Here is a 113,400-nt window from a genome sequence, read left to right on the forward strand (position 1 = left end):
CCGGGCAAGGTGCCGTTCGGTTCCGAGATCAGCCTGCTGCAGAAGGAGATTCTCACTCTCCTCTACGGCTTCCTGATCCTGGTCGTCGCTGCCCGGGACCTGCGCGGGGGCCGGTCCCTTCTGCGGAGCAAGCCGCTGGTCGCACTTGGCCAGTGGTCGTACTCCTTCTATCTGGTGCACGCCACCGTGCTGTACGGGATCAGAGAACTCCATGGAAGCAGCGAGCCTGTTTCGTGGTTGAACCTGACCTGGTACGCCGGCGTCGGCGCCGTATCGATCCTTGCCTCGTGGCTGCTCTACAAGTTCGTCGAGCACCCGCTGGAACTCAAGCTACGAGGCTCCCGTTGAAGAATCACTATCTAGTGGAGTCAGTGTGCGCGTCAGTGTAATTGCCTTGGGCAAGATCGGTCTGCCGTTGGCGGTCCAGTTCGCTTCGAAGGGGCACCAGGTCGTTGGTGTCGACATCAACCAGCAGTTCGTCGACCTGGTGAACGCCGGCCAGGAGCCGTTCCCGGGCGAGGCGCACCTGCAGGAGCTGCTCGCCGAGACCGTGGCCGACGGCCGCCTGCGGGCGACCACCGACTACGCCGACGCCATCCCGAACAGCGACGCCGTCGTGATCGTGGTGCCGCTGTTCGTGGACGAGAAGACCGGTGAGCCGGAGTTCGGCTGGATGGAGAACGCGACCCGTTCGCTGGCCGAGCACCTGACCCCGGGCACGCTGGTCTCCTACGAGACCACGCTGCCGGTCGGCACCACCCGGAACCGGTGGAAGCCGATGCTGGAGGAGATCTCCGGCCTGACCGAGGGCACCGACTTCCACCTGGTGTTCTCCCCGGAGCGCGTCCTGACCGGTCGCGTCTTCGCGGACCTGCGCAAGTACCCGAAGCTGGTCGGCGGTCTGTCCGACGAGGGCGCCAAGCGCGCCACCGCGTTCTACGAGGCCGTGCTGGACTTCGACGAGCGTCCGGATCTCGAGCGTGGCAACGGCGTCTGGGACCTGGGTTCCGCCGAGGCCGCCGAGCTGGCGAAGCTGGCCGAGACCACCTACCGCGACGTCAACATCGGCCTGGCGAACCAGTTCGCCCGGTTCGCCGGCCAGAACGGCATCGACGTCACCCAGGTGATCGACGCGTCGAACTCGCAGCCCTACAGCCACATCCACCGGCCCGGCATCGCCGTCGGCGGCCACTGCATCCCGGTCTACCCGCGGCTCTACCTGTGGACCGACCCGGAGGCGACCGTCGTCCGCGCCGCCCGCGAGGCGAACGCCGGCATGCCGGACTACACCATCGGCCTGCTCGAGGGCGCGTACGGCGAGCTCAAGGGCGCCAAGGTGGTCGTCCTCGGTGCGTCGTACCGCGGTGGCGTCAAGGAGACCGCGTTCTCCGGCGTCTTCCCGGCCGTCGACGCGCTCAAGGGCCGCGGCGCCGAGGTCTTCGTGCACGACCCGATGTACACCGACGAGGAGCTCACCGGGCTCGGCTTCACGCCGTACGCGCTGGGCACGCCGGTGGACGCGGCCGTGCTGCAGGCCGACCACGCCGAGTACGCCGACCTGTCGCCGGCCGACCTGCCCGGGATCACCGTGCTCGTGGACGGCCGCGACAAGACCGACGCCGCCAAGTGGGCCGGCGTCCGGCGGATCGTGATCGGAAGGTCCGTCCGGCAGTGACCCAGCCCGACCTGCGGGTGGTGGCCGGTGCACAGACGATTGTGCTCCGGCCTTCGGCCACCCGGGAGTCGTCGAAGGAACTGGTCGACGGCGCCCTGGTAGTGCATGTTCCGATGCGACACCCGCAGGTCGGTGACCGACACAAGGTCGCGCTGCTCGAGCTCAAGGCCGACCTGGCCCACGGGCGCGTCGGTCGCGCGGGGCAGTTGCTCCGACGCGCCTGGTTGAAAGTGCTGAAGCTGGACCCACGGCCGAGTGGTTCCAAGGCACAGCAGCTGGAGCTCACCTTCGGTGGGCTGATCGACCGTCTGCAGCCGGATGTCGTGTACGCACAGGACCCGGCGATGCTGGCCGTCGCCAGCCGTGCCGCCGACCGCGCGAAGCTGCAGAAGCGCACGCTGAAGGTCGTCGCCGAGGAAGCCAGTGCATCTCAGGCGAAAGCCACCCCGCCGCGCGAGCGGCGCTTGCTGATCGGGCCGGTGAACAGTGCCGGTCAGGCCTGGCTGTGGGCGAACGCACTGGAGCAGGTGGTGCCGACGGAGACGCTGAGCACCACCGCTGCGAAGTACGAGTTTCCGGCGCACCGCATTGCCACGGCTGAGCAGTACAAGTCGGATCTGCGCTGGCAGTACGACCTGGCGGCGTACGTGCTCGCAGAGGTCAGTCACGTGCTGTTCGAGGCTGGGCGGCCGCTGTTCGGTCAGCTCCCCGGACAGCTGTGGACTTCTGAGGTGCCGTCGCTGGACAAGGCCGGCATCAAGCACGGTGTGATTTTCCATGGATCGGAGATTCGCGATCCGGCACGGCACCGCGAGCTGTTCGCGTACTCGCCGTTCCAGGATCCGCAGGACGACTTCACCCAGCGGTTGCAGGCCGCCCACGACGCGCTGCGGCGGCACCTGGCGACGTACGAGGGTCCTGTGTTCGTCACGACGCCTGACCTGCTGGAGTTCGTCGACAACGGCACCTGGCTGCCCCTGACGGTTGATGTGGACGCACTAGCGTCGGACCGACCTGTGCTGGAGCGTGAGGTGCCAGTAGTGCTGCACGCGCCGTCGAGCAGCGCACTGAAGGGTTCCGCGTACGTCGACCCGGTACTGGCCGAGCTGGATGCCCGCGGGCTGATCAAGTACCAGCGCGTCGAGGGTGTGCGGCACACGGAGCTGGCTGCGCTCGTCAAGGACGCGGACATCGTGGTCGACCAGCTCACGCTCGGCTCGTACGGCGTACTCGCGTGTGAGGCGATGGCCGCCGGCCGGGTCACCGTGGGGCATGTCGCGGACCGGGTGCGGGCGAAGTTGCCGACCGAACTGCCGATCGCCGAGGCCACTCCGAGCGACCTGGGCACGGTGATCGAGCGCCTGATCAGCGAGCGCGAGACCGCGCGGAAGCTGGCCGACAGTGGCGCTGCTTACGTTCGGGAGTTGCACGATGGACGCAGAGCAGTCGCAGCGCTGCTACCTTTCCTCGGTGGCAAGTGACATGCGGGTATTGATGATTGCGCAGTCCCCGATCGCGGGGGACTCGCGAATCCTGCGCGAGGCAACCGCCTTGGCGGATGCCGGGCACACGATTCACATCATCGGGCGGGACGTTCCCGAGGGCTTCGAGATCGGCCCGGGGATCACGGTCGAGTCGGTGTCGCGGTCGTCCGGGCTGCGCGCCGGCGGTGGCGGGCTGGCGGTCGGCCACGGTCGTCGCGGGCCGAAGGTGCTGGCCAAGCGGTTCGGACGCTGGCTGCTGCTCCCCGAGCACCGGCTGCGGACCGAGAAGCAGTGGCGGCTCGCCGCGGCGCCGAAGGTGGCTGAGGCAGGCCCGTTCGACGTCGTCCACGCCCACGACTTCAACACCCTCGAGCTCGCCGCCGAATACGCCGAGAAGTGGCAGGCGGTGCTGGTCTACGACAGCCACGAGCTGTGGTTCGACCGTGCGCTGCCGGGCCGGCCGACGCCGTTCTGGCGGGCGCGTGGGCGGAAGTTCGAGGGCGAGCTGGCCGCGAAGGCACGCGTTGTCTTCACCGTCTCCGACGGCATCGCCGTCCGGCTGCGGGACCGCGGCCTGAAGGACGTCCGCGTCATCCGGAACACCTTCCCGAAGGCCGACTTCGTCCCGCGGCCGCTGGAACGCCCCGAGGGCCTCCTGTACGCCGGTCGCGTGGGCGCGGGTCGCGACCTGCCGACCGTGGTCGGCGCCGCGCGTCAGCTGCAGCCGTTCCGGACCGTGCTGATGGGGTCGGTGGATCCCAACTATCGCTTGGATCTCGGCCCGGTCGAGGTCGTGGCCGAGCGCTCCATCGACGAGGTCGACGACACATTGCGCTCCTACGGGATCTCGCTGGTCACCCTGACCAACACCTGCGAGAACCACCGGCTCGCGTTGCCGAACAAGCTCTTCCACGCGGTCAGGGCCGGCGTACCGGTCGTTGCGGCTGACCTGCCCGAGCTGCGGTCGGTGGTGACCTCACACCAGCTCGGCACGCTGTACACGCCCGGCGATCCCGGTTCGCTGACTGCCGCCGTACGAGGGCTGATCGAGAACTACTCGGTCTACACCGCCGGCATCCGCGAGGCCGCCGACGAGCTCAACTGGGAGCACGACTCCGAGGTCCTCGTAAAGGCCTACTCGGAGCTGTGAAGAACTGAGGCCCCGGCTCGTGAGCCGGGGCCTCGTCAGTCTCAGCGGGAAGCTTCGACCATCTGCTGCATGAGCTTGACCGGGTCCTTCTCGGGCTCCGGCTGGGCCAGATCACTGGCCTGGACTCGTGCCTGCGGGGCTCCGGCGGTGGCCAGCGACTGGGTGTAGCCGGTCAGCGGGAGGGTCAGGGACGAGCGGGTCGGGTCCAGGGTGAGGGTCGCACCCGGGAACGGGATCGAGGGGTTGTCCGGCTCGACCGTCAGCACGAGGCCGAGGCGGTGACCGGCGGCGAAGACGACGTCGTCGGCGTTCAGCTCGAAGGTCAGGTCGTACCACTTGCCCGACTTCAGCGACTCCTTGCGGTTCAGCGACTTGTAGTGCCCGACGTCGGCGAGCGTGCGGACGACGACCGCGGCGTCGGAGACGGCCGTGTTGATCTTCGTCTTGTTGTAGCAACCGGTGTCGAGGGTGTTGCCGTCACCCCAGCACACGGGCGTGTTCGGCACGCTCGTCACGTTGGTGTAGCGGGTCGCCGTACCGTAGTCGACGATCCGCGCCTTGATCCCGGCCGCGGCCCGGTTCGACTGCACCCGGACCGTCACCTTGCCGGTACCGCTGAGCCGGACCGCCTTGTCGAGGGTGTCGCTGAGGAACACCGCCCGGTCGGGCTTCGGCGTGGTCGGGTCCAGTACGACCTTGTCCTCCGACTCCTTGTCCGTGCCGGTGAAGCTGATCGGGTCGCCCGACGCGGCCGCGATCGAGAGGCCACCGGCCTTCGCACCGTCGGCCTTGCCGAGGTTGAGCTTGGTCTGCCGCGCGCCGGCCGCGGGCCACTTGGCCTCGGTCGTGTAGCTGCCGTCCTCACGCATGATGGTGGCCTGCGGCTGCTTCATCACGTCGTTCTTCAAGCCCTGCAGCCAGTAGTCGAACCACGGGTGCAGCTGGTTCACGTACTCGTCGCGGAAGCTGAAGCCGTCCAGGTGCACACCCTGGTGCAGGAAGATCTTGCGCGGCACGTTGCGCTTGGCGATCTCGTCCCACCACTCGCCGAACTGCCGGGTCTTCACGTTCTCGTCGTCCAGACCGTGGATCGCGAAGACGGAGGCGTGCACCTTGCTCGCGTCCAGGCGGTAGTTCCGCGGGTCCCAGAACTTGCTGTAGCTGCCGGTCCGGGTGTCGGAGTCCTGCTCGATCTCGTCGGTCAGCGCGACGCAGCGCGGCGTCTTGTCGTTGCTGACGTAGTCGTAGAGGAACTCCATGTACGCGTCGTAGAACGGCACCCCGAAGCTGCGGGTGTAGTCGTACCAGCTGGAGATCGCCGCGATCGGGACGATCGTCTCCAGCCCGCGCACACCGGTGCTGGCCACGGAGTTCGCGATCGTTCCGTTCCACGACGTACCGATCATGCCGGCCTTGCCGGTCGACCAGTCCGCCTTCGCCTTGCTGCCGTCCGGGTTGTAGCCCGGGACGCGCTGGTTCAGCCAGTCGATGACGGCCTTGGTGCCGAGCACCTCGAAGTCACCGCCGACATCGGTGCAGCCGGTGGACCGGTTCGTCCCCGGCATGTCGACGAACGCGACGGCGTACCCGCGCGGGACGAAGTAGTTGTCCAGCCAGGTGCCGTACACCTGCCGGACGCCGTTGGCGTCGAAGTAGCTGGCCGGGTCGCTCGCGTAGTACGGCGACGCCTGGATGATCACCGGTACGTCGATCCCGGCCTGCGCGGCCTCCCCCGGACGGATGATGTCCACGGTGATCTGATCGGTGACGCCGTTCTCGTCGTTGTCCGTGTTCGGGACGTCGACGGCGATCCGCTCGTGGATCGCGTTGTCGTAGTCGTACGCCGCCACCGTCTGCGTCCCCTGGACGAACGGCTTGGCCGACGGCTGAGCGGTGGCGGACAGTGTCGCAGCCGGAAGCAGCGCGGCCGCAGCCAGCAAAATCGTCCCGGTCCGGAACGGAGTTCTGCGCATGCGTGTCTCTCCCCTTTGGGCGGTGGGTAAGGCCCGCACCATAAGCACACGTGACCATCGTTGTCAGCACACAATTCGTCTCAGTCGATCACTGCGGGTACAGACAGGGGTAATACTTCGGGCATGCATCGGAGCCGGGTGTCCACGTTCCTGATCGACGTCCACCACAGCGAGGTAGACGCAGCGCCACCTGGACATCGAGACCGACGACGTACCGGCCGAGGTGTCGAGCTGGCAGGGGTGCCACACGCTGCGCGCTCCGGGCGGGCATCTGCTGTGCGTGATTCCGGTGCACAGCGATCCGGCGGAATTCGAGCAGCGCGCGACCGTCTGGGAGTAGCTCAGACGACCTGGTGCAACTTGATGGGGGCGACGCCGATTTCCAGGCGCTGACCCCAGGTGAGGGTCAGGGTGTCGGATTCCATGCCATCGCCGAAGACGACCAGGTCGGACTCGGCGGTGATGGTCAAGGTGTCGGGTGCCTTCAGGAGGCCTTCGGTGTTGTCGGTGCCGGTCGCGGGGGAGGGCCAGGCCTCGCGGACGAACCAGCACAGGACCGGGTCGATCGGACCTGGGAGGGTGAGCGGGCTGCGGCGTTCCTGCCAGGCCGAGCGGCACCAGCCGGTGGAGCCCGTGCCGGTGCCGATCAGGATGCCGGAGGACGACTGGCGTTCCGAGCCCAGTCGGTAGCGCGCTGATTGGTGCGTGCGATGGCCGACGTACACCTCGTTGAGGGCGATCAGCTGCTGGCCGTCGTCGGTGGTCGCGGCCACCATCGTCCGCTCCGCGATCTCCCGTACGGCGAGCAGTTCGGTGATGGCGGCCGGTTCGTGCGGAACGAGGACGCCGGGGTTGCGGCCGGGCTCGGGGTTGATGCCGATCACCGGCTGGCTGTCCAGGTACTTGGCCACGTTGGCGACCAGCCCGTCCTGGCCGACCGCGATCACGACGTCCTCCGGGCCGAACACGAACCGATCGAGATCGTTGCGCTCGGCAACAGTACGGCGCCAGTCCAGCGGAATCGCCGCGGAGACCGTGGCCAGCGCCTCCTGCTGCGCCTGATGCCGGGCGTCGAGCTCAGCCAGATCCCGCCCGCGCCCCGCGAGGAAGAACCCCGCCTGCTGCCGAGTCCCGTGATGCGCGATCAACTCGCTGAGCTCGGTCGCCCGATGCACGATCACCGCCCGCGGCGGAAGGCTCACGATGCCTGCCCGGCGAGTTTGCTCAGCAGCGGGGTGATCAGGTCGGGCGTCAGGTTCAGGGTGCCGATCTCCGGGAGCGCGCCCTGCTTGATCGCCATCGCGAGAATCGTGCCCTGGTCCAGCTCGGCGTACGCCTCGAGCATCGCCTTCTCCGCAGCAGCCTCGGCCGCGCCGATCACGCGCTTGGCATCCGCTTCCGACTCGGCCAGCGCCCGCTGCCGGCCCGCAGCGGCCTGCGTTTCGATCTGACCGGCGGCCGCCGCCTCGGTGGCGCGCATCCGCTCGTTCTGCCCGCGCTGGTTGACCAGCTGCTCCTCGCGGCGAGCCAGCTCGATCTGGTTCTGCAGCTCGTTCTCCGCGATCGAACGTTCGCGCTCGACCGCCATCGCGCGCCGCTCGTACGTTGCCTTGTCCGCAGCCTGCTGAACCATCTCCCGAGTCGGCGTCTGCAGCGCCTTCTCGACATCCCGCTCAGCCCGGACCGCAACCACTCGAACATCCTCGACGCCGATCCCGAGCCCGGTCAGCCGCTGATCCTCCCGCAGCCCAGTACCGACAGCCCGCCGCAGCTGCGTCATACCCTCGGACAGCGCCTCGGTCAGGCTCATCCGGGCGAGCAGGTCGAGCGCGGTCTGCTGCGCGAGCTCGGTGAGAAGTCCGCCGAGCTGCTCGAGCGGTGTGGCCCGCCACATCCCCGTGTCCGGGTCGATCCCGAAGTCCAGCCGGGTCGCGGCCAGCCCCGGATCGACCACCCGGTACGTGACGGTCGCCTGGACGGCCACGTCCTGGAAGTCCTGCGTCCGGCCATGGAACAGCAGCGGCTGCTCGCGGTCGTCGATCGGGATCTCGCTCAGCGACGAGTTCAGCGCCCGGAACCAGAACGCCTGGCCGGCGCCGTCGTGGGCGACCTTCCCGTTGCGCAGGTGCCGCACGTGCGTGGTCGGGTTCGCCCGCAGGTGGCTGATGAAACGGAACCGCGTGATGTCTGCCATGTCTCTCCCTTGTCGTCACTTTGACGATAAGGGGTGAGTGACTTTTCGTCAAGGTGACGATTAGAGTGAGGCGTATGGACTTCGTGCCGCTCGGCCTGGCCACCGACCTGGTCATCCTGACCGTCCGCGACGGCGGGCTGCAGGTGCTGCTGATCCGCCGCGGCATCGCGCCGTACCGGGGTCGGTGGGCGCTGCCGGGCGGCTTCGTCCGCACCGACGAGGACCTCGAGGCGACTGCCCGCCGCGAACTCGCCGAGGAGACCGGCCTCAGCTCCGACCGGATCCACCTCGAACAGATCGCGACGTACGGCGCTCCCCGCCGCGACCCCCGCGGTCGCGTCGTCAGCGTCGCCTACCTGGCCCTCGTCCCCGACCTCCCCACCCCCGTCGCCGGCACCGACGCCGAATCCGCCAGCTGGGTCGCCGCCGCGGACCTCCTCGCCGACCCCGCCCGGCTGGCCTTCGACCACCACCAGATCCTCACCGACGCCGTCGAACGAGCCCGGGCCAAACTCGAGTACTCCCCACTAGCCGCCGCCTTCTGCCCTTCGGAGTTCACCATCTCCGAGCTCCGAACCATCTACGAAGCCGTCTGGGGCATCTCCCTCGACCCCCGCAACTTCCACCGCAAAGTCACCAAGACCCCCGGCTTCGTCGAACCCGTCGGCACCACCACAACCCGCGACGGCGGCCGCCCCGCCCAACTCTTCCGCCGCGGCGCCGCCACCACCCTCCACCCACCCATGACCCGGGGGTGAAAGGCGGACCGCCAACACTCACCAACCTCCACAGCGCCCTCCGCGCCACGCTCAACCGCCGCCCAAGAACCACCGCCGAAAGCAGTTGGTGAGTGGGGGCGGTCCGCGATCAGCCCACCCCACCCCGCCCCACCCCTTCTCGCCCAAAGGTGGGTGGGCTGCTCTTTGGGCGTCTGGAGGTTGACCTCGAGCGGGATTGAGGTGGTTGGGTCGCGGGATGGGATTTGAGGGACTGCAGGTACTGGTGACCGGGGCTGGGCGGGATACCGGGCGGCTGTTGGCGAGGGCGTTCGCCGAGCAGGGTGCGCATGTGGTGGCGACCGCGCGGACGTTGGCGGCGGCTGAGGAGACGGTGGCGCTGATCCGGTCAGCCGGCGGTACGGCGGAGGCCGCCGTACTGGATCTGGCCGACCCGGCGTCGATCGCGGCGCTGGAAGTGCCTCGCTTGGATGTCTTGATCAACAGCGGAGCGCGGTATCTGGGGGAGACAGCTGAGCCTGAGGACATCGCGGACACAATCGCGGGCGCGGCGACCGGGACCGTGTTGCTGACCGAGCGGCTGCTGCCGTTGCTGCGGGCATCGGATCGCGCGGACATCGTCAATCTGATCTCGGCGGCCGGCGAGAACGGTCAGCATCGGTCGACGGCACACGCGGCCTTCTATGCGGCGAAGCACGCGCAAGCCGGGTACGCCGAGATCCTGTCCGAGCGGCTTCGGCCGGAGGGGATCCGGGTGATCTCGCTGTTCCCGCCGGACTTCGTGCAGGACGGCCCGCGGGAGGCCGGGGCCGAGTTGACGGCGCAGTCGGTGGTCGACTGCGTGCTGTTCGCCGTGGGTCAGCCGCAGGACTGCTTCATCCGAGCTTTCTACTTCGAGCAGCTAGCTCCTCGGCCGTGATCAGGTCGGTGTGGGTGCCGTACGACCCGCAGGCCCAGGCGCCGGCGATCGTGCCGGCCTGGGCGGCGTCGTACCAGCTGACGCCGTCCAGCCATCGGGCGAGGAACGCCGCCACATAGGCATCGCCGGCGCCGTTGGTGTCGACGACTGGCCGGTCCGGCAGGACGAGTGCCGGGATGTGGCGGGGTGATTCGTCGGGGAGGTGCAGGTAGCTGCCGTCCGCACCAGCCAGTACGACGACCACCTGCGCGCGACCGTTCTTGAAGATCCAGCTCACCGCGTCGTCGGGTAGCGCACTGGCCGACACGAACACGATGTCCGCGGCCGTGGCGAAGTCGCGGTGGTAGTCGTTCTTCCCGTCCCAGTCGTGGAGGTCGGTCGAGATGGTCCGACCGGCCGCCAAGGCATCCGGCAGTGCGTCTCGGGCGAAGTCCATGATCGACACGTGCACATGCCGGGCATTGGCGATGCCGGGTCGCCACAGCTCCGGATCCACGCGCAGACCCGCCGGAAGCCGGCCGTCGTAGAACGTGAGTCGCTCGCCGTTGGGCGTCACCAGGTTGACCGACCGCCGCGTCCCGTCCGGGTGCTGCACGAAGTGCAGCGGCAACTGCAGGTCCCAGTACAGCTGCCGAATCCGGTACCCCTCGTCGTCGTCCCCGATCACATCCGCCAGCCCCGCCTGCACCCCCAGCAGATAGCACCCCAGGACTACGCCGTGCCCGGTGTGCCCGACATACGTCTCGATGGGTTCGACCCACACCGTCTCCCGGCCGCCCAGTTCCAACCCAGGCACCCGCACGATCGTGTCGACCCCAGCCCCGCCCACCACCAGCACATCCAGCTCCACCCCATCCGTCATACCCGACTTTCGTCACCCCCAACAGATGCCTTCCGCCAGTCGAAGCATCCGCAGGCGGGAAGTGAACCTGATTCCATGCTGACCAGACGAACTCTTTTCGGCGTCGGTGGCGCCGTACTGCTTGCACCTGGAGCAACTGCGACTACAGCTATCGCCAAGTCGATCCCGCTCTGCTTCCCGCGCCCGACCGGACCATTCCACGTGGGCACCACCGAACTGCACCTCGTGGACGCCAGCCGCGCCGACCCGTGGGTCGCCGGCCGCACACGCGAGCTCATGGTCAGCGTCTGGTACCCCGCCGCCCGCACCAGCGAGCCAGCCGCCTACCTTCCGCCGCGCACCGCCCAGCGGTACGGCGAGGACGCGGCGATCGCCCTCCAGCAGCCGGTCGGTCGGGTCGACTGGATCGGAGCTCGCACCCACGCCGGACTGCTGGCTCCGGTACGCCGCGGCCGCTACCCGGTCGTCATCTTCTCGCCAGGCTTCGGCGTACCGCGCGGCCTCGCATCGGTGCAGACGGCCGAGCTCGCCAGCCGGGGCTACGTCGTCGTGACCGTCGACCACACCTACGAGGTGGCCGCGGTCGAGTTCCCCGGCGGCCGACTCGAGGTCCAGACCCTCCCGCACGACGGCTACGCCCTCACAGCCCGCGCGACCCGCGTGGCCGACGTACGGTTCGTGCTCGAGCAGCTCACCAGACTCGCCCAGGGCCACAACCCCGACGCCGAGCAGCGGCGACTTCCCGAGGGACTCGGCCGGATCCTCGACCTCCGGCACATCGGCGCGTTCGGGCACTCGGCGGGCGGGATCACCGCCGCCGACGTGATGGACGTCGACCGCCGGGTGGGCGCCGGCATCGACCTCGACGGCACCCTCGCCTACGGCTACCCGGACCCGGCCAGTTCGCCGACGGTCAAGCACGGCACCGACCGCCCGTTCCTGCTCTTCGGCACCGGTGGTACCGGCCCGAACGGCGGTCCGCAGAGCCACCTCACCGAGCCGTCCTGGCGGATGTTCTGGGACAACTCGACCGGCTGGCGCCGCGACCTCAACCTCCCCAACGGAAGGCACTACAGCTTCATCGATTACCAGACGCTGATCCCGTGGTTCCAGCGGTTCTTCCCGGTCCCGCCGGACCTGGTCGCGAACACGATCGGCTCCGCCGACCCCGACGCGGTCCTACGCGCACTCCGCGCCTACGTTCCCGCCTTCTTCGACCAGCACCTGCGGCAGCGTCCGCAGGACGGCGTCTGGCGCCGCGCTCTCCCCGAGACCACGTTCGTCGAGTGAGCGCACGCTGAGGCAGTACTCCTTCGCCTCGGCGTACGGCCCATCGGTCGGCAGCACGGAGCACTTCACATCCAGGTGCCGCATGCTGCACAAAGCTCGATCCAGGTACTTCACGATCCGGCCTCCTTGAACTCGCTGACGAGTTCAAGGTTCGCCGTGTCGACTACTCGATCGCGTCCCCAGATCTAATGACTTATCGGGGCCCCGGTCTTCGCCTGCAGCTCCTCGAAGGTGACGCCGTCCGCCAGCTCCACCAACCGAAGCCCGTCCTCGGTGACATCCAGTACGGCGAGGTCGGTGATGATCCGGTCGACGACTCCGCGCCCGGTGTAGGGCAGGTCGCACTCGGTCAGGATCTTGTGCGAACCGTCCTTGGCGACGTGCTCCATCAGCACGATCACCTTCTTGGCGCCGTGCACGAGGTCCATCGCGCCGCCCATCCCCTTCACCATCTTGCCGGGGATCATCCAGTTCGACAGGTCGCCGGTGGCCGAGACCTGCATGGCGCCCAGGATCGCCGCGTCGATCGCACCGCCGCGGATCATGCCGAAGGACAGCGACGAGTCGAAGAAGCTCGCGCCGGGCAGCGTCGTGACGGTCTCCTTGCCGGCGTTGATCAGGTCCGGGTCCTCGTCGCCGTCGGCCGGGTACGGGCCGACGCCGAGGATGCCGTTCTCCGACTGCAGCACGACGGTGACGCCGTCCGGAATGTAGTTCGGCACCAGTGTCGGCAATCCGATGCCGAGGTTGACGTACGAACCGTCCTCGAGCTCGGACGCGGCCCGTGCCGCCATCTGCTCACGCGTCAACGGCATCTCAGGCCTCCTTGCGAGGTTGAACGGTGCGCTTCTCGATCCGCTTCTCAATGTCCTTGCCGACAGCAACCACTCGCTGGACGTAGACGCCCGGCAGGTGGATCGAGTCCGGATCCAGCTCACCAGGCTGGACCAGCTCCTCGACCTGCGCGATCGTGATCCGCCCGGCCATCGCGGCCAGCGGGTTGAAGTTCCGCGCGCTCCGGTCGAAGACCAGGTTCCCGTGCGTGTCGCCCTTCAGCGCGTGCACCAGCCCGAAGTCGGTGGTGATCGACTCCTCCAGCACGTACGTCGTCCCGTTGATCTCGCGGGTCTCCTTCGGCTCCGAGGCCTTCGCCACCGTGCCGTCGGTGTTGTACTTCTGCGGCAGCCCGCCCTCCGCGACCTGCGTACCGACGCCGGCCAGCGTGAAGAAGGCGGCGATTCCGCAGCCGCCGGCCCGTAGCTTCTCGGCCAGCGTGCCCTGCGGGGTCAGCTCGACCTCCAGCTCACCGGACAGGAACTGCCGCGCGAACTCCTTGTTCTCCCCGACGTACGACGAGGTCATCTTCGCGATCCGTTTGTCCGCGAGCAGGATGCCCAGGCCCCAGTCGTCGACACCGCAGTTGTTCGACACCACGCTGAGCCCGCTCACCCCCTTGTCGTGCAGGGCGCTGATCAGGTGCATGGGGTTGCCACACAGCCCGAAACCGCCGACCGCCAGGCTCGCGCCGTCCTCGATGTCGGCGACCGCGGCCTGCGGCGACTCGTAGGTCTTGTCCATGGCGACGACTCTAAGCGGTCGCCGACACCTGCTCCAGTGCCGCAAGCTCGTGACGCGCCTCATAGTGGGCGTCCTCGAGATCAGCTAGCTCCAGTACGGCGCTCAGGTGCGCCTGCGCCGTCTGGACGTGCCCGCAGCACCGCGCTGCCCGAGCCAGCCCGATGTGGGCAGCCGCGACGGTCTCCGGCAGCTCCGCACGCTCGCCGTGCACCAGCGCCATGCTGTAGTCGTGCCGAGCGGCATCCAGCTTGCCCTGGACGCGGTACAGGTCACCACGACGACACAGCAGTACGCCGACCTGTTCGTCCAGCCCGAGTCGCTCCGCCAACTCGAGTGCCTCGGTGGTCAGCTCCAGCGGTGCACCGACGGACTGCTGGAGCGCACTGAGCGCCAGGAACGTCCCCCAGTCGTCGTCAAGCATGCGGAACCGGCCCAGCGCCGTACGGAGGGCTTGTGCGGCCTCGTCAGGGCTCGTGCGGGTCAGTCCGGGGTAGCCGCGGCACAGCTCGACCGCTGCGCGGGTCCAGGCCTCACCGGCCTCATTGCGCTTCAGTACGTCCTCCACGACCTCGGCCGGCTCGAACGGGCCGAAGACGAGGCACCACAGCAGCACGGTGGCGGAGTACCGGAAAGGCCCGTCGATGGCGTCGACGATCTGCTGGGCCAGCTCGATCTGCTCCTGCTCCGCGGACGCGGCGCCGTGGATGACGGCGAGCAGGTACTCCTCGTCCAGTCCGGGTGGGACGGTCCGCCCGAGCATGCTGAGCACTCGCTCGGCCGCGGCGGCTGCTTCGTCCTCCAAGCCACGGGACCACCAGTACCGCGAGTAACGGGCGACCAAGCGGAGTGCGGTTCTCAGATCTGTCTCGCAGGCGCGCTCGACCGCGCTGACGACTCCGCCCCCGAACTCCACGTAGCTCATTGTTACAGGCGGGTCAGAATCGCAGGACGCCCCATCGCGGCGGGTAGTGCATGTTCGCGACGTACTGCGGCGACCAGACCCAGAACTCGCTCTCGGCGCCCTTCACGTAACTCCCGTCGACGACCTCGTGCGGCCACTGACAGCGCATCAGGTTCATCCGCCACTCGTCACCCGGCTCGGGCGCGGACGGCTTCCCGGTGGTGTGCACCGCAAGGTCCGCCCACGGTACGGCGATCTCCACCGTCCATCCGGTGTCGGTGTCGGACGGGTCGTTGAGCGTGCCGTCGATGTGCAGCGCCGTCCGCAGCCCGGGCAGGTTGGTCGGGTCGATCGCTTCGCCGCCCTCGTCGTACGGCTTGGTGAGGGTGAGCTCCCAGATCGTGCCGAGCGGGTTGATCTCGAACTCGTAGTAGTTCGCGCCGTCACCGTCGGGGTCGAGGAAGATCTCGAAGTTGTTCTCGAAGTAGAGCCGGCTGTTGTGCTCGGCCATCGTCGCCCAGACGTGCGGCTCCTCGAGCTTGCCGCCGACGTACAGGTAGTCGTCGTCGTACATCAGCTTGGCCTGGGTCCGGAACCGCGGCGCTGGACCCTCGCCGAGGATCTGGACGAAGTCGGTCGTCCACGGCGCGAGCTCCCACGCGGGATCGGTGAGGGTGCCGTCGAGGTTCGGGGCGGTCGGGGTGCGCGGGCAGTCGTAGACGGGCAGATCAGGCATCAGCGCGCTCCAGGAGTCGGGCGACAAGATTGGCGAGCAGGAACGTGACAGCGGTCAGCACCGGGACGACGGCCAGCGTCCACGGCGAGGACAGGTTGCCGGTCAGGAAGGCCAGGACGACGACCAGCATGAACGCGACGCCGAGGAACGCGACCAGCCGCGGATGCGGCATCGCGAGCCGGCTCAACGCCAGCCCGCCGAGCAGCATCGTCACCGCGACGATCACGATCAGCAGCGGCAGCCCGAGCGCACCGCAGTTCGTGGTGTCGCGGAACCGCTCGCAGCCCTGCTCGCTGCCCCAGACCAGCCCGATCGTGGCGAATCCGCAGAGCAGCCCGACGACCGCCAGGATCAAGAGCGGCGGCAGCGGTGGCTTCTCGTCCATGGCCGCACAGTAGCGGGCTCAGGCCGCTCAGCGTAGGTCGCGGGGCGCGCGGTACAAGACGTCGTACAGGGCGCGGCGGTCGACGACGTTGCCGGCCTGCTGCAGCCAGGCGATCAGCTGCGGCGCGGCCGTCGCCGCGGTCAGATAGGTGAGCCCCGGTGCGGCGGGCAGCGGCTCGTCGGTCAGGCTGACGAAAAAGGCGCGGGACTCGAGCCCGCGGGCCCGCCAGGCAACGACCGCCCGCAGCAACGCCACCTCCGTACCGGGCGTCGACGAGATCACCGCCAGCCGGCGGTCGGCGAGCAGGAGGTGTTCGGTCGGGATCCCACGGATCCGGGCGCCGTGGATCAGCTTCACCGCAGACAGCCGCAGTACGACGGGCTCAAGGAGCTCATAGGTCCGGCGATGGTCGCCCGGATCGCCCCACACCTTGGTCTCGTACGCCGCGCGGGCGCCGATCGCCCGGTCGAGTTCGCGGGCGCTCGACCAGCTCTTGCCGAGCACACCAACAACCATCAGGCCGACGACGACGAAGGCGAACCAGCCGACGGACAGCGTGTACCAGAACGGGACGACCGCGAAGAGCAGCCAGGAGATCAGCGCCACCGGTGCGACCACCGTGAACCGCCGCAGGCGCGGTACCACCCAGATCTTCTCGCGGCTGACCTGTGGCCGCGGACGAGGCGCGAGGGTGCGGTCGTAGGCGGCTCGTCGCTCCGGATCCGAGAGTGTCTCCCAAGCCGCCTGGACGGCATGGAACCGCGTCGCGCTGCCGCCCTGGTCCGGATGCACCTGGCGGACGAGCTTGCGGTACGCCGACCTGATCTCCGCCGTACTCGCCGTACGAGCGACGCCCAGCACCTCGTAGTGGTTCACCGCCGGCCTCTGGACCACCGTCGGTTCGACAGCCAGACCAGCGGCAGCACGAGGAGCGGCGCAACCAGCTTGAAGTACGCCACGACCGGGAGCTGGCCGACGACCCCGCCGAGCGGAAGCAGGAGCAGCAGCGCGATGCCGAACCCTTGCAGCACCCGACCGAGCGGCACCTGCCGGCGCCAGTGCGTCGGCACAGCGGCCCAGGGCGCCACCAGCATCATCACGATCCGGAAGGCACTCCAGTCGTCGCGGAAACTCAGCAGGATCGGTACGACGATCCACGCCACCCACAGGCCGAGCACGACCGGCCCGATCACGCGCCAGCGTGCGATCTCCATGCCCCAGATCCTCCCTCACAAACGAGTCAGGGCCAGTCACCGGAGTGACTGACCCTGAATCTCGTGGTCGGGCTGACAGGATTTGAACCTGCGACCTCTTCGTCCCGAACGAAGCGCGCTACCAAGCTGCGCCACAGCCCGAATCGCCGTTAGCTTACATGCGACTAGCTGTGGGACGAAATCGGGTTTAGGCGAGGCACCAACGTGAGCAATGTCGCTTCCGGACGGCAGGCGAAGCGGACCGGTGCGTACGGCGAGGTGCCGAGCCCGGCGGAGACGTGGAGAGCCGCCTGACGGCCGTTGCTGCCCCACGTGGACAGGCCTTTGACGCGCGAAGCGTCGAGGTCGCAGTTGGTCACCAGCGCGCCGTAGAACGGCACCGCGAGCTGACCGCCGTGGGTGTGCCCGGCGAGCACCAGCGGATAGCCGTCCTCGACGAACGCGTTCAGCACTCGCTGGTACGGCGCGTGCGTGACGCCGATCGAAAGGTCGGCCGACGGGTCCACCTCGGCCGCGACTACGCCGTACCGGTCGCGTTTGATGTGCGGGTCGTCGGTGCCGGCGAAGTCGAGGCGCAGCCCGTTCACCTTGAGGCTCGTCTTGGCGTTGTTCAGGTCGGCCCAGCCGGCGCCGGTGAAGGCGCGACGCATTTCCTCGAACGGGAGATCGGGCCCGTGCGGCTTGTGGCGCTGCTTGTTGGCCGGCAACAGGTACTTGGCCGGGTTCTTGAAGTGCGGCTTCCAGTAGTCGTTGGAGCCGAAGACGAAGACGCCGGGAAGGTCGAGCAGCGGGCCGAGCGCGCGGAGCAGCGGCGGCACCGAATCCTCGTGGGAGAGGTTGTCGCCGGTGTTGACGATCAGGTCCGGCTCGAGCGCGGCCAGATCGTTCACCCAGCCGATCTTCTTGGTCTGGGTCGGCATCAGGTGCAGGTCGGACAGGTGCAGCACCTTCAGCGGCGCGGACCCTTCGGCCAGCACCGGCACGGTCACCCGGCGCAGCGTGAACCACCGCACCTCGACGACCGCCGCATACGCCACACAAGCGGCTCCCACGGCACCGACAGCGGCTGTGGCCTTCAGTGTGTTCCCGGCAATCCTGCGCAAACCCATTTCACCAGCCTGCCACAATCTCTGCTATGTCCAACTCCGGAATGAAACAGCGCCTGCACGACGACATGACCGCCGCCCTCAAGGCGCGCGACGAGATCCGCAAGTCCACGCTGCGGATGGCGCTCACCGCGGTCACCAAGGCCGAGGTCGCCGGTAAGGAGGCCCGCGAGCTCTCCGACGCCGAGATCCTCGACGTCCTCGGCTCCGAGGCCAAGAAGCGCCGCGAGTCCGTGATCGCCTACCGCGACGCCGGCCGCACCGAACTGGCCGAGAAGGAGCAGGCCGAGGCCGACATTCTCGCCGAGTACCTGCCCGAACAGCTCACCGCCGACGAGATCGCTGCCCTGGTTACCGAGACCATCGCCGCCACCGGCGCCGCCGAGCTCGGCCCGCGCGGCATCGGCAAGGTGATGGGCGCCCTGCAGCCCAAGGTCAAGGGCAAGGCCGACGGCGGCGCCGTCTCCGCGGAGGTCAAGCGCCAACTCGGCGCCTGACCTCACCATCCTCGGCTGCTAGCACTTCGGGTAGTTGCGTTCCCAGGGCTGGCAGCCGGGGGTTCCGCCCCCGCCGGGCTGGCCCTCACCCTGGTTGTCGCCGTTGTTGTTCCCGCTCCGGTTGCCGTTGGAGACGTAGATCGTGACCGTGGAACCGGCCGGGGCCCCGTCGCGGCGGCGCGGGTCGGTGTAGGCGACGGTGCCGGCGGCCTCCTCGGAGTTGACCTGGGTCGGGCTGATCTCGGCCTGGAAGCCCGCCTGGCGGAGCTTGTTGGCGGCGTCGTCCGGGTTCATCCCGTTGATGTACGGGAGCTCCTCGTTGTCGCCGTTGCGGGTCTTGTCGTCCGGCGCGGTGAAGTGCGTGGTCGGGTAGCCCTGCAACGCGTTCTGCATCGCGGTCTTCCAGAGCGGACCGGCGGTCTGTGAACCGGAGGCGTCGTTGATGTCCCGACCGTCCAGGGTCTGACCCGACAGCCGCTTGTACGGCGGGCTCGCGTCGGCCACCACAGTCGCGGCAGCGAGCTTGCTGGAGTAGCCGGAATACCAGACCGCTTTGGCGTCCTGGATGGTTCCCGTCTTCCCGGCCAGGTCGCTGTTGCCGAACTTGAGCCGGTTACCGGTACCGCCCGGCTCCATCACCTGGTGCAGGACCTCGTTGACTCCGTCGGCCACGGCCTCCGGCAGGACCTGCTTGCAGTCGGTCCCCGGGACCTTGATCGGCTTGTGGGCCGCGTCGACCACCGAGGTGACGAGCAGCGGGGTGCAGTACTTACCGCGGGCCGCGAAGGCGGCGTACGCGCTGGAGAGCTGCAGCGGGGTGATGTAGCCGACGCCCAGCGTCATCGACGGAACCTGCTCCAGCGGCTCGCCGTCCTGGGCGTTGTACATCCCCAGCGACTTGAGCAGGCTCGCGATCGGGCACAGGCCGACCTTCTGGGACAGCTGCAGGAAGTAGGTGTTGGTCGACTTCTGCGCCGCCTGGATCATGGTCGGGTCCGGCACGTTCTTCGTCGAGTTCTGGGGCTGGTAGTCGTCCGGCACCGTGACGGTTCCGTTGCAGGTGCTGAACTTCGAGCCCTCGAAGTGCAGCGGGCTCGGCGACGGGATCTTGTAGTTGATCGAGTAGCCCTTCTGGATCGCCGCCGCGATCGTGAAGGCCTTCATCGTCGAACCGTTCTGGAAGCCGCCGAACCCACCGGCGTACGACTTCTCGACGTTGTAGTTGTACGACGTGCGGTCCTTGCCGTTGCCGTACTTCTTGCTCTGCACCATCGCCTTCACCAGGCCGGTGCCGGGCTCGACGATCGTGATCGCGGCGATCGCCTGGTCACCCGGCTTGGTGTGCTCGTCGATCGACTTCTGCGCCGCGGCCTGGATCTTCGGGTCGAGCGAGGTGCGGATGACGAGGCCGCCGGTCTTCAGGTAGTTCGCGCGGTCCTTCGGGGTCTTGCCGAGGGCCGGGTTCTCCTTGAGCTGGGCGACGATGTACTCGCAGAAGAACGGGTACGGCGAGTTGGCGCAGCCGACCTGGTTCTTGCGGACCTTGGTCAGATCGATGACCGGCGTCTTCAGCGCGAGGTTGGCCTGGTTGACCGAGATCACCTTCAGCTCGAGCATCCGGCGGATGACGACGTCGCGGCGGTCCTTCGAGCGCTTCATGTTGTTCGTCGGGTCGTAGGCGGTGGGGCTCTTCACCATGCCGGCCAGCATCGCGGCCTGGGCCAGGTTCAGGTTCTTCGCGTCGACCCGGAAGTAGTGCTGGGCGGCGGACTGGATGCCCCAGGCGCCGTCGCCGAAGTTCGCCAGGTTCAGGTACTTCTCGAGAATCTCGTTCTTCGACATTTCCTTCTCGGCCGCGATCGCGTACCGCAGCTCGGCGATCTTGCGCTGCGGGGTGGCGGCGGTGGCGGCCTCGACCTCGGCGGGCGTGTTCGCCTTCTCGATCAGGCTCATCTTGATGAACTGCTGGGTGATGCTCGAACCACCCTGCTGGACCGAGCCCTCGGTCTGGTTCACCGCGAGCGCGCGCAGCGTGCCCTTGAGGTCGAGCGCGCCGTGCTCGAAGAAGCGGTCGTCCTCGATCGCGACGATCGCCTTCTGCATGATCGGCGCGATGTCGGCGAGCTTGACCGGGAACCGGTTCTTGTCCGCCAGGGTCGCGATCACGGTGCCGTCGGCCGCCCGGATGACGCTCTTCTGCTTGAGTGGCACCTCGTCGAACTGCTGCGGCAGGTCCTGCAGGGTCTCCGACGTCTTCTCCGTCGTGAACCCGGCCAGCCCCGCCAACGGCATTGCCAGACCTGCTGCCAGCGCGCCCGACAGCACACTCACTCCGAGGAACAGAACCACCGACTGGACGACCCCACGGTCGCCCTTCTCCCTGACGCGCATGGTTATAGAGACTACGTGATCGGCGTTTTGGGTTACCGCTCGTGCTGTGAATTGCGTCACTGTGGCTGGACAAAGTTCATCCTAAAGAACGAGGGCCCGAGCACAGGCTCGGGCCCTCGCATCAACTGACGCAGGACGACGGTCTCAGGCGGCGTACTGGCGTGCGTCCACCTGGGCCGGTTCGAGCGCCAGATCGAGCACCTCGCGGACATCGCTGACCGGGTGAACGGTCAGCTCCGCCAGCACCGACGCCGGTACGTCGTCCAGGTCGGGCTCGTTGCGCTTCGGGATCAGGATGGTGGTCAGTCCGGCCCGATGGGCGGCGAGCAGCTTCTGCTTCACGCCACCGATCGGGAGGACCCGCCCGGTCAGCGACACCTCACCGGTCATCGCGACCTCCGACCGGACCGGCCGTCCGGAGAGCAGCGACGCCAGCGCCGTCGTCATCGTGACGCCGGCCGAAGGTCCGTCCTTCGGGACCGCGCCGGCCGGTACGTGGATGTGGGCGTTCCGCTCGGCCAGATCGCCGACCGGCAGCCCCAGCTCCGCGCCGTGCGAGCGCAGGTACGACAGGGCGATCTGCGCCGACTCCTTCATCACGTCACCCAACTGCCCGGTCAGCGTGACTCCGGTCGCGCCGGTCTCCTTGTCGGCCAGCGACGCCTCCACGAAGAGCACGTCACCACCCGCACCGGTCACCGCGAGCCCGGTCGCGACGCCCGGGAGCGACGTACGCTCCGCGGACTCCGGAGTGAACCGCGGCGATCCGAGGTAGCCCTTCAGGTCCTTGTCGGCGATGGTCAATGCGCCGACCTCTTCACCGAGGGCGATCTTCGAGGTCACCTTGCGGAGTACCCGGGCGATCGACCGCTCGAGCTGCCGTACGCCGGCCTCTCGGGTGTACTCGCCGGCCAGCAACCGCAGCGCCGACTCGTCGACCGTCACCTCGTCCGCCGTCAGGCCCGCCCGCTCCAGCTGGCGCGGAAGCAGGTGATCACGGGCGATGGTGACCTTCTCCTCCTCGGTGTAGCCGTCGAGCTGCACGAGCTCCATCCGGTCCAGCAGGGGACCGGGGATCGAGTCCAGCACGTTCGCCGTGGCCAGGAAGACCACGTCGGACAGGTCCAGCTCGACCTCCAGGTAGTGGTCCCGGAAGGTGTGGTTCTGCGCCGGGTCGAGGACCTCCAGCAGTGCGGCGGTCGGGTCGCCCCGGTAGTCCGCGCCCACCTTGTCGATCTCGTCCAGCAGGACGACGGGGTTCATCGAACCGGCCTCGGTGATGGCCCGGACGATCCGGCCCGGCAGCGCGCCGACGTACGTCCGCCGGTGGCCACGGATCTCGGCCTCGTCCCGGACGCCACCCAGCGCGACCCGGACGAACTTGCGCCCCATGGCTCGCGCCACGGACTCACCCAGCGAGGTCTTACCCACACCAGGAGGCCCGACCAGAGCCAGTACGGCGCCACTGCGGCGACCGCCGACGACTCCCAGACCACGGTCCGCACGGCGACGCCGTACGGCGAGGTATTCGGTGATGCGCTCCTTGACGTCGTCCAGACCGGCGTGGTCCGCGTCCAGCACGGCCCGCGCCTCGCGCAGGTCGTAGCCGTCCTCGGTCCGCTCGTTCCACGGCACCTCGAGCACGGTGTCCAGCCAGGTCCGGATCCAGCCGACCTCGGGGGACTGGTCGGACGTCCGCTCCAGCTTGTCGACCTCAGCCAGCGCGGCCTTGGCCACGTGCTCCGGCAGATCGGCGGCCTCGACGCGGGCCCGGTAGTCCTCTTCCTCGGACTCGGCCTTGCCGTCCAGCTCGGCCAGCTCCTTGCGGATCGCGGCCATCTGCTGGCGCAGCAGGAACTCCCGCTGCTGCTTCTCCATACCCTCCTGGACGTCCTTCTGGATCGTCTCGGAGACCTCGAGCTCGGCCAGGTGGTCCTTCACCCAGCCGATCAGCTTCTCGAGCCGCTCGGAGACGTTGGCGTTCTCCAGCAGCTCGGACTTCTGCTCGTTGGTGAGGTACGACGCGTAGCCGGCCAGGTCGGACAGCTCCGCGGGGTCGTTCACCTGCTTCACCGAGTCGATGACCTGCCAGGCGCCACGGCGCTCCAGGACCGAGGTGGTGAGGCTCTTGTATTCGCGGGCCAGCTCGCTGGACCGCGCGTCAGTGATCTCGTGCAGCTGGGTCGCACCGACCCACAGGGCTGCACCTGGGCCGGTGGTTCCGGCGCCGATCAGGACCCGCGCCGTACCGCGGATCACTGCTGCCTGGGCTCCGCCCGGCAGCCGGCCGATCTGCTCGATCTCGCCGAGCGTTCCGGCCTTCGCATATTTCCCGTCCAGTCGCGGTACCAGCAGCACCTGGTCGGCACCCGAGGCCTGCGCGGCGTCGATGGCCGCTCGCGCCTCGCTGTCGGCGAGGCGGACCGGCACGACCATTCCCGGCAGAACGACGACGTCGTCCAGCGGCAGAACCGGAAGATTCAACGTATCGGTCACGCTGTCACACCCTTATCCAAAGATTGAGTCTGACTGGCTCAACCAGTGGCCCCACCTGGGCATTCCCGGCGTTCGCTCACGGTGAACTCAGGAGTTCACCAATCTGGCGCAGACCGGTCAGGTCATGAACATCGTCCGCGAGTGCCGGCACCTCGACCGTCGGGATCGAGCGGTGGCCGCGCTTGAACCGATCGGCGCGCTTGTGGTCGGCGACGACCTGCTGCATCTTGTCCGCGTGCAGCCGCAGCAGCGCTGCCGTCAGCGGCGACTTCTCCGCCTCCTCCAGCTTCTCCGCCGCCGCGATCGACCGCCCGGCCGACAGATCCATGGCCTCCGAGTTGGTCACCCGATTCAGTACGACGCCCGCCAGCGGCATGTTCTCTTCGCGCAACCGCTCGGTGAAGTACGACGCCTCCCGCAGCGCGTCGTTCTGCGGAGCCGCGACCACAAGGAACGCGGTGTGCGGCTCTCGAAGCAGCGCGACCGTCTTGTCGGCCCGCGCCCGGAATCCGCCGAACAACGTGTCGAAGGCCGCCACGAACGTCTGCACATCGGTCAGCACCTGCGCACCGAGGACCTTGTTCATCACGGACATCGCCATGTTGACCGCCGTCGACATCAGCCGGAACGGTCCCTTGGCCGGTGCCAGCAACAACCGCAGGAAACGACCCTCCAGCAGCGAAGCCAGCCGCTCCGGCGCATCCAGAAAGTCCAGCGCGGACCGCGACGGCGGCGTGTCCACGACGATCAGGTCCCAGTCGCCGGACGCCTCGGCCTGCTTGTGCAGCTGACCGAGCTTCTCCATCGCCATGTACTCCTGCGTCCCCGCGAACGACGACGACAGCGCCAGGTAGAACGGGTTCGCCAGAATCTGCTCGGCTTTCTCCGGCGTCGCATGCGCGAGCACGACCTCGTCGAAGGTCCGCTTCATGTCCAGCATCATCGCGTCCAGCCGGCCCTCGCCGCCCACGCCCGCGACCGTCCGCGGCGTGTTGTCCAGCTCGGTCAGCCCGAGCGACTGCGCCAACCGCCGCGCCGGATCAATAGTCAGTACGACGACCTTCCGCCCCCGCTCCGCCGCCCGCAACCCGAGCGCCGCCGCGGTAGTCGTCTTCCCGACCCCGCCCGACCCGCAGGTCACGACAATCCGAGTGGTGGGGTCGTCGATCAACGCGTCCAGATCAAGTTCGCTCATCCGCGGAACTCCTCGGCCAGGTCGATCAAGCTTCCTTGGTCGATCCCCTCCGGCTGCAGCATCAACTCGGTCACTTGCTTGCCCAGGGCATCGATCCGGTCGCGGTTCTCGCGCTCCAGCCCAACCCGCACCGCGTGATCGTGCGCCTCGGCCGTCAGTGCCTCCACCATGGCTTTGCCGTACCTGACGCCGGCCGCGCGCAGTCCCTTGGTGAGCTCGGCGGTCGGCAGTTTCTCCTTCACTGCAAGGGCAAGCGCGTCCTCGTCGAGCGGACTGTGCCGCACCATGTTCACCACGATCGACCCGATCCGCAGATCCAGCGCCTCCAGCTGCTCGACCGCGTCCAGCGTCTCCTGGACCGGCATCTCCTCCAGCAGCGTGACCAGATGGACCCTGGTCACATCAGACCGCAGCATCCCCATGATCGCGTCCGCCTGATTCCGGATCGGCCCGACCTTGGCCAGGTTGGCGACCTCGTGGTTCACGTTCAGGAACGACCCGATCCGCCCCGTCGGCGGCGCGTCCAGCACGACCGCGTCGTACGCGAGTTTGCCGTGCGCCTTGCGCCGCGTCGCCTCGTAGACCTTGCCGGTCAGCAGTACGTCGCGCAGTCCGGGCGCGATCGTGGTGACGAAGTCGATCGCCCCGACCTTGTCGAGCGCCTTCCCGGCGCGACCCAGGTGGTAGTACATGTCGAGGTACTCCAGCAGCGCGGCCTCCGCGTCCACGGCCAGCGCGAACACCTCGCCGCCGCCGACCCCGGTCGCGATCTTGCGCTCGACGTACGGGAGGGGCGGTACGTCGAAGAGCTGGGCGATGCCCTGGCGTCCCTCGACCTCGACCAGCAGCACCCGCTTGCCCTGGTCGGCCAGCGCGAGCGCCATGGCGGCGGCCACGGTCGTCTTCCCGGTGCCTCCCTTGCCGGTGACCACATGGAGTCGCGCCATGGGTCCAGAGTAGGACGTGGCCCACGGCACACCCGTCCCGCGCCCGTTAGAGTCGGCCCCATGAAGAAGTTTGAGTACGCCACCGCGCCTGTCCTCGTCCACGCGACCAAGGACATCCTGGACAACTGGGGCCAGGACGGCTGGGAGCTGGTCCAGGTCGTCCCGGGCATGAACCCGGAGAACCTGGTCGCCTACTTCAAGCGGGAGATCGAGTCCAAGTGAGCCACCCCGAGGAGAAGCTGGCCGAGCTCGGCCTGAAGCTGCCGGAGGTGGCCAAGCCGGTCGCCGCCTACGTCCCGGCCGTCCGGACCGGCAACCTGGTCTACACCTCCGGTCAGCTGCCGCTGCGCGAGGGCACCCTGATCGCCACCGGCAAGGTCGGTGACGCCGTCACCGCCGAGGTCGCCAGCGAGTGCGCCCAGCAGTGCGCGCTGAACGCGCTCGCCGCGGTCAAGGCCGAGATCGGCGATCTGGCGAACATCAAGCGGATCGTCAAGGCCGTCGCGTTCATCGCCTCCACCCCGGAGTTCACCGGTCAGCCCCAGGTCGCCAACGGCGCCTCGGAGCTGTTCGGCGCCGTCTTCGGTGAGATCGGCCAGCACGCCCGCAGCGCCGTCGGCGTACCGGTGCTGCCGCTCGACGCTCCCGTCGAGGTCGAACTCATCGTCGAGGTCTGACCTCGGGTGGTTCGTGATCTGAGGTCGGAGCCGCTGACCGGCCGGATGGCCGACGCGGCGTTCGCGCACGTCCGGGAGTCGCGGACTCCCGCCGATCCCCGCCCCGCGTCGACCGTGATCCTGCTCCGCGACACTGCCGCCGGGCCGGAGGTCTACCTCCTCCGGCGGCAGCTGACGATGGCGTTCGCGGCCGGTATGACGGTCTTCCCGGGCGGCCGCGTCGATCCGACCGACGCGACCGTCGCCGACTCCTGGTCCGGTCCGCCGCCGTCGTTCTTCGCCGACCGGCTCGGGTGCTCCGCGGAAACAGCCTCCGCGTACGTCGCTGCCGCCGTACGCGAGACGTTCGAGGAGTCCGGCGTACTGCTCGCCGGCCCGTCCGCTTCGTCCGTGGTTGCCGACACCAGCGGCGACGACTGGGAGGCCGACCGCGTCGCCCTCGAGAACCGCTCGCTCGGCTTCGCCGACTTCCTGCACCGTCGCGGCCTGGTCCTGCGCGCCGACCTGCTCGGCGCCTGGGCGCACTGGATCACCCCCGAGTTCGAACCGAAGCGCTACGACACTGCCTTCTTCGTCGCTGCCCTCCCGGCCGGCCAAATCACCCGCGACGTGACGAGCGAGTCCGACCAGGTCGCCTGGATGCGCCCCGCCGACGCGGTCGCCGCCGCCGACGCAGGCTCGGTCCTGATGCTCGCGCCGACCTACCTCTGCTGCGCCGACCTCACGCCGTACGGCGACGTCGCCGCCGCCCTCGCCGCAGCCGCCGACCGCGAGATCCCGGTCATCATGCCGACCCTGCGCATCGAGAACGACCTCGCGTACCTGGAGCACACCTCATGAGCAGCCCCCGATGACCGCCGAACAAGTCACCGACTACGCGACCCGTGTCCTCGCCGCCAACCCCGGCCCGATGACCCTGGAAGGCACCAACACCTGGATCCTCCGGGCCCCCGGCGCCACCCAGTCGATCGTCGTCGACCCCGGACCGCAGCTCGAGGACCACCTCCGCGCCGTACTGGATGCCGCCGGCGACGTCGCCGTCGTACTGCTGACCCACAAGCACCCCGACCACACCGAAGGCGCCGCCTGGTTCGCCAACCAGGCCGGCTGTGGCGTCCGCGCCGTCGACCCCGCCTTCCGCATCCCCACCGACCACGCCCACGCCCTCGCCGAAGGCGACGTCATCACCGCCGAAGGCCTCCGCGTCGAAGTCCTCCCCACCCCCGGCCACACCCTAGACTCCGTCTGCTTCTGGCTCCCCCAAGACGGCTCCCTCCTCACCGGCGACACCGTCCTCGGCCGCGGCACCTCCGTAGTAGCCCACCCCGACGGCGCCCTAGGCCCCTACCTCGACTCGCTCGAAAAACTCCTGGCCTTCACCAACTCCCCAGCCGGCCCCGAACGCCTCCTCCCAGGCCACGGCCCCGTCATCACCGACCCCGGCGCCGTACTGACCCACTACCTAACCCACCGCCAAGACCGCCTAGCCCAAGTCCGCGCCGCCGTAGCCGCCGGCCACACCACCCCCGAGTCCGTAGTAGCCCACGTCTACACCGACATCGACCCCGCCCTACACCCCGCCGCCGAACGCTCCGTCCGCGCCCAACTCGACTATTTGAACGGATAACCACCACCTCCAACGGCGCAACCCCCCACCTGAGGGGATATCCCTCGGGCTAGGGGGTTGCCCCCTGAGAATCTCGATGGGCAACCCCCGAAGTGAGGGGATAACCACTCAGGTGGGAGGTTGGCCGAGGGCGCCTCGGGGCGGGGTTATCCACAGGGGAGCGGATGGTGGCTGCCGGGGGGAGGGGCTGCGGCTGATGCTTAGAGGATGAACTCGAAGTTGAAGCTGCTCACGGAGGGGCAGAACGGGGTCTTCAGCCGTAGGCAAGCCGCGGAGTGTGGCTACACGCCCGACCAGATCCGCGATCGGATCCGGGATGGGCGATGGGTGCGGATCCGCTACGGCCAGTACGCCGAGGCAGTGGACCTGAGCCACTTGGCGCCCTGGGATCAGGTTCTGCTGAGTCACCAGCGGCTGGTCCACGCGGTGATGAACTCGATGGGCCCGGACACCGTTGCGGTGAGCCACCAGTCGGCTCTCGCCCTGCACGGAGTGCCGCTGTGGGGGCCCGATCTGACCGAGGTCCAGGTCAGCCGGATGGATCGGCACCGAGGGGGCCGGATCGCCGGCGTACGGCATCATCGCGGCAGACTGACAGCGGCAGATCTGACCGTCGTCAGCGGCCTGACTGTCACCACGGTGCCGCGAGCTCTGCTGGAAATGGCTTGTACGACGTCCTTCGAGGCAGCCGTGGTCAGCGCAGACGCCGTACGGCGTCATGTCGCGGTGAGCCCGGGCGAGTGGCAACGGCTCCAAGCGGCCATCGAGTTCTGGCCCGGGAGTCCACGGGCGAGGGCAGCGCTGGCTTTCAGTGATCCGTTGTCGGAGTCGGTCGGGGAGTCGCGGCTCCGGGTACTGGCACAGACCCATCGTCTTCCGGCGCCGGTGCTTCAGGCCGAGTTCGCCGATGCCCGCGGTTTCATCGGCCGGGTCGATTTCTACTTCGCCGACTATCGAACCGTCGTCGAGTTCGACGGGCTGCTCAAATACACCGGCAACACGCGTGAGCGCCTGATCCAGGAGAAGCTCCGAGAGGACCGCCTGCGCGCGCTCGGACTGCAGATCGTGCGCATCACCTGGGCCGACCTCGATCACCCGGACCGGGTCGTTGCGCTGATCCGCGCCGCGTTTGCCCGGGCCTGAGAATCAAGCCGGCCCATCGAGTTGAGGGGTTGCCCCCTGAGATTCTCGATGGGCAACCCCTCAACTCAGGGCATAACCACTGAGTTGGGGGGTTCGCCGGACGGCGCCGCGGCGGCGGCAGCGCCGGTACGGCGGTTAGCGGGCTCGGCGTTGGAGGCGGTCGACGTCGAGGAGTACGACGGAGCGGGGTTCCAGGCGGACCCAGCCTCGGGAGGCGAAGTCGGCGAGGGCCTTGTTGACGGTCTCGCGGGAGGCGCCGACGAGCTGGGCGAGCTCCTCCTGGGTGAGGTCGTGGTGGACGTGGACGCCGTCGTCGGCGGTGCGGCCGAAGCGGCTGGCCAGGTCCAGCAGGGCCTTGGCGACGCGGCCGGGGACGTCGGAGAAGACGAGGTCGGCGACGACGTCGGAGACCTTGCGCAGGCGGGAGGCGAGCTGCAGGAGCAGGCCGCGGGCCACCTCGGGGCGGCCGGCCAGCCAGCGCAGGAGCTCGTCGTGGGTGAGCGACATCATCGACGCGTCGGTGACGGCGGTGACGGTGGAGGAGCGCGGGCCGGGGTCGAAGAGCGAGAGCTCGCCGAACATCTGGCCCGGGCCGAGGACGGCGAGCAGGTTCTCGCGGCCGTCGGCGGAGGTGCGGCCGAGCTTGACCTTGCCCTCGACGACGATGAACAGCCGGTCCCCGGAGTCGCCCTCGTGGAACAGCACCTGGCCACGGCGCAGCCGGCTTTCGGTCATCGACGCGGCCAGCGCGTCGGCTGCCTCGTCGTCGAGTTGACTGAACAGCGGCGCCTGCTTGATCACTGTGGCATCCACTTTGGGGCCTCCTAGGACCTTCGACCACGACTTCGGCCGGGGGATCACCCCGCCCGGCGAGGTGAGCGTATCCGCCCGCTCGCCCCAAAACCGTAGCCCCTCGGGTCCCGGCGACGCCACGTAGGCCACCCCCGGCGAGTCTTGACGGCTCATCACGCCGGTACGTCGGCCAGCCAGTTGCCGTGAAATCCGAACGGAACGCGGACCGGCAGCTGGATCGTCGCCACCGCCGGCGCGGTCAGATCGGTGCCGTCGAGGATCACCAGATCGCTGGTACCGGCGGCCGCGTCGTACACGTACGTCATCAGCCAGCCGTCCCCGCCGGGACGGTCGTCGGCCGGAACGAAGGCGGCCTCGCCCGGCGTCCGGCCCGGACCGAACGAGTGCGACGTGACAGCGCCGTCGCGCAGGTCGTAGCGAATCAGCGCGCCGCCCCCGGCGGACGTGACGGTGGCGTGGCCGTGGCGAGCCTCCAGCCCGGCCAACCGGTCGTCGATGCGGGGGAACTCGGCTGCCCGATCGTCGCATTGCTGCTCGTGCACGATCCCGGTCGCCAGATCGATCGTCCAGCGCCAGAGCGTTGCTTGCTGGGAGCCCGTGCTGTCCCTCCTGAACAGTTCGGGGTAGCGCATGACGTGCAGGACGATCTGCTCCTGGCCGTTGGGCCCGATGCGGTCGTAGGCATTGAGCGTGTGGAAGACGTAGCAGGGATCGATCGTCACCCAGCGCACCTCGCCGTACGGGTCCGACCGTCGCAGTACGCCGAGACGTGCGCCGTACCGCTCGCTCCAGCTGAAGGGCATCCGGCCGGGCTTGGCCGTCTCGAGATCGAAGACGACCGGCAGATCCATGAAGACGGCGTGGCCGGCGGTCAGTGCGAAGTCATGGTTCATCGTGGCCCCCGCGACGTCGATCGGGCGGCTGATCACCAGCTCTCCGGCCGCGTTCGCGCGGTGGTAGGTCAGGTACGGCGCGGTCAGGCTGTAGCCGAAGAAGTGCAGTTCGCCGGTGACCGGACAGGTCTTGGGATGCGCGGTCATTGCCGTGCGCAACTTGCCGTCGAAGTCGTACGGACCGACGGTGCCGAGCTCGCGGGTGAGCTCGTAGGGGTAGGAGGACTCGACCAGGGCCAGTGTGCGGCCGGCATGCCGTACGACGTGGGTGTTCGCCACGCCCGCGGTCAGATCCAGCGTCCCGTCGACGTCGTTGACCCGTGCACCGTCGGTGAAGGTCGAGGTCCGGACCCACCGGTTGCGGTAGGCCACGGCCCGCCCGGATTCGATCCGGACGCCGTGGATCATTCCGTCACCGAAGAACCAGTGGCTGCTGGCGGCATCGTGCGGGTTCGGTCCGTTGCGCAGGTACCAGCCGGTCAGTGCGGGCGGGATCTGGCCGGTCACCGGCAGGTCGTAGGCGGTCAGTTCGGTCTCGACCGGGGCGTAGTTGCCGGCCAGGTGCGGTGCGGGTGCGGTCTGCACGCGATCCCCTCAGTGGTTGTGGAGCTGGGCGGCCTTGGCCTGGATCTGTGCGACGTACCGAACGGTGAAGACCATCGGTACGACGAAGGCTGCGATCTGGACGATCGTCCGCGCGGTCGAGCTGGAGTGGGCAAGCGTGGCGAGAGCGACCGCGCCGACGGCGAAACTCACGGTCCAGACGGCGGTGATGATCACGTTGGTGCGGACGAACAGCGGCTGGTCCCAGACCTCGCGCGGCGTGGTCTGCTTGGCGATCCCGAGGGTGAACGGCCGCCGGACGGCCAGTGAGACGCCGGCGATCAGGGCGAGCGTGGCCGACGACAGTGCCGGCGTGTAGGGATGCAGCCCGGAGTCGGGATTGCCGAAGGCGATGACGGTGATGACGCCGAAGAAGACGGCCGAGCCGATCTCGATGATCTGTGCGTCGAGCGTGCGGCCGGAGCGGGTCTGCTGGGCGATCGAGCCGAGTGCGAGGAGCAGCGCGATCAACGCCGCCCAGTTCCACTGCGCCGACGGGATGATCGCGTACACGATCCACGGGGCGAAGGTCCGCAGGTACGACATGGGGGTTGCTCCCTGAGTAGGCGGCCGACCGGACATTCCGATCGCGACATGTCAAAAGTAGAAGGTCTGCTCTAGACATGTCAAGAGTGGAAGGTAGAGTGGGGCCATGAGCCTGCGACATGCCCTGCTCGGGCTGCTGGTGGAGCGGCCCGCCAGTGGCTACGACCTGCTGAAGACCTTCGAGACCTCGCTCGCCAACGTCTGGCCGGCCACCCAGAGCCAGCTGTACGGCGAACTGGCCAAGCTCGCCGTCAGCGGTCTGATCGTGGTGTCGGAGCAGGGTCCGCGCGGCCGGAAGGAGTACACGCTGACCGAGACCGGTCTGGCCGAGCTCCGCCGCTGGCTGACCGAGACCGAGCCGCAGCGCACCCGCAGCGACGTCCTGCTCCGGGTCTTCTTCCTCGGCGTACTGACACCGCAACAGGCGCGCGACTACCTCGACGGCCAGGCCGCACAGGCTGCCGGACTCCACGCCGAGCTGAAACAACTCGACGAGTCGATCGACTGGGACGACGAGAACCTCTCCGTCTACGGCCGCCTCGCGCTGGAGTACGGGCGGCGGCTGGCCGCGATGCAACAAGAATGGGCCGAATGGGCCCGCACCCAGGTCAAACCCGGGTGAGGGCCACAGCCGGATCAGAACAGCGGCAGAAGCTCCGATCCGACCGTGTAGTAGCCGGACGCGGTCACGTAGTCGTTCGCGATCATCGAAGCCTCGTTGTGCGACGAGCCGCGCAGCCAGGTCACTTCTTCGTACTGCGCGTAGCCGCCGCTGTACTTACCAACGGACTGGATGCAGGTGGTCCAGACGTAGGTGTCGTCCCGCAGGTAGATGCTGCGCGACTTCCATTCGGAGGTGTGGTTGACGAATTCCGACCATACGTAGTCGCCGGCGGCAAGCCGAAGGGTGCGCTGAACGCAGGCCTGCGGAGAGCCCACCGGCGCATTCCACGCCAGATACTGACTCTTCTCGTTGTAGGCCGGGGGGTTGTAGGCGAACGCGGGAGAGGCGGGTACTGCGAAGCCGGTCGCGGCGGCGAGCAGAGCGATGGCGGTCAGGGCCTTACGAGGGATGCGCATGTGCGAGAGTCTGCGGTCCGAGGGGACTTGGGGGACAGATACGTGAGCACCTTCCGCACTGTGAATCCGTCACGCCCCCGTCGGGACCGTGGAAAGGCGGCCTCGTGATCCGGGTCCTGCTGGCCGATGACATGAAGCTCTTCCGGGCCGCGCTGAAGAACCTGCTCGAACGGAACGCGGACTTCGCGGTGGTGGCCGAGGTCTACTGCGGAGATCTGATCGTGCCGACCGCGCTGGAGCTGCGGCCGGACATCGCCGTGATCGACATCGAGATGCCGGGCCAGGACGGACTGGCCGCGGCCGCCGCGCTGCGCGAGCAGTTGCCCAGCTGCCGGACGCTGATCCTGACCGCCCTCGGCAGCCCCGCGAACCTGCGTCGGGCGCTGACCTCGCAGGTGGGTGGCTTCCTGAGCAAGGACGTCTCTCCTGCGGCCCTGGCGGAGGCGATCCGGCAGGTCGTGGCCGGTATCCAGGTGGTGGATCCGAAGGTGGCCGCCGCGGCACTCACGCTGCCGCCGAACCCGCTGACTCCTCGCGAGGCCGAGGTGCTCCGCCTGGCTGCTGGTGGCGCGGAGGCGAAGCAGATCGCGGTCGACCTGTTCCTCTCGCCCGCCACGGTCCGCAACTACCTGAGCACGATCGCCGCCAAGCTCCACGCGCGCACGCAGGTGGACGCCGTACGGATCGCCACCGGCGCGGGCTGGATCTGACCGAGGGTCGGCCGGGGAATTCTGTAGGTGGACGCACGTAGGCTGGCCTGCATGCCATCCCAGCGTGTCGCGGAACCCGCCGTACTGCCCGTTCCCGGGGCTTTGCCGACGGTGACGCTGAAGCTTCCCCGTAAGGCTCCGGTCGTGGCCGGAGAGACCTCCAGCCAGCTGGTCCGGCGGGCCCGGAAGATGCACAAAGTGCTCACCGAGACCTATCCGGACGCCCACTGCGAGCTCGATTTCACCACTCCGCTCGAGTTGCTCGTGGCCACCATTTTGTCCGCCCAGACCACCGACGTGATGGTCAACAAGGTCACCCCGACGCTCTTCGCGAAGTACCCGACGGCCCAGGCGATGGCCGAGGCCGACCGTGAGGAGATGGAGGCGATCCTCAAACCGACCGGCTTCTTTCGCGCGAAGACGAACAGCGTGATGAAGCTCGGTCAGGTCCTCGTCGACGAGTACGACGGGGTTGTCCCCAACAAGCTCGAGGAGCTGGTGAAGCTCCCCGGCACCGGCCGCAAGACGGCGAACGTCGTCCTCGGCAACGCCTTCGACATCCCCGGCATCACCGTCGACACGCACTTCGGCCGGCTGGTCCGCCGGTTCGGCTGGACCGAGGAAGAGGATCCGGTCAAGGTCGAGCACATCATCGGCGCCCTCTTCCCGAAGAAGGACTGGACGATGCTCTCGCACCGGCTGATCTTCCACGGCCGTCGCCGCTGTCACGCCAAGAAGCCCGCCTGCGGCGCCTGCCCGATCGCTCAGTGGTGCCCGTCGTTCGGCGCCGGTCCGACCGACTACGAGTCCGCCGCGAAGCTGGTGAAGGTCCCGGCCGCGTGAAGCGCGCGCTGGCGGCCGTCGTCGCGCTGACGGTCCTGGCGGCCTGCGGCCCCACCCCCAGTACGCCGGGCGCCGGCGCCGGCGCGGTTCCGGGAGCCGACCAGTTGGCCGCCTGCCCGCCGGCGCAGTCCCGGCCACCGGTCAGCAACGGCCTGCCGGATATCACGCTGCCCTGTCTCGGCGCAGGCCCGGATGTCCGGCTGGCCGACCTGCGCGGGCCGCTCGTGATCAACGTATGGGCTCAGTGGTGCGGGCCTTGCCGCGACGAAGCGCCGTACCTGGCGGCTTTGCAGAAGAAGGCCGCGGGCAAGCTCCAGATGCTCGGCATCGACTATGTCGACCCACAAGCCGAGCTCGCGGTGCAGTTCGCGCTCAAGCACGAGCTGACCTACCCGCACGTGGTCGACTCCGAGAAGCTGGTGCGCAAGCCGTTCAAGGTCGGCGGCCCGCCGGTCACGGTGTTCGTCGACAAGGACGGCAAATTCACGCTGCACAACGGCGTGCTGACCTCGCAGGAGCAGCTCGACCAACTGGTGAAGGACCGGCTGGGGGTCGCGCTGTGACGTTCGACGACGTGCAGATCCCGGACTGGCTGCGGCCACTGGCGAAGGCCTCCGCGGACGTCGACCCGAACGTGTTGTCCCGCTTCCTGCCGCCGGACGACCCCTCGGTGCGGAACTCGGCCGTCCTGATCCTGCTTGCCGAAGGCAACGACGGTCCCGAGGTGCTGCTGACCGAGCGGTCCTGGACGATGCGCAAGCACGCCGGTCAGATCGCCTTTCCGGGCGGCGGTGTGGATCCCGAGGACGGCGGGGTGGTTCAGACGGCGTTGCGGGAGGCCTGGGAGGAGACCGGGCTCGATCCGGCGGGCGTCGTACCGTTCGCGATCTGGCCGGCGCTCTGGGTGCCGGTCAGCAACTTCGGCGTGTCGCCGGTGCTGGCCTGGTGGCGGACGCCGTCGCCGGTCGCCGTGGTCGACCCTGCCGAGGTGGCCTCGGTGCACACCGTCCCGGTGTCGGTGCTCGCCGACCCGGCCAACCGGGTCACCTGCCGGCACCCGTCCGGGTTCACCGGGCCGGCGTTCCTGGTCGGTGACCTGTTCGTCTGGGGCTTTACCGCCGGCCTGCTCGACAAATTGCTGCTGCTCGGCGGCTGGGCGCGCGACTGGGACCCCTCGAACGTCGTACCTTTACCCGACCGACTGGTGGAGGCGGCCTGGCGGAGCGAGGGTCGCCGGTCCGAGGACGTGCGGCGGATGACCGCCATCGAGCACGATCTCGGCCGGACGGACGGGACCGATCCGGAGGACGTGAAGTGAGCAACCTCGACTGGGCGCTGATGGTGGTCACCCTGCTGGTGGCGATCTCGGGGTACATCGAAGGCTTCGTGCTGGGCGCCTGCGCCACCCTCGGCCTGCTCGGCGGCGCCGCCGTCGGCGTCTGGGGCGTCCCGCGAGTGCTCGACAACTTCTCGCCCAGTGTCACGGTGTCGTTCGCCGCGCTGGTCCTCGTGGTGATCCTGGCCTCGATCGGCCGAACCATCGGCGCCATCATCGGGTCCAAGCTGCGCAACAAGATCTCCTGGCGCCCGGTGAAGGCGGTCGACGCGCTCGGCGGCGCCGTACTGGCGGCCGCGTCGGTGCTGATCGTGTCCTGGGTGCTCGGCGTCGCGGTGAGCGGCGCGCGGATCCCGAGCGTGACCTCGGCGGTCCGCGGTTCGGCAGTGCTGGCGAAGGTCGACCAGGTGCTGCCCAGTGGCGCCGACAAGGCGCTGCAGGCCTTCAACGACGTGGTGAACACCGATCTGTTCCCGCGCTTCCTCGACCCGTTCGTGCCGGAGCGGATCCGCGACACCCAGCCGCCGGACAGCGGCATCGCGCGACAGCCCGCCGTACGCCAGGCCTACAGCCGGATCGCCAAGGTCACCGGCGTGGCCAACTGCTCCCGCGGCCTCGAAGGCAGCGGCTTCGTCTACGCCCCGCAGCGCGTGATGACGAACGCGCACGTCGTCGCCGGCGTCAGCGCGCCGCAGGTCGAGGTCAACGGCAAGTCCTACGAGGCGAACGTCGTCCTGTTCGATCCCGAGGTCGACATCGCGGTGCTGTACGTGCCGGGGCTCGACATCAAGCCGCTGCAGTTCGACTTCGCCGCGAAGGCCGACGACCCGGCCGTCGTCCTCGGCTACCCGGAGAACGGCCCGTTCGACTCCGAGCCGGCCCGGATCCGCTCCGAGGAGCGCTTGCGCGGCCCCGACATCTACGGCGACCGCACCGTCACCCGGCAGGCCTTCTCGATCTGGGCCTCGGTCCGCCCGGGCAACTCCGGCGGCCCGCTGCTGTCGGCCAAGGGCACCGTGTACGGCGTGGTCTTCGCCGCCTCGGTCGAGGACAACCGCACCGGCTACGTGCTGACCGCCGAGCAGGTCGCCGACGATGCCCGCGAAGGCTCGACGGCCACTCAGGAAGTCTCCACAAAAACCTGCACCTGAGCTGCAGCAGATCCGCCCGGTCGCCGCGTTCGAGAGGTGTGACGGCAACCATGGACGGAACAGTGACGTACGACGAGCTGGTGCGAGCGACCCAGCCTCGGCTCGTCCGCCTCGGCCTGATGCTGACCGGGAACCTGCACAACGCCGAGGACCTGGTGCAGACCGTGCTCGCCCGGGCGCACCGGCGCTGGGACCGGATCAGCAGCCTCGACCATCCTGAGGCGTACCTGCGGACCATGGTGGTCAACGAGTTCCTCAGCTGGCGGCGGATCCTCAAGAACCGGGAGCTCCCGCTCGCCGAACCGGTCGAGCGGCCGTCCGGCGAGGACATCGGCTCCCGCCAGGCCCTGAAAGACGCGACCTGGCAGCTACTCACCCGACTGCCGCGGCAGCAACGCGCCGTACTGGTCCTGCGGTACTACGAGGATCTGGACGACGCCGAGATCGCCGACATCCTCGGCGTCACCGCTGGGACCGTCCGCTCGAACATCTCGCGCGCCCTCGCGAACCTGCGCGACCACCTGTCCACCGAGGAGGACGACTGAGATGCCCAAGCTCACCGACGACCAGCTCGGCGACCTCCTCCGCGAGACCTTCGCCGACCACGAGTCCGCAACCGACAGCTTGCCCAAGGCAACGAAGCGGCGGCCGCTCGTCCCGGTCCTGATCGCAGCCGCCGCCGTACTCGCGGTGCTCGCCGGAACCGTTTACACCGTTGGGAAATCCGATCAGACGCCGCCCGTGGCCACGACGAGCCCGACTACCGCGCAGCTGTCGGACGCTGATGTCTGGGCGATCGCGATCCGCCGAATCGCGCAGAAGAACCAACCAGCCGGCGGCTGGAAGGAAGTCCGGCTCTACGACACCTCGATGATTCCCATGAGCCAGCCGTTGAACAAGCCGTCCATTCAGGCAGGCACCTCGTTCGTGGCTGTCGCCGTGGCGCCGCACCAGCAGCAGATCAAGCAGCTTCTCGGCGACCTGCCGGCGGTCGAATGGACCACAGTCAGCCCATCGGGCTGTCCCCGGGACGTTGCCCAGATCAGAGTGCCTCCGATCCGGCAGGACGAGTCCGGCCGCTCGGTGCGAGTCGTCCTCATCTACGGCTGTGCGACCCTCGATTCCTACACCATGAAGGTCAGCTGAGTTCGCTCAGCCAGTCCAGCAACTGCGCGTTGAACAGCTCCGGCGTTTCCTCGTGCGGGAAGTGCCCGGCCGGGGTGATGACCTCGTGCCGTAGCGGCGCCGTCACCAACTCCGGCGGCGTCGTCGCGGTGGGGGAGAGCGCCGGGTCCTGAGCACCGTGGATCTGCAGCACCGGTACGGCGACCGGCGTACGCATGCGAGCCGAGTACTTGCGACCGTCGGGACGGAACCGGGATCGGGCGAACCAGCGGTGGTACTCGAGCGCGCAGTGCGGCGCCGGCCAGACCTGCAACGCAGCGCGATAACGCCGGGACGACTCAGCGTCCGGGAACGATCCGCCAGGTGCCGACCAGTCGCGCAGCAACCGCTCAATATGTACGCCGTCCTGCGCCAGCAACCGCCGTTCCGGCAGCACGGGCAGCTGGAACCACGCCGTACGGGCAACTGCTTTCAGCTGCCCGGAACGCGCCAGTAGCAACGGATGTGGGGCCGACACGGCCGCCAGCCCGCGGACCTGCCGAGGTGCCAGTACGGCGGCCGACCAGCCGATGAAGCCGCCCCAGCCGTGCCCGACGACCACCGCATCGGTCGCGCCGAGCGAGCGGATCACGCCGGAGACATCGGCGGCCGCGGTGTAGGGGTCGTAACCGCGGGGCGTCTTGTCGCTGGCGCCGTACCCGCGCAAATCCATCGCGACCGCGCGGTATCCGGCCGCAGCGACGACCGGGAGCTGATGCCGCCAGGCCCACCAGAATTCCGGGAACCCGTGCAGGAAGAGGACGAGCGGATCATCGGCCGCGCCGCACTCGGCGACGTGGAACCGTGCCCCGTTGGCCGCGACCAGCGAGTGCGACCAGGGCCCGTCGACCAGCAGGTCGACGACACCGGCCGGGCTCAGTCGCCCTTGCCGATCGCCTTGAGGACCTCGACCGACTCCTTCGAGGTCTCGATCGCGCGCTCCGGGCCCTTCGCCTTGCCGAGCGCCCGCTTGCCGAGCAGCACCAGTACGGCGGCGATCAGCAGGTAGACCACGGCGGCGGCCACGAACGCCAGCGCCGGATGCAGGCCGATCGCCACGAAGGCGTAGCCGAGGGCGATCGAGAGCAAGATGATGGCGAGCAGCCCCAGGAAGGCCGCACCACCGAACATCCCGGCACCGGTCCCGGCCGCGACCGCCGTCTTCTTGAGCTCGGTCTTGGCCAGCTCGAGTTCACTGCGGACCAGGTCGGACAGGTCCTTGCTGGCGTTGGCGACCAGCTGACCAACAGTGGGCTCTTCCGCGCTCATGGGGCTCCTTCCGGGCGTCCGTGCTCCCGACACTACCGTGCGTACTTCCGGTTGCGACGGACGAGTAACACCGACGCGACCAGTGCCGCCAGCACGGAGGCAATCAGTACGGCGGCCTTCGCGCGCTCGATCTGGGCGACATCGCCGGGGAACGCGAGCTGCGCGATCAGCAGCGCCACGGTGAATCCGATCCCGGCCAGCACCGACACGGCCGCGACGTCGCGCCACTCCAGATCGGAATTGAGCTCGGCGCGGGTGAACCGCGCGGTCAACCACGATCCGCCGAACACCCCGATCGCCTTCCCGACCAGTAGGCCGGCGGCGATGCCGATCGCGACCGGATCGGTCGCCAGCTGCCGCAACGCGCCGCCGCTCAGCGTCACCCCGGCCGCGAACAACGCGAACAGCGGTACGGCGACGCCCGCGGACCAAGGCCGGAGCCGATGCTCGATCCGCTCGGCCGGTGCGTGCTCCTCACCCTTGTCCGCGACCACGCGCGTGACGAAGCCGAGCGCGACACCGGCGATGGTCGCGTGGATTCCGGACTCGTGCATGAACCACCAGGCCGCGATCGCAACCGGCACGTACAGGAACGGCGTACGGATTCGGTAGCGCTGGGCAACGAACCAGACCGCGATCAGGGCGATCGCGATCAGCAGCGGGACCAGGTGGAAGCCGTGCGAGAAGAAGACCGCGATGACGAGAATCGCGCCGAAGTCGTCGACCACTGCGAGAGTGAGCAGAAACGCGCGCAGCGCACTCGGCAACGACGAGCCGACGATCGCCAGCACCGCCAGCGCGAACGCGATATCCGTTGCCGTCGGCACTGCCCAGCCTTCGGGCTTACCGTTCCGCAGGTTGAAGGCGAGATAAATGATTGCCGGAAGCACCATTCCGCTGATCGCCGCTGCCACCGGTACGACGGCCTCGCTGAGCTTCGACAGCGACCCGACCACGAGCTCGCGCTTGAGCTCGACGCCGGCCAGGTAGAAGAACAGGGTGAGTGCACCGTCGGACGCCCAGGACTCGACCGTCAGCGGCCCGACCTGCAGCTCACGCAGATGGTGGTACGCGTCCTGCCACGGTGAGTTCGCCCAGACCAGCGCGATCACCGCGGCGCCGAGCAGCAGTAACCCGCCGGTCGTCTCGGCGCGCAGAGTGTCGGCGATGAAGTCGCGCTCGCGGCCGAGAAGATTCGGAAAGACGCGTCGCGTGCTCATCCAGTCCAGACGGACGCGTCGGGACCCTTCGGCACGATGCCGGTCGGGTTGATGGTGTTGTGCGTCACGTAGTAGTGGCGTTTGATCTGGTCGAAGTCGACCGTCTCGCCGAAGCCGGGCTGCTGGTAGAGCCGGCGTGCGTAGGCCCAGAGGTTGGGGAACTCGGTCAGCTTGTTCCGGTTGCACTTGAAGTGACCGTGGTAGACCGCGTCGAAGCGCACCAGCGTGGTGAACAGTCGCACGTCCACCTCGCTGAGCGTGTCACCGAGCAGGTACGCGCGGTCCTGCAGCCGCTCCTCGAGGGCGTCGAGCCGAGCGAACAGAGCGTCGTACGCCGCCTCGTACGGCTCCTGGTCGGTGGCGAAGCCGCAGCGGTAGACGCCGTTGTTCACGTCGCGGTAGATCTCGTCGATCAGCTGATCCATCTCGGCGCGGTCCGCCGGAATCAGCTGCGGTGCGTCGGCGCGGTGGTGGTCGGTCCACTCGGTCGACAGGTCCAGCGTGATCTGCGGGTAGTCGTTGGTGACGACCAGCCCGGTCACTGTGTCGACGATCGCGGGCACCGTGACGCGGCCGTCGTACGACGGGTCTGTGCGCAGGTACCCCTCGGACAGGTACCGGATCCCGAGGACCGGGTCCTTGCCGTCCGGGTCGAGCGTGAAGCGCCAGCCCTGCTCGTCGCGGATCGGGTCGACCACGGCCAGGCTGATCGCGTCCTCGAGGCCGAGCAGGCGCCGTACGATCACCGAGCGGTGCGCCCACGGACAGGCCAGGCTGACGACCAGCCGGTACCGCCCGGGCTCGACGGGCCAGCGGCCTTCGCTGTCCGGTCCCTCGCCGGGAGACGACGCGGAAGCGCGGCTGATCCGGTCGGTGAACCGGTTTCCCTGCCGCTTCCACTCGCCGTTCGATCCGCTTTCGTTCACGAACTGTGCGCGACGCATGACGTCAAAACTACCCCGGGACTCGTCACTGGCCGTGAGTCGGTGGCAGACGTTACAGTCGTGCTGACACGGTCATCCGCGACAGCGCCGTCGCTGAGGTCCGAATGCACCCGAGCGATCACGCACGACGTTCGCGGTCAGCGCCCCCGGCAACCGGTTTGCCGGCCAGAATTCCAGGGATACTGAGCTCATGGCCCGCCCACGGAACAACCCCGGCGACCTCGCCGATCTCCCCACGGAGCTGCGGCCCGACCGGCCCAAGGGTGACCAGATTCGCGAGATCCTGGAGAACCTCACCCGCTCATTGGCCGTCGGTACCGTGCTCCCCTCGGAGCGTGTCCTCGCCGAGCGCTTCGGCGTGGCCCGGATGACAGTGCGCCAAGAGGTCGACCGCGTGGTCGCCGACGGCCTCGCCGCCCGCCGCCCCGGCGGCGGCACCTTCGTCGCCGAACCGCGCCCGTCCCGGATGCTGGCCTCCTCGTTCAGCCAGGACATGGTCGCCCGCGGCATCACCCCCGGCGCCAAGGTCCTCGAGCACCGCGTCGGCGCCGCCGACGACGCCCTCGCCCGCGAGCTCGAAGAGCCGATCGGCACCCCGGTTCTGCACCTCGTCCGCCTCCGCACCGCCGACGGCGAACCGATGGCGATCGAGCGCACCGCCCTCTCCCTGCGCCGCTACCCCGGCCTCGAAGACGTCGACCTCGCCCAGAACTCCCTGTACGGCGTCCTCGCCGAGCGCTGGGGCGTAGCCCTCGGCATGGTCTCCGCCTCCATCGTCGCCGCCCCGCCCGAAGGCGACGACGCCGCACTCCTGGAGATCGCCCCGACCACCCCCTGCCTCATCATCACGTCGGCCCCCCGCACCTCGTCCGGCGAGGTCATCGAGTTCGGCCGCAGCACCTACCGCTCCGACCGCTACGACATCACCGTCGCCTACCGCGCCAAGTAACGTCGGTGTCCTTCCCGACCTATCGTTCGAAGGACGCCTTGAGCGCGTCGATTGTGGTGGTCCGTTCCTTCAGGGCGAGTCGTCGCAAGATCGGCGTGCCCAGCCGCCACACGCCGTACGGGACCAGCCTGGCCCGATGCCGCACCACCGTCGTACCGTCGCCCGCCGACTCCAGGTGGTAGCTCGGCCAGCCCTCGAACTTGAACTTGCCGGACTTCGACTTCTCCCACCAGTGGAAGACGATCGTGTGCGGCGCCTCCAGTTCGGCGATCTCGCCCGGCATCGGGCCCTGGCTCGTCTCGTCCACGAACGTCGTACCGACACCAGGCTCGCCAGGAGACGTCTGCCGGGTCCGCTTCAGCATGCTCCCGGAGCCCGCCATCCACGCGTTGTGCCCGTCGATATCGAGCAGCCGCGCATACACCTGCTCAACCGGCGCACGTACCGTGCGCACCAGCTCGAACTCGATGGCCTTCATTCCGTCAGCATGCGCCTCGGCCCGACCCCCGACAAGTACGGCGAGAATTACGCGTTCAGGCTGCGAAGGACGTTCGGCTTCTCCAGCCGGCTCACGATCTCTACCGTCAACGCTTGCACAAGCATCGCGCCGACCATCGTCGACGTAGCGCCGGTCCGCTCCGGACTGGTGTCAACGGCAACGACCGCGTCCCCCGGTACGCCGCAGTTGTCGAGCACTACATCCGCGGTTTCGAACAACCGCTGACCATCCGGAGCTCGCGAAGCTACCGCCGTGGTGTGCGCCATCGACGTGAGCGCGATGACATACGCACCCCGCGCACGCACACCCACCGCAAACTCAACCGGTACGGCGTTCCGTCCGGAATTGGACGCGATCAGCACCACGTCCCCCGCCGCAATGTCGTTCGTCTGCAAAAGCACCTCCGCCAACCCAGGCAGCCGCTCGAGCAGCGAACTCTTCGCCAGCCCCTCATGCAGCATCAGCCCCGGCTCAAGCACCGCCCGCACATCAGCCAGTCCGCCCGCCCGACCGTAGAGTTCCTCGGCGATCAGATGGCTGTGACCGGTACCGAAGACCCAGAACCGGTGACCACTCGTCATCGCCTCGACGACCAGAGCGGCGGCGACCTGGATCGCACCGATCTGGGTCTCCGCCGCGCGCTGCGCGATCGCGAGTGCCTGCTGCATGTACTCCGAAGCCCCGGTCATGCGCGTGAACCTACCGCCCAACCGGCCCCTCGGCGAGAAGCCGAACTAGACCACTTGCCGCGCAACCACTCCGATTGCCTCGCGGTGGTGGGCCGGGCGGTCTACCTCGTCCACGAGCGCGATCGCGAGATCGGCGTACGAGACCAGCTCGCCGGCATCCGCCGGAGCGACTCGATATCCGCCGAGGCGAGCCGGCGAAGCATGGTTGAAGTCACCGGCCGGCGCCACCGAGACCCAATCGAGGTCAGAGGCCTTGAAGGCGTCCAGTGCAGCCTGATGTGCGAGATAAAACGATCGGTACTCGTTCGGATAGCCGTCGGTGTCCATCAGCAGCCGGCCGTCCGCCGTCGGCAGGATCGAGGCCAGCCCGACCCACACGAGCCGCGAGACGCTCGACTTCGTCAGCCCATTCACCAGCGCCGCGGCAGCCTCCGGGAAGAACACAGTCGGGTCCGCGCCACCGTCGTACACGCCTGCGATCACCGCATCGTGCCCGGCCGCCAACTCCGCGATCCGCCCCGCATCCGTCACGTCACCCGCGACAGGACCGGATCGCGCCACCAACGTCACCTCATGCCCTCGCCGTACGGCTTCCGCGGCCGCGGCCGAGCCTGCGCGCCCACGGGCGCCGATCACCATGATTCTGCTCATGCCGCAGACGGTAAGCAGCCACCTGGTTACCAGTTGGATACTCTGAAACGCATGGAGGCACTGCGCGCGGACATGTTCGAGGAGATCTGTCCGTCGACCCTCCTCCCGTTCCGGATCGGCCCGGACAAGTGGTCGGCGGCGGTGCTCCGCTGCCTGGAGGACGGCCCGCGCCGCTTCTCCGAGCTGCGCGTCCCGCTCGCCCGCGTCACCCCGAAGGTGCTCACCCAGTCACTCCGTGCACTCGAGCGCGACGGCTTCGTCCGCCGTACGGCGGAAGCCAGGCGAGTCACCTACGAGCTCACCGACCTCGGCCACGGACTGCTCAAGCAGCTCTACGTCCTCTGCGACTGGAGCTCCGAGCACTGGGACGAGCTGCTCGAAGCCCGCGAAGGCTGAGCGGGCGCAGACCACTGGCCCCACTGGCCTTCTACCGCTGGGCCCGGCAGGGGTTCTGTTCGGCGCAGGAGTAGGTCTGCTGGGCGATACCAAGGTTCCGTGCAACGGGTTGCGTTGGTAGAAAGGGGGTCGGGCGCTCCGACGCGCCGGAAGCCACGAGGAGGAGTCGTCGACGTGCCGAACGCAGAGTCACCGCAGTCCGAAGCCCTGTCGAACCTGATGCACGAAGAACGTCGGTTCGAGCCGCCGGCCGAGCTCGCGGCGAACGCGAACCTGAAGGCGGACGCCTACGACCGGGCCGCGGCCGACTTCGAGGGGTTCTGGGCGGAGCAGGCCAAGCGGATCACCTGGGCCACCGAGCCGACCGAGACGCTGGACTGGAGCAACCCGCCGTTCGCCAAGTGGTACGCCGACGGCAAGCTGAACGCGGCGTACAACTGCGTCGACCGGCACGTCGAGAACGGTCTCGGCGACAAGGTCGCGTACTACTTCGAGGGTGAGCCTGGTGACACCCGCGAGATCACCTACGCCCAGCTCAAGGACGAGGTCAGCAAGGCGGCCAACGCGCTGCTGGAGCTGAACGTCCAGGCCGGCGACATCGTCGCGATCTACATGCCGATGATCCCCGAGACGGTCGTGGCGATGCTGGCCTGCGCCCGGATCGGCGCCCCGCACACGGTGATCTTCGGCGGCTTCTCGTCCGAGGCGCTCAAGGACCGGATCACCGACTGCGACGCGCGCGTCGTGATCACCTCCGACGGCGGCTACCGCCGTGGTGCGCCGGCGGCGCTGAAGCCGGCCGTGGACGCCGCGCTGACCGAGTGCCCCGACGTCCGCAACGTGCTCGTGGTGAAGCGGACCGGCCAGGAGACCGCCATGGTCGACGGCCGGGACCTGTGGTGGGACGACTTCGTCGGCAAGCAGTCGCCCGAGCACACCCCGGAGGCGTTCGACGCCGAGCACCCGCTGTACGTGATGTACACGTCCGGCAGCACCGGCAAGCCGAAGGGCATCCTGCACACGACCGGCGGTTACCTCGTCGGTACGTCGTACACGCAGTGGGGCGTCTTCGACCTCAAGCCGGAGACCGACGTCTACTGGACCGCGGCCGACATCGGCTGGGTCACCGGCCACAGCTACATCGTGTACGGCGCCCTCGCGAACGCGACCACGTCCGTGCTGTACGAAGGCACCCCGGACACCCCGCACCAGGGCCGCTGGTGGGAGATCGTGCAGAAGTACAAGGTCTCGATCCTGTACTGCGCACCGACCGCGATCCGCACGTTCATGAAGTGGGGCAAGGAGATTCCGGCGAAGTTCGACCTGTCGTCGCTGCGGGTGATCGGGTCGGTCGGTGAGCCGATCAACCCCGAGGCCTACATCTGGTACCGCGAGAACATCGGCGGCAACAACGCGCCGGTCGTCGACACCTGGTGGCAGACCGAGACCGGCATGCACATGATCTCCCCGCTGCCCGGCGTCACCGCCGGCAAGCCGGGCGCCGCGATGAAGGCGATCCCGGGTGTCAGCGTGGACGTCGTCGACGACGCCGGCAAGCCGGTGCCGAACGGCTCGGGCGGCTACCTGATCATCGACAAGCCGTGGCCGGCGATGCTGCGCACCCTGTGGGGCGACGACCAGCGCTTCAAGGACACCTACTGGTCGCGCTGGCCGGGCGTCTACTTCGCCGGTGACGGCGCGAAGAAGGACGAGGACGGCGACATCTGGCTGCTCGGCCGCGTCGACGACGTGATGAACGTGTCCGGCCACCGCCTGTCCACCACCGAGATCGAGTCCGCCCTGGTCTCGCACCCGAAGGTCGCCGAGGCCGCCGTCGTCGGCGCCTCCGACCCGACCACCGGCCAGGCCATCGCCGCCTTCGTCATCCTCCGCTCCGAAGCCGGTGACGGCGGCCCCGACGTCGTCCAGGAGCTCCGCAACCACGTCGCCAAGGAGATCGGCCCGATCGCCAAGCCCCGCCAGATCATGGTCGTCGCCGAACTCCCCAAGACCCGCTCCGGCAAGATCATGCGCCGCCTGCTCCGCGACGTCGCCGAGAACCGCGAGGTCGGCGACGTCACCACCCTCGCCGACTCCACCGTCATGGACCTGATCAAAACCAACCTCGACGCCGGCAAGTCCGACGAGGACTGAGTCCCACAAGGAACAACAGACCCCGTACGCCGAGCTTCGGCGTACGGGGTCTGTGCGTTCAGCTCGCCGGCTCAGCCCCGCCGGCCGGCCCGAGCGGCGAACTCGTCGAGAGCGGAGAGAACTTCTGGCGCCTGCCACAACCTGTTGCGTTTCTTGTCGCTGAACTCCTTGATGACTCCCGCCGATGCGAGTTGCGCCAGAGCGCGGCTGACGTTCGCCGGGCTGACCTCCAGCTCCCGCTCGAGCAGAGCCGTGTCGACGACCGGTTGCCGAAGCAGCAATTCCATGATTCGCCAGATCACGGCGTCGCGGCGCGCCTCGATCTGCTCGGACCACCGCTCCCGTGCAGCCTTGAGATCCGCCACGAGGAGCCGGCCGTTCGTGATCGCGGTGAAGGTTGCCTCGGCTGTCAGCGTGACGATGGCCGCAGGATCGCCCCTGCGGTAAGCGGTGAGCGCATCGAAGTACCCGTCGGTGTCGGTGAGCAAGCCGGCCGATACCGGAATCGTCACGTTCCGAGTCAGGCCCCGGTGTCGCAGGATCGCGTGGATGAGAGCTCTTCCGGTTCGTCCGTTGCCGTCGGGGAAGGGATGGATGGTCTCGAACTGGGCATGGATGAGTGCCGCGTGCACCAGCACAGGGATGTCGCGCCGCCGGGAGAACTCGATCAGATCGGCCATCGCCGCAGGGACCCGGTCCTGGTGCGGCGGCACGAAGGCAGCTTGGTGCGGGCCGTAGTCGTTGCCGCCGATCCACACCTGCTGGTCCCGCCACCGCCCGACGATCTTGGGCTGATGGTCGATCAGCAACGCGGAGTGCATCGCGAGGACAGCCTTCTCGTCGATGCGATCGGAGAGGTCGATGGCCGCCTTCATGGCATGGACGTTGGCAACGATCTCGGCCGCGTTCTGTCGTTTGTCACTGCCCAACTCGGCCAGCGCGATCGCCCGGGCGCTCGAGGTCAGATTCTCGATCCGTGAGGAGGACGCCGACTCCGATCGCAGCAGGATGGCCGCGAACGGCGCGACCTCGGCACCCAGCTCCGCGTCGAATCTGGCGATCTCGGTAGATGCCTCGTCGGCGAGAGCGAGTGTCTTGCTCGGTAGCTCGACCTCGATCGTGGCGATGGCCGGCGTGACCGCGGAACGGTAAGGCCCGGCGTGACGCTCGCGCACCGAGCGAGACACCAGATCGTCGGGAATGCTGGAGATCCAGGGGTGCGGCTCGCTCGTGAGCTCCGGCCACCTCTGGGCATGCTTCGACGGACTATCCGATGACATCACCTGAGCATAACTGCGGATAGCGCATTATCCAATACTAAGAGAGTGGCTTATGATCGGATAACGCGATATCCAATCACAAGGAGCCGGTTAGTTGCGGAAGCGGATCGAGCAGACCAATCAGGAGCGGTGGACGGGATGACGGCGGTTCTTGCGATCGTGCATGCCGGGCTGGCCGCGGCCTGGGTCGGCGGGATGGCGTACTCGCTGTTCGTCGTGCAGCCCAAGCTCAAGCGGTACTTCGGTGCGGACGCGGCCGGCCGGGAGGCGCTGACGACGGTGATTGCCTCCGGCAACCGATGGAAGGTGGTCGGGCTGATCGCGGCGATCGCGGTGAGCGGGCTGGGGCTGTTGCTGCTCGGCGACGCGGCGAACTGGTGGATCCACGCGATCAAGGGCGTGCTGTTGCTGATGGCAACGGGGATTTTCTGGTACGTCTCCTGGAAACACTGGCCGGTCCGTGTCTTCGCCACTGCCGCGGAGGTGCCCGCGCTGCACCGCCGGCTGATCGTTCTGGCCACGACCATGCTCGGACTGGCCGGTCTCGCGTTCGCGCTCGGAGTGCTCGCGAACCACTTATGACGTTCACCACTGGGCCGTAGGAGAACGCCGCTCGATGTGCCAGGATCGAGCTTCTCGTCGACGGAGGTGATCGCGTTGGAGCAGGAGACCCTGCAACTGCTGGTGAGCATGCACCGGATCGTCCGGCACTTGCGCCGGAGCCGAACCGCCGTGATGCATCCGACCCAGTTCCTGGCGTTGATGCTGATCTCCGACGAGCAACCGATCCGGATCGGCGAGATCGCGGCCCGCGTCCCCTGTTCGCAGCCGACCGCCACGACCACGGTCGCGGCGCTGGAAGAGGCCGGCCTGGTACGCCGTGAGCCGGATCCCGTCGACGGTCGCGCCACTGCCGTCGTACTGACCGAGGCCGGCGCGACGACCGTGGCCGAGTCCGGCCGGCAGGCGGCCGAGGAACTGTCTAAGCTGCTGCACCGCCTCGATCCGGACGAACGCCTCCTCGTTCTCCAGGCCGGCGAGCTCCTCGACCGGCTGGCCCGCGACCTCTGAGGCGGAGTAGACGAATTCGGCTGAGCCCGAAGGGATGATTCGTCGCAGACCGAAGGTCTCGTGACGGCCCTGGACCGGGGGCAGAATTCTGGCATGATCCAGATTCATTTCAGTGCGGCCGACCTCGGACGGGTGGTGTTCCCCGCGGATCCCGAGCCGTTGTGGGAGGCGGCGCTGGCGGCCCGGGCACTCAGTGCCGCCGGGGCCCGGGACAGTCTTCCGCCGGTCGCGCGACGGTGGCGGCAGGCGGCGGCTCCGCTGGTGTCGCCCTCCATGCGGCCGCTGTTCAAGCTGATCGCCCCGAGTGGCTGGTTTCCCGACTTTCTGACGCCCACGGTGTCGACTCCGGGTGTGAAGCCGGCTGCCGAGCTGCTCGCCGAGACCCCGGCCGAGGTCTTCCGCGAGGAGCTCGACGAGCGTTTCCCCCGCGACATCGACCCGTACCTGCACGGCCTCCGCTCCGGTCAGCCTGCCGCCCGCCAAGCCCTCGGCACCGCAGTGGTGGACTTCCACCAGCAGGTGCTCGCTCAGTCCTCCGAAGAACTCTCCCGCCGGTACGCCGGTGATCTCGCCCAGCGGGCGCATACCCTCATGCACGGCGGTGCCGAGGCGCTGCTCAGCAGCCTGCATTCCGACGTCGAGTGGTCTGCTCCGGTCCTGACCGTGCACACCCTGCGCGCCAGCCAGAACCTCGACGTCCACCTCCGCGGCCGCGGGCTGCAGCTCTACCCGTCGCCTCTGATCGCCGAGTGCCTGGTCGACGACGATCCTCGCCGCCGTCCCATCCTCATCTACCCCTGCGCCGACGGAGCCGCCGCCGAACCGCACGACCCCGACAGCGACTCGCTCGCCGCGCTCCTCGGTCGCACCAGGGCCGCCGTACTGCGTGCTCTGATCACTCCGGGCAGTACGACTCAACTGGCTCGCCGGGTGCGCATCTCGCTGGCCTCGGCCTCCGAGCACACCCGCATCCTGCGAGCCGCGGCCCTGATCACCACCCATCGCTCCCAGGGCACCTCCCTGCACTCACTCACGCCCACCGCCCACACCCTGTTGATGCAGAACAGCTGAGAGCCGCCGACGCGTACGCCGGCGGCTCCCATCGAAGGCGAGGTGTCAGTTGCGGTTGATGGTGAAGGTGGACGTCGCGTTGCGGATGTCCACCGCGTTGTTGGACAGCGTGAGGTTGTTGAAGGTGACCGCGCCGCGGGCCGGGCCTTCCCCGGGCTCGGGGAGTTCGTTGGCCCAGATCCCGAAGCCGGACTTGGCGTCGAAGGTGTCACCGGACTTGCGGGCGCCGCTGACCGTGGTGTTGGTGAAGATGGTGTCGGCGACCGGGAAGAGCGGGTTGTTCTCGCCGTTGTAGTCGGTCTGGAACATGATTCCCGAGTACGTCGGATCGACCACGTCCAGGTTGTTCACCCGGATGCCCTGGAAGATCTTGGTGGCCGAGAAGATCCAGACCCCGGGGAACGTCTGGTTACCCCAGAAGTGACCGCCGGAGCGAACCACCAGCACGTTCTCGAACAGCGTCGGCGGCGTCGCGCCGAAGCCGTTCATCGGGATGCCGAAGTCGAGCGAGCTGATCGTGACCCCGGGATACGTCAGCATGTCCGCGGCGTACAGGTTGCGGAAGATGTTGTTCGTGCCGCCGTAGACCGCGAAGCCGGCCGCTCGCCAGGTCAGCGTCGCCGAGAGGTTCTCGAAGACGTTGTCCCGGACCTCGCCGCCGCCACCGTCGATGGCGTTGAAGAGGGCGAAGCTGTCGTCACCGGTGGACCGGGCGTCGTTGTTGCTGACGGTGTTGCCGGCCGAGCCGTTGGTCATGTTGATGCCGTCGGCAAAGGTGTTCCGGATCCGCGAGTTCTTGATCGTGGAGTTGTCGGTGTTGGCACCCCAGTAGAGACACATCTGGTGCTCGACCCAGATGTTGTCGATGGTCATGTTCGCGGTGCCGTTGAAGTCGAAGACCTTACCCGGCCCGTCGTTGCGGCTGTCGTAGTTGCCGAAGTACGAGAAGCCGCTGAACGTCGATCCGTTCGCCGACGACTGGGCGCCGAAGCCGACGTCGGTATTGGCCTGCGTCTGCGGTGCCACGAACTTCGTGAACCACGGCCCGGCCCCGACGACCTTGATCGCCTTGCCGTAGACGTTGAACTTCGACGAGGTCGGGTACTCGCCGGCCGGAAGGTAGACGCCCTGCAGCGTGGTGTCCTGACGCACCCGGTCGAGCGCGGCCTGTACGTCCTGCTGAGTGAATCCGGCCGGCGTCACGAAGCCTGCGCCCGGGTTGCCGATCGGCGCGACCTGCTCGGTGTCGATGAAGTCGATCGAGTACGTCGTACTGTTCGCCGGATCCTTCTGCAGCCGGATCTTGGCGCCGGCCGGCACGGTCGAGTCGAGCATGATGCTCGCTTCGTCGTAGATGTGCCGCGCCGGTCCCGCACCGGGGGAGTTGCTCGGCCCGGACTCCGAGCCGTACAGCCAGGAGTACTTCGAGGTCAGCGGCAACGCCTTGTGGAACGTGCCGTTCACGTACACGTTGATGGTGGAGTTGATCCCGCCACCGCCGGCCGAGTCCGGGATGGAGAACCGGGTGACCAGGGTGTTCGTCGATGCGCGGGTGGTGAACTCGACGTACGAGCCGTTGGCGTTCAGCGTGACCGCCCGCCGGCCGGAGGCTTCACCGGCGAGGTCGCCGATGGTCCGGTTCGGCCCGATCACCTGAGCGCCGCCGCCGACCGAGGCGTCCTCGGCCTCGAGGTGGTCGTACGGCATGTTCGCGCCGCGGCCCACGAAGAACGGACGCTCGCTGGTGTTGTTGGTCCGCTTGACCGGCAGTTCGTTCGCATCGTCAGCCAGTACGACGCGCACGGTGTACCGTCCGTTCGCAGCCGTCCAGTTGCCCAAGGCAATGGCCGGGCTCGATGCGCCGGCCGCCAAGGCGCCGCTGTAGGAGCCGGTCAGCGTGGCAACCGTCGAGGTCCCGTTGAGCAGCGTCAGCGTGATCCCGTGCGCTCCCGAAGCAGTCGCGATACTGCCCTGGTTCTTCAGCACCACCGAGAAGGCGACGCTGTTTCCTGCCGACGGGTTGTTCGGCGTCCAGTTGACCGCCGAGGCGATCAGGTCCGCGCTGGCGACCGGGGTCACCACGAGCGCACTCGACGCGGTCGCCGAGTTGTTCGCATCGTTCTGCTCGATGACGGTGTTGGCCTCGTCGACCTTCGCGCTCAGCGTGTAGCTGCCCGCGTCGCGCGTCCCGATCGAGGCGCTGACCGTGGTCGATCCACCGGCCGCGATCGCCCCGACGGCCGCCGTGCCGACCTTCGTCGTACCGAGGTAGAAGTTCACATCGGTCGCGGGAGAGGCGGCGGAGCCGGTGTTGCCGACGGTCGCGCGCACGGTGATGGTGTCGGTCTCGACCGGCGAGGCCGGCGTCCAGGCCAGGCTGCCTACCGTGAGATCCGGGTTCGGCGCCGGAACGCCCATCACCTGGAGTTCGGCGACCTGACCGGCCGGTGCGCCGGTGTTCGCGGTGAAGTTCAGCCGTACGTCGGCCACTCGCGCGCTGACCGGGATCGTCACCAGGTTCCCCGACCCCGGGCTGAAGTTGTACGACGCGCTCGCGACGATCGTGCTGAACGTCGACGAGCTCTGTTCGCGGCCGAGGATCGAGAAGGTCTGCGTCCGCGCGCCCCAGGCCGAGTCCGGGTTGAGCCGGATCACGATCGAGCTCAGGTCGGCGTTCGATCCGAGCTGCGTGGTCAGCGTGGCCGGGTTGGCGTTGCCCTCCCAGTACGTCGTCACGTTGTCGTCGTTGGCGTTGGTCGCGACGAACGTGTGCACGAAGCCGGAGGCGGTGATCGGCTTACCGGCGGCGAGATTGCTCCCCGGTCCCTGGCTGCCGTTCCGGGTCACCGTGTTGCTGTTCGGCGACTGGTTGCCGGCGGCATCTTTCGCGCGGACGAAGTACGAGATCGTCGAGCTGGTCGGCTGGGTGTCGGTGTAGGTCAGCACGGTGCCGGCCACGCTGGTCCGCAGCTGGCCATTGGCGTAGACGTCATACCCGGTGACTCCGACGTTGTCGGTGGCCGCGGTCCAGGCGAGCCGGATCTGGCCGGCGCCGGGTTCGGTGAAGGACAGACTCCCCGGGGCGGTGGGTGCCTGGGTGTCACCGGTGGCCGGGCCGTAGACCTCGAGCTCGGAGAGCTGTCCGGCCGGCCAGCCCGTGTTCGCGGTGATCCGGATCCGGATGTACCGCACGGTGGCGTTGCCGTAGTCGATCGTGGCCGTGTTGGCCGGCGGATCGAAGGCGCGGGAGGCGGCCGCGGACAGGTCGTTGAAGTTCTGTCCGTCGGTGCTGCCCTGGACCGCGATGGTCTGGGTGCGCGCACCCCAGCCCGCGGTCGGCAGCTTCAGCACGACCTGGTTGGTGGCGATCGACGAACCGAGGTCGACCTGCACCCACTGCGGGAACGCGTTGTTGGCGCTCTCCCAGTAGGTGCTCTGGTTGCCGTCCGTCACGTTCGACGCGACGTAGTTCTGGTTGACGGTGCTGGCCGCGGTCGCCTTGCCGGCGGCAAGGTTCGGGCCGGCCAGTACGGCGGCGCTCGCGGACGGGACGAGGGCACCTGCCGCGAGTGCCGCGGCAAGCAGGGCGGTCAGTAACCGCCAAGGGGGAATTCGCATGGCCTCTCCTGATGGGCGGTGGAGAACGCAACGGAGCAGCGGCACGCGAGAGTTCGGAAGTTTCATAGCTTTGCCAACTTCTTGCGTAGCGCTGGCTCATTGTTACGGCAGTGCTACGAAAGCGTCAACGGTTCGAGAAAAACCCAAAAGGCCCGACTCGCAGCAGCGAGCCGGGCCTTGAGAGGAGAGAGGTCAGTGCTTGGAGGCACCTTCCGCGCCGGCGCCGGTGAGCGAGCGGACGGAGAGCTCGGTGTAGCGCTGCTCCGACGACCGGTCCTTGCCGAGGTAGGTGCCGAGCACGCCGAACAGGAAGCCGAGCGGGATCGAGACGATGCCCGGGTTCGAGAGCGGGAACCAGGCGAAGTCCGCGCCGGTGATCATCGAGGTCGACTTGCCCGACACGACCGGCGAGAAGGCCACCAACACCACCGCGGAGATCAGGCCGCCGTAGATGCTCCAGACCGCACCGGAGGTGTTGAACCGCTTCCAGAACAGGTTGAACAGCAGCGACGGCAGGTTCGCCGAGGCGGCCACCGCGAAGGCCAGCGCGACCAGGAACGCGATGTTCAGCTTCTGCGCCGGGATCGCCAGCGCGATCGCGACCGCGCCGATCCCGATCGCCGCGAACCGTGCGACCCGCAGCTCGCTCTTCTCCGACGGCTTCGTCTTCGCGATGACGTTGGCGTACAGGTCGTGGGCGAACGAGGACGCCGAGGTCAGCGTCAGCCCCGCGACCACCGCGAGGATCGTGGCGAACGCGACCGCCGCGATCAGCGCCAGCAGGATCGATCCACCGAGCGAACCGGCGCCACCGCCGACGGACTCGGCCAGCAGCGGCGAGGCGACGTTCCCCTTCGACTCCGCGACCGGCGAACCCTTGGCGGTGTTCAGCAGCGCCGCGGCGCCGAAGCCGAGGGCCAGCGTCATCAGGTAGAAGGCGCCGATCAGACCGATCGCCCACTGCACCGAACGCCGCGCGGACCGCGAGTCCGGCACGGTGTAGAAACGGATCAGGATGTGCGGCAGCCCCGCCGTACCGAGGACGAGGGCGAGGCCGAGCGACAGGAAGTCGATCTGGCCGGTCAGGTCCTTGCCGTAGAGCAGGCCCGGCTGCAGGAACGACTCGCCCTTGCCGGACTTCGCCGCGGCCGCGCCGAGCAGGTCGGAGATGTTGAAGTGGAACTTCAGCAGCACCAGGAAGGTGATCAGCACGGTGCCGGCCATCAGCAACACGGCCTTCACGATCTGCACCCAGGTGGTGCCCTTCATACCGCCGATCGTCACGTACACGATCATCAGCGCGCCGACCAGGACGATCACCGCGGCCTTGACGCCCTCGCTCTTCACGCCGAGCAGCAGCCCGACCAGCGAACCAGCGCCGACCATCTGGGCCAGCAGGTAGAAGATCGAGACCACGATCGTCGACGAGGCCGCCGCCGTCCGGACCGGCTTCTGCTTCATCCGGAACGCGAGCTGGTCGGCCATCGTGAACCGGCCGGAGTTCCGGAGCAGTTCGGCGACCAGCAGCAGCGCCACCAGCCAGGCCACCAGGAAGCCGATCGAGTACAGGAAGCCGTCGTACCCGTAGAGGGCGATCTGGCCGGAGATACCGAGGAACGACGCGGCCGACATGTAGTCGCCGGCAACGGCCAGGCCGTTCTGCGCGCCGCTGAAGTTGCGGCCGCCGGCGTAGTAGTCGGCGGCGGTCTTGTTCTGCCGGGACGCCCACCAGGTGATGTACAGCGTCACGGCAACGACCGCGGAGAACAGCGAGATGGTCAGCGGCCGGTTGCCGGCCAGGGGGATCAACAGCGGGACGAGGTTCACCGGCGGCGCTCCCTCTTGTACTTGGCGTTCAGGCCGGCGGCCAGCGGATCGAGCTTGCGGTTCGCGAAGCGGCCGTAGATGGCGGCGATCACGAAGGTCGAGACGAACTGCAGGAGGCCGAAGATCAGCGCCACGTTGATGTGGCCGACCACCTTGGTGTTCATGAAGTCGCGGGCCCAGTTGTTACAGGCCACATAGGCCAGGTACCACGCCATGAAGGCGATGGTCCACGGCACCACGAAGTTCTTGTAGCGGCGCTTCAGCTCGGTGAAGTCGGCCGCTTCGTGCACGGCCTCGTAGGCGCGGGCATCCCGCTCGCGCACGACATCCTCGTCCATGCGTGCACGTTAGCCCTAAGTAGATGGTTTGTGACTTATCGGGCGTGTCCGCAATCAAAATGTTTCTAGAGATGCGGCGCGACCGGCGCGTCGAGCGTCCGGCGGTAGTTCGCCAGGTCGCTGGGGCGGGCGCGGTAACAGCCGGTGATGTACGGCATCCGCAGCGGCTCGGGCGGCCGGGCGGAGGTCTCGTAGACGTTGTCGACCTGCTCGAGGACCGCCTCGCGCCGCGACTCGGTCAGGACGGCGACCCGGCTGTGCGACAGGGCGAGCTTGCGCAGGCCGCCCCGGTCCAGGTCCTGCCAGTGCTTGAACTTGGCCGTCTCGATCGCCGCGAACATGTCCGACTGGAGCAGGATCGGCATCGGGTCGAACTTGTCGCCGCCAATGTCCTCGCCCATGATCGCGCGGTGCACCCGGCGGACCCACGGCACGACGGTGTCGTAGTTGTTCCAGAGCAGGCCGAGCACGCCGTTCGGGCGCAGGATCCGGGCGATCTCGGGCAGCGCCCGGGTGTGGTCGAACCAGTGGAAGGCCTGCCCGACGATCACCGCGTCCACCGAGCCGTGCGCGAGCGGGATGGACTCGGCCGCCCCGACCATGGTGTCGATCCCGGGCCGCTTCCGGCAGATCGCCAGCATCTCCTCGGACGGGTCGACGGCGACCACGTCGTGCCCGAGCGAGGCCGCGACCGCGGCCAGCTTGCCGGTGCCGGCGCCCAGGTCGAGCACCTGCAACCCACGGCCCGGGCCCAGGATCCAGGTCAGCGCGTCGACCGGGAAGGTCGGCCGGCCCGCGTCGTACGCGGCCGCGACGGCCCCGCACGACGTGGCGCGGGCCGCGTCGGTGGGGTCGGGTGCTGGATCATCGGTGCTCATCACGGTAAATCATGCCGTAGCCGCCCGTTTGCACGCGGCTACTCGCCGAGCTTCTTCTGCTCGATGTGTGCGTTGAGCGCGGCCAGCTCGGGGTGGGTGTCCAGAATCTCGACCAGTTCGGCGCAGTTCAGGTCGGTCGCGCCGTGGTCCTCGAAGAGGGCGTCGAGCAACTTCCAGTCGTCCGGAGTGTCCAGACACAGCCGGTACGACGCTCCGCCGCCGGCCCACGGCAGGTTCAGCAGACGCATCTCGCCGGACCGGTTCTGGTGCAGGTACGGCGTGACGTGCTCGCGGTCGGCCTGCAGCGTCGCCCGCGCCTCCGCGTCGTACAGGCGGGCCGCGGAGAAGACCTCGTAGTCCATGCCGCGGGGGTAGGTGCGCTCGAGGCAGTTCGAGATGTAGAGGTCGAGGTCCTTCTCGGACCGCCAGCGGTCGACGGCAGCGGAGATGATCGCCGGGTCGATCAGCGGGCAGTCCGAGGTCACCCGGACGAGTCCGTCCAGCTCGTGCGCCCGGGCCGCACCGGCGAACCGGCTCAGTACGTCGTCCTCCGAGCCGCGGAAGACCGGTACGCCGACATGATCGGCCACGTCGAGGATGACGTCGTCGTTGAAGTTCGTGGTGGTGGCGACGATCACCGGCAGACCGGTCTGCTGCAGCCGGTTCAGGTGGTGCTCGAGGAAGGAGTGACCGCCCGCGGTGAGCAGCACCTTGGCCGGCAGCCGCGAGCTCGTCACCCGGACCTGGGTCACGATGCCGATGTTCAGTCGTTCCATCGGAACAGCTCCCGGATCTCAGCAGGGCAGACGACATGGTCGACGCCCAGTTCGGTGTCGGTGAACTCCTTGGCGACGTCGGCCGGGACGAACGGCTGGTCGAGTTCCGGCCACAGGCGCTTGATCCGCGCCTGCCCACCGAACGAGGGATGCTCGTTCTCCAGCACCATCGGGTCGCCGTACACCCCGGGCTGCAGGCCGATCGAGGCGCCGTACAGGACGGCGGAGCTGAGCCGGTTGGAGGCGACGCGGGTGTGGGTGCGCAGCTCGCGCAGTTGTTTGAGCAGGAAGTCGGGGTCGGTCTTGCGCCAGTGCAGACCGCGATAGCCGTGGGTGATGACGCGGAAGCCGGCGTCGGCGTACACCTTGCGGATGGCGGGCTGCTGGTACTCGTTCCAGTACAGGCAGACGGTCACCGGGCCGGTCTCGTGCTCGTTGATCGAGGCAACGATCCGGCCGTGGTCGCCGAGCACGTTCTGCCCTTCCCAGCCGTGGAACGGATAGAAGAGCGTGCCCTTGGCCCGCTTGTCCTGGGTCGCGAGCTTCGGGTGGTTCTTGAGCAGGTAGAGCCAGACCGAGCCGATGACGGAGTAGTTCCGCAGTCCCACCGACTGCCCGCGGCGACGCACACTGTCGGTCCACACGTACTTCGGCATCCCCGGCGCGAAGTTGGTGCCGTGCGCGAAGCCGTCCAGGATGTTCCAGCCGTGCTGCAGATAGCCCCAGATCCGCGGCGGCTTCCGCAGTCCGGCGTACGTCGCCATCACGTTGGCGTGCCCGTAGAAGTGGTTGGCGTGATGCATCAGCGCCTCCGCAACACACGCTTCAACCGGCGCCGGACCACCCGCGCCGGATTCAGCATCGCGTGCCCGAGCCGATACGGCACCGACCGCCGGATCCCGCTCACGGTGCCTTCGAACAGGATCGCCCGCGCACTCGCATGCGCCAGTTCGTCCGCCAACCGCGCCACCGTGGCGAGCTGCTCGGCGCTTCCCATCGGCCGGATCAGCTCCGGAGTGGTTTCCGGCGCCAGCGTGATCCCAACCATCGAAGCGAGTCGAGCGGTCAAGTCGTGCGCGCTCCCGCCCGCAGGCCAAGGTTGCCGTGCGCCACTTTCGAGCGCTCGCCGCGCGAACCGCGCCAGCTGCTCCTCAACCGTCCCGCCACTCGCATCCCCGAATAGCCGGTACGACGTCCCGTCCACAATCACGTTGTCCGGAGCACCCGTTTCCGGTGCCGTCCGCAACCACTCGACGTACGCCACAATTTCCCGCCGCAACGCCAACTGATCGTCCACCCGCAAGGCGTGCAGCAACCGCTCCTCCACCAGTTCCCCGGTGGCGGGCTCAACAGGCACCTCGACACCAACAACCACGTACCAAGCAGGTGCCAGTTCCACGAGCAACCCAGCCCGCGCAGCGTCCATCACCACCCGGTAGGGATCCATCAACGTGGGCCCGCTGTTGCGCTCAGCAACTACTCGAGCCGCCGCAGCAGCCGTCAACTGCTGGTTGTCCCCAACCAGAACCTCAGCCTCGACCAAAGACGGATACACGCCGTGGATCCGGGCGGAGAGTCGCCCCTGTTGCAGCTCACCCGCGGAGCCGGCGCCGCTTACGCCCGCGCCTGCGGCGATCGGGGCCGGCTCAGCCTCGCGCTCGCTCCCACTTCCTTCCACCTCCACCCCGACCGCGCGAAGCGCGGTCGTCAGGGGAGCGAGGCCTGCGGGAGAGCTGTCTGCGACTGCTCGACCCCAGTCCTCGTCCCTCGGGAGTGCCGCGGTGATGTCCGGCTGGATCATCCTGTTGACGCTGAAGCTATTTGTTGCACCCAGCAACAACCGCCCACCGGGCGCCAAGCGATCCGTCAGCTTGGCAAGCGCATCCGCCCACGGCAACGACTCGGTGTCCGGACCGACGACACGCTCCAGCCCGTCCAGCGCCACGATCAAGTCATACGTCTCGTCCGTCGCGAATCGGTCGAGCGAACCGCAGTACACCTGCGTCTTCGCGTTGCCGAGCGACTCCGCGAGCTCCTCCGCATCAGGCGCCGACCGCACCAGGATGTCCACGGACTCCGCCACCGCGACCACATCGACGTACAAGCCGTGCCCGTGCGGGCCGGCGATCAGCACGGTATCGCCGGGCCGGAGCGCGGCGGCCAGCACAGCAGCGGCAGCAGGTCCGGAGACGGCCGGACGGCTGTCGGCCGGATGGAGATCCGACCAGTTGAGCATCTCTCCACCGACCAGATTCGATCGGGTCACTTCGGTCACGTTAGCCAACCAGTCTTGTGAGGGTCTCGATCACCCGGTCGACGTCGTTGTCGGTGAGGTCCGGGTAGAGCGGGAGGGAGAGCTCCTCGGCGTAGAAGGCCTCCGCGTTCGGGCACAGGCCTCGGGGGTAACCCTGCCGTGCGAACACAGGATGCCAGTAGACGGGGATGTAGTTCACCTGGACACCGATTCCGGCGGCCCGCATCCGCTCGAAGACCTCGCGCCGGCGACCGCCGAGCACCCGGATCGGATAGAGGTGCCAGGCCGGGTCGACGCCCGCCCGCTGCACCGGCGTACGGAGTCCGTCCACGCCCGCGAACGCCTCGTTGTACCGCGCAGTGATCTCGGCCCGGCGCCGTTTGAAGGCGGCAAGCCGCGACAGCTGCGACAGCCCCAGCGCGGCGCCGAGGTCGGTCAGCCGGTAGTTCACGCCGAACTCGTGCACCTCCTGGTGCCACGGTCCCTCGTCGGCAATCTCGAACCGCGCCGGATCCCGGACCAGTCCGATGAAGTGGAACTCGTGCGCCCGCTGCCCGACTGCCGGGTCCTTGCAGACCACCGCACCACCCTCCCCGGTGGTGAGATTCTTCGTCGGGAAGAACGACATCGTCGTCACGTCAGCTAGATCCCCGACGGGCCGCCCGCCGGCGCTCCCGCCGATCGAGTGCGCCGCGTCCGCGACCGTCCGCGCGCCGACTCGGTCCGCCACTACCTGCAGCGCTTCGTAGTCCGCGGCCTGGCCGGCGTAGTCGACCGCCGCGATCACCTTGGTCCGCTCGGTCGTCACCGCCTCGACCGCCGCCGGATCGATCAGCGCCGTATCCGGGTCCACGTCGGCGAACACCACCCGAGCACCCAGCATCGCCGCGCAGGAGGCCGTCGCGACGAACGTCATCGGCGTCGTCACCACCTCGTCGCCGGGCCCGACGCCGAGCGCGGCGTACGCGATGTGCAGTGCCGCGGTCCCCGACGTACAGCTGACCGCTCGGTGACCGCCGGCCAACTCCGACACCGCGGTCTCGAACGCGGTGACCGCCGGACCGGTCGTCAACCAGTCCCCTTGCAGCACAGCGGTCACCGCCGCGATGTCAGCGGCCGAGATCGACTGGCGTCCGTAGGGGAGCACGATCAGTCGACCTCGAGGATCTTGCGGATCTCCTCGATCGTGTACCACTGGTCGTTGGTATCCGACGCGTAGTGGAACCCTTCGTCCAGCTGTACGCCGCCCTCCGGCGCGATGTAGCCCCAGGTGGCGAGGTCGGGCTGCAGCACGAACCGGTTGCCGATCGCGAGCACCCGGCGGCCTTCCTCGGGGCTGATCATCTCCTCGTGCAGCTTCTCGCCGGGCCGCAGGCCGACATCGTGCATCGCCGCACCGGGGGCGATCGCCTCGGCCAGGTCGGTCACCTTCATCGACGGGATCCGCGGTACGTAGAGCTCACCGCCGGTCATCAGCTCGAACGAGTCGACCACGAACTCGACCGCCTGCGGCAGCGTGATCAGGAACCGGGTGCAGCGCAGATCGGTGATCGGCAGCGACTGCCCGGCCGCGTGCAGCGCGCGGAACTTCGGGATGATCGAGCCACGGCTGCCCATCACGTTCCCGTACCGCACCACGGCGAAGCGAGTGTCGTACGCCGCGGCGTAGTGGTTGCCGTTGATGAACAACTTGTCCGCGGTCAGCTTGGTCGCGCCGTACAGGTTGATCGGGCTGGACGCCTTGTCGGTCGAGAGCGCCACCACCCGCTTGACGCCGGAGTCGATCGCGGCCTCGATCACGTTCTGTGAGCCGATCACGTTCGTCTGGACGAACTCCCACGGGTTGTACTCGCCGCTGTCGACCTGCTTCAGCGCCGCCGCGTGCACCACGTAGTCGACCCGGTGCATCGCTCGCAACAGCCGGGCCCGGTCCCGGACGTCGCCCAGGAAGAACCGCAGTCGAGGGTCGTCCCCGAACAGCTGCCGGACCTCCCACTGCTTCAGCTCGTCCCGGCTGAACACGATGATCCGGCGCGGATTCAAACGCTCCAGCGCATGCTGCACGAACGCCCGGCCGAACGATCCGGTACCGCCGGTGACGAGGATGTCGGAGCCGGTGAGGATGGACACGACGAGCAGGCTCCTTCTGACGGACGGTAGCGGTTGGCGCTCCGAAACAATAGCTGCCCGGTTAGGAACCGCTTCAACCCACTTGGATACGGTCTGTGCTGTGAGACGTGTCGGGGTGCGGTGTGATGTCGGGCCGGCGCGGGGGATCGGTCATGTGATGCGCTGCCTTGCTCTCGCGGAGGAGCTTCAGCGCCGCGGGCTGACTGTGGAGTTCCTTTGCGACGCTCACACGGTGCCGTGGGCGGCTGCGCAGATCGCCGCTCGGGGGATCGCGGTGCGACCGGCGGTGTGGAGTCCGGCGGAGCATGTCCAGGTGCTGACCTCGTACGACGCGGTGGTGTTCGACTCGTATGACCTGGAGGCGGAGGTCTACCGGGCGGTGCGGTCGGCCGGGATCCCGACGCTGGCGATTGTCGATGGGGACCTCCGGGGCGCTCAGGCGGACGTGCTGGTCGACCAGAACCTCGCGGCGGAGCTGGACCACCCAGTCCTGCCGCCGGACTCGATCCGGCTCGCGGGACTCCAGTACGTGCTGATCCGGGACGAGATCCGCGCGCTGCGCCCGTCCGAGCCGCCTGCGCCGCGGCAGGTCGTCGTACCGAAGGTGTTTGCGTTCTTCGGTGGGACAGACGCGTTTGGTGCGGGTCCGGCGGTGACTCGAGCGCTGGTTGCGACAGGTGTGCCCTTCGACGCAACAGTGGTCGCACCGACGCCTGAGCTGGCAGCACAGATCGCTGCTGTCTCGGACCAGGTGAACGTGATCGGCCCGACCGATCAGCTCGCTGCCGCAGTGCGGGAAGCAGATGTGACCATCAGCGCGTCCGGTACGTCGACCTGGGAGCTGCTGTGTCTCGGCGCGACCGCCGGACTGGTGTGCGTGGTGGACAACCAGGTGATGGGCTACGAGCGCGCAATCGGCACTGGCACCGCTGCTGGCGTGGGAGTGCTTTCAGAACTCAAAGCCGACCCGACAGCCGCAGCAGCCGTTCTCAAGCGGCTGCTGACCGATGCTGCCGAGCGTGCACGCTTGGCGGCTGCTGGATGGCAGCTGGTCGACGGACAAGGACGCGTCCGAGTAGCCGACGCGTTGCTTCACTTGATCTCGTAGATCGTCACGTCCAGCGTCGCATGCCGGATGCTGACCAGACTTCCCAGCTTCGGTGACACCGGACCGGCTCGGTGGTCGGCGAACAGGTAGCGCACCCCGGCGTTCCGCAGCCGCTGGATGACATCGGCCGACGGCGACTTGAACGCGGTGTCGTTGGTCGCGAGCTTCCCGCTGTCCCAGTACGGGATCAGGCTCGGGTTCGAGTCGGTCTCGAGAGCGATCCGGTTCGCCTGGTTCGAATACGACCAGCCTTCGACCAGCACCGGCCGCTCCGACAATGCAGCGAGCCAGAAGTGCCGACTGTCGCACACATTCTCGCGCTGGATGATGCAGTGCGCGTTGGTCGCGATCAGCTCACCTGGCCTGGTGTTCCGTCGCAGCCAGCGCGCCGCGCCCGCCTCGGCCGCGGTCGCTCCACCGCGGGAGGTCTTGGCGTAGATGAGGTTGGACGCAGTGTCGGACACCAAAGCTTGCAAGGGAACCAACACTGCGCCGATCATGCACGCGGCCACGGCAGCGGCCGCCATCGCGACTCCGATGTTCCCTGGTCGGCGGAACAGCTTCCAGCCGAGTCCCACGACCACGCCGACGATCAGAATCACAGCCAGCGTCCAAAGCCATGGCCGTAGGTCGCCGGCCAAACTCGCGGCCTTGGAGCGTGCAATCGCGAGCCCGATCAGCCCGAACGCTCCAGCGACGCCGACCAGCACCACACCGCGTCGATCACTCAACTGCGAGACCAGGTTGGCCAGGCCGACGCACCCGAGCACCGCGATCGCCGGGAACGCCGTACGGAGGAAGTACATCTGGCTGATTCCGGATTGCGCCGTCATCAGGGTCCCCAGGAGACCAGCCACCGCGAACCCCATCAGGAACGCCGTACCGACGTCACGCCACTTGCGGCCGAGGAACCAGATCCCGCAGGCGGCCAGCCCCCAGCTCAGCAACGTCGTGAACGGTGACGACGACAGCTGACTGAAGGTCTTGAACGGTTTGATCTCCGTGCCCCAGGTGCTCCCGCCGAAGATCGTCAGCAGTGCGGCGATGAAGACGACAAACGCCAACAGCCCACCCAGCAACGCCGTCCGGTTGCTCTTCCGCGCCATACCGGCATGGACGAAGGCGAACGCGAACCCGAAGCCCAGCAACGGCAGGATCGTCGACTTGGCGCCGGAAGCAACCAGTGCGAGCAGAACCAGCAGCACCCACCGACTCCGCGGCGGCTCCGAGCGCAGCAGGTCAACTGCGACAACACACAGCGCCATGGCGATCATGACGCCCAGATTCTGCGTCGGACTCAAGTACGCCGCGACTGCGGTCGAGATCCCGCCAACACCGACATGCGCGAACGGCTGCAGCGCACCGCCCAGCCCGGCGATCAGTACGGCGAGCGGCCCGGCCCAGGTAGCGCCGGTCTCAGCCGTTGGAGCAAACCGGTTGGCCAGCGCAAAGATCAGCCCGCAGCCCGCCAGGAACAGCGGTAGCCAGGTCAGCGAGTGGATGAGGTCGGTCAGATCGATCCGCGTCGCCCACGCCGTCGCAGCCGTCGCCTGGTGGTAGAAGGAGTGATACTTCATCGGCTCGCCGCCGAGCCACAGCGTCGAGATCGGTACGTCGTACTTCGCGCTGGCGGCCACGGCCTGCTGGAACGCCAGATCGGGGTACGAGCGGAGCGGATCGGTGTAGGCCGGCAGGAACTGGGCGGGACCGCGCCGGTAGATGATCAGCATGACGACTGTGGTCGACAGTGCGAGCAGCCAGGCCTGCAACGGCCGGATGGGTTGCGCGACCCGGCGCCAGACGCGGTCCCGAATGTCATGGTCGATGAACGACAGCACCAGCACGATCGGACCCCACACCCACGACCACGCCTGCTGCCCGACCGACGCAGCGGCCAGGTAGACCACGATCTGTCCCGCGGTCCCGACCGCGAAGCCGCCGGCCAGGTCCTCGACCAGGTTGCGGCCGTAGTAGCCGACGACCCGCCACAGCGCGAACCCGGGCAGTGCCACCCCGAGCGCTGTGAACAGCACGAATCGGCCGACCTCGAAGAAAGTGGCGTGCTGCAGCAACAACCCGATTCCGAGGATGCCGACGGCAACACCTGCCATCAGCCCCGTGAGAGACGGCCCCGCCGTTCGCGGCCCCCGCCGCCGTGCCCGTGCGCGCATGGGCACACCCTAAAGTGAAACGACGCTTTTACCCAGAGTCATCCGAGTTCGTAGACGACCGCATCCGGAGCGCGGAAGCGGACCGTTGCCAACGCCTCCAGTTCGGGGGAGACGGCCGTCTGCGCGGGATCGGCGTACAGCCAGCGGACGCCGTACTTGGTGCGCAGCTCCTGCAGGTTGTCGCGGGTCGGCGCGACGAAGACGCGGTCGTTCTCGGCGAGCTTGTCCTGGTCCCAGAAGGGCAGGATGTTCGGGTTCAGTGCGGTGCTGACGACTTGGTCGTTGATGGTGTTCGTGTAGGCCCAGCCTTCGACCAGTACGTGCCGCTCGCTGAGTCCGGCGATCCAGAAGTGCCGGGCGTCGCAGCCCTGTGCGCTCTTGCGCGCGCAGTGCGCGTTGGTGGCAATCAATTCGTCGGGGGTCGTGTGGCCGCGCAGCCACCGTGCTGCGGCCAGTTGCGTGGCCGACGGTCCCAACAGCGTGTCCTCGGCAACGGCTGCGGTCGGCTTCGGATCGTCCATGCTCGGCAGTGCGCGCAGGGGTAAGTAAAGACCTGCACCCATCGCGGCCAGCACGAACGACGCCAGTACGGCGCGACCGCTCCTTAACCAGAGCGCCGTACCGGCTGCGATCAGAGCGAGTAGTCCGATGGCCAGAACCCAGGGGAGGACCAGTCCGGTCAGAGTGCCGTCCTCGCGACGGAACAGCACCGCGTCACTCGGCAACGCTCGGACGATCCGCCTCGCGACAACGATCGCCGCCATGCCGCCCAGCACCGACCCGAGTACGAACCGCTCTTTGAGTGCCAGTAGGTGCGCACCAACCGCAGCCAGTACGGCGATGATCGGTACGGCGGTCCGGTGGAAGTACATCTGGCTGGAACCGGACTGGTCGGTCAGCGCCATTCCGCAGAAGCCGGCGATCGCTAGGCCGACCAGGAAAATCATCCCGGCGTCCCGGTGCCAGCGCTTCGCCGTACCGGGCACAACGATCAGTCCGGCCGTGCCGAGCAGCCACGCGAGACAGGTGACGATCGCACTGATCCACATCGAGCTGTGGTCGTAGACGCCGGTCTCCCACTCGCGCTGCCAGGCGATGAACGGGTAGACGCCGATCTTGGCGAAGGTGACCCAGGGCCGCAGCGACAGGCCGGTCGAGTGGTTCCCGAAGACCACGACGATCGCGGTCAGGATCACGCTGGTCACGGCCACTGCCATCAGCACCGCGCGCCGAGCGATCCGGCGCCGGCAGAGGCAGACGAACACAACCAGTCCCAGACCACACAGCACCAGCGGCAGGATCGTCGCCTTCGAACCGGAGGCGGCCGCTGCGACGAGCAGACCGACCAGCCACGTACTGCGGCTGTTGCGGCCGCGCAGAATGTCCACGATCACGATCGCCAGCAGCACGGTCAGCCCACTGCCGAGGTTCTGCGTCGGACTGCCCCAGAGGTACGCGGTCAGGCTCTCCTGCGGCAGCGTGAAGCCCGGGTACACATTCACGGTGCCACCGATTGCGGCCACCGCGACGGCGAGCGCACCGGCCCAGCGTGAGTCCGGTGCGAAGCGGTCGGTCAGTGCGAAGATCAGCGCGCAGCCGGCGAGCGTCAGCGGGATCCAGCCGATCGTGTAGATCAGATCGGTCAGGTCGACACCGGTCGCCCAGTTCACCGCCGCCGTGAACTGGTGGAAGAAGTAGTGGTAGTCCATCCGCTCGCCGTCGACGTACGACGCCTGCAGCGGGAAGTCGTACTTCGCACTGGCCGCCAGCGCCTGCTGGTACGCCATGTCCGGGTTGTTGTACGCCGGATCCGTGTACGGCGCCGGTGCGACGTTTCGCGGCCGCGCGATCGCGTACACCGGCAGTGCGCACGCAGCGGCGAGCAACCAGGCAGTCAGCGGACTCACCGGTCGCTCGACTCGGCCGAGCACCCGCCGCCGCCACCCCGGTACGGCGAACGCGGCCGCCACGACCGGGAGCGCCCACAGCCAGGCCCAGCGCTGCAGACCGAGTGGTGAGACACCCATGTAGGCGAGCAACAGCGTAGAGACGCCGACCAGCGATCCCGCGGCCACATCCTCGACCAGGTTGTGCCGGAACGGACTGGCCAACCGCCACAGCAGCACACCGGGCAAGGTGATCCCGAGCAGCCAGAAACGCACGAAGGCGATGACGCTGTCGGCGGAGGTGGCTCCGGCCATCAGCCAGATCACCAGCACGGCCACTGCGGCGCCGGCTGATGCTTTAGCGAGCTGGTTCACGGCGGTCCGCCGACTGGGGCGGGCGGTCGGACGTGCCGGCGTGCCCACTGTGAGGGTCGGCACCCGCAGCACCCTAGGGGCGGATTCGCTAAGCTGCCAACTCTATGAGCTGGTACGAGGCGCTCGAGTCCGGTGAGCTGAGCATTCGCCCTTCGGTGGACGCGGCGAAGCGGTTCGGTGTTTCGATCGACCGCATGTCGGTGTCCGCTTCGGCCGGGACGCCACTCGCCGAGGTACTCGCCGCGGTGGAACGGTCGACGGCGGACGTTGTCGTACTGCGGTATCCGGCGCGGGAGGCGACGTGGTTCGCTGCGCTGTCGCAGGGGCCGCGGGACGCGCTGCTGGCCGACACTGTCGTGTACTGGGCACTACCGGCGGGCAAGGGGCGGCGGCCGGCGCCACTGGCCGGGTTCACGGCGAAACTCGAGCCGGCGGTGGACGACGTACTGGTCGATGACGTGGTCGCGGACATCTTCGGCGACTCCGGGAACCACTACTGCGCGAACCCGATGTTCGACCGGGCCGTGGCGCTGGCCGGGCGGCAGGAGTGGGCTCGGCGGCGGATTCGGGACGCCGGTGCGGTTGTTCTGCGCGGCCCGGACCGGCGGGTGCTCGCACTCGCCGCGATCGACGAGCAGCGCTCCTGGACCGAGATCCAGCTGGCCGGCGTCGTACCGGCCGAGCAGGGTCGCGGGCGCTACGGGCACCTGCTCTCGGCCATCGAGGATGCGGCCACCACTCGCCGGTTTGTGGTCTCGACCCAAGCGCACCAGACCGGAATTCAGCGGATCTGGGCACGGTACGGCTTCGAACCCGTGCATAACCTCGTCACTGTTCACCTCGTTGCCGCTACGTAAGGTGCGCGGCCAGGGCGCGCCTCTCGTGCGATGGGGGTACCGCCTAAGTGAAGCCGCGGCTGAGCGTGGTGGTGCCCTTCTACAACGTCGGGGAGTACATCGGCGACTGCCTGGACTCGATCGCCCGGCAGACCTGGAGCGACTTCGAGGCGATCCTGGTCGACGACGGGTCGCCCGACGACAGCGCGGTGATCGCGAAGGACTTCTGCACCCGTGACCCGCGGTTCCGGATCGTCCAGCAGGACAACGCCGGTCTCGGACCGGCCCGCAACACCGGCGTCCGGCACGCCCAGGGCGAGTACCTGACGTTCGTCGACAGCGACGACCTGGTCACCCGGCACGGCTTCGAGAAGCTCGTCCGCACGCTCGACCGGACCGGCTCCGACTTCGCCGGCGGTAACGCGCGGCGGTTCAACAACAGCTCCGGCGTGCGGCCGTCCTGGCTGCACCGGCAGCCGTTCATGCGGGACCGGTTCGCCACCCACGTCTCCGAGGTGACCGATCTGGTCCTGGACCGGATGGTGTGGAACAAGGTGTACCGGCGGTCGTTCTGGGACGAGCACGGCTACGAGTTCCCTGCGATCCGCTACGAGGACTACCCGGTCACGCTGCAGGCGCACCTCGACGCCGTCACCGTCGACACCATCGCCGCACCGGTCTACTACTGGCGCGAGCGGGAGTCCGGTGAGTCGATCACCCAGCAGAAGTTCCAGCTCGGCAACCTCCAGGACCGGGTCACCTCCGCCGGACTGGTGATGGACCTCGCCGAGAGCACGCTCCCGGCGATCCGCAGCCGCTTGCACGCGCACTTCACCCAGATCGACCTGCTGACGCTGCTGATGGCGTTCGGCGCGGTGCCGGATGGTGAAGAGCAGGACCTGCTCGATCTGGCCGGCACTCTGCTCGGTCGGCTCGACCCGGGCGCGCTCCGAGGCGCACACCGCTACGACCGCATCCAGCACGCCGCACTGCGCGCCGGAGACGTCGACCTGCTCCGGCGGCTCGCCATCTTCCGCGAAGACGGCGGCCTGCGCGGCGGCGCTCGAGTCCTCCCGCGGCCGCGCAAGCGGAAGCAGTACGTCTACAACTACCCAGGCCTGTACGACGGCGCTGTGTCCCCGGAGCTCTACCGAGTCGCCGAGGACGACCTGACGCTGGCGACCAGCGTCCGCGAGGTCAAGTGGGTCGACGGCAAGCTGTCGGTCAAAGGCACGGCCGAGATCAAACACCTGGCGATCTGCGAGTCCTCCAGCCTGCGCATCGACCTGGTGATCGCCGGACTGCCCTACCCGCTGCACGTCCGCCGGTACGACGCCACTGACCTGCACGGCGACACCAGTCGCGTCGGATTCGAGGTGGTGCTCGACGACGAGCTGCTGCGCCGGTGCACCGCCGGTCCGGCGCACTTCGACGTACAGCTGAAGCAGGGGCGGTTGCGGCGCCGCGACCGGCTGCGCAACCAGGCTGCCGGCAGTCCGGGCTGGCCGCCGGGTGCGTGGATCGACGGGACCAACTGGGTACAGCCCGGTCCCGGCAAGGACGGTTGCTTCGCCGTACGGCGTTTGTCCGACCCGTGCCGCTTGACGTCGATCGAGCACACGCCGGACGCGCTCGTGCTGCACGGGCGGTCGTCGTTCGACGAGCCGTCGTTGTTCGTCACGCGACCGGTGTCGGGTGGCGAGGAGCAGGTGCCGATCAAGGTGGACGGACGCAACTTCACGGCGTGGTTGCCGATCGGTCCGATCATGGCCGAGATCAATCCGGACGATCCGTTCAGCCAGCGCACCACTCGGGCCTTCCGGCTGCGCGGTCCAGGCGGTGAGGAGAAGCTGCTGCTGTGGACGGCCGGCGACCGAGCGGTGTCGCACGCCGAGCGCGGCCGCGTGATCACGATGACCCGGTCCACCGGCGGGTACGTCAACCTGCACGAGTCGCCGATCCGGTTCGCGGCCACGGCAGTAGTTGCTGCTGGCAACACACTGGTCGCGCGCGGGCCGGACTGGGGCGAGGTGTCGTTCGCATGGCGGCGCTTCCTGCCCGGGAGCGACGACTATGTGGAGGTTCAGTGTCGCCGCAGCTTCTCCGACGACGGCTGGTCCGCTGCGGCCGATCTGGACGCGCTGATTCCCGTGGTCGATCCGACGGTCGAACGTCGCGTGTCAGTGGACCCCACTGCCTCGCTGGCCGACTGGATCCTGTTCGCGGTCGCGCGTGACGGCTCGGCCCACGCCGTACAGTGCGAGCCTTTCCTGTGCAGCAAGCTGCCGTTGGTGACGCGCAGCGGCGACCACTCGCTCGCCGTACGGCCGCATGCGGGCACTCTGCACGTGGAGGTGCGCTGATGCATCACCACAACCACTACTACGGGCAGGCGCACATCCTGGCGCGCTATGCCGGCCTGGAGTACGACCACCCGCCGCGACTGCGTGGCTATCTGCAGCACGGCTGGAACATCGGCTGTGGCTGGAACCCAGTGCACGAGTTCTACGACGGCGCCTGGCGGTTCACCTGGAGCGATGCGCCGCGTCGGCGCGGCCATGCGCTCGGCCGGCGGAACTACCACAGCATCGGCGCGCCGTTCCTGTACCTGCTCGACCTGGAGCCCCCTGCTGTCGAAGAGGAGCGCGAGGGCACGCTCTGGTTCCTCTTCCACGGCTGGGAGGGCGGCAAGATCCACGGCGACCACCAGCGCCTGATCGACGAGATCCGTGAGACCGAACCAGGTCCGGTGACGTTCAGCCTCTACTACACCGAGTACGAGCGCCCCGAAGTGCGCCAGTACTACGAGGACGCCGGCTTCCGGGTCGTGTCGTTCGGGCGGCGTGGGTTCTCCTACGAGGGCACCGACAAGCAGTTTCTCTACAAGCAACTGGCCGAGCTGCGCAAACACAAACGCGTCGCGGCCAACCGGCTTTCGACCGCAATCTTCTACGGCGTCGCCGCCGGCTGCGAACCGGCCGTGTACGGCGACCCGATGGAGATGGACGGCGAGAACCCGCTGTTCGGTGGGCAGAGCCGGATCGAGCGACTGTGGCCGGAGATGCTCGGCAAGTCGATCGACCTCGATGCGGCCCGAGCGACCACGGACCTGGAGCTCGGCAAGGACTGGATGATGCCGGCCGCGGAACTGCGGATGCTGTTCGATTGGAGAGAGCGTGTCTGAGGTTCTGGTGGTCCGTGGCGAGATGCAGCCCTGGACCGATCACACCCCCCGGCAGCCGGTGCTTGCGGCGCTGCTGACCGACGTGATCCCGGCCAACCGCCGCACGCTGATCCTCGGCCCGCACTCGCCGCTCCTGATCGAGTCCGTGCTTGCACACTCGTCCGACGTCACCATCCTGGTCCGCTCCGTCTCCGACGCCGAGCAGTTGACCGAGATGTTCGGCCCCTGCCTGCACGTGGTGGCTGGCGCACTGGACGGGCTCCGGACAGTCACGGCTGCGCAGCCCACATTGTTCGACGTGGCCGCTGAAGGTGTGGAGCCGTTCGAGGTAGTGGTCGCCGCCGATGGCCTGGATCGTGTCCTCGGCTACGACAGTGAGCACCTGACCTGGACGGAACGCCTTGCTGCACTGAAGGAACTCACGGTGCCCGACGCCGTCGTCGTACTGGGTCTGCGCAACGAGTTCGCCATGCTCAACCTCCTGGACCGCCGTCCCGCGCACCAGCGCCACGGCGACGACGAGTGGGTCCCCCTCCACGACGACCCGACCCGTCCGGTCTCAGTCGACCAGTTCCAAGCCGCCCTGCCGTGGCCGGCCCAGCTGTACGCCGACTTCTCCTCTCACACGCTCGTCGGAGTAGAAGCCGCCGCGGTTGCGCGCCCCGGCCACCTCCCCACCCGCCTAGCCGTCGAGGCCCTGGAGCGCACAGACACGCCCCTCCTTACCTCCCCGGTCGAGCCCCTCGAGTCCGCAACCCGGGCCGGCCTGCTCGCCGCTATCCCCACCTCCTGGCTAGCCGTCTGCAACACCCCAGCGCAGCACACCCTCTACACAGACCTAGGCCCTGCTCCGCTCCGCGCCACCCCCACCGTCACTGGTTGGCGCACAACCCTCACCCCAGCCACCGCCGAGGCCTCGTCCGTCCCACTCATCGAGGCCGTGGGCCTCGCGAGGCCGGCGGAGCTGCTGTTCGACTCCACTGTCATCCCCCAGGAGATCCCCGGCGGCGAGACGGTGGAGACTGTCCTCTTCCGTCTCGCCGCGGCTGAGGACGTGCCGGGCTTCCGCAAGCTCGCCGCAGCACTCGGCGAGTGGGCGAAGAGTTCCCGCGTGCTTCTGCGCTGGGACGACATCGTCGTCGACGGCGACACCTTCGCCCACGGCATTTCAGGCTGGGTAGCACCCGAGCGCGTCGACAAGAACGACCTGCTCGCCGCCGCCTGGCTGCGCTTCCACAAACGCCTGGTCGACACCCACCGTCGCCACCCCTGGCCGCCCTGGATGGTCGGCGACGACCTGGTCGCGACCTGGCTCTCGATGTCCGGCATAGCCCTCGCCGACCCGACCCCCGCGACCGCACCGCACGTCGAATCCGCCGTCGCCGAACAACTTGCCTGGGGCAAACAGTTGGCCGCGGCACTGGCCGCCGTACTGGACGCGCCTGAGCACACCGAGCCCGACCTGCGCACGATCCTGGCCGACGCCGACCGCGCCCGCCTGGAGCTCACCGAACTCCAAGGCCACGTCTTCGGCCTCGAACGCACCCTCGGCTTCCGCAACAAGGCCCTCAAGACCCGCGAGAACCGCATCCGCGAACTCCGCCTCCAGGTCCAGAAGGCCACCGCCGAGCGCAACAAACTCCACGGCTCCCGCTCCTACGCCCTGGCCCGCACCGTCGCCCGAGCCGCCCAGATCCGCAACCCCCGCAAACTCAAACGCGCCCTGCACAAATACGTCAACAAACTCCGCCCCCGCCGCTAGCGGCGGGCGATCAGGAGTTGGTGGGTGTCGGGCCAGTCGACGGAATCGCCTGCAGGGCTGGTGATTGAGGCGACCGGAGTGATCCGGTTGTCGATCACCCAGTCGTTCCGCCAAGCCTTCGACGACGGGTCGAGCTGGAACCCGGCCTGCTCAGCCACGGCCGACCACCCGGCAAAGTTGAGCCCGCAGAACTGCTCATGCGTTTCACTGAGCCAGTTGTCCACGTAATCCTTGCGCGTCAAGAAATCCATCGCGTCTGCGAGCCGCAGTACCAGCCCATCACCCCGTACGGCGTACTCGAACGGCACCCGCGCATTCCGCCGGAAGTCCTGCGCGAACTGGAAGAATCGCGCCCGCGCAGACAACCGCCCAACGTACGCCGCCGGATCAGCAAGCGACTCGAGCGCCACCGGCTCCGCAGGATTGACCCCGTCACTGTCGTCCAGCCGCAGTACGACGCTCCGCTCGGGCTCGGCCGGCCCACAGACGTCAGAGTTGATCCAGACACCGTCCGGCGCGGTATGCGCGAACAACGCATCAGCGAACCGCTGCACGGTCTCCGCCCGGGAGCCATCGGCGTACGACCAGATCTCATGCGTCAACGCCAGTGTCAGCGTGGTGTCGATCGACCGCGCCGGGAAGACAGCGGATCCGAGCATGTTCCGCTGATAGAAGTACACATTGGGATTCCGGAAGAACCCTTGTTCCTTCTTGTGCTCGCATTCGGCGTACAAATGCCGTGCGACCTCGACCCCGATCAGGTCCGACTCGTGGAACCGCGGATCCGCATCCACCAACTGCAACGTCGCCCCGGTCGCGCAGCCGATATCCAGAATCCGCCCCGGCCGGACAAACTCCTTGATCTGCTGCCATTTCCGATCCGCGGCCGTCTCGAACGCATCGGCGTACGTCTTGTAATCCCGCGTCGTCGTGAGCCCGCCGTCGTCGCCCACCACCGGATCGTTCACACACCGCTGCACATGCGCATCCAGCGCATACCGCTCGAACACATCCACCGTCGCCGGATGTGCCACCTCGCGCCACTCATCATTGCCCGCAGCAATCATCAGCAACACGTCCCAAGGCCGCAGGACCTCCTCGGGCTCCACCCCCATCACCCTGAACCCGAGCAGCTCGTACAACTTGCTTACCTCAGGCGTAGAACAAGCCACCACCGTGTTCTCCGGCGTCAGCCGCACCAGGTCATCCGTCCCGGCCTCAACAGCCTTCACGGTCACCTCGGCAAAGTCATCCGTAGGCGGCGTATCGACAACTCCCACCACCAGCGACCGAATCCCCTCCGCCACGCTGAACCGCTCGATCGCCGCCTCCCGCCGATCGAACCCCACCGGATTCCGCTTCGTCGTCCGGTGATTGGCCGACGTAACAGCCCAAACCACAGTCCGCCCCCGCGCCACCTCCCGCAGAAACTCCCCCTGAAACCGAGTCAAAACATGATGCCGGCCCGGAAACAACAAGTACTCGGTCACAGCAGATCCCAGGTGAAAGGTGTGCCGGCCGCGGTGTCGGTGCGGAAGGTGCGGCCCTCGATCTCGGGGAAGAGATGGGGAGCCAGGCCGCCGGCCGGGCGGATGGAGCGGACGTTGTCGTGGGTGATCGGATCACCGGCGCGGACGTCCTGGGTGACGTAGAGGGAACGGCGGAAGCGCAGTACGTTCTGCTCGGCTTCCTTCGGGCCGATCACGGGCCGGCCTAGCGCCAGCTGGGCGACTCGGGTGTTTTCGACGAGTGCTTCGAGCTCCTCGGGCTGCAGCGAGAACGCGGAGTCCACACCGCCGTCCTCGCGCTTGAGGGTGACGTGCTTCTCGATGACCGTGGCGCCCAGGGCGACTGCGGCGATGGCGGCGCCGATGCCCATCGTGTGGTCCGACAGACCGACCTGTACGTCGAGGGCGTCGCGCAGGACCGGGATCGCGCGCAGGTTGGACTGCTCGGGCGGTGCGGGATAGCTCGCCGTACAGGACAGGACGATGATCTGTTCGTTGCCGGTCGCACGGGCGGCGCGGACGGCGGCATCGATGTCGGTGAGGGTGGCGGAACCGGTCGAGATGATGATCGGCTTGCCGGTCTCGGCCATGCCCTGGACCAGCGGCAGGTCGCCGATCTCGTTCGACGCGACCTTGTACGCCGGGACGTTCAGCTTCTCGAGGAAGTCGATAGCCGTCGGGTCGAAGGCAGACGAGAACGCGACCAGCCCGAGTGATGTGGCGAGCTCGAAGATCGGCTCGTGCCAGGCCCACGGGGTGTGCGCCTCTTCGTAGAGGTCATACAGCCGGGCTGAACTCCACAGCTCGTGCTCGACCGGCAACCGGAAGGCGGGCAGGTCGACGTCCAGCGTCATCGTGTCCGCGGTATAGGTCTGCAGCTTCAGCGCCTGTGCGCCGGACTCGGCGACGGCCCGGACGATGTCCTTGGCCCGCTCGAGGTCGCCGTTGTGGTTCCCCGACATCTCCGCGATGACGAAGGGCTGATGCTCCGGCCCCACCGGCACTCCACCGATCGAGATGGTGTCCTTCACTTCTTCCTCCGGTCCTCGCGGCGCAGACTGATCGGGATCACGGTCACGGCGCCGCGCTGCTCGGGCGGCCCTTCGACGAAGCGGAACCGACGGTTCATCTGCCGGACCACGGTGTTGTGTTCGAGCACCTCGCCGGTCAGCAGGTCGAGGCCGAGCTCGTCGAACGCGTACGTCGTCGCCTCGCGCATCACCTCGATCCACGCGGGCAGCGTCTCGCCGCGCTCGGCCAGCCCCTCCGCGTCGAGGAAGAAGCCCCACGACCCGGTCGTCCGGTCCAGGTCGAAGAAGTTGACCACGCCGGCGGTGACGCCGTCCCGGACGTAGATCAGCACCCGCCGCGTCGGGTCTACGGACGTCTTCGCCCACCACGCCGCGTGCTCCGCCGTACCGATCTCGTGCGTGGTGATGCTCACGTCCCGGTTCGCCTGCTGGTTCCGCAACCGCCGGATGGTGTCGACATCGTCGTCAAGGGCGGCCCGCAACATGCCACTAACCTAGCGTCTTCCTACCGGCGTCCTGATGTGTAAACATCTTTCCACTTCATCTGTTGCGATTGTCGGAGAGTGACATGAGAGTCTGGCGTGCCATGGGTGTACTCGGTGCCACCGCAGGTCTGTTGCTGGGCGGAGTAGCCAGTACGGCGTCCGCCGCGCCCACGCCGTCCGACGACGCACGCTGTGCGCCCAGTGCGACGACGCCGCTGCGGCAGTTCCGCGCAACGTGGATCTCCTCGGTGGTGAACATCGACTGGCCCTCCAAGACCGGTCTGACCGCCGCACAGCAGCAGTCGGAGCTGGTGGGCTGGCTGGACGATGCGGTCCGCCAGAACCACAACGCCGTCGTACTGCAGGTGCGACCGACCGCGGACGCGTTCTGGCCGTCCAAGGTGGAGCCCTGGTCGCGGTACCTGACCGGCACGCAGGGCGGCGACCCCGGCTACGACCCGCTGAAGTTCGCCGTGGCCGAGGCGCACAAGCGCAACCTCGAGCTGCACGCGTGGTTCAACCCGTACCGGCTCTCGATGGGCACCGACATCAATGCCCTGATCCCCACCCACCCGGCGCGGCAGCACCCGGACTGGGTCGTCACGTACGGCGGCAAGCTCTACTACAACCCCGGCATCCCCGCGGCGCGCAAGCTGGTCGAGGACGCGATCATGGACGCCGTCTCGAACTACGACATCGACGGCGTGCACTTCGACGACTACTTCTACCCGTACCCGGTGGCCGGTCAGGTCTTCGACGACGCCGCGACGTACGCACAGTACGGCGGCGGCATCCCGACCCTCGCCGAGTGGCGCCGGAACAACATCAACCTGCTGATCCAGGAGCTGCAGCACCGGATCAAGGACGCCAAGCCGTGGGTCAAGTTCGGCATCTCGCCGTTCGCCGTCTGGCGCAACAAGGCCACGGATCCCGAAGGCACCGACACCACCGCCGGCGTCCAGACGTACGACGACCTGGCCGCCGACACCCGCCGCTGGGTGCGCGAGGAGTGGATCGACTACATCGTCCCGCAGGTCTACTGGGCCGGTGGCTTCGCACCCGCCGACTACAACAAGATCGTCCCCTGGTGGGCCGAGCAGGTCCGCGGTACCCACGTCCACCTCTACATCGGCGAAGCCACCTACAAGGTCGGTACGTCGACGCAGTCTCCCGACTGGGCCGACCCCACCGAGCTCAGCGACCACCTGGCCTTCGACAGCACCATCCCCGAGGTCAAGGGCAACATCTTCTTCTCCGCCAAGGACGTCCGCGCCGACCGCCTCGGCGCCACCACCCTCCTCAACAACACCTGGTACACCCGCCCGGCCCTGATCCCAGCCATGCCCGCCCTGGACTCCCGTGCCCCCCTCCCACCGCACGCCGTCCAAGCCACCCGTACGGCGTCCGGCGTCGAGCTCAAGTGGCGCCCCACCTCCGGCGACACCACGTCGTACGCCATCTACCGCCGCGACCTCCTGGCCGGCGACCACTGCCCCGACAACGACGCCCGCAACCTCATCGCCACCACCCGCTCCCAGACCTACCTCGACACCACAGCCACCCCCGGCAAGCTCTACCTCTACTCCGTAACCGCCCTCGACCGCCTGTCGAACCAGAGCATCGCCATCCCGACCATCAGCCTCCGCTAGCTGCCAACGCGAGCACGAGAAACCTGCTAACGGTAAGGTCCGGCGCCTGCTAGCGGGATAGTTCGACGCCTGCTAACGGGATAGTTCGACGCTTGCTGACGGCAGACTCCTCGACCATCACGGCTCCGAAACCGATCCTCGACCGCGATGATCGCCCGGCTCGCCGACGCCCCAAACCGGTTCGGGGCGGATTCGCGTCCCGAATGCGTCCTGTGGGCTCCCCGAAGCGGTTTGGGGAGGAGCGCTAGGTGCCGGGGGTGCTGGTGGGCGTGCTGGTGGGGAAGGGGACGGTGGGGGTGAAGCTTTGGGTCGGGATGCTGCTCGTGGGGAGCGTCCCGCTCGGGATCGGGTTGGTCTGAGTGGGGATGAACGGGCCGCTGGGTTGTTGGGTCGGCGGCGTTGAGGCGCCGGGCGTTCCCGTGGGGAAGCCGGGAGTGCCGGTGGGGAAGCCGGGGGTGCCTGTCGGGAGGCTGGGGGTCGGCGTGGGTGTGCGGGTGGGGAGGCCGGCTGTCGGTCGTGGGTAGAGCTGGTAGACGCGGACGTTGCCTAGTTCGAAGCGGAGGTCGGTGAGGCGGTCGAGGTTCTTCGGGGGCTGGGTGACTCGGTCGTCGAGGAGGAGCCACTGGACGCCGTACTTGGTGCGTAGGGTCTCGAGGAGTTCGCGGGTGGGGTTGGTGAAGACCTCGTCGTTGAGGCGGAGCTTCTCCTGGTCCCAGTAGTCGCTCTGCGGTTTGCCGGGGTAGGTGTCGTTGACACGGGTGAGGTAGGCCCAGCCTTGGACCAGGACGCGGCGTTCGGCGTAGCTGGCGATCCAGTACGCGCCGGCCAGGCAGCGGGTGGTGCTGGGCTGGTGGCAGTGCACATTGGTGGCGATGCGGTCGTTGGAACCGGAGTTGCGGCGGATGAAGCGCGCCGCCTCGATGCCCCCTGGTGCGATCGACTCGTACGCCGTCAGTGGTGGCTTGGCGAACTTGCGCACCGAAGCCAACGTCGGGGAGACCGTGGTCCCCAGCAGTACGGCGACCGCGATGACAGCCCATGTACGCCGGGAGCCGCGCAAGATCAGCCCGAAGAGCCCAATGCCGAGTGCTGCGATCACCAAGGCGACCGCCAGCCCCTGGCCGAAGCAGTTGGTCGAAGTACAGGAGTCAGGCGAGCGATAGCGACCCCAGTAGATCGCCGCTGCGCCGATCAACAGTGCCACCGCGGCAATCCAGTACTGCTTGCGCTCCAGCGAACTCAAACCCCAGGTAGCAAGCAGTACGCCGTACAGGAAGCCGGTGCGGACGAAGAAGAGCTGTGCGCCGCCCTCGTCGTACAAGAGCGAAGCCGCAGCCACTGCTGCAACTAGACCAACGACAAGGAACACCGGCAGCGGATCGCGAGGCACGCGGCTCCGAATCAGCAAAGCGCCAGCAGCAGGCATCAGCCAGCCAACAACGACCACGGCAGCGACCACTGCAACCGCATGGCCGCCACCCAGCCGCTCGAACGTGCGGCCTGGGTTGAAGACCACACTCGACTCAGTCCCGCGCAGTACGACGAAGTAAGTCAGCAGATAAGCCGCAGCAACGCCTAGGCCGAGCACCAGCCCACGCAGGTTGAGTCGACCTCGTCTGACCGTCAGATACACCCACGCAGCAGCCAGACCAGCGCCGTACACAGGCAGCGTGGTCGCTTTGGTAAGCGACAGCGCAACGATCAGTACGGCGGCCGCCACCAGCAACCGGAAGACGTGGGCACGAGACCCACGACCGGGCTGACGGCGCAGCAGCAGCGCGGTCACCGCGATGAGCGGCAGCAACAGCACAGTGGAGAACGCCTGCGGCGGATTGGTCAACTGACCAAGTGAAAACGGCCCGTCCGCGAAGACCCGGTCCGAAACCGCCCACGGCCACGACGTGAGGTCTCCCGCAGCAACTGTCAGCCCAGCGGCGATCGGTGCGGCGACTGCGCGGCCGGTCAGCACCATGCCGACAGCAGCCGCACCGACGACCGTCAGCAGGATCCACGCGAACGGGACCATCCGATACGTCAGTACGTCGAGCGGGACGCTCGTGATCCAGTGCGACGAAGCGATGTGGTCGTACGCCGCCCAGTGGCCGGTCAGCCAGCGGCCATCGGCGTACGGGAGTTTCGGAGGGAAGTGGTGGGTCAGCTCACCGGCAATCGCGAGGCTGTGAGACGCGTCGGAGTTGGACCGCAGAGCGGCCGGCCCGTGCAGTGGGATGAGCTGCGACCCAGTACGCACGAACCACGCAGCTGCTGCACCGACTGCGACCATCACCCCGGCAGTAGCCCACCATGGCGTCGGACGCTGAGCTTTCGGAGCGCGGGGGAGTGCACGCACCATGCCGAGTGCCAGTGCGGGCATCAGCAACGCCGCGAACGGCATGTTGAACAGCATCCCGATCGGGTACACCAGAGCCTCGACGGCCAGGCCGAACGCGGTCCCGAGCACCACGTCCACAGCGAACCAGCCGGTCCCGCCGGTCAGCCGCCGCCAGAACATCGTCCCCGGTACGGCGACCACGACGACGAAGTACGCCAGGTACGCGATCGGCATCCACACCGGATGCTCCTGCAACCCCACGAACCACGCCAGCGGCAGCACGGGCAGACTCGCGAACCCCGCCGCCCGCATCCCGCGCCCGCTGAGCCGCCGCTCACCCCGCGGCCGCCGTCGCCGCTTCTTCTTGACCGAATTGACCGAAGGTTCCGGAGGTTTCGCCGGAACAGCCGGCAGCTCCTGCGTGGCCGCCTCTGCTGCGGTCTTCGGGTCCCCCTTGCCTGCGGTCACCCGGAGAGTCTAGGCATGCGCAGGCAGCACCGAGCCGTTTACCAGCGGCGCAATGCCCTTTACACTCAGTAATCTCCCAGGTCTCGCAGCTCCGGGAGGTCCCATGGTCGCCCTCCACATCGCCGGACTGCCGGTGGAGGAGGTTCTGCTCGCCGCGATCGCTGCCGCGAGCCCGCTGATCGCACTGGTCGGCTGGGAGATCTCCAGCCGGGTGAAGCGGCTCCGAGGCACCCTCCGCCGACGTACTAGGCTCTGGGGTCATGAGTGCGGTCGCGCGGGAGAGAGTCCGGGAGTTGATGGGTGAGGTGATGACCGCCCAGGGCCGGTCGTTACCGGCCGACGACAGCGCCGAGCTGCGCACGATCGGCTTCCGCTCGCTGGACTTCTCGGAGCTGGCGCTCCGGGTCGAGGACGAGCTGGGTGACGAGTTGAACTTCGATGCCCCCGGGCTGCGCCGGATCGCCACGGTCGGCGACGTACTGGACTTCATCGAGCAACTCCAATCGGCGTGACGACGCGGCGCCGGACCACCGCACTGATCGGTGACGACAACACAGTGGTCGTCGCCGGCAAGAGCCTGACCTGGCGGACGCTGCACAAGCTCCCACAGCTCCCGTCGCCGGCCGCAGTCCTGGTCGACAACGGTGCTGATGCGTTGGCAGCACTCAGACACCATGCAGTACACGGAACTGAGCTCTTGGTCGCCACCAGCTCGCGCGTGGACGAGTACATGCGCGAGGAGCTCGGTGAGTCAGGCTTTTCGATCGTCCTGCCCGACGGCGTAGTCACACCGGCCCGGCTGAAGCGCGTAGAGGAGTCCGGCCGCGCCTGGCTGCTCACCTCCGGTTCGACCGGTCGCCCGAAGCGCATCGGTCACACCCTCGAGTCACTCACCACAGTCACCGGCGACCAGCCGCCGCGCACCTGGCTGCTGCCCTATTCGCCCGGGACGTACGCGTGGTGGCAAGTCGTCACGATGTCGCTCACCCAGCGGGACCAGGGGCTCGTCGTCATCGAGCCGCACGAGCTGGAGGAGTGGCCGCTGATCGCGGCTCAGCACGGCGTCACCGCAGCCTCCGGTACGCCGACCTTCTGGCGGCAGGCGATCTACCGCGACTCGGAGGCGTTGGCCGCCGTACCGCTGGAGCAGATCACGCTCGGCGGTGAGCCGGTCGACCAGCCGATCCTGGACCAGCTCCGCGAGCTCTTCCCGAAGACCCGCATCTCCTGGATCTACGCGTCCTCCGAGGTCGGCGCCTCGATCGTCGTCCACGACGGCAAGGCGGGTTTCCCGCGCGAGTGGCTGCAGCGCACGCCCGATCCGGACCGCCCGATGCTGTCGGTCGAGGGCGACGAGCTGGTGATCCGCTCACCGCACCACGGCGCCGGACTGGTCGGTGCGGTGCACACCGGCGACCGCATCGAGTACGACGGCGACCGGGTGCTGATCACCGGCCGCCTCGACACTGACGAGATCAACGTCGGTGGCTCGAAGGTGTCGGCCGGAGTGGTTCGCAGTGTGCTGATGGCTCATCCCAGTGTCGCGTGGGCTCGCGTGTTCGCGCGCAAGGCACCACTGGTCGGCCGCATGGTCGCGGCCGAGGTAGTGGTGAGCCAGGCGCTCGGTCCGATCACCGACGCCGACCTGGTGCAGTGGTGCTCGAGCAGGCTGCCGGACTACGGCGTACCGCGGCGGATCAGGTTCCTGGACGAGATCCCGCAGAAGGAGACGCTGAAAAGCGATGTCTGAGTCCGTACCGCCCGCATCGGTCGTGCTGGTCTCGGGTGGTTCCCGCGGCCTCGGCCTGGCGATCGTCACCGACCTGCTCGCCGCAGGGATCAAGGTGGCCGCGTTCGCCCGCACAGTGACCCCAGAGCTCACCGCACTCGCGTCGAAGTACCCCGACCACCTGTACGCCGGTTCTGTCGACATCAACGACACCCCCGCCGTACAAGCGTTTGTGAAGACCGTGGAGTCGACGCTGGGCCCGGTCGACGGCCTGGTGAACAACGCTGCGATCGGTCAGGACTCACTGCACGTCCACACCAGCCCGGAGCGGCTCGAGGACATCATCCAGACCAATCTGACCGCACCGCTCGTTCTGACTCGCTTCGTCCTGCGCCGGATGCTCGCCAAGGGTCTGAAGGGCCGGATCGTCAACGTCACCTCGATCTGCGCACAGCGTGGCTACCCAGGTCTGGTGGCCTACTCGGCGACCAAGGGCGGCATGGACGCAGCCACCCGCTCGCTTGCTCGCGAGCTGGGCGGCCGCGTCCTGGCCAACGCCGTAGCGCCCGGCTTCTTCGCCTCCGAGATGTCAGCAGTACTCGGACAGACCCAGCTGGACCAGATCGTCCGCCGGACGCCGACCGGTCACCTCACCGAACCGGAGGAGGTCGTCCCCGTGGTCCGGATGCTGTTGCTGGACAACACCAACATCAACGGTCAGGTGCTGGTCATCGACGGAGCCGCATCCATCTAGGCAGGCCTGATGTTCTGGTTGCGGTGGAACACGTTGTCCGGGTCGTACTTCGCCTTGATCTGCTGCAGCCGCTCGTACTTCGCGCCGTACGACGCCTTGATCCGATCTTCGCCGGCGTCAGTCATCCCGTTGACGTAGCTGCCGATGCCGGCCGAGTACGGCTGCAGCGCGTCCCAGAATGACCGCGCCCACCGCTGTTCAGCCTCGAACAGCTCCGGCACCGGCGCCTGGCCGACCATGAACACAGCGAACTGGTCGGTGCGCCGGCCGCCGAAGGCAGTGGCGTCGTCGTCGACCGCGGAGTAGGCATGGTCGAGTCGGTAGAACAGCGCTGCTGACAACGGCGACTGCTTGAGCGGCACCTGCGCAGTGATCGCGGCAATGGCTTCGTCGGACAGCTCCGGCAGGTAGGTGCCCTTCTCGTACGTGTAGTGGCCCCAGTCGTTCGCCTCGTCCAGCGACTGCTGCAGTGCGGCGAACGGCATCGGCGTACCGAACTCGAAGGCGGGTGGCAGCGCGGTGCGGATCCGGTCGACCACCTCGGCGTGCTCCTCGGCCGAACTGAGTCCGACGACCACCAGACCGTAGCCCGGAGCGAAGTGCAGCGCCTCCGGTACGAACGGTGCCGGCGGGGCGTTCAGCGCGGCGATCAGCACGTTCACATCGGGCGACAGCGTCGGGAACAGGTCGCGGGCCAGGCGCAGTACCTCGGTGCCCTGCTCGAGCGTCCAGAACAGCAAGCCGTAGTGAATCATCGGCCCGGCCTCGTACAGCCGGAACTCGAACTCGGTGACCACTCCGAAGTTCCCGCCGCCACCACGGACCGCCCAGAACAGATCCGGGTTCTCGTCCTCAGCGGCGCGCAGAATGCTGCCGTCTGCAGTCACGATCTGCACGGACTCCAGATTGTCGATCGAGAGGCCGTGTTTGCGCGTCAGCCAGCCCATACCGCCGCCAAGCGTCAGACCGCCCACACCGGTGTGGCTGACCATCCCAGCCGGTACGGCGAGGCCGTGCGGCTGCGTGGCCGCGTCCATGTCACCCAGCAGCGCCCCGCCACCGACTCGGGCCCGCCGGCCCTCCACGTCGACCGTCACTGCGTTCAGCCTGCTCAGATCGATCATCAGTCCGTCGTCGACCGACGAAGCCCCCGCGACGCTGTGCGCGCCGCCGCGGACCGCGATCTCCAGACCGTTCTCCACGCCGTACCGCACCGCGGCTGCCACGTCCTCGGCGCTCCGCACCTGCGCGATCACCGCCGGTCGCCGGTCGTGCTGCGCGTTCCACAGCCGCCGCGCGTCGTCGTACCCGTCTTGGCCGGGTGTCAGCATCGTCCCCTCGAAGCTGACGTCTGCAAGCTGAGTCATGCGTTCCTCCCCCTGTGTGGTGATGCCAGGCTAAGTTCCTGGACCCGTCGGGGCGGAGGTCCCTTTGGGCAGATCATCGCGCCGAATCGACGCCGGCGCCAGGTTTTCCACAGGCCGTAAGGGATCCGTTTGGGTGCGGCTCCGGACGGTGTCAGACTCGAGCGCGTGAGTGACGACGAAATCCTGCGCCTGCTGCCGATGGCGGCCGCGATCGTTGCCCTGCACGACGATCGGGCCGACCTCGAGCTGGCCCGCCTGGGGGCGTTCGACGAGCGCGACCAGGCGCAGGTGGATCGCGTCCTGCACGGCTTTGTGACCGGTCTGCTGCGGACCACGTGGGACCGCGGCTGGACGCCGGCCGATCTCGTCCAGCACGGGCGCCGGGAGTTCGATCCCGGTGTCGAGCCCCTGCTGCTGGCCGTGATCGCCGCGGAGCATCGTGGCTACCGCGAAGACAGGGTGGATCCGCGCTGGCTCGACCAACTGGTCGACCTCGGCGTCGAACCGCCGTACGCCGAGCTCGACCTGACCGCCTGGGCCACCGGCCAGCGCCTAGGTCGCTATCTCGCGCTGCGCCACACGCTCGCGCTGGCCGGCTTCCTGCAATCCCTGCCTGCGTTGGCCCGGCTGTTCCCAGCACCAGGCACGACCGTACGGCGGACCTCCGGCGACCGGCCCGCGGTCCCGGCGAACGCGAAGATGCTCTCGCGGATCCGCAGCCTGCTCGCCAAGGCCGAGGCGACCGAGTTTCCCGAAGAGGCGGAAGCCTTGTCGGGCAAGGCTCAGGAGCTGATGGCGAAGTTCAGTCTCGACCGGGCGCTGGTCGAAGCCGATCCCGCGCTCGAGATCCCGGACGACTCGGCCGCCCGGCGAATCTGGCTGGACACGCCGTACGTGTCGGCCAAGGCCCAGCTCGTCGGCTCGGTCGCCGCGGCGAACCGTTGCCGCACGGTTATGATCGAAGAGCTCGCCGTGGTCACGGTGATCGGCGCCGACCTGGATCTGCAACTCACCGAGATCCTCGCCACCTCGCTGCTGGTGCAGGCGAATCGCGCGATGATTGCCTCCGGCAAGCACATCGGCCGGTACGGCGAGTCCCGGACGAGGTCGTTCCGCCAGTCGTTCCTGATGGCGTACGCGCAGCGGATCGGCGAGCGATTGCAGGCGGCGGCCGAGTCGACGCAGGCCGCCGTACCGGCGGTGGATGCGGATCGGTTGCTGCCGGTGCTGACGCGGCGCGAGGAACAGGTGGAAGCCCTGTTCACCAAGCTGTTTCCGAACACGACGACCCGGCGGACGCGGATCACCAACGGCGCCGGCTGGGAGGCCGGGTTGAGCGCGGCCGACCAGGCGCAGCTCGAGGCGCGCCGGCAGGTCCGCCGATGAAGGTGCAGGAGACCACGATCGAAGGGCTGCTGCGGATCGAGCTCGACCTGCAGCCGAACGCGGACGGCTGGTTCGAGGAGAGCTTCCACCGCGACAAACTCGCGGCCGCCGGAGTCCCGCCGTACGACGTTGTCCAGCACAACGTCACGTACTTCGAGCGAGCCGGAGTCCTGCGCGGCATCCACGCCGAGCCGTGGGACAAATACTTGTCGCCGTCGGCCGGTCGGGTGTTCGTGGCGATCGTCGACCTGCGGGCCGGCAAGGTGGAGACGTTCGAGCTGGGACCCGGGGACGCGCTCTACGTGCCGCGCGGCCTCGGCAACTCGTTCTGCACGATCGCCCCGCACACGGTCTACAACTTCTTGGTCAACGAGCCTTGGTCACCGGAGCGGATCGCGGTGAACCCGTTCGATCCGGAGCTGGCCGTCCCATGGCCGGTCGCCGAGCCGAGCTTCACCGAGCGGGATGCCGTTAGTCCGTCGCTGGCCGAGGCCCGGAAGCAGCTGGCCTGAGGCCGCACAGGACGATGTCGAGCAGCCGCATCGCCTGCTCGGGTTCCGTGTCGCGGGCCATGTTGATCCCGCCGACCAGGCGCATGACGTCCTCCAGCTTGAGCTCGGCGCGGACCTCGCCGGTCGCCTTCGCCTTGTCCAGCAGTAGCTGACCGGCCTCCACGACGTTCGCCTTGCAGGTCTTGAAGAACGCCGAGTCCTTGCCGAGAGCTTCCATGAGCTCGACCGCCAGGGTCTTCTTGGACAGGCCGTAGCCGACGAAGCTTCGCAGCCAGGCCGCCAGCGCCTCGAACGGCGGCAGCTCACGATCGAAGTCGTACGCGCGATCACAGACCGACTGGATCTCGTCGACGTACACGGCCTCGAGCAGTGCGGTCCGGTTCGGGAACCGCCGGTAGAGCGTGCCGATCCCGACGCCGGCCCGGCGGGCGATCTCCTCGAGTGAGGTGTCGGTGCCGTGCTCGGCGAAGGTCTGCCGGGCGGCGGTGACCAGCAGGTCGTAGTTGCGGGCCGCGTCCGCGCGGGTCGGCCGCGTGGTGGGCAGCGGGGTCGGTGCCATCGAGCCTCCCGTCAGAGATTCGCCGAGAATATCGCTTGCAAAGCGGAGGGGGCCTCCGTATGGTGAACCGGAGGAGACCTCCACTTCCTCCCTCAACTGTAACCCCTCCGGGGTAAGGAGCAACATGTCAGGCACGACCACCCGGCGACCCGGGGTTGTTCTCGCGGTCATCCTGGTCACCCAGCTGATGGTGATCCTGGATGCGACCGTGGTGAACATCGCAATGCCCAAGATCCAGCACGCTCTCGACTTCAGCCCGTCCAGCCTGTCCTGGGTGCAGAACGCCTACGCCCTGGCCTTCGGCGGTCTGCTTCTGCTCGGCGCCCGCGCCGGTGACCTGCTCGGCCGCCGCCGGGTCTTCATCACCGGTGTCAGCGTCTTCACGCTCGCTTCCCTGCTCGGCGGTCTCGCCCCGAACGCCGAGCTCCTGCTCACCGCCCGGGTCCTGCAGGGCGTCGGTGGCGCCATCGCAGCGCCGGCGGCGCTCACCCTGATGATGCTCACCTATCGCGAAGGACCCGAGCGGATGAAGGCCCTGGGCTACTACAGCCTGGTCTCGTCCGGCGGCGGCAGCGTCGGCCTGGTTCTCGGCGGCATGCTGACCGACTGGGCGTCCTGGCGCTGGGGTCTGTTCATCAACGTCCCGATCGGCATCGGTCTGATCATCGCGGCCCGCCGGGTACTGACCGAGACCGACCGCGAGACCGGCCGGTTCGACGTCGCCGGTGCGATCACGTCGACGCTCGGCATCAGCTCGCTCGTCTACGGCTTCATCCGGGTCGCCGAGATCGGCTGGACCGCGACCGAGGCGCTGGTCTCGTTCGGCGCCGGGGTGGTGCTGCTGGTCTCGTTCGTGCTGATCGAGCGCCGCGTCAGCCACCCGATCGTCCCGCTGCGGCTGTTCCGGTCCGCGTCCCGCTCGGCGTCGTACCTGACCATGCTGTTGGTGGTCGGCACGATGTTCGGGATGTTCTTCTTCCTCACCCAGTACCTGCAGGGTGTGCTCGAGCTGAGCCCGCTCGCCGCCGGCCTGGCGTTCCTGCCGATGACCGGTCTGCTCTTCACCGCGTCCCGTATCGTCCCGCGGGTGCTCAACCGGATCGACGGCACGCGTCTGATGCTGCTCGGCTCGGTACTGATCACCACCGGCACGCTCTGGCTGACCCGACTGGACGAGTCGAGCAGCTACCTGGCCAACGTGGTCGGACCGATGGTCGTCTTCGGCCTCGGCGCCGGCATGCTCTTCATCCCGCTGGTCGGCCGGGCCATCTCCAACGTCGCACCGGAAGACTCCGGAGCAGCCTCCGGTCTGCTGAACGTCGTCCAGCAGGTGGGCGGTGCACTCGGCCTCGGCATCCTCGTCACCGTCTTCGGCACGGCAAGCCGCAACTCCGCCGGTACGACGCCCCGCGCGATCCTGACCGACGGTGTCCACGCAGCCTTCCTCGGCGCCGTCGTGTACGCCGTACTGAGCCTGTCGATGATCGTGATCAGCGTGAAGCCCTGGACGTGGCTGCGTCGCTCAGAGCGCCCGGCGGAAGGTGATCCACTTGCTGTGGACGCTGAAGCCAAGGCTCTCGTAGAGACCGAGGGCACCAGTGGGGTTGTCGGCGTCCACACCTAAGCCGGCTCGCTGGTAGCCGGCCCGGGCACTCTCGGCGAGCACCTTCGCCAGAGCGGCCCGGGCCAGCCCACGACCCCGGTACTCGCGCCGAGTGCCGACCTGACCGATATACACCTCCCGTACGCCGGTCACCTCGGTGTCGGCGACCCATTCATAGCCGAGCGCATACGCAGCGACCGTGTCACCGTCCAGGACGACATACGACTGCTCCGGCCGGAATGCCCGGGACCCGGTGACATGTGTCTTCCAGGTCTCCGCATCCCGCGGTACCGAACCCCAGTGGTCGCGGAACGCGTCGTTGTGCGCCGCTCGCAGCTCCTCGTTCAGTGCGGGATCGAACGCCACCAGCTGGAGGCCATCTGCCGTGACAGCCTGCACTGGTGCGTCCAGCGCTCGCTTCATGTCGAAGAAGTAGCGGGTCTCCTCGAAGCCGAGTCCACGCAGCATGGCGATCGCGCCCTCGTGCGTGCTCTTCGCACCGGCCCGAACCTCTCCGGGGAACTCCGGAAACGTCCTGGCGTGCTGCGCACCGGCGGCTTCGACAGTCCACTGCATCAGAGCACCGCCGACACCGCGCCGCCGCCACTCCGGGTGCACAGTGCCCTCGACCCCGACCCGGTTCACGTCGACGACCGACGTACTCGGGTGGAGCTTGGCGTAGCCGACCATCTGGTCGCCGGACCACAGGCCGAGGGTGGCCTGCTCGGCGTCGAGGTGCGGATCCGTCAGCTCCTCGAGAAGATCAGCGGCGTCGTAGTTCTCGCCGTCCTGGTCGACCCGCTCGCGAGCGAGGAGCAGGTCGGCCCAGGCTTGTACGTCGTCTTTGGTGATCGGCCGGGCGACCAGCCCCTCCGGCCAGCTCACTGGAACTGCTCGCAGAGCCAGCGAACGGCCAACGGGTAGCGGTACTCGATACCGCCGTGTTTGCCGTCGAACAGCTCGAAGTGCACCTTCTCATCCGGTACGCCGATCGCCTGCAGGCCGCGGTGGAACGCAGTGGCACCAAGGTCGAGGTAGTACTCGTCGTTGCGGCCGGCGTCGATCCAGATGGCTCGCATCGACCGCGCAGCGTCGGCGTACTGGGGTTTCTTGAGCATTTCGACCGGGTCCAGCGCCAGCCAGCGCTCCCAGACCTCAGGAATCACTTCACCGAGGTCGTCGAACGGCAACAACACCGTCCCGTCCGGCTCCGCGGAGTAGGCAGAGGCGTAGCCGTAGATCTCATAGAGGTGGAGGTCCTCGTTCTGCAGCCGACCGGCTCGCTCAGTAGCGTCCTTGAAGAAGTTCTGGATGTCACCGTCGTACTTGTCGCGCAGCGTGCGGGCATGCGCGGCGAACTCGCCGCGGTAGCAGAGCTCGAAGCTCGCATCTCCTGCATGTGTCGCCAACGCACCGAAAACGTCCGGCCGCAGCAACGGCATCACCATGGCCGTGTAGCCGCCGCTGGACTTGCCCGTCATCGCCCGGTGGTCGCGGTCCGCGATGGTCCGGTACGTCGCGTCCACCCACGGCACGATCTCATCGCACACATACGACAGGTACTGCCCGGTGCCAGGGGAGTCGAGACTCTGGCCACCGCCGTACCGGGTCCAGGTGTCGACGAAGACCACGATCGCCGGCGGTACGTCGCCGGTCGCGAACATGGCGTCCAGCAACTCCGGGTACGGCTGCCGGAACGCCACGCGGTTGAACCACATGCCGTTGTGACCGGTGTAGCCCATGGTCACGTAGACGACCGGGTAGCGCTGATCGGACTCGTCGTACCCGGGCGGCAGATAGACCAGCGCCGGTCGCTCGTGCGGGTCGCCCAGCGGGTTCCCGCGCAGCAACGCACTCTCGTACGTCTTCTGCTCCAGTCTTCCCGCCCAGTCGATCGACCACGGCAGCATCGACAGCCCCCTTCAGAGAGTTACATCGCGTCGGGTGCCGCGATGCCCAGTAGACCTAGCCCATCCTGCAACACCTGCCGGGTCGCGGCGCACAGCGCGAGCCGGCTGCTCCGGTTCTCGCCCTTCAACACTGGGCACTGTTCATAGAACACGGACAGCGCGGCTGCCAGTTCGTAGAGATAGGTGCACAGCCGGTGTGGTTGTAGCGTCTCGGCCACCTGCACCACAGTGTCGTCGAAACCCATCAGCAACAGCGCCAGCCGCTGCTCAACCGGGTGCTCCAGCGTAGTGATCACGCCACTGGTCTCACCGGCCTTGCTGAGCAGCCGAGTCAGCCGTGCATGCGCGTACTGCAGGTAGGGGCCGGTGTTGCCGGTCATGGCGACCATCCGGTCCAGGTCGAAGACGTAGTCGTTGCCCCGGTCGCTGGAGAGGTCGGCGTACTTGACCGCACCGATGCCGACGGCCACTGCGGTGGCTGCGCGGTCGATACCGGTCCGATCGGCCAGCAGTGCGTCAGCCCGCTCCACCGCCTCGTCCAGCAGCGTGGTCAGCTTGACCGTGCCACCAGCTCTGGTCTTGAACGGCTTGCCACCCGGACCGAGCACAGTACCGAAGCTCACATGCTCAGAAGTCGTCGTCGACGGCAACCATCCGGCGGCCCGCGCCAGCGTGAAGATCATGTCGAAATGCAGCGCCTGCCGGTGGTCGACGACATACACGATCCGCTTGGCCTGCAGGGTTTTCACCCGGTGCCGGATCGCGGCCAGGTCGGTAGCGCTGTAGCCGAAGCCGCCATCGGACTTCCGCACGATCACCGGCAGCGGCTGACCGTCGCGTCCGAGGAAGCCGGGCAGGAACGCGCAGGAGGCACCGTCCGACTCAGTCAGCAGGCCAGCCTCTTCCAGTTCGGCCACGATCACCGGCAAGTCGTCGTTGTAGGCGCTCTCGCCGACCACGTCGTCCCGGGTCAGCGCAGAGCCGAGCCGTGCATAGACCTGCTCGAAGTCGGCCAGGCTGACGTCTACCATCCGCTGCCAGCTCGCCCGCGTCGCCGGGTCGCCGGTCTGCAGCGCAACAACCCGCAGCCGGGCCAGATCAGCGAAGTCGCCGTCACTGTCGAAGTGCCGCCGACTCCGTTCATAGAGCTCCTGCAATCCCTGTAGATCAAGGGATCCGGCGTCCAGGCCCTCTTCGAGCAGCTGCTCGATCATCATCCCGTACTGCGTGCCCCAGTCACCGACGTGGTTCTGCCGGATCACCTCGTAGCCGACGTACTGCAGCACGTTGCAGACGGCGTCCCCGATCACGGTCGACCGCAGATGACCGACGTGCATCTGCTTGGCCACGTTCGGCTGTGAGTAGTCCACGACGACCCGTTCGCCCCGCGGCGCGAACGCCGTACGGTCGTTGACGGCGCTCGCCAGAACGTCCGGCCGCAGCGTCAGGTTGATGAAACCAGGCCCCGCGATCGCAGCTGGTTCGCACAGGTCGCCGACCTCTAGTGCCGCGACCAGGCGCGCGGCAACCTCCCGCGGTGGCTCGCCGAGCTGGTTGGCCAGCCGGAGCGCCAGATTGCTCTGGAAGTGGCCGAACTCGGGTTTGGTGGCCGACCGCAGCTCGGGGTCGAGCGCAGAGCCGGAGGCTTCGGACAGTCTGGAAGAAAGCACAGACACAAGAGCGGACATGCGAAGTCCTTAAAAACGACAGACGTGAACAGGGCAGGCTGAGGTGTTCAGGCAGTCTGTCGTCGTCGCAGCATGTCAGCCATTATGCACGAAGTACGCCGAGGGCGCGGGCGTGCGGTCTCTGAGCGGAGTGATCGCCGGTACGTCGTCCTCGCCGAGGAACACTCGCCGTACGACGCGCTCGCCGGCCCGGCCGTCGTCGTACTCGCAGAAGCGTTCGCGGAACAGCTGCCGGTGCTTGGCCGCCTCTGGTGCGGCGAAAGCACCACTGTCGAACGCAGCGCCGAGCTCCTCCGCCGAGCGGGCCACCACACCCGGCGGGAACTCCGTGAGGTCGAAGTAGACGTCACAGTCCGGCTTGTCGATCAGCAGCACGATCGGACGGTCCAGGTTGGCGTAGTCGAAGACGAGAGGCGAGTAGTCGGCGATCATGACGTCAGCCGCCAGCACCAGGTCGTCCAGACGCGGACCGGAGTTCACGTCGAGCACTGCGACCGGCAGCCGGCCCAGGTCGAAGTGCGACTCCTCGCGAGCGTCCAGCAGCACCAGCTGGGAGTCGTCGAAGCCGAGTGATGCTCTGACCGCTCGGACCTCTTCCAGACTCGCTGTGAGCAGCCGGTCGTTCCGCGGATAGCCGTACTCGAGCTCCTCGAAGTACGACGGGTAGGTGCGCTCCCAGATCTCCGAGGAGTACCGGTTCGAGGACAGGTTGAAGTCCCAGCGGTCCACCCGGTCCAGGTCGAGCCCAGTGGTGAGCTTCTTGAGCGGTGTGCCGTGCTGAGTCTGCAAGTGCACCTGTCCGGCGCGCTTCTCCACCTCTCGCGGCCAGTCCACGTTGTTGACGAAGTACGTCCCCCGAGCGAGCACCTTGTTGTGCGCCGCTGAGCCGGCGACGACGTACTCGACGCCCTCCGGGATCTCCGTCAGATGCTCCGAGTCGATCACCCAGACGCCGCGGACCTGCGGTGCGAGCTCGGCGGCCTTCTCGTAGATCGCCCGCGGGTTGCAGGCGTAGCGCGCGCACCGGCAGGCGGCGTACACGGCCAGGTTCGGGTCGAGCTTGGCGCGGTGCAGCAGTTTGCCGACGCTCTTGCGCGGACTCGGGATCTGCAGGACCTTCCCGGTCACCTTGAGCGTCGAGTACGTCGCGTAGTCGTCGTAGATGAGCTGCCAGCGCCGGAACCCGCGCCTGCTGCGGTCGATGGTGTAGTCCTCGGGCTTCCACCGCTTGGCGAACGCGTGGGCCGCGTGGAAGAACTCGGCCCGGTCCTCCGGCGGGATCCGCTCCGGCTTCGCCAGTACGGCGAGGATGTGGTCGAGCGACCGGTCGAACGCGAACCGGCGCCAGCCGGCCAGCTCCGGATCGGACTGGATGAACGCGTGCACCCGGTCGTACTGGTCGAAGATGTCCCACTGCCGGCGGCCGCTGGTGGCGTGGATGTTGCCGCCGGTGCGGTGCTGCCGGTAGTGCACCACCACCCGGTCCAGAGTGGCGATCCGCTCCGCGGTCAGCATCGTGGAGTAGGTCCAGGGCGCGTCCTCGTAGAAGCCGGCGGTGAACGCGAAGCCGTGCCGAGTGAGGAAGTCGCGCCGGTAGGCCTTGTTCCAGACGATTTCGAGGAAGGTCAGGAAGATCGGCCGCTCCGCCGCGGTGAAGACGCCGGCGCCCTCCCGGGCGAACGCGTCGTGCCGCTGGTTGCCGACCAGCCGGCCGTCCCAGAAGGTCCGCTCGTAGTCGAACAGCACGATGTCCGGCTGTCCGGTGTCGTCGATCCGGCGGGCGATCGCCGCCAGCGAACCGGGCAGGTACAGGTCGTCGGCGTCCAGGAACAGCACGTACTCGCCGCGGCACTCCTTCAGCCCGGCGTTCCGGGCCGGACCGAGGCCGACGTTCTCCTCCAGGTGCAGCACCCGCACCCGGGGGTCCGCCGCGGCGTACTCGTCCAGGATCCGGCCGGAGCCGTCGGCGTCCGCGTCGTCGACGCCGAGCACCTCGAAATCGGTGAAGGACTGGCTCAGCACCGAGTCCAAGCAGGGCCGCAGCCACGCCCGCGAGGCATGGCAGGGGACCACGATGCTGAACTTGGGGACGGTACCGAGCGCCATACGAAGTCATCCTAGGCTGCGGGGTATGACAACCGATGTGTTCGAGCCCCTGGCCACTCTGGAAGGGGTCGGATCGGCTGCACGCGCCGCTCGTGACGCCGTTGACGTGCTGCTGCGCGACCGGGGGCTGCGCAAGGTGGGCGCGGACGTGACCGCTGAGGCGCTGCTGCGGGGTGCGCATGCCTCCGCTGCGCTGGCGGGCAGTACGGCGACGCTCGAGGAGGCGCGGGAGGGGAGTGCTGACCCGCTCGTCACCGGAGCGGTCCGGATCACCGGTGAGCTGATGCGGCTGGCGCCTCAGATCGAAACCGCGCCGGTTCAGGTGTGGACCAGACTGCACCAGTTGGCCGGCGCCGATCTGGGACCGGAGCCGTCGCTGGGCCATCTGCGGACCAGCCAGGAACCAGTGCCCGACGACATCCCCGGACTGCCGCCCGCACCGCCGGCGGACGAGATGTGGGAGCGGCTGAGCGCACTCGGCAAGGCCCTGAGCCGTCCGTCCAAGGCGCCAGGGCTGGTGGTCGCGGCGATCGTGCACGCCGAACTCGCCGTACTGCGTCCGTTCCCGACGGCGAACGGGGTGGTCGCCCGCGCCGCCGAACGCGCCGTACTGGTTGCCCGGGGCATCGACCCGGTCTCGGTCACGGTGCCGGAGATCGGTCACTGGGAGTTGTCGGCAACCTATTCCTCGGCGCTGACCGACTACACAGCGCGAGGTCTGGTCGGTGTTCGCGACTGGTTGCTGCGGTCGTGCGAAGTCGTTGCCCTGGGAGCCGAGCGGTCGCCGCTGGCGCGCTGATCGCCCTTGTTTTCCTGAGATATGCGAACGGCGCTCTCACGGGGAGAGCGCCGTCGCTGGCACGTCATTCTGGTTACCATGCGTGCACCTGTCTGCCGCCACAGGACTGGCCTGGGTCGCGCTGCCCGGTTGGGATGGGCTGGTCGCCGCGTGGGTACCTGACTGCCGTGCAATCTCTACCGGATCCGAAGATCCTTTGTGCTTCCTTTGTACTCCTGAAAACCCTGCGTGGGAAGGGGATGCGCGGTGTTCATGGAGTTGAGAAGAATGAAGCAAACTTCAGCTTTGGGCTACTCCGCCGATGATCTGGAACGCCGCCTGGATGCCAGCAGAAACGCCCCGGCGGCGAGTCCCGCGACCACGCCGGCGGCCAGCGCGGGACGCCGTGCGTCCTTGAGACGGGAACGTTCCGTGAGCCCCACCGGCTCGCTGAAGTCCAGCACCGGCCAGTCGCGCGACTGCGCCAGCCGGCGCAACGCCTTGTCCGGGTTGACGGCGAACGGATGTCCGACGGCGGCCAGCATCGGCTCGTCGGTGATCGAGTCGGAGTAGGCGTAGCTGGCGGACAGGTCGTAACCCTCGGTCGCGGCCAGGGCCTGGATCGCGGTCGCCTTGTGCGGTCCGTAGGCGTACTCCTCGATCACGCCGGTGTACTTGCCGTCGGCAACTACCATCCGGGTGGCGATCACCTTGTCGGCGCCGAGCATCGCGCCGATCGGCTCGACCACCTCGGCGCCGGACGAGGAGACGATCACGACGTCGCGGCCCTCGGCGTGGTGGCGGTCGATCAGCTCGACCGCCTCCTCGAAGATCATCGGCGTCACGATGTGGTGCAGGGTGTCGGCGACGATCGCCTTCACGGTCCCGACGTCCCAGCCGGTGCACATCGCCGACAGGTACTCCCGCATCCGCTCCATCTGGTCGTGATCGGCGCCGCCGAGCAGGTAGACGAACTGCGCGTAGACGCTGCGTAACACCGCGCGCCGGTTGATCAGGCCGCCGGCGTAGAACGGCCGGGAGAACGCGAGCGTGCTCGAGCGCGCGATGATGGTCTTGTCCAGATCGAAGAAGGCGGCCGATCGGGCGGTTTGTGCGGGCTCCATGAGGTCGAGGATAGGCCGGTGACTCACGCTGCGACGAAACGCCGGGGGACCCGGGCTTTTGTGTAGGCGACTCTCCCGTTAGACTGTTGAGTAGTGTGACAGTGGCACTGGTCGCAACGGTCGGTTCACCGGCCGCGACGCCCGGAAGCCAGACTCTCGGTTGCAACAGAACTGAGATGTGTGGGCTCCGGACTTGGGGGGTACATACCTCCTGACAGTGGTAAGACTGTCACCTCCTGAACGGCCCCCGGCTCCTCCCCCCGAGCCCGTGGCCGAAGACGGCCCCCGGTCACCCCCCCGCCGGGGGCCGTCGCCTTTCCTCCTCCGGAATGTACAGAATCTGTACATTTTTCATTTTTCCCCGCGTGAGAGCGCGTTCACTTTATGCAGGGTCTTGACAATGTAGTTACGCAGCCACAGTTTGTAACTCATGAAACCGCCTGCGTTCCGCCCCCAGGCAGCGGTGCTCTCCAGCCTGATCGCGTTCGTTCTCGCCCTCATGGGCCTGGTCCTGGTCACCGCGACCGGACATGCCGCCACCAACCTCGTCGTCAACGGCTCGTTCGAGTCCGGCACGCTCTCCGGCTGGCAATGCACAGCCGGCACCGTGACCAGCTCGGCCCACTCCGGCTCCTACGGACTGCAGTCGGCTCCCAGTGGCTCCGACATCGGCCGCTGCAGCCAGTCGATCCCGGTCAAACCCAGTACGGCGTACACGCTGTCGGCGTGGGTGACCGGTTCCAATGTGTACCTCGGAGTCGACGGGGGAGCCTCCACCTGGACCACCAGCGGCTCCTGGAGCCAGCTGACCGTTCCGTTCACCACGAGTGCGTCGGCCACGTCGGTCACCATCTACACGCACGGTTGGTACGGACTTCCGGCGTACGGCGTCGATGACGTCGTACTGGATGGCCCGGGCGGTACGGCGGACACCACTCCGCCGTCGACGCCGGGTGGGCTCACTGTCGGTAGTCCGACGTCCAGCTCACTGCAGTTGAACTGGTCCGCCGCGTCGGATGCGAACGGCATCGACCACTACGACGTCGTACGGGGGACTGAGTCACCGCAGAGCGTCGGCAACGTCACCAGCTGGACGGCGACCGGGCTGAGCCCGACCACGACGTACAGCTTCAAGGTGCGGGCGTGCGACCCGAGCGGCAACTGCTCGCCGTACGGCGCCTCCGCGTCGGGGACGACGACCACCGGACCGACCAATCCGGGTGGGAGCCTGCCCAAGCACGTGCTGACCGGGTACTGGCAGAACTTCAACAACGGGGCGACGGTCCAGCGGATCTCCGACGTACCGGCGGCGTACGACCTGATCGCGGTCGCCTTCGCCGACGCGGATGCCTCCCGGCCGGGTGGGATCACCTTCAACCTCGACAGCGCGGGGCTGAACGGTTACACCGTGGCGCAGTTCAAGGCCGACATCGCGGCGAAGAAGGCAGCCGGGAAGAAGGTCATCCTGTCGGTCGGTGGCGAGCGGGGCACGATCTCCGTCGCCAACGCCACCGCCGCGTCCAACTTCGCCTCGACGGCGCTGAGCGTGCTCCGCGAGTACGGCTTCGACGGGGTCGACATCGACCTCGAGAACGGGGTCAACGCGCAGTACATGGGCCAGGCGCTGCGCAGCCTGCAGAGTCAGTTCGGTAGCGGACTCATCATCACCATGGCTCCGCAGACGATCGACATGCAGGCCACCAGCTTCGAGTACTTCAAACTTGCGCTGGCGATCAAGGACATCCTGACCATCGTCAATGTGCAGTACTACAACTCCGGTGCGATGAACGGCTGCAACGGACAGGTGTACTCACAGGGTTCGGTCGACTTCATCACGGCACAGGCCTGCATCATGCTGCAGAACGGTCTGCGTCCCGATCAGGTCGGTCTGGGGCTGCCGGCCTCCTCCCGCGGCGCCGGCAGCGGCTATGTGTCGCCGACGATCGTCAACAACGCGCTGGACTGCCTGGCGCGTGGTACGAACTGTGGCAGCTTCAAGCCGAGCACCACCTGGCCGACGCTGCGCGGTGCGATGACCTGGTCGACCAACTGGGACGCGCTGAACGGCAACCAGTTCGCCAATCAAGTCGGCGCCCACGTCCACGCCTTGCCCTGATGCACAACTACCGCCCTGTTCCGGTGCTGGAAGCGCTCGGTGTCTGCTCGGAGGACGAGCAGCTCTATCGGGCGCTTCTGGCCCGCCCGGAATCCACAACGACCGACCTGGCGACCGACACCGGCTGGCCGGCCACCCGGGTCGGTCGGCATCTCCGGTCCTTGCTCACTCTCGGTCTGGCTTCCCGCATGCCGGGGAGGCCGGCCCGCTACGTCCCTGCGGTTCCCGAGGCGGCCGTCGAACTGCTGGCGCTCCGGAAACAAGCAGCGATCGTCGAAGCCCGAGTCGGCGCTTCGGTGCTGACTGCGGAGTTCAGAGCCCGCCATGACGCGTTCACGGTGGTCAGGGGGGCCGAGGCGGTGGCTCAGCGCTTCTACCAGGCGCAACAGTGCGCCCAGAATGAAGTGCTGGTGCTGGAGCGGCCACCGCACGTCGTGGTGCCGGTCGAAGCGCGCCGAACCCAGGGCGTCACTTATCGGACGATCTTCGACATGGCGTCGCTGTCCGAACCGAATGATCTGATGGCTGCCCGAGCCACTGGCTGCCGGATGCTGAGGGATGTACCGCTCAAGATGCTGGTCGTCGATCGCCGGATGGCGCTGTTGCCGACCAGCCACGACGTCATCGTCGAGTTGGGCCCGTCGAGTTTGCTCGACGGACTACTGCGCCTCTTCGAGCTGCTCTGGCACCAGGGCAGTCCGCTGTCCCCGACACCGTCGGACGGTCCGCTGAGCTTCGAGGACCAGCAGTTGCTGTCACTGGCTGCCGCTGGACTCACCGACCAAGCCATAGCTCGCCGGTTGGGAGTAGCTCAACGCACTGTGGAGCGTCGCATGCAGCGCATCCTCAAAGCCCTCGACGCGACTACCCGCTTCCAAGCCGGGCTCCGCGCCGGTCAGCGAGGTCTACTGGTCTAGTCGGTCACGTCGGCGACGGTGGCGTTGAGGGCCTTGGCCAGGTCGTCGGCGTCGACGGTGATGCCGATACCGAAGTCGCCGCCGCCGATGGAGATGGTGCCGGTGATTCGCTCGTCCGCGATCACCGGCCAGGCGTGCTTGCCGCCCAGTGGGGTGATCGTGCCGCGGACATAGCCGGTGACGGCGAAGGCGGTGTCCTTGTCCGGCATCGACATCCGCTTGACGCCGAGTAGCGTGCGCAGCTTCGGCCAGGCGATCTCACGGTCGCCAGGGACCAGTACGAACCGGTAGTCGTCGTCGGCCAGCCGCACCACGATCGTCTTGATCAGCTTGGCCGGTTCGATACCCCGCGCCGCGGCAGCCTCCTCCAGAGAGTTCACCGGCCCGTGCTGGGTCGTCTCGTAGCGCAGTCCGAGTTGGTCAGCCGCATCCGTTGCCTTGGTCACCCGTCCAGTCTAGGAACAGACCTCAGTACGAGTGACAGCAGCAGTGCGATTGCGAACAGCACCCCGGCCTCTACTGCGACACCACTCCAGCCGGCGCGACTCCACGCCGTACCGGCTAGGCCGCCGAAGACGGACGAGCCTAGGTAGAAGGAGAACAGGTACATGCTCGAGGCCTGACCGGTTCCGACGCCTGCTGCGTGGGCTCGCGCTGGGACCCAGCCACTGGCCACTCCGTGGACGGCAAAGAAGCCTGCGGTCATTACGGCCAGTCCGAGCACGATGAGGGGTAGTGGTGCCGCCAGTGTGATCGCTACTCCGGCCAGAGTGATCAGACAGCCCACCGGTACGACGGCCCGCCGACCGAAGCGGTCCGCCAACAGTCCGGCGCCGGCTGACCCAGCCGATCCGAGCAGGTAGACGCAGAACACCAGTCCGGCGGCCCCGGCGCTCAGCAGGTAGGGATCACCGGACAGCCGGAACACTGCGCCGTTGTAGACCGCAACGAATCCGCCGACTGCCGTCGCCGCAATCCCATACAGGGCTAGTAGCGCTGGATCGCGCAGTATCCGGCCGGAGAACGGACGTGCGGAGCCCGGGCGGAAGTTCTTCGACTCAGGTAGCAACCACCACACGACTGCTGCACAGAGCAGTCCCAGTACGGCGATGCCAGCGGCTCCGAACCGCCAACCGCCGAGGTCGGCCAGACCGCCTGCGACCACTCGACCGGACATGCCGCCGACCGCCGTACCGGCGATGTAGAGCCCGCTCGCGCGTGCATGACTGTCCGGATGCACCTCTTCGCGCAGGTAGGCCATCGCCACTGCGGGTAGACCCGCCATCGCGATCCCTTGCAGGCCTCGCAATGCGAGCAGCGCATGCCACGTGGGAGCGAAGGCGGTCAGCAGTGCGAAGACGGAGGTGCCTGCGACGGACCAGCGCATCAGAGTGGTTCGGCCGATCACCTCGGACGCCGATCCGGCGACCAGGAGAGCCAGTCCAAGGCCGAATGTCGCGAACGACACACTGAACGCGCTCTGGCTGGGTGAGACGTGGAAGGCCTCGGACAGCTCGGGCAGCAGCGGCTGGGTGCTGTAGAGCAGCGCAAATGTCGCAAGTCCGGCTGCGAAGAGTGCCACGGAGAGCCTGCGGTACTGGGTGTCTCCGGGGCGGTAGCCGAGAGCGACGGATTGGTGCATGCCTTCGACGGTGCCACGGTTGTTGGCATACGTAAAATGTCGATCTTGGCGGAAATCGATACAGTATTCGCATGCATGTCGAGGATCTGCGCTGGTTCGCCGTACTCGCGGAGACCGAGCACCTGACGGCGGCAGCGGCCGCTCTGGGCACGAGCCAGCCGAACCTGTCCCGGTCACTGCGCCGGGTCGAGGATGCTTTCGGCGTACCGCTGTTCGAGCGTGAGCATCGCGGCCTGCGGCTCAATCCCTACGGCCGGATCGTGCTGGAAGCCGCGCGGGCCGGCACTGCGGCAGTCGACAGTGCTCAGCAGCGGATCGATGCGCTGCTCGATCCGGAGTCGGGCATCGTGCGGCTGGCGTTCCTGCACTCGGTCGCGTCCAGCCTGCTACCGGATCTGCTGAAGGCGTTCCGTGCAGTCGGACCGAGCGCGGAGTTCGCACTGCGGCAGGGCGCGTCGACCGGCATCGTGCAAGACCTCGAGAGCGGCGAAGCGGAGATCGGCATCACTGCGCCCCGGCCGGACCCGGAGCGCTTCGGCTGGCACCTGCTCGAACAGCAACGACTTGCACTGCACGTCCCACCAGGACACCCGCTGGCAAGCCGCCGCCGCGTAGAGCTGGCCGCGGCCGCAGCCGAGCCATTCGTCGGACTGCAGCCAGGCTTCGGTTTCCGCCGAATCAGCGACGAGCTGTGCCAAGCCGCCGGCTTCACACCACGCCTGGCCTTCGAAGCCACCGATCTGACCACCATCGACAGCCTGGTCGGCGCTGGGCTCGGTGTGGCCGTGCTCCCGACCAGCGCGGTCCGCGGTAGCGACAGTGGCGCGGTGGCGGTGCCGCTGGCCGGCGTACAGGCACTCCGCGAGATCGGCATGACCTGGCGACTCCGAGCACAGCTGACACCCGCGGCCGAGCGGTTCCGGGCATTCGTCAGGTCTCGCCCAGTTCTACGACGCTGAGCTGGTCAGCCAACTGAGTGGCACCTTGCTGAAGTACAGCCCCTGGTTCTGCAGCTCCCACAGCACGGCCACGTCGCCGTTCGGCAGCACTGCGATGCTGTTGTAGGCATAGCCGCCGGCTTTCAGCGTGCGTGAGTGCTTCCAGGTGTTTCCGCCGTCCAGGCTGAGTCGAAGGACGCCGTCTTGGCGCCCGCCGCGGGTGGTGTTGGCGAAGAGCACCCTGTCTTCTTGGCCGGGGTAGTTCAGGGCCGCAGGCTGGCAGACCACGTCGGGCAGCGCCGCGTCGTACGTGACGTCGCCCCAGGTCGCACCGCCGTCAGTGCTCGACGAGACCGCGATCTTGCCGGTACCGCTGGTGTTTCGCATTCTCAGGACCAGGGTGCCGTCGCGTCTCTCTTGGACGGCTGCTTCGGTCAGATCGGCGGCGCGATCGGTGACGGTCTGGGAGTTGATGGTCGTGCCCTGCCAGCTGCGGCCGTCGTTGGGCGATTCGCCGCGGCGCCAGGTCACGCCATGGTCGTCGCTGTAGACGACGGCACTCGACATCGTTCCGCTGGCGTTGCTGTAGTAGACCGGGAAGACCAGTCGTCCGTTGCGAAGCTGGACACCGTTTCCGGGGCCGGTGCCGAGAAACTTCATCCATGGTGCTTTGACCTGCTGGTTGAGGTCGGCGGCGGTCGACCACGTCACGCCGTCGTCATCACTGAAGAGGAGCTTCAGGAACGACGTTCTGGCCTCGAGCAGGCTGCCGGTCTTGAGATAGATGTTGCCCGCTGGCGCACCGCTCTTGGTGACGTTGCCTTGACTGTCGACGCGGTAGGTCGTGAGCACTCCGGCCGAGTTGTAGACCTCGCCACCGGTGTGGAGGCTGTAGGACGCGCCTGCGTTGTCGGTCAGGAGCAGTCGGCCGGTGCTGTCGAACCCGGTGCCCGCCACGCTATTGGGTAGACCGACACCACCGGGGAAGTGGTCGACGAGCAGGTAGATCCGACCGGTCGTGGAGTCCTGCAGCATCTCGCTGTCGATTGCTGAGGCTCCATCGGCGCCGGAGCCGGGATAGTCGAGCAGTGTTTGCGACGGGCTCCACGTCGTACCGCTGTCTGTACTGCGCCGGACCACCAGGTTGATGTCGTTAGGGGAGTCAGCGGCAGAGGTGGTGCGTTGGTCGGCTCCGGCGAGCAGGGTGCCGGCAGAGGTGACCAGCAACGACGGGATGCGGTAGTTCGCCGAGTTGGCGTAGCCGTTGTCGAACAGAGCCAGGTGGGTCTGCGGTGCGGTTGCCGTTGCGTTCTTGATTTCGCTGTCGGTGAGCGCGGCCGGATAGACCTGGATCCGGTCAATGCTGCCGTCGAAGTACCACTGGCCGCCGCCGGAGTCGACGTTCCGCCCGATCCACAGTCCGTTCAGCGCACTGACGGCAGCGAAGAACCCGGTGTTGGCGGAGTACGCCGTGCGGTAGCCGTCGCCGTACAGGAAGGTGCCGGCGGCGCTGACGGTGACTGCGATCGTGTGCCACTCACCGTCGTTGTATCTGCCGGGCGAACTGAGCCGCGTGCTGTAGGTGCCGTTGTTGCGGCTCTCGAAGTACAGAGCGCCGTCGTTGATGCTCAAGGTGAGGTTCGACGACGGATTCCTAGTGTCTGCCGCAGACAGCAACGCCTTGGCCGGTGCGTTGCTGGATGTGTTGAATCTGGCCACGATCGTGCCGCTCGACAAGCCCGCCACCGCCGCCAGGTCACCCGTCTTGTCCACGTACGTCGTTGCGCCGTCGAAGGACTGATTGACGGAGTAGGCGAGCCGCGCGTCCGGTGGTGGACTCAGAGCGAGTACGTCGGCGGCACTCAGCGCAGAGTCGTAGACGCGGACCGAGTCGATGGTGCCGTTGTAGTACCACTGCCCACCGCCGTTGTCGACGTTGCGGCCGACCCACAGGCCGTCCAACTCGGTCACGTCGTCGAAGAAGGCGGTCGACGTACCGGCGTACACCTGGTGGCCGTCCGCGAAGACTCTGGTGCCGTCGGCGCCAACTGTGACCGCCACGGTGTGCCAGCGGCCGTCGTTGTACGAGCCCACCGGGTCGTTGACCGTCGGATAGTTCAGATTGGTTCGGTAGGCGGCCGCCGTACCGGTGTTCTCGCGGATCTCGAAGTGCAGTGTGTTCGCGTTCAGCGACAGCGTCAGGTTGCTCGACGGGTCCGAGATGTCGGAGGCGCTGAGCAGAGTCATCGCACTGGCCGTCGACGTGCTCTTGAAGCGGGCCACGATGGTCCCGCTGCCTAGTCCCGCCACCGCGCTCAGGTCCGCAGTGTGGTCGACGTACCCGGTTGTGCCGTTCAGTGTGACCGGGCTGGCGTAGTTGAGCAATGGCGTGGGTGATGTCGCCTGGGCGGCCGGAGTCAGTCCGGTGAAGAGCAGTGCGACAGCGGTGACCGCTACGAGAGCACGCATGCTTCAAGCTACGGAGACGATTCGGCGGTGACCAACCTTTCGACGGCCGTGCACGGCGGCGTTCGGAGTGACCCGAACGCCGCCGTACCGTCGATCAGAAGCCTGCAGTGATGCGGGTGAACTCCCAGTCGGGCTGGGCGATACCGCTGCAGTTGGAGACCACGCCGCCGCCGGCGCAGCCGCGGTCGCGGTTCACGGACCAGAACGCCAGCCGGGCGAGGCCGTTGGACTTGGCCCAGTTGGTGATGTTCTGCCAGGTCGCCGTCGTCGTCATCTCCTGCTGGTCGGACAGACCGTTCATGCCGGAGATGCCCTGGTGGGCGTAGGCCTGGGCGGTGGTCCAGCCGAAGACGGACTTCAGCTTGTTGTTCAGACCCGTCGAAGCGCCGACGGTGTCGTTGTAGACGTTCGAGCTGCCGAAGTCGAACGGCATCAGCGTGAACACGTCGATGTTGGCGCCCAGGGCCTGGGAGCGCTCGATCAGCCGGTTGCCGTAGTAGTTCGGGCCGGTGGTCGACGTGCCGAAGGTGAGGATGGTCTGGATCCCCGGGTTGTTCTGCTTGACGATCTTGAGGGCGGTCAGGATCCGGTCCTGGACGGCCTCGTTCTCGAACTCGTCGGAGTTCTCGATGTCGATGTCGATCGCCTTCAGGCCGTAGGCGCTGATCACCTTCTGGTAGGCGCCGGCCAGGGCCTCCGGCGTACTGCAGTTCGGGCCGAGCTTGTTACCGCTCCAGCCACCGATCGACGGAACGATGTCGCCGCCGGCCGCACGGATCTGTGCGATCGCTGTGGCGTCCGCACTGCCCTGCAGCGGCCGGGCGCCGTCCCAGGCCGGGTTGCAGCCGCCGGACGACAGGATGAACGCCATGGTGAACCACTTGATGCCGGTGGCGTTCATGACGGTCTGCGGGTTGGGCGGGTCGCCCCAGCCCATGTACAGGTACGGCGCTGCCCGCCGGCTGCCCACCGGGTCGGTACCGGCCTTGGTGGTCACCGAGATTGAGCCGGTCTTCGGGCCTTCGCCCGCACTGTTCTGACCGCTCACCTGGTAGCTGTAGCTGGTGCTGGCGGTCAGACCGGAGTCCGTGTACGACGTGCCGGTCGACGTACCGACCTTGGAGCCGTTGCGGTAGATGTTGTAGCTCGCGGCACCACTGGCTGCGGACCAGGACAGGCTGACGGTCGAGGCGGTCGACGTACCGGAGAGTCCGCTCGGTGCACCCGGAAGCGTGACCGGGCCACCGCCGGCGCACGAGCCGCCGTTCAGTCGGCAGGCAGCCAGACCGGGGAAGTTCCCCGGGCTGCCGTTGAAGCCGAACGAGACGCTGGCACCCGGTGCCAACGGTCCGGCCCAGCCGGGCGGAGTGAACGTGTGCGTCTGCCCACTGCTGCTCCGCGTTGCGTCCCACGAGCTGGAGATCGTGTAGCCCGACGGGAAGTCGAGTGCGACCGACCAGGTGCTCAGTGAGCTCGTGGTGTCGTTCTTGATGGTGACCTTGCCCTCGAAGCCGCTGCCCCAGTCAGACACCTTCGTGAAGGTCGCAGAGACTCCGGCCGCGTTCGCGGACGGTGCGACGAGTAAAGCGATTACTGCTGCGGTGATGGCTGCGATCGCCATCGAGATGCGTTTCATGATGCTCCGATCAGTGGGCGGTGCGTGATCAGACCCGGCCCCAGAGTGCGGGGACGTTCGGCGGCTCCCAGCCGGTCAGGGACGTGTGGCCCTGAATGCACTTGTAGGTAAGGCCGTTGTAGCTCACCAGTGCGCCGGTTGCGTACGACGTGTTGGGCGCCCACGGGGTGGCCGTCGGGGGCGTCGGAGTCGGGGTCGGGGTGGGAGTGGGCGTCGGGGTCGGCGTCGGCGTGGGAGTAGGCGTCGGCGTCGGGGTGGGAGTTGGTGTGGGGGTCGGAGTCGGCGTGGGGCCGCTGCAGCCCGGGGTGTCCGCGTTGACCGCGTTCACGACGTGGTTGAAGAGTGTGACGCCGGAGTCGAGCGCCTCCATCGAATACATCATTGCGCCGGCCAGACCCTTGCAGTGCGCGTAGTCCGCCTTCGCCTTGATCGACTGGGCGTTGTCACCGGTCCAGAACGTGCCGCCCTGGTAGAACCACGACGACTTGGTGGTGTCGTCCCAGAACGTCGCCGAGGGGTTGTCGACGAAGCCGGTCAGCTCCTTGTAGAACGAGACGCCGGGGACGTTGCCGCTCAGCGCATGTCCGTCGGCCGGTCCGGTCGCGGTCTGGTACTTGCCGTTGGCTGTGCTGGGCACGCCCTTCCAGCCGCGGTAGTAGAACGGGTACCCGATGGTCAGCTTGCTCGCCGGGAACCCGCCGGCGATTCCGTACGCCGGGTCGCCGGTCGTCCACGCCTTCACCGCGCCGTCGATCGAGTACTTCGCCGTACCGGGCGGGATCGGGGTGCTCGGGTCGTTCGGCGCCTGGTACAGCGGGTCCTGGAAGTTGGTCGGCCCGGTGGCGTCCCAGCCGCCGTGCATGTCGTACGTCATCACGTTGTTGTAGTCGAGGTACTGCCCGATCTTGTCGGTCTCGATCGTGGCGATCTTGTCCTGCCCGGCCGGTGTGGCGGCGGTCAGGTAGTAGCGCTTGCTGTTCGCGCTACCCAGTGCGTTCAGCTGCGACCGGAACTCCGCCAGCAGCAGTGTGAAGTTCTGCTTGTCCGCCGGGCTGTAGTGGTTGCCCACATGGCCGTTCGGCGAGCCGGGGTACTCCCAGTCGATGTCCACGCCGTCGAAGATGCCCGCTGCGCTGCCCGGGCCGCCGAAGCCGTCTACCACTGGCAGGTCGCCCTTGATGAACATGTTCACGCAGGAGCTGACGAAGGCCTTCCGCTTGGCGTCGGTGGACGCCGCGTCGGAGAAGTACTTCGAGTAGGTCCAGCCGCCGATCGAGATCAGGATCTTCAGGTTCGGCTGCTTGGCCTTCAGCTTCTTCAGCTGGTTGAAGTTGCCCTGGATCGGCTGGTTCCAGACGTCACCGACACCGTCGACGCTGATGTCCGCACCGTAGGACTTGCCGTAGTCGGCGAACGCGTCGCCGGCGCCGTCACCGGCGCTCGGGTTGTTCTCGTCCTGGGACGCGGCCTTGTTGGCCATGAAGCAGGTGTGGTTGGTCGGGTGGATGTTCGCGAACGCGTAGTTCAGGAAGTCCAGCTTGGCGGCGGCGCCGGTGGTGACCAGGTTCTTCGGGTAGAACCCGTTGGCGTAGATCCCCCACTGGGTGAAGTAGGCGGTCTTGACGCCGCCGGCGGCGGCCGGTGCCGTCACGTCGGCTCGCGCTGCGGGTGCGGCCGAGGGCAGCTCGGCACTCGCGAGCGAGACGCCGGCGGCGGTGACCAGGGCAGTAGCGGCCACTGCGGCCGTAGCGGTGAGAAAACGCAATCGACTCATGGGCGGTCCTCCGGAACTGGGGCGGGGAAAGCGTCCGGGAAAATTTAGTTAAAGACACTTCGAAAGGAACGTTAACTGTTTCTGCCGGGTTGGTCGCGGGCTCGGTGTGGCGGATACCCGCTGCTGGCGGAAACCCGACAATCGCGTTGTCCACAGGCTCGTACTGGGCCGTCCGGAACGCCGGCGACTCCTGCATCTTCTTGGCATGAACCCCACAGCGCTTCCCCCATCGGTGCTCATGGCAACTACCAACGAACGATTGCTTGACGACCTGCTCCGGCTGGCCGCGGCGGCTTCGATCACGCCCCACGTCGAGCGCGATCTGCATGGTCTGCGGCGTGCGTGGCACACCTGCCGGTTGGTGATCATCGGCGACGACCTGGCGCCCGGCCTGGCCGGTACGACGCCGGTGCGCCGCGCCGGCGTGGTCCTGGCCGGTGCCGGTCCGGGAACTGACGAGCTGTATCACCACGCCTTCGATATCGGTGTGGATGAAGTGTTCCGGCTACCTGTCGACGAGGCCGCGCTGTCCGGACGGTTGGTGGACACGCTGGACGGCGCCATCCGCTCGGCCGTCACGCTCGCCTTCGTCGGTGGTTGCGGGGGAGCGGGTGCGACCACCGTGGCTGCCGCCGTCGCGTTGTCCGGCAATCGCCGTGGTCTGCGGACCATGCTGATCGACGGTGATCCGCTGGGCGGTGGCATAGAGCTTGCCTTAGGCATCGAACGCGATCCTGGTCAGCGCTGGCCCGAGCTGCTCAGTGCTGCCGGCCGGGTGAGTGCTACGGCTCTTCGCTCGGCGCTGCCGACGGCCAATGGCCTGCCAGTTCTGTCGTGGGACCGATCCGATGTCACTGCGCTGCCGCCGGAAACCATGCGCTCGGTCCTCAATGCCGCTCAGTGCAGCAATGACTTGGTGGTTCTGGATCTTCCGCGCCGGCCGGATCCTGCCGTCGAGGAAGCCTTCGTCCGCGCGACCGCAACCTTGCTGGTCGTCCCGTGCGACATCCGTTCGCTCGCTGCGGCCAAACGGCTGGCCGGGCCGTTGGCCGAGGTCGCGGGTGATCTTCGCGTCATCGCCCGCTCGGCGCACCGACCCGCGATCCCCGCCGCCGAGGCTGCGGCACATCTATCTTTGCCGTTAGCAACTAGTTTTGCCGATGAACGCGATCTGCCCGCCGCAATGGATCAGGGCCGCTTCGACCCGAATCCTCGCGGTTCCCTGGCTCGAGCTGCCGTCACCCTCCTTGATCTCTTTGGCGCAGCCGCATGATCATCTCGGCTGCTGTGCTCAGCAGGGTGCGCGACCACCTGGCAGTCACCGGCGGCGAACCAACGCCGGCCCGGGTCGCCGCCGCACTCCGCGCCGACGGCGGCGTCTACGGCGACTCCACCGTCCTCGCGGTTGTCGCCGCTCTGCACCGCGAGGCACTTGGCGCCGGTCCGCTCGACAGCCTGCTGGCCGAACCAGGTATCACCGACATCCTCGTCAACGGTCCTGACGAGGTCTACATCGACCGCGGCTCCGGTCTGGAGCGTGTGTTCGTCCAGACCGGCGATGACGCCGCGATCCGTCGGCTGGCCACGCGACTGGCCGCTGCCGCCGGTCGACGGCTCGACGACGCCACGCCGTACGTCGACGTACGGCTGCAGGACGGGACGCGCTTCCATGCCGTCCTCGCTCCGATCGCTGCTCCGGGCACGTGTCTGTCGTTGCGTGTTCCCGCGGACAATGTCTTCACGCTGGACTCGCTGGTATCGGCCGGATTCCTTCCGCCCGAAGGCGCCGCGCTCCTTCGCGATCTTCTGGTTGCGCGTCTCGCCTTCCTGATCAGCGGCGGTACTGGCACAGGCAAGACGACGCTGCTGAGCGCGTTGCTGTCTGCCACCGATCCCAGTGAGCGTCTGGTCGTCGTCGAGGACGCGAGTGAGCTGCGCCCGGACCATCCGCATGTGGTGCGGCTCGAAGCTCGTCCGCCCAATGTCGAAGGCAACGGCGAGATCTCGCTCCGCGATCTTGTGCGGCAAGCCCTGCGGATGCGGCCGGACCGCTTGATCGTCGGCGAGGTGCGCGGTGCCGAAGTCGTCGATCTCCTGACTGCGCTCAATACCGGTCACGAGGGCGGTTGCGGCACGATCCACGCCAATTCGCCCACCGACGTACCGGCTCGTATCGAGGCTCTGGGTGCGTTGGCGGGCCTACCTCGCGAGGCGATCCACAGTCAGCTCGCGTCCGCGCTGCAGGCAGTCATCCACCTGGCTCGTGGTCCGAGTGGTCATCGCCGCCTGACGTCAATCCACGTCCTGGACCGTCTACCCAGCGGCGAGGTCATCACCCGCCCAGCCGTCGACTTCCCGCTCGTCGGTCCCCCGACCCTCCATCCGTCCGCAGCTCGCTTCATGCACCCAACCCCGCAAGCCGCGGCATAGCCCGCCCCGTCTGGCTGCCTTTCTCCGGCTGCACACCCGCTGTCTCTCAAGGAGCCGCATGAGCCGTTTCCTCGCTGTCCTCTGCTTCCTGCTGGCTCTCCATCTCTTGTTCCCGTCTCCGCTGGACCCCTTGCAGCGCTTGCGTACCGGCCCACCTCGACCGGTCGCCTCTACTCGGCCGTCCGCTGCGCGTCGCCGGAACTTCCTGCTTGTTCTCCCGATTGCGCTCGTCCTGCTGGTCTTGAGCCCTCAGCTCTTGTTCTCCGTCGGCGCTATCGCCGTCATCGCCACGCTCGCTCTCACACAGTGGCGCCAGCAACGACAGCGAGCCGCCGAAGCGGCCCGCCGTACCACCGTGATCGAAGCCCTCGACGTCCTCGCGGCGGACCTGGCCGCCGGCCGCCCACCCATCGATGCGCTGGGCGGCGCCGCCACGATCGTCCCCGAGCTCCGATCCGCCCACGCCACAGCCAAACTCGGCGGCGACGTACCGACCGCACTAGAGCTCGCAGCGCAGACTCCAGGCAGCTCGGGCCTCCACGCCCTCGCCGCAACCTGGCGCGTAGCCGAAGAGTCCGGCGCCGCCTTCGCCGCCCTCACCGAACGCCTCGCCGACTCACTCCGCGCCAACGAAGCCATCCACCGCCAAACCGCAGCAGGCTTAGCGGGCGCCCGCTCCTCAGCCCGAATCCTCGCCGCCCTGCCACTCTTCGGCATCGCCCTCGGCTACTCGCTCGGCGCCAACCCCCTGCAGTTCCTCACCGCAACCCCACCCGGCTGGCTCTGCCTCACCGCAGGTCTCGCCCTCACCGCCCTAGGTCTGCACTGGACCACCCGCCTAGCAACGAGAACCGCATGACACCAACCCTGCTAGCTACCGCCCACAACGCGAGCCGCATGACGCCGACCTTGTTCGCCGCCTCGCGCGACGCGGGCACGTGATGAATGCCTTCTTGGCAGCCTCGGCTGCCGCAGCCGCTGTTTGCTTGCTGTTCCGAGCACCCGCCGATCTCCGTCGTCTCACGCCAGCCAAGTCCACCCGACCTCGCCCACCAAGAGCACATCGCCTCGTCACTGCAGTTGCGGCTTGTGCGTTGCTGGTTCTCGTCCATCCACCCTGGGGCTTGTTGCCAGCAGCGATCGCCTACTACCTGATCCCGAGAATCCTGGCTCGCCTAGAACCCGCAGCCACCAAGCGACGTCGCACAGCCATCGCCAACGACCTCCCCCTGACGATCGAACTCCTGGCCGCCTGCCTCCGAGCCGGCCGGCCGCCGCAACAAGCCCTCATCACTGTCGCCAGTGCCATCCAGGGCCCACTCGGTGACCTCCTGGCCGAGGTCGCCCAACGCCTCACCCTCGGCGCCGACCCCCAAGGCGCCTGGGCCCTCCTCCGAACCGAACCACCCTGTGCCGCAGTGGCCCGAGCCATCGACCGCTCCCTGACCTCGGGCGCCCCCTTGTCCCGAACCCTCGAGCGCCTCGCCGACGACACCCGCCAAGCCCACCACCACGCCGCCGACCAGTACGCCCGAACGATCGAGTCCCGGTCCGCCCTCCCGCTCGGCCTCTGCTTCCTCCCCGCCTTCGTCCTGCTCTCGATCATCCCCACCATCGCCGACGCTCTGGTCCCCTACCTCACAACGATGCCCTAGGCAACTAGTTGTCCACAGCCCCAGAACTCTTCGTCGAAAACCCCTTCGTCCACTGCATCTTCTTGACAAGAACACCAACCCAGGAGGCTTCCCCGATGTCCCACTCCAGCACCATCGCCCGCCGTACCACCCCTGGCCGGCTCCGCCACTGCCGCACCCGCTCCGAGCGCGGCGCCGCCACCGCCGAGTACGCCGTCACCATCGTCGCCGCCTGCGGACTGGGCGGCATCCTCGTCACCCTCCTCAAGTCCGACGTCATGCTCAACGCCCTCAAGCACCTCATCAACTACGCCCTCAAGCTCGCCGGCGTAGAGGGCCTAGAGCTCTAACCCCTCGGGCCGGCCGCCCTCACAGCGGCCGGCCCCACCTCAGCCAACCACCGGAGCTCACATGCCCCGCCCCACCTCTGAACGCGGCGCTGTAGTTGCCGAAACCGCAGTCGCCCTCCCCTTCCTGCTCACGCTCCTCCTGGCCGGCATCTGGTGCACCGGCCTCGTCATCACCAAGATCCAATCCATCGACGTCTCCCGAGACGTAGCCCGAGCTTTGGCCCGCGGCGACTCTCCAACCCAAGTCGAATCCCTGATCCGCCAAATCTCCCCACCCAACACAACCGTCACCTACCGAACCGCCCCCACCATCCAAGTCACCGTCAAAGCCATCCCCCGCGCCTTCGCCCCCTTCCTCCCCGCCCCCACCCAAACCACCCAAGCCACCATCCACCCCGAACCAACCCAACCTGCTCGGAGATGAACGCCTATGTGGTCCCGCAAACCGCGCGAACAGACGGGCCGCGAACAGCTCGCCCGGCCGACACGACGCCGTACGGCGAAACGGCACGCACGCACAGACCGAGGCAGCGGGACGATCCACGTCCTCACCGCATGTCTCCTGCTCAGTACCGCACTCGCCGTAGCGATCCTCTGGGCGACCATCTCCACAACCCGCCACAAGCTCGCCGCCGCAGCCGACCTGACCGCCCTCAGTGCTGCTTACTCCCTGACCGCATCCCCCTGCGCGACAGCAGCCCGAGCAGCCACCGCCAACAACGTCACCTTCACCGCCTGCACTCCAACCCCCACCGACGTCACCATCCAGGTCTCCCTCCCCATCCGGCTTCCCCTCATCCCCACCCCAACTCTCACCACCACCGCCCGAGCTGGCCCGCTGCCCTAGGCCGCG

106 protein-coding genes and 1 tRNA gene (1 of these 107 only partly in view) are annotated in these 113,400 nt (G+C 67.9%); 51 read left to right on the forward strand and 56 right to left on the reverse strand.

All coding sequences use genetic code 11. The features are described 5' to 3' along the window. The 4 genes in view from ABZS29_RS27535 to ABZS29_RS27550 are tightly spaced (at most 25 nt apart) and all read left to right on the forward strand, a layout consistent with a single transcriptional unit that may run on beyond the window. A protein-coding gene (locus tag ABZS29_RS27535) for an acyltransferase (RefSeq protein WP_355465975.1) crosses the window boundary here: on the forward strand, positions 1–348 show its 3' portion. It extends 780 nt beyond the left edge of the window; only the last 348 of its 1,128 coding nucleotides appear in the window; its start codon lies off the left edge, out of view; its stop codon occupies positions 346–348. A 25-nt stretch (positions 349–373) separates the two neighbouring features. Next, the gene (locus ABZS29_RS27540; protein WP_355465977.1) at positions 374–1,675 is read left to right on the forward strand and encodes a nucleotide sugar dehydrogenase; all 1,302 of its coding nucleotides are present in this window, start codon (positions 374–376) and stop codon (positions 1,673–1,675) included. Then, positions 1,672–3,156 carry a hypothetical protein gene (locus ABZS29_RS27545; protein WP_355465979.1) on the forward strand — a complete coding sequence of 495 codons (1,485 nt, stop codon included), beginning with the start codon at positions 1,672–1,674 and terminating at the stop codon, positions 3,154–3,156. The genes ABZS29_RS27540 and ABZS29_RS27545 overlap by 4 nt, the downstream gene beginning before the upstream one ends. After that, positions 3,146–4,309, forward strand: a complete 1,164-nt coding sequence (locus ABZS29_RS27550) for a glycosyltransferase (protein WP_355465981.1) — start codon at positions 3,146–3,148, stop codon at positions 4,307–4,309. The genes ABZS29_RS27545 and ABZS29_RS27550 overlap by 11 nt, the downstream gene beginning before the upstream one ends. 41 nt (positions 4,310–4,350) lie before the next feature. Here the strand turns inward: ABZS29_RS27550 and ABZS29_RS27555 are convergent, their stop codons facing one another. From ABZS29_RS27555 to ABZS29_RS27565, 3 genes are all read right to left on the reverse strand, one after another. Beyond that, complete coding sequence (locus ABZS29_RS27555) at positions 4,351–6,282, reverse strand: CocE/NonD family hydrolase (RefSeq protein WP_355465983.1); 1,932 nt, start codon at positions 6,280–6,282, stop codon at positions 4,351–4,353. A 341-nt stretch (positions 6,283–6,623) separates the two neighbouring features. Further along, entirely contained in the window at positions 6,624–7,484 is an 861-nt protein-coding gene (locus tag ABZS29_RS27560; RefSeq protein ID WP_355465985.1) for a hypothetical protein, read from the reverse strand. Beyond that, a complete protein-coding gene (locus tag ABZS29_RS27565) occupies positions 7,481–8,476 on the reverse strand; it encodes an SPFH domain-containing protein (protein WP_355465987.1) in 996 nt (331 codons plus the stop codon). Before ABZS29_RS27565 ends, ABZS29_RS27560 begins: the two co-directional genes overlap by 4 nt. A gap of 74 nt (positions 8,477–8,550) precedes the next feature. On the opposite strand from ABZS29_RS27565, the gene ABZS29_RS27570 reads away from it, so the two are divergent. Both ABZS29_RS27570 and ABZS29_RS27575 read left to right on the forward strand, forming a co-directional pair. Then, positions 8,551–9,234, forward strand: a complete 684-nt coding sequence (locus ABZS29_RS27570; RefSeq protein WP_355465989.1) for an NUDIX domain-containing protein — start codon at positions 8,551–8,553, stop codon at positions 9,232–9,234. A 217-nt stretch (positions 9,235–9,451) separates the two neighbouring features. After that, complete coding sequence (locus ABZS29_RS27575) at positions 9,452–10,132, forward strand: SDR family oxidoreductase (RefSeq protein WP_355465991.1); 681 nt, start codon at positions 9,452–9,454, stop codon at positions 10,130–10,132. Here ABZS29_RS27575 and ABZS29_RS27580 read toward each other — a convergent pair. After that, entirely contained in the window at positions 10,089–10,994 is a 906-nt protein-coding gene (locus ABZS29_RS27580) for a carbohydrate kinase family protein (RefSeq protein ID WP_355465993.1), read from the reverse strand. The two genes, ABZS29_RS27575 and ABZS29_RS27580, sit on opposite strands and share 44 nt — an antisense overlap. A gap of 75 nt (positions 10,995–11,069) precedes the next feature. On the opposite strand from ABZS29_RS27580, the gene ABZS29_RS27585 reads away from it, so the two are divergent. Further along, a complete protein-coding gene (locus tag ABZS29_RS27585; protein ID WP_355465995.1) occupies positions 11,070–12,284 on the forward strand; it encodes an alpha/beta hydrolase in 1,215 nt (404 codons plus the stop codon). A gap of 185 nt (positions 12,285–12,469) precedes the next feature. On the opposite strand, the gene ABZS29_RS27590 is transcribed toward ABZS29_RS27585, so the two are convergent. The 9 genes from ABZS29_RS27590 to ABZS29_RS27630 all read right to left on the reverse strand — a co-directional run bounded on the left by ABZS29_RS27590 (position 12,470) and on the right by ABZS29_RS27630 (position 18,207). After that, positions 12,470–13,099: a CoA transferase subunit B gene (locus tag ABZS29_RS27590; RefSeq protein WP_355465997.1), complete on the reverse strand. Its 630-nt coding sequence runs from the start codon at positions 13,097–13,099 to the stop codon at positions 12,470–12,472. Between the two features lies 1 nt (position 13,100). Continuing rightward, positions 13,101–13,862, reverse strand: coding sequence for a CoA transferase subunit A (locus ABZS29_RS27595; protein ID WP_355465999.1), 762 nt, complete (start codon positions 13,860–13,862; stop codon positions 13,101–13,103). 10 nt (positions 13,863–13,872) lie between these two features. After that, on the reverse strand, positions 13,873–14,775 hold the full coding sequence (locus ABZS29_RS27600) for a hypothetical protein (RefSeq protein WP_355466001.1): 903 nt from the start codon (positions 14,773–14,775) through the stop codon (positions 13,873–13,875). Positions 14,776–14,797: 22 nt separating this feature from the next. Beyond that, on the reverse strand, positions 14,798–15,499 hold the full coding sequence (locus ABZS29_RS27605; RefSeq protein WP_355466002.1) for a carbohydrate-binding family 9-like protein: 702 nt from the start codon (positions 15,497–15,499) through the stop codon (positions 14,798–14,800). Continuing rightward, a complete protein-coding gene (locus tag ABZS29_RS27610; protein WP_355466004.1) occupies positions 15,492–15,884 on the reverse strand; it encodes a hypothetical protein in 393 nt (130 codons plus the stop codon). Before ABZS29_RS27610 ends, ABZS29_RS27605 begins: the two co-directional genes overlap by 8 nt. A gap of 27 nt (positions 15,885–15,911) precedes the next feature. Next, positions 15,912–16,760, reverse strand: coding sequence for a J domain-containing protein (locus ABZS29_RS27615; RefSeq protein ID WP_355466006.1), 849 nt, complete (start codon positions 16,758–16,760; stop codon positions 15,912–15,914). Next, on the reverse strand, positions 16,757–17,098 hold the full coding sequence (locus ABZS29_RS27620) for a hypothetical protein (protein WP_355466008.1): 342 nt from the start codon (positions 17,096–17,098) through the stop codon (positions 16,757–16,759). The genes ABZS29_RS27615 and ABZS29_RS27620 overlap by 4 nt, the downstream gene beginning before the upstream one ends. Positions 17,099–17,162: 64 nt before the next feature. Further along, positions 17,163–17,239: transfer RNA gene (locus ABZS29_RS27625), tRNA-Pro, on the reverse strand. A gap of 23 nt (positions 17,240–17,262) precedes the next feature. Continuing rightward, a complete protein-coding gene (locus ABZS29_RS27630; protein WP_355466010.1) occupies positions 17,263–18,207 on the reverse strand; it encodes a metallophosphoesterase in 945 nt (314 codons plus the stop codon). Between the two features lie 26 nt (positions 18,208–18,233). Between ABZS29_RS27630 and ABZS29_RS27635 the strand changes: the two genes are divergently transcribed. Then, positions 18,234–18,701, forward strand: coding sequence for a GatB/YqeY domain-containing protein (locus tag ABZS29_RS27635; RefSeq protein ID WP_355466012.1), 468 nt, complete (start codon positions 18,234–18,236; stop codon positions 18,699–18,701). Positions 18,702–18,719: 18 nt separating this feature from the next. Here the strand turns inward: ABZS29_RS27635 and ABZS29_RS27640 are convergent, their stop codons facing one another. The 4 genes from ABZS29_RS27640 to ABZS29_RS27655 all read right to left on the reverse strand — a co-directional run bounded on the left by ABZS29_RS27640 (position 18,720) and on the right by ABZS29_RS27655 (position 25,730). Beyond that, positions 18,720–21,092, reverse strand: coding sequence for a transglycosylase domain-containing protein (locus tag ABZS29_RS27640; RefSeq protein WP_355466013.1), 2,373 nt, complete (start codon positions 21,090–21,092; stop codon positions 18,720–18,722). Positions 21,093–21,236: 144 nt separating this feature from the next. Beyond that, positions 21,237–23,588, reverse strand: a complete 2,352-nt coding sequence (gene lon / locus ABZS29_RS27645) for an endopeptidase La (RefSeq protein WP_355466015.1) — start codon at positions 23,586–23,588, stop codon at positions 21,237–21,239. A gap of 76 nt (positions 23,589–23,664) precedes the next feature. After that, positions 23,665–24,783 (reverse strand): ArsA family ATPase, encoded by a 1,119-nt coding sequence (locus ABZS29_RS27650; protein ID WP_355466017.1) that lies wholly within the window; start codon positions 24,781–24,783, stop codon positions 23,665–23,667. Beyond that, positions 24,780–25,730, reverse strand: coding sequence for an ArsA-related P-loop ATPase (locus ABZS29_RS27655; protein ID WP_355466019.1), 951 nt, complete (start codon positions 25,728–25,730; stop codon positions 24,780–24,782). The genes ABZS29_RS27650 and ABZS29_RS27655 overlap by 4 nt, the downstream gene beginning before the upstream one ends. A gap of 60 nt (positions 25,731–25,790) precedes the next feature. Here ABZS29_RS27655 and ABZS29_RS27660 point away from each other — a divergent pair, with 60 nt between their 5' ends. The 5 genes from ABZS29_RS27660 to ABZS29_RS27680 all read left to right on the forward strand — a co-directional run bounded on the left by ABZS29_RS27660 (position 25,791) and on the right by ABZS29_RS27680 (position 29,177). Further along, positions 25,791–25,952, forward strand: a complete 162-nt coding sequence (locus tag ABZS29_RS27660) for a DUF4177 domain-containing protein (protein WP_355466021.1) — start codon at positions 25,791–25,793, stop codon at positions 25,950–25,952. Further along, entirely contained in the window at positions 25,949–26,407 is a 459-nt protein-coding gene (locus ABZS29_RS27665; protein ID WP_355466023.1) for a RidA family protein, read from the forward strand. The genes ABZS29_RS27660 and ABZS29_RS27665 overlap by 4 nt, the downstream gene beginning before the upstream one ends. 6 nt (positions 26,408–26,413) lie before the next feature. Further along, complete coding sequence (locus ABZS29_RS27670; protein WP_355466025.1) at positions 26,414–27,247, forward strand: NUDIX hydrolase; 834 nt, start codon at positions 26,414–26,416, stop codon at positions 27,245–27,247. Between the two features lie 10 nt (positions 27,248–27,257). Next, the gene (locus tag ABZS29_RS27675) at positions 27,258–28,034 is read left to right on the forward strand and encodes an MBL fold metallo-hydrolase (protein WP_355466027.1); all 777 of its coding nucleotides are present in this window, start codon (positions 27,258–27,260) and stop codon (positions 28,032–28,034) included. Between the two features lie 207 nt (positions 28,035–28,241). Continuing rightward, on the forward strand, positions 28,242–29,177 hold the full coding sequence (locus ABZS29_RS27680) for a type IV toxin-antitoxin system AbiEi family antitoxin domain-containing protein (RefSeq protein WP_355466029.1): 936 nt from the start codon (positions 28,242–28,244) through the stop codon (positions 29,175–29,177). Between the two features lie 135 nt (positions 29,178–29,312). Here ABZS29_RS27680 and ABZS29_RS27685 read toward each other — a convergent pair whose 3' ends face one another. From ABZS29_RS27685 to ABZS29_RS27695, 3 genes are all read right to left on the reverse strand, one after another. Continuing rightward, positions 29,313–29,990, reverse strand: coding sequence for a Crp/Fnr family transcriptional regulator (locus tag ABZS29_RS27685; RefSeq protein ID WP_355466031.1), 678 nt, complete (start codon positions 29,988–29,990; stop codon positions 29,313–29,315). Between the two features lie 152 nt (positions 29,991–30,142). Then, entirely contained in the window at positions 30,143–31,468 is a 1,326-nt protein-coding gene (locus ABZS29_RS27690; RefSeq protein WP_355466033.1) for a carotenoid oxygenase family protein, read from the reverse strand. Between the two features lie 9 nt (positions 31,469–31,477). Further along, a complete protein-coding gene (locus ABZS29_RS27695) occupies positions 31,478–32,032 on the reverse strand; it encodes a hypothetical protein (RefSeq protein WP_355466035.1) in 555 nt (184 codons plus the stop codon). A gap of 106 nt (positions 32,033–32,138) precedes the next feature. On the opposite strand from ABZS29_RS27695, the gene ABZS29_RS27700 reads away from it, so the two are divergent. Beyond that, the gene (locus ABZS29_RS27700; RefSeq protein WP_355466036.1) at positions 32,139–32,654 is read left to right on the forward strand and encodes a PadR family transcriptional regulator; all 516 of its coding nucleotides are present in this window, start codon (positions 32,139–32,141) and stop codon (positions 32,652–32,654) included. A gap of 14 nt (positions 32,655–32,668) precedes the next feature. Here the strand turns inward: ABZS29_RS27700 and ABZS29_RS27705 are convergent, their stop codons facing one another. Then, entirely contained in the window at positions 32,669–33,112 is a 444-nt protein-coding gene (locus ABZS29_RS27705; protein ID WP_355466038.1) for a hypothetical protein, read from the reverse strand. Between the two features lie 104 nt (positions 33,113–33,216). Between ABZS29_RS27705 and ABZS29_RS27710 the strand changes: the two genes are divergently transcribed. The 7 genes from ABZS29_RS27710 to ABZS29_RS27740 are packed head-to-tail and all read left to right on the forward strand — an operon-like array spanning position 33,217 to position 38,298. Beyond that, on the forward strand, positions 33,217–33,822 hold the full coding sequence (locus ABZS29_RS27710) for a response regulator transcription factor (RefSeq protein WP_355466039.1): 606 nt from the start codon (positions 33,217–33,219) through the stop codon (positions 33,820–33,822). Positions 33,823–33,873: 51 nt separating this feature from the next. Next, positions 33,874–34,665, forward strand: a complete 792-nt coding sequence (nth, locus tag ABZS29_RS27715; protein WP_355466041.1) for an endonuclease III — start codon at positions 33,874–33,876, stop codon at positions 34,663–34,665. Next, a complete protein-coding gene (locus ABZS29_RS27720) occupies positions 34,662–35,228 on the forward strand; it encodes a TlpA disulfide reductase family protein (RefSeq protein ID WP_355466042.1) in 567 nt (188 codons plus the stop codon). Before nth ends, ABZS29_RS27720 begins: the two co-directional genes overlap by 4 nt. Further along, entirely contained in the window at positions 35,225–35,983 is a 759-nt protein-coding gene (locus ABZS29_RS27725; protein WP_355466044.1) for a CoA pyrophosphatase, read from the forward strand. Before ABZS29_RS27720 ends, ABZS29_RS27725 begins: the two co-directional genes overlap by 4 nt. Continuing rightward, entirely contained in the window at positions 35,980–37,152 is a 1,173-nt protein-coding gene (locus tag ABZS29_RS27730; protein WP_355466045.1) for a MarP family serine protease, read from the forward strand. Before ABZS29_RS27725 ends, ABZS29_RS27730 begins: the two co-directional genes overlap by 4 nt. Positions 37,153–37,202: 50 nt before the next feature. Next, the gene (locus ABZS29_RS27735) at positions 37,203–37,697 is read left to right on the forward strand and encodes a SigE family RNA polymerase sigma factor (protein ID WP_355466047.1); all 495 of its coding nucleotides are present in this window, start codon (positions 37,203–37,205) and stop codon (positions 37,695–37,697) included. Position 37,698: 1 nt separating this feature from the next. Beyond that, positions 37,699–38,298, forward strand: coding sequence for a hypothetical protein (locus ABZS29_RS27740; RefSeq protein WP_355466048.1), 600 nt, complete (start codon positions 37,699–37,701; stop codon positions 38,296–38,298). Here the strand turns inward: ABZS29_RS27740 and ABZS29_RS27745 are convergent. From ABZS29_RS27745 to ABZS29_RS27760, 4 genes are read right to left on the reverse strand one after another with little or no spacing between them, the layout of a single operon-like run. Then, positions 38,291–39,196, reverse strand: a complete 906-nt coding sequence (locus ABZS29_RS27745) for an alpha/beta hydrolase (RefSeq protein WP_355466615.1) — start codon at positions 39,194–39,196, stop codon at positions 38,291–38,293. The two genes, ABZS29_RS27740 and ABZS29_RS27745, sit on opposite strands and share 8 nt — an antisense overlap. Beyond that, positions 39,193–39,585 (reverse strand): phage holin family protein, encoded by a 393-nt coding sequence (locus ABZS29_RS27750; RefSeq protein ID WP_355466050.1) that lies wholly within the window; start codon positions 39,583–39,585, stop codon positions 39,193–39,195. The genes ABZS29_RS27745 and ABZS29_RS27750 overlap by 4 nt, the downstream gene beginning before the upstream one ends. Before the next feature lie 32 nt (positions 39,586–39,617). Next, positions 39,618–40,805 carry a Na+/H+ antiporter NhaA gene (gene nhaA, locus ABZS29_RS27755; protein ID WP_355466052.1) on the reverse strand — a complete coding sequence of 396 codons (1,188 nt, stop codon included), beginning with the start codon at positions 40,803–40,805 and terminating at the stop codon, positions 39,618–39,620. Continuing rightward, entirely contained in the window at positions 40,802–41,749 is a 948-nt protein-coding gene (locus ABZS29_RS27760) for a glutathione S-transferase C-terminal domain-containing protein (protein WP_355466053.1), read from the reverse strand. The genes nhaA and ABZS29_RS27760 overlap by 4 nt, the downstream gene beginning before the upstream one ends. 190 nt (positions 41,750–41,939) lie before the next feature. Between ABZS29_RS27760 and ABZS29_RS27765 the strand changes: the two genes are divergently transcribed. Then, positions 41,940–42,698: a GntR family transcriptional regulator gene (locus ABZS29_RS27765; protein WP_355466055.1), complete on the forward strand. Its 759-nt coding sequence runs from the start codon at positions 41,940–41,942 to the stop codon at positions 42,696–42,698. 19 nt (positions 42,699–42,717) lie between these two features. On the opposite strand, the gene ABZS29_RS27770 is transcribed toward ABZS29_RS27765, so the two are convergent. Genes ABZS29_RS27770 through ABZS29_RS27780 form a run of 3 tightly spaced genes read right to left on the reverse strand, consistent with a single transcriptional unit; the run spans position 42,718 to position 44,537 of the window. Beyond that, positions 42,718–43,176, reverse strand: a complete 459-nt coding sequence (locus ABZS29_RS27770; protein ID WP_355466057.1) for an SRPBCC family protein — start codon at positions 43,174–43,176, stop codon at positions 42,718–42,720. Positions 43,177–43,223: 47 nt separating this feature from the next. Beyond that, positions 43,224–43,886 (reverse strand): SIS domain-containing protein, encoded by a 663-nt coding sequence (locus ABZS29_RS27775; protein ID WP_355466059.1) that lies wholly within the window; start codon positions 43,884–43,886, stop codon positions 43,224–43,226. A gap of 45 nt (positions 43,887–43,931) precedes the next feature. After that, the gene (locus ABZS29_RS27780; protein WP_355466060.1) at positions 43,932–44,537 is read right to left on the reverse strand and encodes an NAD(P)H-binding protein; all 606 of its coding nucleotides are present in this window, start codon (positions 44,535–44,537) and stop codon (positions 43,932–43,934) included. 51 nt (positions 44,538–44,588) lie between these two features. On the opposite strand from ABZS29_RS27780, the gene ABZS29_RS27785 reads away from it, so the two are divergent. Both ABZS29_RS27785 and acs read left to right on the forward strand, forming a co-directional pair. Continuing rightward, on the forward strand, positions 44,589–44,933 hold the full coding sequence (locus ABZS29_RS27785; protein WP_355466062.1) for a helix-turn-helix domain-containing protein: 345 nt from the start codon (positions 44,589–44,591) through the stop codon (positions 44,931–44,933). 219 nt (positions 44,934–45,152) lie between these two features. Then, positions 45,153–47,087 carry an acetate--CoA ligase gene (acs, locus tag ABZS29_RS27790; RefSeq protein ID WP_355466617.1) on the forward strand — a complete coding sequence of 645 codons (1,935 nt, stop codon included), beginning with the start codon at positions 45,153–45,155 and terminating at the stop codon, positions 47,085–47,087. 71 nt (positions 47,088–47,158) lie between these two features. Here acs and ABZS29_RS27795 read toward each other — a convergent pair whose 3' ends face one another. Continuing rightward, the gene (locus ABZS29_RS27795; RefSeq protein WP_355466064.1) at positions 47,159–48,367 is read right to left on the reverse strand and encodes a Fic family protein; all 1,209 of its coding nucleotides are present in this window, start codon (positions 48,365–48,367) and stop codon (positions 47,159–47,161) included. A gap of 138 nt (positions 48,368–48,505) precedes the next feature. On the opposite strand from ABZS29_RS27795, the gene ABZS29_RS27800 reads away from it, so the two are divergent. The 3 genes from ABZS29_RS27800 (at position 48,506) to ABZS29_RS27810 (ending at position 50,509) form a co-directional block, all read left to right on the forward strand. After that, the gene (locus ABZS29_RS27800) at positions 48,506–48,949 is read left to right on the forward strand and encodes a hypothetical protein (RefSeq protein WP_355466066.1); all 444 of its coding nucleotides are present in this window, start codon (positions 48,506–48,508) and stop codon (positions 48,947–48,949) included. Positions 48,950–49,015: 66 nt separating this feature from the next. Beyond that, entirely contained in the window at positions 49,016–49,438 is a 423-nt protein-coding gene (locus ABZS29_RS27805; protein ID WP_355466619.1) for a MarR family transcriptional regulator, read from the forward strand. 93 nt (positions 49,439–49,531) lie between these two features. Further along, the gene (locus ABZS29_RS27810; RefSeq protein WP_355466068.1) at positions 49,532–50,509 is read left to right on the forward strand and encodes a winged helix-turn-helix domain-containing protein; all 978 of its coding nucleotides are present in this window, start codon (positions 49,532–49,534) and stop codon (positions 50,507–50,509) included. A gap of 45 nt (positions 50,510–50,554) precedes the next feature. Here ABZS29_RS27810 and ABZS29_RS27815 read toward each other — a convergent pair whose 3' ends face one another. The 9 genes from ABZS29_RS27815 to pseB all read right to left on the reverse strand — a co-directional run bounded on the left by ABZS29_RS27815 (position 50,555) and on the right by pseB (position 62,330). Next, entirely contained in the window at positions 50,555–54,127 is a 3,573-nt protein-coding gene (locus ABZS29_RS27815) for a discoidin domain-containing protein (protein ID WP_355466070.1), read from the reverse strand. Between the two features lie 192 nt (positions 54,128–54,319). Next, a complete protein-coding gene (locus ABZS29_RS27820; protein WP_355466072.1) occupies positions 54,320–55,954 on the reverse strand; it encodes a cation acetate symporter in 1,635 nt (544 codons plus the stop codon). Continuing rightward, the gene (locus tag ABZS29_RS27825; RefSeq protein WP_355466074.1) at positions 55,951–56,292 is read right to left on the reverse strand and encodes a DUF485 domain-containing protein; all 342 of its coding nucleotides are present in this window, start codon (positions 56,290–56,292) and stop codon (positions 55,951–55,953) included. The genes ABZS29_RS27820 and ABZS29_RS27825 overlap by 4 nt, the downstream gene beginning before the upstream one ends. A gap of 65 nt (positions 56,293–56,357) precedes the next feature. Next, entirely contained in the window at positions 56,358–57,170 is an 813-nt protein-coding gene (locus tag ABZS29_RS27830) for a class I SAM-dependent methyltransferase (protein WP_355466076.1), read from the reverse strand. Positions 57,171–57,208: 38 nt separating this feature from the next. Beyond that, the gene (locus tag ABZS29_RS27835; RefSeq protein WP_355466078.1) at positions 57,209–57,946 is read right to left on the reverse strand and encodes a glycosyltransferase family protein; all 738 of its coding nucleotides are present in this window, start codon (positions 57,944–57,946) and stop codon (positions 57,209–57,211) included. Next, positions 57,934–58,749: a hypothetical protein gene (locus tag ABZS29_RS27840; protein ID WP_355466080.1), complete on the reverse strand. Its 816-nt coding sequence runs from the start codon at positions 58,747–58,749 to the stop codon at positions 57,934–57,936. The genes ABZS29_RS27835 and ABZS29_RS27840 overlap by 13 nt, the downstream gene beginning before the upstream one ends. Further along, on the reverse strand, positions 58,749–60,212 hold the full coding sequence (locus ABZS29_RS27845) for a hypothetical protein (protein WP_355466082.1): 1,464 nt from the start codon (positions 60,210–60,212) through the stop codon (positions 58,749–58,751). The genes ABZS29_RS27840 and ABZS29_RS27845 overlap by 1 nt, the downstream gene beginning before the upstream one ends. A 10-nt stretch (positions 60,213–60,222) precedes the next feature. Next, the gene (locus ABZS29_RS27850; RefSeq protein ID WP_355466084.1) at positions 60,223–61,347 is read right to left on the reverse strand and encodes an aminotransferase class I/II-fold pyridoxal phosphate-dependent enzyme; all 1,125 of its coding nucleotides are present in this window, start codon (positions 61,345–61,347) and stop codon (positions 60,223–60,225) included. 2 nt (positions 61,348–61,349) lie between these two features. Continuing rightward, positions 61,350–62,330: a UDP-N-acetylglucosamine 4,6-dehydratase (inverting) gene (gene pseB, locus ABZS29_RS27855; protein ID WP_355466086.1), complete on the reverse strand. Its 981-nt coding sequence runs from the start codon at positions 62,328–62,330 to the stop codon at positions 61,350–61,352. Positions 62,331–62,430: 100 nt separating this feature from the next. Here pseB and ABZS29_RS27860 point away from each other — a divergent pair, with 100 nt between their 5' ends. Beyond that, on the forward strand, positions 62,431–63,438 hold the full coding sequence (locus ABZS29_RS27860) for a spore coat protein (RefSeq protein WP_355466088.1): 1,008 nt from the start codon (positions 62,431–62,433) through the stop codon (positions 63,436–63,438). Here the strand turns inward: ABZS29_RS27860 and ABZS29_RS27865 are convergent. Both ABZS29_RS27865 and ABZS29_RS27870 read right to left on the reverse strand, forming a co-directional pair. Then, a complete protein-coding gene (locus ABZS29_RS27865) occupies positions 63,423–65,549 on the reverse strand; it encodes a hypothetical protein (protein WP_355466090.1) in 2,127 nt (708 codons plus the stop codon). The genes ABZS29_RS27860 and ABZS29_RS27865 overlap by 16 nt on opposite strands. 98 nt (positions 65,550–65,647) lie before the next feature. After that, entirely contained in the window at positions 65,648–67,933 is a 2,286-nt protein-coding gene (locus ABZS29_RS27870; protein ID WP_355466092.1) for a hypothetical protein, read from the reverse strand. A gap of 41 nt (positions 67,934–67,974) precedes the next feature. Here ABZS29_RS27870 and ABZS29_RS27875 point away from each other — a divergent pair, with 41 nt between their 5' ends. Genes ABZS29_RS27875 through ABZS29_RS27890 form a run of 4 tightly spaced genes read left to right on the forward strand, consistent with a single transcriptional unit; the run spans position 67,975 to position 73,652 of the window. Beyond that, the gene (locus tag ABZS29_RS27875) at positions 67,975–68,727 is read left to right on the forward strand and encodes an N-acetyltransferase (RefSeq protein WP_355466094.1); all 753 of its coding nucleotides are present in this window, start codon (positions 67,975–67,977) and stop codon (positions 68,725–68,727) included. A gap of 47 nt (positions 68,728–68,774) precedes the next feature. Further along, positions 68,775–71,069, forward strand: coding sequence for a glycosyltransferase family 2 protein (locus ABZS29_RS27880; protein ID WP_355466095.1), 2,295 nt, complete (start codon positions 68,775–68,777; stop codon positions 71,067–71,069). Continuing rightward, complete coding sequence (locus tag ABZS29_RS27885) at positions 71,069–71,890, forward strand: hypothetical protein (RefSeq protein ID WP_355466097.1); 822 nt, start codon at positions 71,069–71,071, stop codon at positions 71,888–71,890. The genes ABZS29_RS27880 and ABZS29_RS27885 overlap by 1 nt, the downstream gene beginning before the upstream one ends. Next, positions 71,883–73,652 (forward strand): hypothetical protein, encoded by a 1,770-nt coding sequence (locus ABZS29_RS27890; protein WP_355466098.1) that lies wholly within the window; start codon positions 71,883–71,885, stop codon positions 73,650–73,652. Before ABZS29_RS27885 ends, ABZS29_RS27890 begins: the two co-directional genes overlap by 8 nt. Here ABZS29_RS27890 and ABZS29_RS27895 read toward each other — a convergent pair. From ABZS29_RS27895 to ABZS29_RS27905, 3 genes are all read right to left on the reverse strand, one after another. Next, the gene (locus tag ABZS29_RS27895; protein ID WP_355466100.1) at positions 73,649–75,001 is read right to left on the reverse strand and encodes a class I SAM-dependent methyltransferase; all 1,353 of its coding nucleotides are present in this window, start codon (positions 74,999–75,001) and stop codon (positions 73,649–73,651) included. The genes ABZS29_RS27890 and ABZS29_RS27895 overlap by 4 nt on opposite strands. A 137-nt stretch (positions 75,002–75,138) precedes the next feature. After that, a complete protein-coding gene (pseI, locus tag ABZS29_RS27900; protein ID WP_355466102.1) occupies positions 75,139–76,191 on the reverse strand; it encodes a pseudaminic acid synthase in 1,053 nt (350 codons plus the stop codon). After that, positions 76,188–76,676, reverse strand: a complete 489-nt coding sequence (locus ABZS29_RS27905; protein ID WP_355466104.1) for a GNAT family N-acetyltransferase — start codon at positions 76,674–76,676, stop codon at positions 76,188–76,190. Before ABZS29_RS27905 ends, pseI begins: the two co-directional genes overlap by 4 nt. Before the next feature lie 101 nt (positions 76,677–76,777). Between ABZS29_RS27905 and ABZS29_RS27910 the strand changes: the two genes are divergently transcribed. Continuing rightward, positions 76,778–78,325 carry a family 10 glycosylhydrolase gene (locus tag ABZS29_RS27910; RefSeq protein WP_355466106.1) on the forward strand — a complete coding sequence of 516 codons (1,548 nt, stop codon included), beginning with the start codon at positions 76,778–76,780 and terminating at the stop codon, positions 78,323–78,325. A gap of 244 nt (positions 78,326–78,569) precedes the next feature. Here the strand turns inward: ABZS29_RS27910 and ABZS29_RS27915 are convergent, their stop codons facing one another. Further along, entirely contained in the window at positions 78,570–81,125 is a 2,556-nt protein-coding gene (locus tag ABZS29_RS27915) for a hypothetical protein (RefSeq protein WP_355466108.1), read from the reverse strand. Positions 81,126–81,228: 103 nt separating this feature from the next. On the opposite strand from ABZS29_RS27915, the gene ABZS29_RS27920 reads away from it, so the two are divergent. Genes ABZS29_RS27920 through ABZS29_RS27935 form a run of 4 tightly spaced genes read left to right on the forward strand, consistent with a single transcriptional unit; the run spans position 81,229 to position 83,608 of the window. Beyond that, positions 81,229–81,429 carry a hypothetical protein gene (locus ABZS29_RS27920; protein WP_355466109.1) on the forward strand — a complete coding sequence of 67 codons (201 nt, stop codon included), beginning with the start codon at positions 81,229–81,231 and terminating at the stop codon, positions 81,427–81,429. Beyond that, positions 81,386–81,637, forward strand: a complete 252-nt coding sequence (locus ABZS29_RS27925) for an acyl carrier protein (protein WP_355466111.1) — start codon at positions 81,386–81,388, stop codon at positions 81,635–81,637. Before ABZS29_RS27920 ends, ABZS29_RS27925 begins: the two co-directional genes overlap by 44 nt. Then, positions 81,634–82,875 carry an AMP-binding protein gene (locus ABZS29_RS27930; RefSeq protein ID WP_355466112.1) on the forward strand — a complete coding sequence of 414 codons (1,242 nt, stop codon included), beginning with the start codon at positions 81,634–81,636 and terminating at the stop codon, positions 82,873–82,875. Before ABZS29_RS27925 ends, ABZS29_RS27930 begins: the two co-directional genes overlap by 4 nt. After that, a complete protein-coding gene (locus ABZS29_RS27935) occupies positions 82,868–83,608 on the forward strand; it encodes an SDR family NAD(P)-dependent oxidoreductase (RefSeq protein ID WP_355466114.1) in 741 nt (246 codons plus the stop codon). Before ABZS29_RS27930 ends, ABZS29_RS27935 begins: the two co-directional genes overlap by 8 nt. Here ABZS29_RS27935 and ABZS29_RS27940 read toward each other — a convergent pair. Beyond that, positions 83,605–84,975 carry an FAD-binding oxidoreductase gene (locus ABZS29_RS27940; protein ID WP_355466116.1) on the reverse strand — a complete coding sequence of 457 codons (1,371 nt, stop codon included), beginning with the start codon at positions 84,973–84,975 and terminating at the stop codon, positions 83,605–83,607. The genes ABZS29_RS27935 and ABZS29_RS27940 overlap by 4 nt on opposite strands. A 165-nt stretch (positions 84,976–85,140) precedes the next feature. Between ABZS29_RS27940 and ABZS29_RS27945 the strand changes: the two genes are divergently transcribed. Then, a complete protein-coding gene (locus ABZS29_RS27945) occupies positions 85,141–86,361 on the forward strand; it encodes a DUF2786 domain-containing protein (RefSeq protein ID WP_355466118.1) in 1,221 nt (406 codons plus the stop codon). Next, the gene (locus tag ABZS29_RS27950; protein WP_355466120.1) at positions 86,358–86,873 is read left to right on the forward strand and encodes a dTDP-4-dehydrorhamnose 3,5-epimerase family protein; all 516 of its coding nucleotides are present in this window, start codon (positions 86,358–86,360) and stop codon (positions 86,871–86,873) included. Before ABZS29_RS27945 ends, ABZS29_RS27950 begins: the two co-directional genes overlap by 4 nt. Here the strand turns inward: ABZS29_RS27950 and ABZS29_RS27955 are convergent. Next, positions 86,833–87,432: a helix-turn-helix domain-containing protein gene (locus tag ABZS29_RS27955; RefSeq protein ID WP_355466122.1), complete on the reverse strand. Its 600-nt coding sequence runs from the start codon at positions 87,430–87,432 to the stop codon at positions 86,833–86,835. The two genes, ABZS29_RS27950 and ABZS29_RS27955, sit on opposite strands and share 41 nt — an antisense overlap. Before the next feature lie 124 nt (positions 87,433–87,556). Between ABZS29_RS27955 and ABZS29_RS27960 the strand changes: the two genes are divergently transcribed. Beyond that, entirely contained in the window at positions 87,557–89,056 is a 1,500-nt protein-coding gene (locus tag ABZS29_RS27960; protein ID WP_355466124.1) for an MFS transporter, read from the forward strand. On the opposite strand, the gene ABZS29_RS27965 is transcribed toward ABZS29_RS27960, so the two are convergent. The 4 genes from ABZS29_RS27965 to ABZS29_RS27980 all read right to left on the reverse strand — a co-directional run bounded on the left by ABZS29_RS27965 (position 88,955) and on the right by ABZS29_RS27980 (position 94,739). Then, positions 88,955–89,920 carry a GNAT family N-acetyltransferase gene (locus ABZS29_RS27965; RefSeq protein ID WP_355466126.1) on the reverse strand — a complete coding sequence of 322 codons (966 nt, stop codon included), beginning with the start codon at positions 89,918–89,920 and terminating at the stop codon, positions 88,955–88,957. The genes ABZS29_RS27960 and ABZS29_RS27965 overlap by 102 nt on opposite strands. After that, complete coding sequence (locus ABZS29_RS27970; protein ID WP_355466127.1) at positions 89,917–90,945, reverse strand: alpha/beta hydrolase-fold protein; 1,029 nt, start codon at positions 90,943–90,945, stop codon at positions 89,917–89,919. Before ABZS29_RS27970 ends, ABZS29_RS27965 begins: the two co-directional genes overlap by 4 nt. Before the next feature lie 20 nt (positions 90,946–90,965). Next, complete coding sequence (gene argS, locus ABZS29_RS27975; RefSeq protein ID WP_355466129.1) at positions 90,966–92,633, reverse strand: arginine--tRNA ligase; 1,668 nt, start codon at positions 92,631–92,633, stop codon at positions 90,966–90,968. Between the two features lie 75 nt (positions 92,634–92,708). Next, the gene (locus ABZS29_RS27980; protein WP_355466131.1) at positions 92,709–94,739 is read right to left on the reverse strand and encodes a CDP-glycerol glycerophosphotransferase family protein; all 2,031 of its coding nucleotides are present in this window, start codon (positions 94,737–94,739) and stop codon (positions 92,709–92,711) included. 25 nt (positions 94,740–94,764) lie between these two features. Here ABZS29_RS27980 and ABZS29_RS27985 point away from each other — a divergent pair, with 25 nt between their 5' ends. Further along, entirely contained in the window at positions 94,765–95,538 is a 774-nt protein-coding gene (locus tag ABZS29_RS27985) for a Fic family protein (RefSeq protein ID WP_355466133.1), read from the forward strand. 290 nt (positions 95,539–95,828) lie between these two features. On the opposite strand, the gene ABZS29_RS27990 is transcribed toward ABZS29_RS27985, so the two are convergent. Beyond that, the gene (locus ABZS29_RS27990) at positions 95,829–96,641 is read right to left on the reverse strand and encodes an HAD-IB family hydrolase (RefSeq protein WP_355466135.1); all 813 of its coding nucleotides are present in this window, start codon (positions 96,639–96,641) and stop codon (positions 95,829–95,831) included. A 430-nt stretch (positions 96,642–97,071) separates the two neighbouring features. Here ABZS29_RS27990 and ABZS29_RS27995 point away from each other — a divergent pair, with 430 nt between their 5' ends. Both ABZS29_RS27995 and ABZS29_RS28000 read left to right on the forward strand, forming a co-directional pair. Further along, positions 97,072–98,757, forward strand: a complete 1,686-nt coding sequence (locus ABZS29_RS27995) for a glycosyl hydrolase family 18 protein (protein WP_355466137.1) — start codon at positions 97,072–97,074, stop codon at positions 98,755–98,757. Next, positions 98,757–99,674: a helix-turn-helix domain-containing protein gene (locus tag ABZS29_RS28000; RefSeq protein WP_355466139.1), complete on the forward strand. Its 918-nt coding sequence runs from the start codon at positions 98,757–98,759 to the stop codon at positions 99,672–99,674. Before ABZS29_RS27995 ends, ABZS29_RS28000 begins: the two co-directional genes overlap by 1 nt. Here the strand turns inward: ABZS29_RS28000 and ABZS29_RS28005 are convergent. Both ABZS29_RS28005 and ABZS29_RS28010 read right to left on the reverse strand, forming a co-directional pair. After that, the gene (locus tag ABZS29_RS28005) at positions 99,671–100,120 is read right to left on the reverse strand and encodes a YbaK/EbsC family protein (protein WP_355466140.1); all 450 of its coding nucleotides are present in this window, start codon (positions 100,118–100,120) and stop codon (positions 99,671–99,673) included. The two genes, ABZS29_RS28000 and ABZS29_RS28005, sit on opposite strands and share 4 nt — an antisense overlap. Then, the gene (locus tag ABZS29_RS28010; protein WP_355466142.1) at positions 100,117–101,316 is read right to left on the reverse strand and encodes an MFS transporter; all 1,200 of its coding nucleotides are present in this window, start codon (positions 101,314–101,316) and stop codon (positions 100,117–100,119) included. Before ABZS29_RS28010 ends, ABZS29_RS28005 begins: the two co-directional genes overlap by 4 nt. A gap of 71 nt (positions 101,317–101,387) precedes the next feature. Between ABZS29_RS28010 and ABZS29_RS28015 the strand changes: the two genes are divergently transcribed. Beyond that, entirely contained in the window at positions 101,388–102,275 is an 888-nt protein-coding gene (locus ABZS29_RS28015) for a LysR family transcriptional regulator (RefSeq protein WP_355466144.1), read from the forward strand. Here ABZS29_RS28015 and ABZS29_RS28020 read toward each other — a convergent pair. The 3 genes from ABZS29_RS28020 to ABZS29_RS28030 all read right to left on the reverse strand — a co-directional run bounded on the left by ABZS29_RS28020 (position 102,264) and on the right by ABZS29_RS28030 (position 108,133). Continuing rightward, on the reverse strand, positions 102,264–104,723 hold the full coding sequence (locus tag ABZS29_RS28020; protein WP_355466146.1) for an exo-alpha-sialidase: 2,460 nt from the start codon (positions 104,721–104,723) through the stop codon (positions 102,264–102,266). The two genes, ABZS29_RS28015 and ABZS29_RS28020, sit on opposite strands and share 12 nt — an antisense overlap. Before the next feature lie 94 nt (positions 104,724–104,817). Next, positions 104,818–106,359 carry a cellulose binding domain-containing protein gene (locus tag ABZS29_RS28025; RefSeq protein ID WP_355466148.1) on the reverse strand — a complete coding sequence of 514 codons (1,542 nt, stop codon included), beginning with the start codon at positions 106,357–106,359 and terminating at the stop codon, positions 104,818–104,820. Between the two features lie 28 nt (positions 106,360–106,387). After that, on the reverse strand, positions 106,388–108,133 hold the full coding sequence (locus tag ABZS29_RS28030) for a glycosyl hydrolase family 18 protein (protein WP_355466150.1): 1,746 nt from the start codon (positions 108,131–108,133) through the stop codon (positions 106,388–106,390). A 106-nt stretch (positions 108,134–108,239) separates the two neighbouring features. On the opposite strand from ABZS29_RS28030, the gene ssd reads away from it, so the two are divergent. The 7 genes from ssd (at position 108,240) to ABZS29_RS28065 (ending at position 113,394) form a co-directional block, all read left to right on the forward strand. After that, complete coding sequence (ssd, locus tag ABZS29_RS28035; RefSeq protein ID WP_355466152.1) at positions 108,240–109,406, forward strand: septum site-determining protein Ssd; 1,167 nt, start codon at positions 108,240–108,242, stop codon at positions 109,404–109,406. Next, positions 109,403–110,563, forward strand: a complete 1,161-nt coding sequence (locus ABZS29_RS28040) for a TadA family conjugal transfer-associated ATPase (protein ID WP_355466154.1) — start codon at positions 109,403–109,405, stop codon at positions 110,561–110,563. The genes ssd and ABZS29_RS28040 overlap by 4 nt, the downstream gene beginning before the upstream one ends. 58 nt (positions 110,564–110,621) lie before the next feature. After that, the gene (locus tag ABZS29_RS28045; protein ID WP_355466155.1) at positions 110,622–111,422 is read left to right on the forward strand and encodes a type II secretion system F family protein; all 801 of its coding nucleotides are present in this window, start codon (positions 110,622–110,624) and stop codon (positions 111,420–111,422) included. Between the two features lie 268 nt (positions 111,423–111,690). Beyond that, a complete protein-coding gene (locus ABZS29_RS28050) occupies positions 111,691–112,218 on the forward strand; it encodes a type II secretion system F family protein (RefSeq protein ID WP_355466156.1) in 528 nt (175 codons plus the stop codon). Between the two features lie 95 nt (positions 112,219–112,313). Beyond that, positions 112,314–112,547 (forward strand): DUF4244 domain-containing protein, encoded by a 234-nt coding sequence (locus ABZS29_RS28055; RefSeq protein WP_355466158.1) that lies wholly within the window; start codon positions 112,314–112,316, stop codon positions 112,545–112,547. A 61-nt stretch (positions 112,548–112,608) separates the two neighbouring features. Continuing rightward, positions 112,609–112,971, forward strand: coding sequence for a TadE family type IV pilus minor pilin (locus ABZS29_RS28060; protein ID WP_355466160.1), 363 nt, complete (start codon positions 112,609–112,611; stop codon positions 112,969–112,971). Positions 112,972–112,977: 6 nt separating this feature from the next. Continuing rightward, the gene (locus ABZS29_RS28065) at positions 112,978–113,394 is read left to right on the forward strand and encodes an Rv3654c family TadE-like protein (protein ID WP_355466162.1); all 417 of its coding nucleotides are present in this window, start codon (positions 112,978–112,980) and stop codon (positions 113,392–113,394) included. Positions 113,395–113,400 lie beyond the last annotated feature (6 nt).

It is taken from the genome of Kribbella sp. NPDC005582 (genome assembly GCF_040605415.1).
GTDB lineage: Bacteria > Actinomycetota > Actinomycetes > Propionibacteriales > Kribbellaceae > Kribbella.

Coding starts and splice junctions, on each gene's coding strand:
- ABZS29_RS27655 (WP_355466019.1), bottom strand. CDS start 25,730: ATGGCGCGACTCCATGTGGTCACCGGCAAGGGAGGCACCGGGAAGACG.
- ABZS29_RS28030 (WP_355466150.1), bottom strand. CDS start 108,133: ATGAGTCGATTGCGTTTTCTCACCGCTACGGCCGCAGTGGCCGCTACT.
- ABZS29_RS27990 (WP_355466135.1), bottom strand. CDS start 96,641: ATGGAGCCCGCACAAACCGCCCGATCGGCCGCCTTCTTCGATCTGGAC.
- ABZS29_RS27580 (WP_355465993.1), bottom strand. CDS start 10,994: ATGACGGATGGGGTGGAGCTGGATGTGCTGGTGGTGGGCGGGGCTGGG.
- ABZS29_RS27650 (WP_355466017.1), bottom strand. CDS start 24,783: ATGAGCGAACTTGATCTGGACGCGTTGATCGACGACCCCACCACTCGG.
- ABZS29_RS27810 (WP_355466068.1), top strand. CDS start 49,532: ATGATCCAGATTCATTTCAGTGCGGCCGACCTCGGACGGGTGGTGTTC.
- acs (WP_355466617.1), top strand. CDS start 45,153: ATGCACGAAGAACGTCGGTTCGAGCCGCCGGCCGAGCTCGCGGCGAAC.
- ABZS29_RS28000 (WP_355466139.1), top strand. CDS start 98,757: ATGCACAACTACCGCCCTGTTCCGGTGCTGGAAGCGCTCGGTGTCTGC.
- ABZS29_RS27785 (WP_355466062.1), top strand. CDS start 44,589: ATGGAGGCACTGCGCGCGGACATGTTCGAGGAGATCTGTCCGTCGACC.
- ABZS29_RS28045 (WP_355466155.1), top strand. CDS start 110,622: ATGAGCCGTTTCCTCGCTGTCCTCTGCTTCCTGCTGGCTCTCCATCTC.
- ABZS29_RS27605 (WP_355466002.1), bottom strand. CDS start 15,499: ATGCCTGATCTGCCCGTCTACGACTGCCCGCGCACCCCGACCGCCCCG.
- ABZS29_RS27570 (WP_355465989.1), top strand. CDS start 8,551: ATGGACTTCGTGCCGCTCGGCCTGGCCACCGACCTGGTCATCCTGACC.
- ABZS29_RS27565 (WP_355465987.1), bottom strand. CDS start 8,476: ATGGCAGACATCACGCGGTTCCGTTTCATCAGCCACCTGCGGGCGAAC.
- ABZS29_RS27630 (WP_355466010.1), bottom strand. CDS start 18,207: ATGGGTTTGCGCAGGATTGCCGGGAACACACTGAAGGCCACAGCCGCT.
- ABZS29_RS27700 (WP_355466036.1), top strand. CDS start 32,139: ATGAGCCTGCGACATGCCCTGCTCGGGCTGCTGGTGGAGCGGCCCGCC.
- ABZS29_RS27770 (WP_355466057.1), bottom strand. CDS start 43,176: ATGAAGGCCATCGAGTTCGAGCTGGTGCGCACGGTACGTGCGCCGGTT.
- ABZS29_RS27835 (WP_355466078.1), bottom strand. CDS start 57,946: ATGGAACGACTGAACATCGGCATCGTGACCCAGGTCCGGGTGACGAGC.
- ABZS29_RS27705 (WP_355466038.1), bottom strand. CDS start 33,112: ATGCGCATCCCTCGTAAGGCCCTGACCGCCATCGCTCTGCTCGCCGCC.
- ABZS29_RS27905 (WP_355466104.1), bottom strand. CDS start 76,676: ATGTTGCGGGCCGCCCTTGACGACGATGTCGACACCATCCGGCGGTTG.
- ABZS29_RS27555 (WP_355465983.1), bottom strand. CDS start 6,282: ATGCGCAGAACTCCGTTCCGGACCGGGACGATTTTGCTGGCTGCGGCC.
- ABZS29_RS27910 (WP_355466106.1), top strand. CDS start 76,778: ATGGGTGTACTCGGTGCCACCGCAGGTCTGTTGCTGGGCGGAGTAGCC.
- ABZS29_RS27865 (WP_355466090.1), bottom strand. CDS start 65,549: ATGGCAGGTGTTGCCGTCGGCATCCTCGGAATCGGGTTGTTGCTGCAG.
- ABZS29_RS28025 (WP_355466148.1), bottom strand. CDS start 106,359: ATGAAACGCATCTCGATGGCGATCGCAGCCATCACCGCAGCAGTAATC.
- ABZS29_RS27825 (WP_355466074.1), bottom strand. CDS start 56,292: ATGGACGAGGATGTCGTGCGCGAGCGGGATGCCCGCGCCTACGAGGCC.
- ABZS29_RS28010 (WP_355466142.1), bottom strand. CDS start 101,316: ATGCACCAATCCGTCGCTCTCGGCTACCGCCCCGGAGACACCCAGTAC.
- ABZS29_RS27595 (WP_355465999.1), bottom strand. CDS start 13,862: ATGGACAAGACCTACGAGTCGCCGCAGGCCGCGGTCGCCGACATCGAG.
- ABZS29_RS27585 (WP_355465995.1), top strand. CDS start 11,070: ATGCTGACCAGACGAACTCTTTTCGGCGTCGGTGGCGCCGTACTGCTT.
- argS (WP_355466129.1), bottom strand. CDS start 92,633: ATGTCCGCTCTTGTGTCTGTGCTTTCTTCCAGACTGTCCGAAGCCTCC.
- ABZS29_RS27815 (WP_355466070.1), bottom strand. CDS start 54,127: ATGCGAATTCCCCCTTGGCGGTTACTGACCGCCCTGCTTGCCGCGGCA.
- ABZS29_RS27955 (WP_355466122.1), bottom strand. CDS start 87,432: ATGGCACCGACCCCGCTGCCCACCACGCGGCCGACCCGCGCGGACGCG.
- ABZS29_RS27980 (WP_355466131.1), bottom strand. CDS start 94,739: ATGGCGCTCGGTACCGTCCCCAAGTTCAGCATCGTGGTCCCCTGCCAT.
- ABZS29_RS27680 (WP_355466029.1), top strand. CDS start 28,242: ATGAACTCGAAGTTGAAGCTGCTCACGGAGGGGCAGAACGGGGTCTTC.
- ABZS29_RS27740 (WP_355466048.1), top strand. CDS start 37,699: ATGCCCAAGCTCACCGACGACCAGCTCGGCGACCTCCTCCGCGAGACC.
- ABZS29_RS27675 (WP_355466027.1), top strand. CDS start 27,258: ATGACCGCCGAACAAGTCACCGACTACGCGACCCGTGTCCTCGCCGCC.
- ABZS29_RS27660 (WP_355466021.1), top strand. CDS start 25,791: ATGAAGAAGTTTGAGTACGCCACCGCGCCTGTCCTCGTCCACGCGACC.
- ABZS29_RS27875 (WP_355466094.1), top strand. CDS start 67,975: ATGAGCTGGTACGAGGCGCTCGAGTCCGGTGAGCTGAGCATTCGCCCT.
- ABZS29_RS28065 (WP_355466162.1), top strand. CDS start 112,978: ATGTGGTCCCGCAAACCGCGCGAACAGACGGGCCGCGAACAGCTCGCC.
- ABZS29_RS27985 (WP_355466133.1), top strand. CDS start 94,765: ATGACAACCGATGTGTTCGAGCCCCTGGCCACTCTGGAAGGGGTCGGA.
- ABZS29_RS27695 (WP_355466035.1), bottom strand. CDS start 32,032: ATGTCGTACCTGCGGACCTTCGCCCCGTGGATCGTGTACGCGATCATC.
- ABZS29_RS27960 (WP_355466124.1), top strand. CDS start 87,557: ATGTCAGGCACGACCACCCGGCGACCCGGGGTTGTTCTCGCGGTCATC.
- ABZS29_RS27995 (WP_355466137.1), top strand. CDS start 97,072: ATGAAACCGCCTGCGTTCCGCCCCCAGGCAGCGGTGCTCTCCAGCCTG.
- ABZS29_RS27795 (WP_355466064.1), bottom strand. CDS start 48,367: ATGTCATCGGATAGTCCGTCGAAGCATGCCCAGAGGTGGCCGGAGCTC.
- ABZS29_RS28020 (WP_355466146.1), bottom strand. CDS start 104,723: ATGCGTGCTCTCGTAGCGGTCACCGCTGTCGCACTGCTCTTCACCGGA.
- ABZS29_RS27920 (WP_355466109.1), top strand. CDS start 81,229: ATGGTCGCCCTCCACATCGCCGGACTGCCGGTGGAGGAGGTTCTGCTC.
- ABZS29_RS27800 (WP_355466066.1), top strand. CDS start 48,506: ATGACGGCGGTTCTTGCGATCGTGCATGCCGGGCTGGCCGCGGCCTGG.
- ABZS29_RS28015 (WP_355466144.1), top strand. CDS start 101,388: ATGCATGTCGAGGATCTGCGCTGGTTCGCCGTACTCGCGGAGACCGAG.
- ABZS29_RS27935 (WP_355466114.1), top strand. CDS start 82,868: ATGTCTGAGTCCGTACCGCCCGCATCGGTCGTGCTGGTCTCGGGTGGT.
- ABZS29_RS27750 (WP_355466050.1), bottom strand. CDS start 39,585: ATGAGCGCGGAAGAGCCCACTGTTGGTCAGCTGGTCGCCAACGCCAGC.
- ABZS29_RS28060 (WP_355466160.1), top strand. CDS start 112,609: ATGCCCCGCCCCACCTCTGAACGCGGCGCTGTAGTTGCCGAAACCGCA.
- ABZS29_RS27830 (WP_355466076.1), bottom strand. CDS start 57,170: ATGAGCACCGATGATCCAGCACCCGACCCCACCGACGCGGCCCGCGCC.
- nth (WP_355466041.1), top strand. CDS start 33,874: ATGCCATCCCAGCGTGTCGCGGAACCCGCCGTACTGCCCGTTCCCGGG.
- ABZS29_RS27940 (WP_355466116.1), bottom strand. CDS start 84,975: ATGACTCAGCTTGCAGACGTCAGCTTCGAGGGGACGATGCTGACACCC.
- ABZS29_RS27970 (WP_355466127.1), bottom strand. CDS start 90,945: ATGCTGCCGTGGTCGATCGACTGGGCGGGAAGACTGGAGCAGAAGACG.
- ABZS29_RS27640 (WP_355466013.1), bottom strand. CDS start 21,092: ATGCGCGTCAGGGAGAAGGGCGACCGTGGGGTCGTCCAGTCGGTGGTT.
- ABZS29_RS27840 (WP_355466080.1), bottom strand. CDS start 58,749: ATGCATCACGCCAACCACTTCTACGGGCACGCCAACGTGATGGCGACG.
- ABZS29_RS27885 (WP_355466097.1), top strand. CDS start 71,069: ATGCATCACCACAACCACTACTACGGGCAGGCGCACATCCTGGCGCGC.
- ABZS29_RS27765 (WP_355466055.1), top strand. CDS start 41,940: ATGGCCCGCCCACGGAACAACCCCGGCGACCTCGCCGATCTCCCCACG.
- ABZS29_RS27620 (WP_355466008.1), bottom strand. CDS start 17,098: ATGGAGATCGCACGCTGGCGCGTGATCGGGCCGGTCGTGCTCGGCCTG.
- ABZS29_RS27735 (WP_355466047.1), top strand. CDS start 37,203: ATGGACGGAACAGTGACGTACGACGAGCTGGTGCGAGCGACCCAGCCT.
- ABZS29_RS27575 (WP_355465991.1), top strand. CDS start 9,452: ATGGGATTTGAGGGACTGCAGGTACTGGTGACCGGGGCTGGGCGGGAT.
- nhaA (WP_355466052.1), bottom strand. CDS start 40,805: ATGAGCACGCGACGCGTCTTTCCGAATCTTCTCGGCCGCGAGCGCGAC.
- ABZS29_RS27775 (WP_355466059.1), bottom strand. CDS start 43,886: ATGACCGGGGCTTCGGAGTACATGCAGCAGGCACTCGCGATCGCGCAG.
- ABZS29_RS28055 (WP_355466158.1), top strand. CDS start 112,314: ATGTCCCACTCCAGCACCATCGCCCGCCGTACCACCCCTGGCCGGCTC.
- ABZS29_RS27590 (WP_355465997.1), bottom strand. CDS start 13,099: ATGCCGTTGACGCGTGAGCAGATGGCGGCACGGGCCGCGTCCGAGCTC.
- ABZS29_RS27925 (WP_355466111.1), top strand. CDS start 81,386: ATGAGTGCGGTCGCGCGGGAGAGAGTCCGGGAGTTGATGGGTGAGGTG.
- ABZS29_RS27950 (WP_355466120.1), top strand. CDS start 86,358: ATGAAGGTGCAGGAGACCACGATCGAAGGGCTGCTGCGGATCGAGCTC.
- ABZS29_RS28040 (WP_355466154.1), top strand. CDS start 109,403: ATGATCATCTCGGCTGCTGTGCTCAGCAGGGTGCGCGACCACCTGGCA.
- ABZS29_RS27760 (WP_355466053.1), bottom strand. CDS start 41,749: ATGCGTCGCGCACAGTTCGTGAACGAAAGCGGATCGAACGGCGAGTGG.
- ABZS29_RS27635 (WP_355466012.1), top strand. CDS start 18,234: ATGTCCAACTCCGGAATGAAACAGCGCCTGCACGACGACATGACCGCC.
- ABZS29_RS27780 (WP_355466060.1), bottom strand. CDS start 44,537: ATGAGCAGAATCATGGTGATCGGCGCCCGTGGGCGCGCAGGCTCGGCC.
- ABZS29_RS27610 (WP_355466004.1), bottom strand. CDS start 15,884: ATGGACGAGAAGCCACCGCTGCCGCCGCTCTTGATCCTGGCGGTCGTC.